Origin of the sequence: Tardiphaga alba (genome assembly GCF_018279705.1) — a bacterium.
Taxonomy (GTDB): Bacteria; Pseudomonadota; Alphaproteobacteria; order Rhizobiales; family Xanthobacteraceae; genus Tardiphaga; species Tardiphaga alba.
In genome coordinates this window covers 1113262-1228016 of the sequence record NZ_CP036498.1, presented here as the reverse complement: position 1 = coordinate 1228016, position 114755 = coordinate 1113262, and the positions used below count along the sequence as shown (strand labels likewise).

The window sequence follows — 114755 nt, the reverse complement described above, 5'->3', positions numbered from 1 at the left end:
CCAGCAAGGACGGCCAGTCGGCCAAGGAGATCGGCAGCGCGCTCAAGCTCGATGCGGGCTATCTCAGCCGCATTCTGCAAGCCTTCGACGCCAAGGGCCTCGTTGTTCGAAAGCCTTCGCCTGCCGACCGGCGGCAATACCGGCTCAGCCTGACCGCCAAGGGCCGCCTTGCCTTCGGGCGCCTCAATCGCGGCTCGCATGATCAGGTGACTAACATGCTCGATGCCCTCGGCACTCACGCGCCGCGCGTGGTGCAGGCCATGGCGACCATCGAGGCCCTGCTTGGCGAGAGCGAGGCGGCGCAGGCGACGTTGCGCAGTCCACGCCCCGGCGACATGGGCTGGGTAGTGCAAAGCCATGGCGCGCTCTATGCGTCGGAATACGGCTACGACGCCTCCTTCGAGGGCCTCGTGGCCGACATCGTCGCCAAATATATCGCCGCCTTCAATCCCTCGCGCGAGCGCTGCTGGATTGCGGAGATGAATGGCGCGCCGGTCGGCTCGATCTTTCTGGTCAAGGCATCCGACGATATCGCTAAGATCCGGCTCCTGATCATCGATCCCGTCGCACGCGGGCAAAATCTTGGCCATCGACTAACGGCGGAAGCGATCAGCTTCGCGCGGCAATGCGGCTATCGGAAAATCACGCTATGGACGCAGAGCAATCTCTTCGCCGCACGAAAGATTTATGAGCGCGCGGGATTTGCGCTCGTCGCCAGCGAACCGCATCGCAGCTTTGGACAGAATCTGGTGGGCGAGACGTGGGAGTTGGTGCTTTAGCCACCGACGCTACTTGTCGTCGCCCGGCCGTGCGCGCAATTGCGCGCTAGGACCGGGCGATCCAGTACACACTCACGTCGATGCTCGACAATGACTGCCAGTGTCTACTGGATCCCCCGCTTCCGCGGGGGATGACAAGTGACGTGGCGTCTTTACGCCGACGCACCCTTCGCCTTCGGCCGCCGCAGATGCTCGTCCAGCCGCGGCATGATCTCGACGAAATTGCACGGCCGCGTACGATAGTCGAGCTGCGCATTCAAAATGCCATCCCAGCCATCGCGGCACGCACCGGGCGAGCCCGGCAGGCAGAAGATGAACGTCGCACCCGCAGTGCCCGCTGTGGCGCGGCTCTGGATTGTCGAGGCGCCGATCTTGGCGTGGCTGAGCATGTGGAAGGCGATGGAGAAACCATCCATTCGCTTCTCGAACAGCGGCTCGATGGCTTCCGGCGTCACATCTCGGCCTGTGAAACCTGTACCGCCCGTCGTGATGATCGCATCGACACCGGGATCGGCGATCCATGCTTTCACCACCGCGCGAATGGCTTCCACATCGTCAGTGACAATCTCGCGCTTCGCCAGCGCATGGCCTGCGTCAAGCAGCCGATCCGCCAGTGTCGTGCCCGACTTGTCATCGGCGAGCGAACGCGTGTCGGAGATCGTCAACACGGCGATATTGAGCGGCACGAAGGCTTTGGTTTCGTCGATGGACATCTATTGCTCCGCGCAAAATGGTCGTCATTGCGAGGAGCCTTTGCGACGAAGCAATCCAGTCTTCGCTTCTGGCTTTCTGGATTGCTTCGCTGCGCTCGCAATGACGGAGAGAATGGCGACCTTACAGCCGATCAGTCCCAAAGGTGTTGCAGGCCTGGATGGTGCCCTGCTGATAGCCGACCATAAACCAGCGCTTGCGTTGCGCGGCAGAGCCGTGGGTGAACGAATCCGGCACCACGCGGCCCTGCGCCTGACGTTGCAACGTGTCGTCACCGATCGCCGCCGCTGTCTGCAGCGCCGCATCGATGTCGCCAGCTTCGAGGAAACCGGGACGCTTCTTCTCCTCGCGGTTGACCCAGACGCCGGACAGACAATCGGCCTGCAATTCGACGCGCACCTGCAGGTTATTCGCTTCGGCTTTGCTGTTGGCGCGCTCCTGCGCCTGCGTCACCTTGGGAATGATACCGAGCAGGTTCTGCACGTGATGGCCAGCCTCATGCGCGATGATATAGGCCGTGGTGAATTTGCACGCATTGCCCGAGCAGCCGCGGAACTTGGTCTCGACCTGACGGAAGAAGCTGGTGTCGAGATAGATCTTCCTGTCCGGCGGGCAATAGAATGGCCCCATCGCAGACTGCGCGCGGCCGCAGCGGCCGCCATTGGTCGCGTTGCGAAACAACACGATCTGCGCGCCAGTATATTTCTGGCCGCTCTCGCGGAAGATCTCGGTCCAGCGATCATCGATCTCGCCGAGAATGCCAGAGATCATGCTGCCCACCTCATCGCTCGGCGCGCCGGACTTCGGCGGTGATGAACGACGATCGGTCTGATAGGTCGGCGCCTGCCCGCCGCCGGTGAAGATTTCCGCGCCACTGATCAGCAAGCGCGGATCGATCCCAAGCGCCCAGCCGACGAGACCGAGCACGAGCACCGTGCCGATCCCGAGACCGCCGCCACCGCCTGGAATGCCGAAGCCACCGCCGCCGCCATAACCACCGCCATCATCGCCACGACGGTCGTCAATATTGTCGCTGCGACGGAAGTCATCGTAACGCATCGGGCAATTCCTTCATTTCCAATTCGCAGTGTTTGAACCAATTGCGGGATATCGGCCGAACATAACGCACAGACAACGCAATCTTTCCATTGCGTTAAACATAAGCATTAGCCTGCCCGGCAAAACTTGCCTAGCGCGATTCCATTACCAGTTAAGTCGATTTTTACTTTGCCCGTTCACTATAACCATCAGTCGGTTGTTTAGTCCCGCGTCGCCGACAGCGTCGCCTGAGTCAGAGTAAGTGAGTCATGGTTGGTTCGCGTAGCGGGGCGTCCTTGAGGGCGTCCCGCACACAACTAGAGTCTGCCCTCGAGCATCGCATCGTCGTTGGCGATTGCGTCGCCGAGATGTCAAAACTGCCGGCTGGTTCGGTCGATCTGGTGTTCGCAGATCCTCCCTACAACCTGCAACTGAAGGGCGACTTAAAGCGCCCCGACGATTCCCATGTGGATGCCGTCACCGATGACTGGGACAAGTTCTCGTCATTCGCGGCTTACGATGACTTCACGCGCGCCTGGCTGCTTGCCGCGCGACGCGCCATGAAGCCGTCGGCCACTCTGTGGGTGATCGGCTCCTATCACAACATCTTCCGCGTCGGCGCGATCATGCAGGACCTTGGCTTCTGGGTCCTCAACGACATCGTGTGGCGCAAGTCGAACCCGATGCCGAATTTCCGTGGCCGTCGCTTTACCAATGCGCACGAGACCATGATCTGGGCCGCGCGCGACGAAAAGGCGAAGGGTTACACCTTCAATTACGAAGCGCTGAAGGCCGCCAATGACGACGTGCAGGCACGTTCGGACTGGCTGATCCCGCTCTGCACCGGCGACGAACGCCTGAAGGGCGACGACGGCAAGAAAGTGCATCCGACGCAAAAGCCGGAAGGCCTGCTCGCCCGTGTTCTCCTGTCATCGTCGAAGCCCGGCGATCTCGTGATCGATCCGTTCAACGGCACCGGCACCACCGGCGCCGTCGCCAAGCGCCTCGGCCGCTCCTATATCGGCTTCGAGCGTGATCGCCAGTATGCCAAGGCTGCAGAAGCGCGGATCGCTGCAATCGAACCGCTGCCGGAGGCCACACTGGCGCCGTTCATGACGGCCCGCAGCGCACCGCGTGTCGCTTTCGCCGAATTGGTCGAACGCGGCCTGATCTCGCCGGGGACGAAACTGGTGGATGCCAAGAAGCGCCATGGCGCACTGGTGCGCGCCGACGGCGCCATCATGTTCGGCGACAAGGTCGGCTCGATCCACCGCATGGGCGCGATGGCCCAGGGCGCTGCCGCCTGCAACGGCTGGACGTTCTGGCATGTCGAGACCAATAAGGGCCTGCGCTTGATCGACGAGTTGCGCGCAGAGATCCGCAGCGAGATGGGTTCGGTTTAAAGAACTCGCTCCATCATCCATTGCAAACGCCGGGCATCATCGCCCGGCTTTTTGCTTTTGGCCGAGCCATCCGCGTTCCCAATGACTGACCGGCCGCGGACAAAATTGCCGGCAAAGCTTGCCGACCGGCAACCGAATACCGAATCTGCTTCAGCCAACGCCTTCAAATGTTTCGACATTTCTCTGGCGTGGATCTTGCGTTGTATCGCGCAGCCACAACGCGCAGAGAAACACACATGTCCAGCTCGACGATCACCAGCATGCAGTCGTTCGCATTGTTGGGAAAACTTCAGCCGAACAAGACACCGTCCGCGCTAGATTCAGCGATCGACACTCCACAGACGCCCGAAGAGAAATTCCTCGACTATGCGAAAAAATCGCCTGCCGAGAAGCTTCGCGACTCGCTCCTGCAGAGCATAGGCGTCACGGAAGAAGAGCTTGCTCAGATGTCGCCCGACCAGCGCAAGGCCATCGAGGAAAAGATCGCCGAAAAGATCAAGGAAACGCTGGAGCAGAAGGCCAGCAAAGGCGAAAGCGCCAGCGGGTTTTTCACCGATATCACGGCCTGACAATCCAGCCATCAAAAAGCCGGCATCTCTTGGGACGCCGGCTTGGGTAATCACAACATTGGGCTGACCCGCGTCAGCCTGCAGCCGCCTGACGAACCAGGTTTTCGCGCGCTTCGCCCAGATAGTTGCGGATCTTGCGTGTCAACAGACCCGATTGCGACGACAAGTCACCCGATGCTTCCATAGTCGAGGTGGCGAGTTGCTCGGTGTCCTTGGCGGTGCTGGCCAGCGACTGGATGCTCGTCGAGATCTCGCGCACCACCGCAAAGGCTTCGTCGATATTGCGGGCAATATCCGCCGTGGCGGCCGACTGCGCTTCCGATGCTCCCGCAACCTTGCCGGTGATCTCGTTCACTTCCGCAATCACGGTGCCGATCTCATTGATCGACGCGCTGACCTTGTCAGTCGCCGACTGAACCTGCCCGATTTCCTTCTCGATTTCGGCCGTAAAATTCGCCGTCTGAGTCGCCAGCGCTTTCACTTCATGTGCCACCACCGCGAAGCCACGACCGGCATCGCCCGCACGCGCGGCCTCAATGGTCGCATTGAGCGCCAGCAGATTGGTCTGGCTGGCGATGGCGTTGATCGAGGTCACGACCTCGCTGATGCGCGCAGCAACGTGACGAAGGACATCGACATTGCCTGCCGCATCGGCCACGCGCTCGACGGCACGACCCGCGATCGCGGCGGAACGATTGACGTCAGCGCCAACTTCGCTGGCGTTCGACGACAGTTGCGCAGTTGCCGACGCCACAGATTGCATGTTGGCTGCGGCCTCTTCCGACGCTGCTGCAACCGAGGTGACGCGTGACAGGGTCGAGGACGCGCCGGTGCGCAGATTGCCTGCGGTGCCGCTCATCTCGGCCGCGCCGCTGTCGAGCGCGGAAACAATGCCGCTGACGGCCGATTCCAGCTCCATCGTCTGCTTCTCGAAATCCACGATGCGGTCAGCGATCTTGTCGGTCGCCTCGTTCATCGCCTTGGCACCCAGCAGCAAGCCGCCATGCAGACCGCCCGGCAGGATGCGTCGATAATATTTGTTGTCGTTCAGCGCAGCCATCGCCGCCGTGGATTCGCGCACAAAAGCATCGCAACCGTCGATCATGTCGTTGATGCTGTACATCAGCTCGCCGGTGACGCCGCGCACCGGGATGCCGAGAATGCGGGCTTCGAAATCGCCCTGGGCGATCCGTTCGCACGCAATGCGTCCCTTCTCGATCAGACGAGCCGTCTTGCCCATCAGAACGAGTGCGAGAATGGCCATCGCGATCGCCACCCCCTGGAAAATCAAGGCAGCGATCGAAAACCCGATCAGTTGCAGACCTAGCGCGAGGACAGAGCCGGCAATGACAAAGAGCGTGCTAAGCTGCGCTCTTGAGAGAAAACATAAGTTCGTCATAGCTGACTTTCTGGGATGCAACGAAATCGGTGAGAGCCTTGTAGCCGGCTGCGAGCGCTTCCTTGCCGTTGGCGTGGCGCTTTTCGATGGCAAGCACTTCGGCATAGAGCGGCGCGATGGTCGTCTTGATCAATTCGGGTGACGGCACACGGCGATTCGAGTGATAGCCGGTGATCTTGCCCTGCAGATCGTAGGACGGCGTCACATGGGCAAACACCCAGTAATGGTCCCCGGTCGCTGCCATGTTCTTGACGAATGCAAAGATTTCCTGGCGCGCCTCGATGGTATCCCATAGCAGCTTGAAGACGCTGCGCGGCATGTCCGGGTGGCGGATCAGGCTATGCGGCTGGCCAATCAAGGCAGCCTCATCGTAGCATGCCATCTTGCAGAACAGACGGTTCACATAGGTCATGCGCCCCTTCAGATCCGTCTTGGAAACGATGAGTTCAGACGCAGGAAAGAACGTCTCGCGGCCTGTCGGTTTGATCTGGTGGGACATCATTGACCTGTCGGTGATCGATTTCACCTAAATTGCATTGCTATTTCTATTAGGAGAGGGGCGCTGAATTTTGCGTTAAGTTCCTGTCCACCATTCGGTGTGGCAAGCTGCCCCATATATTCCGGCGCGCGGATCACTTGCTGCATAAGCGGCGCTCGGCAATCCAGTTGCCGGCATCATCGCTCTCGTGCCATGAAATCATTTAAATTCGGGGAGGCGCTATCATGACCGTTCTCATTGCTGGCGGAGGCATCGGCGGCCTTACGCTTGCGCTCAGTCTGCATCAGATCGGCATTCCCTGTCGGGTTTTCGAAAGCGTACCTGCTCTCAAACCTCTCGGCGTCGGGATCAACGTCCTGCCCCACGCCGTGCGCGAGTTGATGGAGCTGGGTCTGCATGACCAGCTCGACGCCGCCGGGGTGCGGACCCGCGAACTCGCTTTCTTCTCCAAATTCGGCAAGCCGATCTGGAGCGAACCACGCGGTATAGAAGCCGGTTACAAATGGCCCCAGTTCTCCATTCACCGCGGCAAGTTGCAACAGATCCTGCTCGACACCGCGCTTGAGCGCCTTGGTGCCGACAACGTCCTGACCAGCCATCATCTCATCGGCTGGAATGAAACGGCAGACGGCATTCGCGCCGACTTCATCGACAAGGCGACCGGCAAGCCCGCGGGCAGCTATGACGGCACGCTCCTGATCGCCGCCGACGGCATCCATTCGGCGATCCGGCAAAAACTCTATCCGCAGGAAGGCGCGCCGATCTGGAACGGTCGAATCCTGTGGCGCGGCGTGACCAAGAGCAAACCGTTCCTGACAGGCCGCACCATGATCATGGCCGGCCACGAAATCCTGAAATTCGTCTGCTACCCCATCTCACAGCAGCCGGATGCCGACGGCAAATACGACATCAACTGGATTGCCGAGCGGCACATGCCACCGACCTATGAGTGGCGCCGGGAAGACTACAACCGCACGGCGCGGCTCGACGAATTCCTGCCCTGGTTCGAAGACTGGACATTCGATTGGCTCGACGTGCCCGCTTTGATCCGCGATTGCGCGCACGCCTATGAATATCCGCTGGTGGACCGCGACCCGGTCGATCGCTGGACCTTCGGCCGCGTCACACTGATGGGCGATGCCGCGCATCCGATGTATCCGATCGGCTCCAACGGCGCGTCGCAGGCCATTCTCGACGCCCGCGTGCTGACGCGGGAAATTCTCGCCCAGGGCGAAGTGCCTGCGGCTCTTCAAGCCTATGAGGCCGAACGGCGCCCGGCCACCACCGATCTGGTCATGCTCAACCGCCGCAACGGCCCTGAACAGGTCATGCAGATCGTCGAGGAACGTGCGCCCAACGGTTTCAACGTGGTGACTGACGTCCTGTCGCAGCAGGAACTCGAGGAGATTGCCGCCAACTACAAGCGCGTGGCCGGCTTCCAGGTCGAGGGCCTGAACGCCAAGCCGCCGATCGTGCCGCTGCCGCAGGCGTCGCAACTTTCAAGCGCAGGCTGACGGAACTCGCGCGTTAACGCGCATTCAACCGTCTCGATTCATGCGGGATTCAACATGATCCCAAGGCAGATGTGTACCGTTAGGGATTGGCAATTGGCGTGTGTCAGGAAGCGAACATTCGCTCTTCCAAGGCCTGCCGATGCGCACTCTGATCCACAAACTTGCTGACAGCTCTCGTGCCGTCGAGGACCGCCTGACGGTACGTGCGCATATCACCATCGCATTCGCGGCGATGATCGTCGTTCTTGTCGGGGCGCTGGCTGCAGGCGCCGCACTCGTCAGCTACCGCAACACATCCGAACTCGTGAACACGCGCCTCGCCGCGGTCGCGTCGATTACGGCCGAGCGCCTGGATCGTTACATGGCGATCCGCCAGCAGGAAGTGCATCTGTTCTCCAAACTCGAGCCTTTGCGCGGGTTGTGGCAGGGCGACCGCCCATCGCTGCGGAAGGCGCTCGAACAGTTGCAGAGCTCATACAGCGATTTTGCCTGGATCGGCTTCGCCAAGCCCGACGGCACCGTCGTGGCAGCCACGGGCGGCATGCTGGAAGGCGCATCGGTGGCTCAGCGTCCATGGTTCAGGACCGGGCTTCACGACGTGATCGTCGGCGACGTCCATGAAGCCGCATTGCTGTCGTCGCTTCTGGCGAAGCGGGCTGACGGCGAGCCACACCGTTTCGTCGATATCGCACTTCCCGTTCGCGATGCCGAAGGCACTCTGCTCGGCGTGCTCGGCGCCCATCTCGACTGGCAGTGGGCGCAGAACATCATTGCGCGCACGGAGGCCACCGACGAGGATGCCGACACCACGCTGATGGTGATGTCGAAATCAGGCAAGGTTCTGGTCGGTGCCGGCATGAACTCGACGCGCTATGCGGGCGAGCGCCTGGCCACCATGCTGGAAACCCGGTCCGGTGCGTTTACCGAAAAAGTCGGCGAGCAGAACAAGCTGATCGCCTATGTGGTCGGTCGCGGCCATCGCGAGTATCAAGGCTTGAACTGGATCGTCACCGCAAGCCAGCCAACCGCCGTTGCGCTATCCGCAGCAGCAGAATCGGCCAAGAACATTCTTCTGATCGGCGCCGGCATCGGCGTATTGGGCATTGCCCTCGCCTTCCTGATCGCACGGCGCATTTCTCATCCGATTCATGCGATCACCCTGGAAGCGGATCGCATCGGCCGCGCGTCGGGCCCGAGCATGCTGCCGCGCCAGCGCGGATCTTTGGAAGTGGTGCAATTGACCCAGGCGCTTCGTTCGCTTCTGCGTCGCATCGGCTTTGCCGAAGAGCGCACCAAGGAAGCCGAGTTGCGCGCCACCGAGAATGCCCTGCAATTCAAGGACGACCTCTCGAAGCTGCGGCGCCTCGCAGATACCGATTATCTGACCGAGTTGATGAACCGCCGCTCGTTCCTGGCCGCAGCGAATGACGCAGTGGAATTTGCGCTGCGATACAGGCGCAACATCGCGACCCTGATGATCGATATCGATCATTTCAAGAAGATCAATGACACCCACGGCCATCATATCGGCGACATCGCCATCAAGACGATTGCCGAAATCATCTCCAACAACATCAAGAGCACCGATCGCGCGGCGCGTTTCGGCGGCGAGGAGTTCGTCGTATTGCTGCGCGAAGCCGACGAGCAGACGGCGCAGGCGCTCGGTGAGCGTATTCGCCGCGCAGTCGAACTTGCCATCATCGGCGAGGGCGAAACGCGCCTGTCAGCGACCGTGTCGGTCGGTATCGCCTTGATCGCCGACGGCGACCGTGACGTACAGGACATGATCGAGCGCGCGGATCAGGGCCTCTACGTCGCGAAGAACACCGGCCGCAATCGCTGCTTCTTCATGCCCGCAAGCGAAGACCGCGGCATTCGGGCCGCCTGATCAGCCAAGTCCGTGCGCAATCACCTTGCGCATGACATTCGGCAACGCTTCGTCGTCGAGCGTTGCAATCGGGACCCAGCGCATGCCTTCGGGAGCGCGGATGCGGGCCGGGACGCTCGCCGTATAAACGACGAGCTCCAGCGGAAAATGCGTGAAGACATGGGTGACGACGCCCACTTTGCGATGCCACGGCGTTGATTTCTTCAGCGTCGGCGCCTGCTCCAGCGCGGCCGCTTCCTCATGCCCCGCCAACCATTCCGACTGCGGCACCTCGGTCATGCCGCCGAGCAATCCTTTCTCCGCCCGCGTGCGCACCAGGAGTTCATCGCCCCGCGTCACGACGAAGGCCGCGCCACGCCGGAGTGTTCCGGCCTTTTTCGGCATCTTGCGGGGGAATGTTTCCTGATCGCCGCGAACTTGCGCCGCACAGTCGTCATTGATCGGGCATAGCGAGCAAGCAGGCTTCTTTGGGGTGCAGATGCTTGAGCCCAGATCCATCAGCGCCTGGGCGCTATCGCCGGCGCGTGCGGGGCCGAGCAGCGTCGCGGCCAGGGCCACGATCTCCGGCTTCGATTTCGGCAGCGGCTCTTCCACCGCATAAAGCCGCGATGTCACGCGCTCGATATTGCCATCCACCGGCATGCATTGGCGCGCAAAAGCAATCGCCGCGATGGCCGCCGCCGTATAGGGTCCGATGCCCGGCAGTGACCGCAAACCTTCCTCGGTATCCGGGAAGATGCCGCCGTGATCGGTCAGCACCGCCACCGCGCAGGCATGCAGATTGCGGGCCCGCGAATAGTACCCCAGCCCGGCCCACATCCGCAGCACATCGTCCTGCGACGCCCGGCCGAGATCGCTGACCGTCGGCCAGCGCGCCAGGAATTTTGTGAAATACGGCCCGACCGCCTGCACCGTGGTCTGCTGCAGCATGATCTCCGACAGCCAGACCCGGTAGGGATCGACGCTCTCGCCGGGCAGCGCGCGCCATGGCAGGCGACGACGATGACGGTCGTACCAGGCCAGAATCTGCGCCGGACGATCGGCGGCGGGGGATTTCGGTCTGATTTTTACGGCTGGCGAGACGGGCACGCTGCATTTTAAGATTGGATTCGATCGAAGAAAAGCCTGCAATACGACCGGTATCCCGGCGACCTTGCCGCCGTAACGCGGTACGTTATAGTGATCCAGAGTTTTTCGAACGCCGAGACGGCGTTGATCTGGTCGGGCCGACGGAGCCGAAAGCTTCCGCCGGACATTCAAGCTGTGGCGCTGCGTAAACTTCGTCTGCTCAATCAGGCCAGGCACTTGAACGATTTACGGGTGCCGCCCGGCAACCGGCTTGAAGCGCTGAAAGCAGACCGACAGGGTCAGCATTCGATCCGGATCAATGATCAGTGGCGCATCTGTTTTGTTTGGGATGAGGGAGGAGCAAGCGATGTCGAAATCGTCGACTACCACGGCTAGATCAACGCTGCTGCCAAACCCGCACCCCGGTGAAATCCTTTTGGAAGAATTTCTGAAGCCAATGGGTCTTAGCCAAAATGCGCTGGCGCGCGCCGTCCATGTTCCACCCCGGCGTATCAACGAGGTGGTGCTCGGCAAACGGGATGTAACTGCTGACACAGATCTGCGGCTCGCCCGTTATTTTGGGATATCGGAGGGCTTTTTTCTTGGACTGCAGACGGATTACGACCTGATGCAGCGCCGTCGCGAGATAGACGACGATCTGAAAGCCATACGGCCGCGCGCTGCTTAAGCTCTGCTGCGCCGCCTCGTCTTGAGTGTTATGCTCGTCGTATGAACAAGCCCGGCCCCATCTCCGCCAAGCCACTCTCCGCCCTGCTGGGCGGGGTGTTTGCGGATGCCTATAAGAAGCAAGGCTTTGCCTCGCGCGAGCTCGTGACCCGCTGGGCCGAGATTGCCGGGCAGCGGGTGGCGCATTTCTCCGAACCGCTGAAGATCCAGTGGCCGCGGCCCGTGGATGGCCAGCCACAGGAACCGGCCACGTTGATCCTGCGCGTCGAGGGACCGATGGCGCTGGAAATCCAGCACATGTCCGACACGATCCTTGAGCAGGTGAACCGCTTCTTCGGCTGGAATGCAGTTGGCAAGATCGCGTTGCGGCAGGCGCCGCTGTCCCGCCCGAAGCAGCGCAGCATCAAGCCGGTCGATCCCGCAGCCATCGCCAAGGCCGCCGAAACGCTGCCGGACGTCGAGGACCAGGCTTTGCGTGAGGCACTGGCGCGTCTGAGCGTCGCGATCAAGCGAAGTTGAGACATTCCCGCCGGGCCGGTTCCGGCATCCGCTTGCCACATTTTGCGTTTCAAGTTAGCGAAGCGAACCACTTTCCCGGCGCCCTGCGCCGCTCTGGAGCACTCCCTTGATCATCTCGCGCCGTGATTTCACCGCTGCCCTCGCTCTGACCGGTGCCGCTGCTGCCATCGGCCTGTCGCCGCTGCGGCTGGTTTCCGAGGCGTTCGCCCAGAGCGCCGCCGATGTCGCCAAGCCGGTCTCGCTGCCGGACATGTCGCTCGGCCCGAAGGACGCCGCCGTCACCGTCACCGAATACGCCTCGATGACCTGTGGCCACTGCGCCAACTTCACCGAGAACGTGTTCCCGAAGATCAAGGCCGAGTTCATCGACACCGGCAAGATCCGCTTCGTGTTCCGCGAATTCCCGCTCGACATCAAGGCTGCTGCCGGCTCGATGCTGGCGCGCTGCATCGCCAAGGACGACAGCGGCAAGTATTTCGCCGTGGTCGACATGCTGTTCAAGCAGCAGCAGGAATGGGTGATGAAGAATACCGCCGAGACGCTGACCCGCATCGGCAAGCAGGCTGGCCTCAGCCAGCAGGCCGTCGAGGCCTGCCTCAAGGATCAGGCGTTGCTCGACAAGATCGCTGCCGACCAGAAATTCGCCAACGAGGTGCTCAAGGTCAATTCGACCCCGACCTTCTTCATCAATGGCGAAATGCTGCGCGGCGAGCAGACCTTCGAGGAATTCTCGAAGAAGATCACGCCGCTCCTGAAGAGCTGATCCGTTTTCCCCTCTCCTGACGCAGCGGAGCTGCGCTTCGGGGAGGGAGACTTCCTACCTGGCGGTACATGCCTGGCGCGGGTCACGATCCGCAACGCCGGCTAACGTCACGTCCGGCCGCGCGATAGCGGAATGCCCCTGCGCTACATCCGATCCGGCTTCACGACATCTCCAAACACGAACTCACGAACCTGCCTCCTGAGGATTTAGGCCCTCTGGAAAAATACCCATTAATTTGCTGCAAATTTTTGGGAGGCAGGATGAAACTGAAACCGGGCTGAAGCGTTTGCGTAACTCCACCCACAAGGACGCTCCGCTCCCCTCGTCCAGTCGATGAGTCCGCCATGCCGAGCCGCGCCAGTCATCTCCCCCATTATGTCGAACGCGCCGCCCTCCAGAAGCTGCGCGCCACGCCCGGCCTGCCCGCACCCAATCTGATGCCGGCCGGACCGAAGACGATTTCGAAGATGGCCGCCAAGGGCTGGATCGAATTGCAGGGCGGCATGCGCTACTGCATCACGCCAGCAGGCGAAGCCGCGCTGAAAGCCGAGATCCCGATGCCGCGGTCGCCGCATACGCGGACGCGCTGACGCGCCACGCAGCCCCTCACAGGTTCCCTCGCGGATTAACTGTGTTTCCAGATGTAAACGCGCATTAAGAAACGCTTAAGCGTGAACTCCGCATCCTCGCCCCATAGTGAACGGGGCGTATCATGTTTGAAAACTTTATCTTCGAGATCATCGGCCTGGTTTTTCTCGGCCTCTGCATCGCCGTGCTCGGCGCTCCGCAACAGCGTCGCCCGGATGAGCTGGCCCGCGATATCTGATCGCCGCGGCCACATCGATTTCATCTTTCTTCTGTCGGCGAACGCGGCCACATAAAGCGGTCGCAGCGATCCGGACAGGAGACAGGGGCAGATGGTCGATCCTTTGAAAATGCATGCCGGCCAATGCCATTGCGGCGCCGTCCGCTTCGAGGCCGCGCTCCATGATGGCTTCAGCTCCGTTCGCCGTTGCACCTGCTCCATGTGCCGCATGCGTGGCGCCGTCATGGTGATGACGGCCCCCGGCGGCGTCACGGTGCTGCAGGGCGCGGATATGCTGACGAGCTATCGCTTCAACACCAAGGTCGCCGAACACTTCTTCTGCGCACGCTGCGGCGTCTACACCCATCACCAGCGGCGTTCCGACCAGACATCCTATGCCGTGAACGTCGCATGCCTCGAAGGCGTGAGCCCGTTCGATTTCGCCGAAATGCCGGTAAATGACGGCGTCAATCATCCGAATGATACGGGCAAGCCGCAGCGGATGGCAGGGACGTTGCGGTTCATTGCGGAAGATTGACGAGGGCAGCGCTACCGCTTCTCATCCGGCCGCAGCGTCAACACCTTCACGCCCTTCGCCGTCACGGCCACCGTGTGCTCGAACTGCGCCGACAGCGAGCCATCATCGGTCACCACTGTCCAGCCGTCATCCTCCGTCCGCACCTTGGCGCGGCCGCGATTGAGCATCGGCTCGATGGTGAATACCATCCCCTCGCGCAGCACGAGCCCTGTATTCGGCTTGCCAAAATGCATCACCTGCGGCGCTTCATGCATCTCGCGACCGATGCCATGGCCGCAATAATCGCGCACCACCGAATAGCCTGATCGCTTGGCATGGCGCTCGATGGCAAAGCCGATATCGCCGAGCCGCGCGCCCGGCCGCACCGCGCGAATGCCCTGCCACATGGCCTCATAGGTGGCCGCGACCAGACGCTTCGCCGCCGTGTTCACCTCGCCGACCAGATAGGTCTTGCTGCTATCGGCGATATAGCCGTTCTTCTCCAGCGTGATGTCGAAATTGACGATGTCGCCATCCTTCAGCACATCGGCGCTGGAGGGGATGCCGTGGCAGACCACCTCGTTGATCGATGAGTTCAGCACGAATTCAAAGCCATACTGCCCCTTGCTCGCCGGCCGCGCGGCAAGGTCCTCGGTGATGAAGCGCTCGACCATGTCGTTGATCTCGAGCGTCGAGCGGCCGACCAGTTTTGTGCGATCCAGCAGCGCGAAGACCGAGGCCAGCAGCCGGCCGGACTCCGCCATCAGCGCCAGCTCCTGCGACGTCTTTGTCATGCCGCGCTCGCAGCGAGCGAAGGCGTCTCCACGCCGGCAGCGCTCATTTCGCGGGCAAGGATTTCGGTGAAGCTCAGCGCCGGATTGGCCTCGCAGAGCATCCCGATCTTGATCCAGTAAGCCGCCTGCGCATTGATCGACCGGCAGGAGACTTTGGTGGCTTTGCGAAGCTGCTCGTGCAGCTCGTCGTCGATGCTTACGATGCCCATGGGGAGGTCCCTATATGGTTTATATATGAATCGTATATTGCTTAGCTGTGGATGTGCCAAGAGCATGTTAGGGACGGCAGTACATGACGCAGCGCACGACACGATGACGCTCACCACCATCGACAATGTTCATATTTTGTTCTATATTTACACTTCGATGGAACTTAAGACACCATACGCGCCATGCGAGCGCGCGAACTCATATTACGACCTAAGGTCATGGTCAAAGCTGGAGATTGGAAGACCGGGAAGATGTCCCGGACTGCCTTCCCTTTATCTCGTACACGAAGTTTTCAGCTAGGCGTGCGATGGACTTGGCGAGTCGATATTCTGGAAATCGATGGAGTAGAATGTCGTCTTTTGACCGCCTTTGAGCCATCGAAGAATGGTTTCTTGGCGTGGTTGTCATATCGACGCGGCGATTCATATACGGTGGTTGCTCGTCTCGAATTTCACGGCCATGAACCCGGCCTACATTGTCATTCGACTTGCGACGATCTTCACAACGTTCAAGTTGGTGTCGTGAAACCCTATCCCACTGTTCGACTGCCAAAGGCACGTGCCAAACATCGTCGAGACCAGTGTGGGCTTACGGAGTCTTCAGCACTTAGTACATCTTTCGGATTTTTCCGAGTGAAGATGGTACCTGGCGGCGCAATGATATGAAACAGAAGCTTTGCAAAGCGTTTTGCGACGATCTGTCGGTTCACAAAGTACCGGCAGGCTATGCGGTGACTACTGCATTCGCAGCTGCCGATGGGGATCACATCGGCTTCTTCGTGATCAAAACGAATGAGACAAAGTACCGAATTGAAGATGACGGGGTGACCCTGCCTTACCTGGAAGGAAGCGGCTTGGACTTTAAGTCCGGCACAAGGGGAGAGGCCTTGGGCGAGTTGCTGTCAGAATACGGCGTCTCCGTCGACGACGAGACTCAGGAGTTTTTCATCAACAACCTGCTCGAAGACCAGATACCAGCCGCAGCTTTGAAGTTTGTCGCATTCTCGCTGCGTGTACGCGATTTTATGCTGATGACAGAATTTCGGGTTGCGACCACTTTTCGCGAAGATGCGGAGAGACTGCTTCGCGATGCTGTGAATGGTCGCGCATCAATCGAAGAGAACGCGTTAATTACACCGAAATTAACTGAGTTTCCGGCCGACTTCGTGCTGCGAGCACCGGGACGCCCACCCGTCGGTGTATTTCTAGGAACGTCTGACAACCGCATCTTAGAGGCCCTATTTCTACAGATGCGAAATCAACACGAGATACACGAGCCTTGCTCGATCGTCGCTCTAGTTGAGAAACCACGCACTTTGAGTTTAAGGGTCAGACAACAAGCAACCAATCGGCTTGAATTTCTTACAGAATTTCGCGGGGATGAGATTGCGGCTGTTGAAAGAATAGCTCGAGAGGCGATTGGTCGGCGGTCCTCTAGTTTGCAGTAGCGACCATAAAGAGCCCCATGTCCGCTCAATTGGCGGGCATAGCTCTGACGCAGTGTTGGGTGCTCGTCTACTCTAACCAACCGCAGCACCTCAGATTCCTAAATACGCCTCCTACAAAACAACCCTTTTCCCACCCTCCCAGCCCCTTATCCCCTGCAAAACCCTTGGGACAACGCGGGTTCCGGCGTTGTGCGGGTGCCTTCGTCTCGCCATTGTCGGGCCCAATTGAGAGCCGTGCCTGTGAGTCCCGGGGCCGCGCGACATCAGCGTTTATGCTATTGTTTGCGCTCAGGATTCGCGGTTTCGGGCTGAGACCTTATTCAGAGTACCGCTTACATGAAACTCACGCGCCTGCGCCTGAACGGATTCAAGTCGTTCGTCGAACCGACCGATTTCATGATCGAACCCGGCCTGACCGGTGTCGTCGGCCCGAACGGCTGCGGCAAGTCGAACCTGGTGGAAGCCCTGCGCTGGGCGATGGGCGAGACCTCGCACAAGTCGCTGCGCGCCACCGACATGGAAGCTGTGATCTTCGCCGGCTCCGGCAACCGCGCCTCGCGCAACCATGCCGAAGTCACCATGACCATCGATAATGCCGAGCGCACCGCGCCGGCCATGGTCAATGACGCCGAGATCCTGGAAATCACCCGCCGCATCGAGCGCGACCACGGCTCGAATTACCGCATCAATGGACGCGATGTCCGCGCCCGCGACGTGCAGATTCTGTTTGCCGACGCCGCCACCGGCGCGCGCTCGCCCGCCCTCGTCCACCAAGGGAAGATCGGCGAAATCATCCAGGCGAAGCCCGAACAGCGCCGCCGCGTGCTAGAAGACGCCGCCGGCGTCGCCGGCCTGCATGCGCGCCGCCATGAGGCCGAGCTGCGCCTGAAGGCCGCCGAAACCAATCTCACCCGCGTCGAAGACGTGATCGGCCAGCTCTCCGGCCAGATGGAAGGCCTGAAGAAGCAGGCCCGCCAGGCCACGCGTTTCCGCGAAGTCGCCGCCAAGGTCCGCAAGGCCGAGGCCATGCTGTTCCACCTGCGCTGGATCCAGGCGCATGCGGACAATGCCGATGCCGCCACCACCCATGACCGCAACGTGGTCGAACTCGCCGAAGCCACCCGCATCCAGGGCGAATCGGCGCGCATCCAGGCGATCCGCGCTTCCGAGCTGCCCGCGCTGCGCGAGGCGGAAGCGGCTGCCGCCGCCGGCCTGCAGCGCCTGACCAATGCCCGCGATCTCCTCGACCGCGAAGAGAAGCGCGCCGAGGAGCGCGCGAAAGAACTCGACAGCCGCCTCAACCAGTTCGAGGCCGACGTCGCCCGCGAAATGAAGCAGGCGGAAGACGCCGAAATCGCGCTGATGCGTCTCGAAGAAGAAGACGCCATGATCAAGGAAGAGATCATGCAGCGCGTCGAGCTGCGCGGCGGCGTCGATGAGCGCGTCTCCGAGGCCGAAGCCGTGCTGGCCGCGGCCGAGCGCACCTTTACCGAACTCACCACCGCCCATGCCGACATGACGGCGAAGCGCAACCAGCTGCAGTCGAATGTGCGCAGCCAGGCCGATCGCCTGACGCGCCTGTCGGAAGAAATCGCCCGCGTCGAAAGCGAGATCGATGCGCTGACCGCGCAGACCTCGGGCTTCGGCGATCTCGACGAACTCGCGATGCTGATGGAAACCGCGCAGGAAATCCTGCTGCAGGCGGAATATTCGGTCGGCGAGAACGAAGCCGCGCATATCGCCGCCCGGCAGACGCTGGACGCCTCGCGCGCGCCGCTGGTGGAAGCCGACAAGAAGGTGCAGCGCCTCGAGACCGAAGCGCGCACCATCTCGAAGATCCTCAACGGCGAGACCAAAAATCTGTGGCCGCCGATCATCGACGGCGTCACCGTCACCAAGGGCTATGAAAAGGCCTTTGGCGCCGTGCTCGGCGACGATCTTGATGCCCCCGTCGATCCGTCGGCGCCGATGCGCTGGACCAATGCCGGTGAGCACGCCGACGATCCCGCCCTGCCAGACGGCATTGAGACGCTCGCCGCGCATGTGAATGCGCCGGTGGAGCTGCAGCGCCGCCTCAAGCAGATCGGCATTGTCAGCAAGGATCAGGGCATGGCCCTGGTTGGCCAGCTCAAGACCGGCCAGCGCCTCGTCTCGCTGGAAGGCGACGTCTGGCGCTGGGACGGCTTTGTCGCTGGCTCGCATGCGCCGACCGGTGCAGCGCGTCGTCTGGCCGAGCGCGCCCGCCTCACCGATATCGAAGCCGATCTCGAAAACGCAAAGCTCGATGCCATCGCCAAGCGCGAAGCGCTGGAAGCGGCCGAGCAGGCGCTGAAGACCGCCGCCGCTGCTGAAGGCGCGTCGCGCGATGCGCTGCGCAATGCCCGCCGCGAAGTCGACCAGGCCCGCGAGCGCCATGCCAATGCCGAGCGCGAAATCAATCGCCACGCCGCCCGGCGCGCCACGCTGACGGAAGCGCAATCGCGCCTGTCGAACGACAGGATGGAAGCCGAAGCCGGTCTCGAAAGCGCCCATATGGCGCTGGAAGAGCTGCCGGAGACGGCGGATGCGGAAGCGAAACTCTCCGACGTCCGCAACGAGATCGACGGCCATCGCCGCGCTGCCGCGCAGGTTCGCGCCGAGGCGCAGGCACTGGCCCGCGAGGCCGAACTGGCCGACCGCCGCGTGCAGGCTATCATCGCCGAGCGCAATGACTGGGAGAGCCGCAAGAGCTCGGCGAGCCGGCAGATCGAGACCGTGGCGTCGCGCCAGGCCGAATTGCTGCGCGAGCGCGAAGAGCTGGAAGACGCGCCGGCGCTGTTCCTGCAGAAGCGCCGCGCGCTGATCTCGGAAGTCGAGACCGCCGAGCAGGGCCGCCAGATGGCTGCCAATGCGTTGCAGGCCGCCGAGAACATGATGCGCGACACCGATCGCGAGGCCCGCACCTCCGTCGAATTCCTGTCGCAGGCGCGCGAAGCCTGTGCGCGTTCGGAAGAACGCATGGAAAGCGGCAAGCGTCGCCTCGAAGACATCGAGCGCGAGATCCGCGACATGCTGGAAGTGGAGCCGGAAGGCGTCGCGGCGCTGGCCGAAGTACGCCAGGACGACAAGCTGCCCGACCTGCATGAGGTCGAGCAGGAGCTGGAAAAGATGCGCCGCGACCGCGAGCGTCTCGGCGCCGTCAACCTGCGCGCCGAGGAAGAGCTCAACGAGATCGAGGGCACCCATAACGGCCTGGCCACCGAGCGCGACGACCTGGTCGAAGCCATCAAGAAGCTGCGCACCGGCATCCAGAGCCTGAACAAGGAAGCGCGCGAGCGCCTGATGACCTCGTTCGACAGCGTCAACACCCACTTCAAGCGCATGTTCGTCGAACTGTTCGGCGGCGGCGAAGCGGAGCTGAAGCTGATCGAGAGCGACGATCCGCTCGAAGCCGGCCTCGACATCATTGCCAAGCCGCCGGGCAAGAAGCCGCAATCGCTGTCGCTGCTCTCGGGCGGCGAGCAGGCGCTGACCGCGCTGGCGCTGATCTTTGCGGTGTTCCTGACCAACCCGTCACCGATCTGCGTGCTGGACGAAGTCGACGCGCCGCTGGACGACCATAACGTCGAGCGGTTCTGCAGCCTGTTGCACGAAATGATCGCGACCACGGACACGCGCTTCATCACCATCACGCATAACCCGATCACCATGGCCCGCATGCATCGCCTCTACGGCGTGACCATGGCGGAACGCGGCGTATCGCAGCTGGTGTCGGTGGATCTCGAGAACGCGGTGAAGATCCTCGATCAGGAAGTGGCGTAATTAGAACGACGAAGCCGATGGCTCCCCTCCCCCTTGCGGGGAGGGTCCGCCGATAGGCGGGGGTGGGGTGCCCCACGTGACGTATGAGCGTGCTGAACTACCCCACCCGTCTCGAAGCTCGCTGAACGCTCGCTTCGATCCACCCTCCCCATTCGCTTCGCTCCGGGGAGGGACAAGAGGAGCGTCCCTTCTTAGATGACCTCGCCCGATCTCCCCGCTTATCTCACCGCAACGCTCGCCTCGCGCCTGCAAGGCGTCTCGCGCTCCGATGCAGCCCAGCGCTCAGACACCATCTCAAAGACCTATCGCTCCGGCGGCGGCTCGACGACGATCCGCAGCGAGAGTGATGCGCTCGCCTATGCGCTGGCGCGGATGCCGGCGACCTATGCGGCCGTCATTGCCAGCCTCAATGCGCTGCAGGAAGTCCGCCCCGACTTCGCGCCGACCTCGCTGCTCGATTGCGGTGCCGGGCCGGGAACGGCGACATGGGCTTGTGCCGAGGCGTTCGAGTCTCTGGCCTCCTTCGCGCTGCTCGACGCCAACCCGGCGCTACGCGCGCTCGCGATGGAGCTGGCGCGTGAGAATGAGCGCAGCATCGACTACACGCTCGGCGATGCGGTTGCGAAGATCGTCGATGCACCTTCGGCCGATCTCGTCATCGCCAGCTATGTGATCAACGAACTCTCCGACAACGCGCGTGAAAGACTCGTTGCGGCGATGTGGGCCAAGACATCAGACACGCTCCTCATCGTCGAGCCCGGCACGCCTGCCGGCTATCAGCGCATTCTCGATGCACGCACGCAGCTCATACAAGCCGGCGCGCATGTCATCGCGCCATGCCCGCATGACGACGCATGTCCGCTGGTGAAGCCTGACTGGTGCCATTTCAGCCAGCGGCTGCAGCGCTCCCGCATGCATAAACAACTCAAATCCGCAGAACTTCCCTATGAGGACGAGAAATTTATTTATCTCGCAATGTCCCGCGCACCGGTCGTATTGCGGCCATCGCGCGTATTGGCGCAACCAGTGACGACGAAGATCGCAATCACCGCCAAACTCTGCACAAATAGCGGCGTCATCGCCAGCGTTGCGCCGAAGCGCGACAAAGCGATCTATAGCAAGTTCCGCAAGCTCGATTGGGGCGATGCGATTTTCGAACATCCCACGTCGGAATAATCCGACGGTGCGAGCGTTCTCCTTCCTGACGCGACTGCGTCGTATCGTTCACAGGGAGTACTGCTCATGATCAAATCATTCGCCGCCGCAGCCGCGCTGGCCATTCTGCTCACCGCATCCGTCGCCTCCGCGCAGGCGCTGAAAACTGCAGACACCGACAAGGGCAAAGTATTCGTCGATGCCAAGGGCATGACGCTCTACACCTTCGACAAGGACGCCGGCGGCAAGTCCATGTGCAACGGCCCCTGCGCCGACAACTGGCCGCCGCTGTTCGCTGCCGACAGCGACAAGCCGACCGCCGACATGACCATCGTGGTGCGCGACGACGGCAAGAAGATGTGGGCCTATAAGGGCAAGCCGCTCTACACCTTCAAGAAGGACACCGCTGCCGGCCAGACCACCGGCGACGGTTTTCTGAACGGCGCGTGGCACGTCGCGAAGCCGTGATCTTTGTCCCCTCTCCCGCCGCGCGAAGCGAAACTTCGCCAGAGCGGGGGAGGGGAAACTTTGAACTTATTCCACCTCCCCGACGACCAAAGCTTGCCGCAGGTTGTGTGCGGCCCCTGCCACGTGGCCGCGTGATCGGCTAACATGCGGCATTGATGGTTTCTCTGGGGAGTTTTCACATGTCGACCAGCTGGATCGTTCTTGGCGTCATTGCCGTCATCGCGTTTTTCCTGTTCGCCACCTACAACCGGCTGGTGGCCCTGCGGCAGCGGGTGGACCAGTCCTTTGCCGATATCGACGTGCAGCTGAAGCTGCGTCACGACCTGATCCCGAACCTCGTCGAGACCGTGAAGGGCTATGCCTCGCATGAGCGCGGCACGCTCGAGGAAGTCATCAAGGCGCGCAATGCGGCCATGAGCGCGCAGGGCCGGGCCAGGTCTCGGCTGCCGAACAGCAGCTCTCCGGCGCGCTCGGCCGGCTGATCGCGCTGGCCGAGGCCTATCCGGACCTCAAGGCCAATGCGAATTTCCAGCAGCTGCAGGGCGAACTCTCGGATATCGAGAACAAGATCGCCGCGGCACGCCGCTTCTTCAACAATGCGGTCTCGGAATACAACACCGGCATCCAGCAGCTTCCCGCTGCCCTGTTCGCCGGCGCGCTCGGCTTCCATCCGAAGCAGTTCTTCGATCTCGGCGAAGCCCGCGCGCAGGTCGAGACGGCGCCGACGGTCAAGTTCTGAGTCTCGGCGTTGGCCCCTCCCCGTCATTGCGAGCATAGCGAAGCAATCCAGTCCTTCTTCCTTGTGGCCCTGGATTGCTTCGTCGCTACGCTCCTCGCAATGACGGAGTGATAGGACGCAAGCATGGCAGCTTACGGTCTCTACACCCATATCGCATCGAACAAGACGCGTTCGATGCTGCTGCTCGCCGGCCTGTTCTTGCTGATCTATGTGGTCGTGTTCGCCGGCGCGCTCGTCATGGAAGTGTGGAGTAACAGTCGCGGAACGCTGCCTTATTATCTTAATGCAGCCTTTCGCGATCTGCTGCGGGTGATGCCGCTGGCCACCATCGCCGCGATCGGCTGGATCATCATCTCCTATTTCGGTCATCAGAAGATGATCGACGTGATCACCGGCAGCACCAGCGTGACGCGGAAGGAACAGCCGCGGCTGTACAATCTGCTGGAAAACCTCTGCATCTCGCGCGGCATACCAATGCCGAAGCTGAAGATCATAGAGGACGACGCTCTCAATGCGTTCGCCACCGGGCTCAACCAGAAGCAGTATTCTGTCACTGTGACCACAGGCCTCTTACGCAGTCTCGACGATGACGAGATGGAGGCCGTGCTCGGCCATGAGCTGACGCATATCCGCAATGGCGACGTGCAGCTGATGGTGATCGCAGGGATCATTGCCGGCGTGGTCGGCCTGTTCGCCGAGCTGCTATTCCGCACGTTCGCCAATGGCCGCTATCGTTCGGCGAGCCGCTCGTCGTCGCAATCGTCGTCGAGCGACGGCAAGGGCAGCGGCGCCGTGCCCGCGATCATCATCGCGGTGGTGCTGCTGATCGTTGCCTGGGCGCTGTCGCAGATGATCCGGCTGGCACTGTCGCGCACCCGCGAATTCATGGCCGATGCAGGCGCAGTGGAACTGACCAAGAACCCGGACGCCATGATCTCGGCACTGCGCAAGATCGAGAATCGCGGCGAACTGCCGGGCGCGACCTCGGCCGTGATGGAGATGTGCGTAGACAATCCGCGCTCGGGTTTTGCCGATATTTTCGCCACTCATCCTTCCGTCGATGCCCGGGTGGCGGCGCTGATCAAATTTGCCGGCGGGCATGATCCGGGGCCCCTGGCACTGCCGGGCGAGGTGGAAGAAGAGGCGCCAGCACTGCCGGAGGGCGAAGCGGCGAAGACGGGGCCATTGAGCGATGCCGTGCCGCCCGGCGGCGCGCCCATCCCGGGCCCATGGGGGAAACACGCCTGAGCAGCCTCATCACGATGCAGATTCTCCAAGGATTTCCGTCATACGCGGCCATCCGGCGATTGAATTAACCCATCTTTCTGCCATGTTCGCGCCCAAAGCAGGCATGGGCTACAGTGCCGGAGGCGCGAGTCTCCCTCGTGCCGTTGGGGATCCAGAGCAGTTAAGGGAATTTCATGGCGAAGCCAGCAGTGATCGTCGTCGGCGCAGACAAAGGCGGGGTCGGCAAGACCACGGTGTCGCGCACCGTTCTGGATTATTTCAGCGCCAACAATGTCGCGACCCGGGCCTTCGACACCGAAGCGCCGCGCGGCACGCTGAAGCGCTTCCATCCTGACATTACCGAAATCGTCGACATGACGACGACCTCGGACCAGATGAAGATCTTCGATACGCTCAACACCGTGGCGCCGTCGGTCACCGTCATCGACGTCCGCGCAGGCCTGCTGTCCCCTGCCCTCGCCTCGCTGCGCGATATCGGCTTCCTCGACGCCGCAAAATCCGGCCAGATCACCTTCGCCGTGTTCCATATACTGGGCCCGTCGATCGCATCGCTGGACGAAATCGCGGAGACGGCCGGCTTCATGGACGGCGCAAAATACTTCCTGGTGAAGAACTTCATCAATAACACCAGCTTCTTCGAATGGGACCAGGCGACCTACAACTCCTACTTCCACAAGATCAAGGGTGCCACCGAGCTGACCATCCCGAAGCTCAACGAGATGGCCTATGAGCAGGTGGAAGTCTCCTCGGTGCCGTTCCTGAAATTCGTGGCCAACAAGGGTCCGAATGACGAAGCGGCGAACTATTCCTTCGTGCTGCGCGGCTATGTCCGCCACTGGCTCGCCAATGTGTGGAGCGAATTCGATCGCATCAAGCTGACCGATATCGTGCACGACAAGCCCAGCGCACGCACGCCGGGCGAACAGTAAGACATAAACTCCGCTCTCTCCACACCTCTCCCCCGGTGCGAAGCAAAGCTTCGCTAGAGGGGAGAGGTCGGCGCATAGCGCCGGGTGAGGGGGCAAACTCAGACGCCGGTGCAAGCCCCCTCACCCGCTCCGGCTTCGCCGGATCGGCCTCTCCCCGGAGGGGAGAGGTGAAGAACCGAGCCGGGCTCAAATTCCCCCGATATACTGCCGCCATGTCGCGCACGCCTGTCTACATCGTCTGCTCAACACGCCCGCAGGTCGGCAAGACCCTGATGGCGCGGCTGCTCACGGAATTCCTCAAGCTTCAACGCGGCGATGTCGTTGCGTTCGATGTCAGCCTGAAGGAACCGTCGCTGCTCGACTTCCTGCCGCGGCTGACCGAGACCGCCGACATCAACGACACCTTCGGCAAGATGGCGCTGATGGATCGCCTGATCGTCCATGACGAAACGGCAAAGGTGATCGATCTCGGCTATCACGCCTTCGATGAATTCTTCCGGATGACCGCCGAGATCGGATTTGCGAAGGAAGCCGCGCGCCGTGGCGTGGTGCCGATCGTGCTGTTCATGGGCGACAGCGATCGTGCGTCGCTGCGCGCCTATGAGACGTTGCAGCAACAATATCCGCAGCGCGCGCTTTATGTGGTCGACAATGAACAGGTGCTGCGCGGCGAAATCCCGCCGGCACTCGGACGCGGCAAGATGCTGCATATCGCAGCACTGCCGCCGTTCCTGAAGACCTATATCGACCGGCTGAATTTCTCTTTCACCGGCTATCTGCGCTCGGAGCACGATTCATCCACCGAGCTGCATCAGTGGATCCGGAAGAATTACTTTGCGTTCCGCGAGATCGAGCTGGGGCTGTTACTGATGTGAGGGGCTCAATGCCCCTCGAACGTCATCAGCGTCCGCACCGGCACATCCATGGCGCGCAATTTTGCAGCACCGCCGAGATCCGGCAGGTCGATGATGAAGCAGGCTGCCACCACATCGGCACCGATCTGGCGCATCAGCTTCACCGCGCCCTCAGCCGTGCCGCCGGTGGCAATGAGGTCATCGACCAGGATCACGCGCTCGCCGGGCTTGATGGCATCCGCATGCACTTCCATCTCGTCGATGCCGTATTCCAGAGAATACGCGATACGCACGGTGGTGTGCGGCAGCTTGCCCTTCTTGCGGATCGGAACGAAGCCGGCCGAGACCTGATGCGCCACGGCGCCGCCGATGATGAAGCCGCGGGCTTCCATGCCGGCGACCTTGTCGACCTTGGAGCCGGCCCAAGGATGCACCAGTTCGTCCACCGCACGGCGGAACGAGCGGGCATCGCCGAGCAGCGTGGTGATGTCGCGAAACAGGATCCCCGGCTTCGGATAATCCGGAATGGTGCGGACGGAAGCCTTCAGGTCGTGAGCGAGTTCAGGGGTCATCAGGATCTCTGTTTCGGTCGGGTTCGGACGCGTGGAACCTACTGAAGCAATCCGGATGCCACAAGCAGGCCGGATTGCCCATTGCGGTCGGGCGCCCGCCGGTTCAGGTCGCCTTTTGGCCCAACCGGAACGCATTTTCAACAATGCGCAGCCCGACCTCTCCACCCAGCGACATCAGCGATTCCGGGTGGAACTGGACGCCGCCCACCGGCAGCGTCTTGTGCTCGATGGCCATGGCGACGCCATCCTCGGTGGTGGCCGTGACAGTGAGCGCTTCGGGCATATCTCCCATCTCGACGAACAGCGAGTGATAGCGGCCGATGGTGACCTCGTTGGGCAGCCCCTGCATCAACTGCCCGCCCTTGACCTGCACCCGCGACGGACGGCCATGAGCCGGCTGCGTCAGCTGGCCGAGCTTGCCGCCAAAATACTCGCCGATGGCCTGCACGCCGAGACAGACGCCGAACACCGGGAGGTTTTTCGCCAGCGCGGTGTCGATGGTCTTCGAGATGCCGAAATCGGCGGGGCGGCCGGGACCGGGCGACAGCACCAGCAGATCGAAATCGTCGCGATTCAAAACCGTCTGCGCATGGACATGCCGGACCACGCTGACGTCGGCGCCGACCTGCCGGAAGTAATCTGCCAGCATATGGACAAAGCTGTCCTCGTGATCGACCAGAAGCACCTTCTTGCCGGAGCCGCGGGCATCCGGCGCGAAGACCGACAGTTTCTTCGGCGCATCGCCGCGCAGCGCCTGGAACAGCGCCGCGGCCTTGGTCTGGCACTCCTTCTCCTCCGCAACCGGATCGCTATCGAACAGCAGCGTGGCACCGACGCGGACTTCGGCGAGTCCGTCCTTCATCCGGATGGTGCGGATGGTGATGCCGGTATTGATGGTGCCGTCAAAACCGACCACGCCGATGGCGCCGGCATACCAGCGCCGCGACGAACGCTCATTGTCCTCGACGAACTGCATCGCCCACAGTTTTGGCGCGCCGGTGACGGTAACGGCCCAGGCGTGAGTGAGAAACGCATCGAGCGCATCGAAGCCCGGCCGCAGCATTCCTTCCACATGATCGACCGTGTGGAAGAGTTTTGAGTAGGTCTCGATCTGGCGGCGCGCGAGCACCTTGATGGTGCCGGGCACGCAGACGCGCGCCTTGTCGTTGCGATCGACGTCGGTGCACATATTGAGCTCGAACTCGTCCTTCTCCGAATTCAGCAGTTGCCGGATCTGCTCGGCATCGCCGATGGCATCGGAACCGCGCGCGATGGTGCCGGAGATCGGACAGGTCTCGACGCGGCGACCATCGGAGCGCACGAACATTTCCGGCGAGGCGGAGACGAGGAATTCGCCGTCGCCGAGATTCATCAGCGCGCCATAGGGCGACGGATTGATGATGCAGAGGCGCTGGAATACTTCGGCCGGCGAGCGATCGCAGGGCTCGGCGAAAAGCTGGCCGGGCACGGCTTCGAACAGATCGCCGCGCGCAAAGGCGGCGCGGGCCTTCTCGACAGTCTCCTGATATTCGCCGGGTGCGTGATCGGCAAAGCCTTCGCGCGACGCCTTGTTGTAACCGCTCTCTGGCGTTTCGCGCGGCAAGCCTTCGGTGGAGCGCTCCTTGAAAGTGAAATCGTAGGTGAGCGTGACGCCGCGGCCGGTGGCGCGGTCATAGGCCAGCAGGCGATCGGGAATATAGAGCACGATGTCGCGCTGGTCGGCCTCGCGGGCGCGCTTCTGCTTGAGGTCCTCGACCTGGAAGACGAGGTCATAGGCGAAGGCGCCGAACAGGCCGAGCATGGGATCGGCGGACGAGAACAGCTGCGCGACGAGATCGCGGATCAGCGACATCACGCTGGCGCGGCGGGTGCGCTGGTCTTCCTCCACCGGCGCCTCGCCGCGGACAATGTGGCCCTTCAGCTTCGCCATGGTGCGGCCGTCGAGCACCACGCAGGGATCGCGCAGGGTCTCGGCGATGAAGGCGATCAGCACCTGCCCGCGCTTGTTCAGCGCGGTGATGGCGAAATCCGTGCCGGTGGTTTCCAGCAGCAGCGGCGGATCGGAAAAGCCGAGATCGAAGCTCTCATAACGGCCCGGCACCGTAGTGCCGGAGGACAACACTACGCCGCGGTGGTGATCGAGGCGGGTGATGAGATCGTCCAGCGCGGTGCCGCCGGTGAACATCTCGGCGTGGCGCGTGACGGTCAGGCCGCCGGCCGTTCTGTAGGTACTCTCAGCGGGGAGAGAAAAGATCGTCCTGTTCATTGTGTCCTCTTACGGAAACGAAGCCGGAGGGCGCCACACAGGACAAACGTCGAAAAGCCGTCGCACTGCGATGGCGGCCTTCGACGATTGGGAAAAGAGCAAATCGCACCAGCCACCTCTTCAGGAGGTGCGCCACCAACGACGGGAGTTGCGGACAGGGGTGCTCATGGCCGGCACTGAGCCACGGGAAACGGACGGCGTCAAGAGGCCGGGATCAAGGATGGATCGCCCTGGAACGGATTTGCGATTGTCAGCCGGCCATCGACGACCATGCCGGCCTGCATGTCTTCGGACCAGAGGGTGTCGCAATCCGCCGCAAGGGCCGCAGCGACGATGAAGCTGTCATAGATGGCGAAGCCGTAGCGTTCGGCGAGGCGGAGGCCGTCTTTGTGAATGTCAACGGTGACCGGCCATATATCGAAAAGCCTCACTGTTCGGTTGATGAACTGCGACGTCTGCTGCCACGACATGCCAAACTTGCGTCGCGACACATTGGCCATTTCGTTCAGCACTTGGACGCTGACATTACCGCCATCATCGACAAGATTTTGGACTCTCTCCACGCGACCCAGCATCCCCGAGGCGAGGTACAGGAGAACGTTCGAATCGAAAAAGCTATCGCTCATTCGCCTCGTCGCGGTTGAACTTGAAGTCGGCCGGCATCATGCCTTGAAACTGCCGGAGCTCATCAAGCACTTCCCTCCGAGCGGCGGGGGTTGTGGCAGCCGCAGGCGCGACATCCAGCGGTCTAACAGTGACCTTGTCGCCCTCTTTCAAACCCAACGTTTCCACGACGTTGTCGGGTAGCCTGACGATCAGGCCATCACCCAGTTTCGAGACAATCATGATCAAGTCCTCTTCGTCTCAACATAGATCATGCGAAGCGAAATCTCAAATAGAAACACCTTATAGGTGCACTTCAAGCCATCAACCGTTCAGGTTGCCGGCCTTGCTTTCACAAATACAGTGAGCGTGAGCGGCCCTACTTCGTTTTCGATCGGCTCCCACCCGAGCGCCATATAATAGGATCGCCGGACCGGCACCGCGCAGAGATAGACCCTGCCATGCCCCCGCGCGAAGGCCTCAGCGCATGCATGCGCGATCAAAGCCGGCGCAAGGCCCTGCCCGCGCGCATCCGGCTCGATCCAGACGGCGGCGACCCAGGGCGTGTATTGCCGACGTTCATCGAGATCGGAAACAAGCAGCGAAGCGGTGCCGAGAAAGGTTGCTCCGCGATGGGCGACGAACGCAATCGGCAGGTCATTGCCCGCCATGTTCTCGCGCAGGCGCTCGACGATATAGGCCTCCGGCACGCCATGGCGCTTCCACCATGCCTGCCAGATGCGGTCCACTACGGTGTCGAAGAATTCCGGGATGTGACGGAGGTCGGAGATCGTGACGGTCATGGTGACGGGCTTGGCGATCCTGTGCCGCGCAGCGACTTCTGCATGGGATAGGAGCTGGACGTCCCGAATTTTCCCTCGGGGTCTTCGCAATCCGTGTAGCCACACGAGAGATAGAAGCGATGCGCCGTCTCGGTGCTGGTCAGGCAACACATCTCGTTGCCAAAATCGCTGGCAACCTCTTCCAGCCCTGCCAGAAGAGCGCGGCTGACGCCCCGGAAGCGTGCATCCGGCGACACATAGTTGAGCGTGATCTCGCCGTTGGTTCTGACAGCGCCAACCGCAAGAATGGCGTCGTCCTCGGCCGCGACCAGAACGACATTGCCGGTATCGGCGATCCAGCGCTCGAACACGGCTGGCGTCTTGTTTGCCAGCCAGGCGTCAAGGGTTGCGGGATCGCCGTGATGGTCGCTGCCGCAGAGCTCGCTGATCGACCTCCGCATGACCACGCAGGCCTTTGCGGCATCATCGCTGCGAGCCCTGCGGATCAGCATGCGGTCCCTCGATTACCCCAGATGCTTCTTGAAGAACGCAGCCGCGCGGCCCCAGGCGAGCTTGGCGGCTTCGAGATCGTGCACCTCGGCGCGCTGTTCGTTGACGAAGGCGTGGTCGGCGTCATAGCGGAAGAATTCCGCGCTCTTGCCGGCGGCCTTCAGGCCCTTCTCGAAATTATCGACCACTTCCGGCGTGCACCAGTCGTCGCGATTGGCGAAGTGCCCCTGCAGCGGCACCTGCACGTCGGCGGGCTTTGCGGCCTGCTCCGGCGGGATGCCGTAGAACGCAACCGCAGCGCTCAGCTCGGGGATCTTGGTCGCGCCGATCACGGTGACGGCGCCGCCGAGGCAGAAGCCGGTGAGGCCGACCTTGGCGCCATCCTTCGACAGATATTGCACGGCGCCGCGCACGGTCTGCGTGGTGGCATCCATGAAATCGAGCGAGTTCATCTCTTTGTTGGCAGCGTCCGTGTCGTGATAGGGCACGACCACGCCGTTATAGAGATCCGGCGCCAACACATCGAAACCTTCCTGGGCGAGGCGATCGGCGAGCCCCTTGATCTGGTCGGACAGGCCCCACCATTCCTGGATCATGACCACGCCCGGCGCATTGGCGCAGCCGGCCTTCGCCAGATAGCCCTTGGCTTCCTTGCCGTCGGGGCGCTTGAAGCTGATCGATGTTCCCATGGGATCCTCCACTGATTGATTGCGGGGCAAGTTATAGACCCCTGACGTGTCAACTCAACCGGGCCAAAGCGCGTTGCAGGTCGCGCTTATAGGTCAAAAAATCGACAAACAGGCCATGCTCGCCGCCATCCCCGCGCTGCGGCTGCGCGAACCATGTCGCGATCTCGCGTCGCCACGCCGCAGCGGCATCCGGACGCGCAGCGCGGGCTGCAAGATAGGCCGCGATCACGCGCGCCTGCAGCGCGCGGCCCTCCCAGCCGACGCCAGCGCCTTCGAGAAGGCCGGCGACATAGAGCCCGTTATCGTCTGACGGAAACATGTTCATGAACAGGCGCGGCGCACCGATGGCGTCCTGCCAGTCGAGCGCGGCCAGATCACCCAGAAACGGAAACGTGATCCGATAGCCAGTGGCGAGCAAAACGAGATCGACCTCGTCGGCCTGCCCATCGGCAAACACCACGCGCTTGCCGGCAAATTCGCGGATCGGTTTTCGCACGGTGACATCGCCTTGACCCAAATGCTGCAGCACCAGCGAGTTGACGATAGGCGTGCGATCATAGAGCCGATGCCCGGGCTTCGGCAGCCCGAAGCGTTCGGGCGGACCGACGATGAAGCGCAGGATCGGCTCATGCAGGCGCGCGCGAATTCCCTTCGGAATGATGAAGCGTTTCGGCTTGTGATTGCCTTCGTCGGCCGGCTTGCCGCCCAGAAATTTCGGCACGAAGTGATTGCCGCCGCGCACGCTCCACAGCACCTTGTCCGCACGGTGCACGGCATCGACGACGATATCGCAGCCGGTATTGCCCATGCCGACGACCAGCACGCGCTTTCCTTCAAAAATATCGGCGGTCTTATAGTCCTTGGCATGCATCACCGGACCGTCGAACGCGCCTGCCGTCTTGGGGATCAGGGGATCGCTGAGATGGCCGTTGGCGATGATGACGCCGGCATATCCGGCGGATGTGCCGTCGCTGAATGTCGCGCGCCAGCCATCCCCTTCCCGCTTCAGGGATTGCACGCCGGTGTTGAAGCGGATCGATGGATAGAGATCGAAATGTCGCGCATAGCTATGCAAATAGTCGAGTACCTGACGATGGCTCGGATAGGCCGGCCAGTTCTCGGGCATCGGGAAATCTGCAAAGGCCGTGGTGCGCTTCGACGAGATCAGATGCGTCGATGCATAAACGGCGCTCGGTGCTGAACCATAGAGCCATTGCCCGCCGACATCGGCGTTCTGCTCGACGGCCTCGACTGCATGGCCGGCGGTCTTCATGCTCTTGATGGCGGCAAGGCCTGCGGGCCGGCGCCAATGACGAGATGAGTCATGCGGGCAAATCCGGGCGCTGGTCGCGATAGCGCTCGAACACGACGCGGGCATCGAGCTCGGGCGTGTAACCGAATTCGGATTTCAGGCGGGTGTTGTCGAGCACGGGGCGATACTGGATGAACTTGACATTCTCCGCGGTGAGCTTGGTCAGTCCCAACGCATTGAGAAGCCGCAGCGCGCCGCGCATGATGGCGGGCGGGATCGGGATGAACGGCTTGCCGTTGAGCTGCGCGATCTCGCGCAGGCTGAGCGTGCCGTCACCGGCGAGATTGTAGATGCCGGGTTTGCCGGTGCGCACCGCCTGCGCCAGCGCGGCAACCACGTCGCTATCGGCGATCAGCGAGAACGGGGTCGCCGTGCCGCTGAGGCCGGTGACGACGGGGCGCTCGAACAGTGCGGTGATCTGATTGTTCGTAGTCGGCCCCAGCACCGTGCAGGGCCGGAAAATGGTTTGCTGCAATTGCGGATGCTCGCTGCGCCAGCGCGCCAGCATGTCTTCCACCTCGCGCTTGTTGCGCGCATAGGGGAAATCCTCGTTGCCGCGCAGCGGATCGGTCTCGCGCAGCGGCACGGGATTGTCGGCGTGATAGCCGTAGGCGGCGCCGCTCGATGTCACGATGAGATGCTGCACGCCGGCGGCAAGGCAGGATTCCAGCACATTGCGCGTGCCCAGCACGTCGATTTCGTAGTCGCGTCGTTCGTCACCGCCGACGGCAACCACCGAGGCGAGATGCACCACGGTGCGCGGCCTGACGCGCGCGAAAATCTCCTTGAGGGCGGGATCGCGGATGTCGCCCTGCTCATAGTCGATGCCAGCACGTTGCTGTGCAGGCGGCACGTCGCGCAGATCGAGTGCGGTGACCTGGCCCACGCCGTCATCCGCCAACACCCGCAGCAATGCGCTGCCGATGAAGCCGGCGGCGCCGGTGATCAAGACGCCGCTGTTGAAAGTCGCATCATTCATGCGGCGCCCTCCGTCCGCGCTGGATGCGGATCACGCCGTTTCCACCATGCTGCCAGCGCCCAACCGGAAACGAGATGCCAGACGCCCCATCCGGCCGCGACCAGCGCTGCGCCGCCGAGGCCGTCGAATTGCGTCAGGATCAGCGCAAGGCCGAGGCCGGAATTGTGCATGCTGACCTCGATGGTGAGCGCGCGCGTATCGTAGTCGCTGAGGCCCAACACCTTCGCCACGCCCCAGCCCAGCGCGACGGCGATGGCGTTATGCAGCACCACGAAAGGCAGCACGGCGGTAGTGAACACGCCGATATAGCGCCAGTTGGTCACCGTTGCGGCCAGGATGAAACCGATGAGGAACACGAAGGACAGGATCTGCAGTGGCCGCCGGAGGCGATCTGCAAGCTTCGGCAAATGGCGCACCGTGAGCAGGCCGGCCACCATCGGCACGCCGAGCAGCAGCAGGGTCGAGCCGATAAAAGATATCGGCTCCACGCTGACCTGACGCAGCAGCGCAGCAGTCGCAGGATTGAGCCCGGCCCAGAACAGGATGTTCAGCGGCGTGGTGATCGTGGCGAGCAGGCTGGAAATGCCGGTCATCGACACCGACAGCGCGGTGTTGCCGCGCGCCATATGGGTGATGAGATTGGAGATGTTGCCACCGGGACAGGCCGCTACCACCATCATGCCGAGCGCGATGGATGGCCGCGGCTGCAGCAGCATGGTGATCGCCCATGTCACGGCAGGCAGGAACAGCAGTTGGGCGACGAGCCCCGATAGCGGTGCCAGCGGGCGCTTGAAGACATCGACGAAATCACCGACGCGCAGATCGAGCGCGACGCCATACATGATGAGCGCCAGCACCAGACCAAGGGCAAGCTGCCCGCCCGGACTGATATTCAGGAGAATTTCGTCGATCCCGGCGCCCGGCATTCATCCCCTCATGAGCAGGGATGTCCATGAAGCGCGCGCCGCGCCTGCCTCCCCTTGCACAAAGCTTAGTCAAGGGAATCGGGAGAATCCATGGGCTACACGCGCAGCCGCACTGAAACGAAAAAGGGCCCCGTCAGGGGCCCTCTTGGAAGCACATTGCCGCTGCTTAATGCGCGTCGGCCCAAACCTTCTTCTTCGTGAAATACATCAGGAAGGCGAAGATGATCAGGAAGATCATGACCTGCAGGCCGAGCTTCTTGCGAGCCTCGAGATGCGGCTCCGCGGTCCACATCATGAAGGTCGCCACGTCCTTGGCGTAGTTCTCGACCTTCTGCGGGGTGCCGTCGTCATAGGTCACCTGATCATCGGAGATCGGCTTCGGCATCTTGATGGCGTGACCGGGGAAATACTTGTTGTAGTAAGCCCCCTGCGGCAGTTGGAAGTCCTTCGGTGCATCCTCATAGCCCTGCAGGAGGGCGTCGATGTAGTTCGGGCCCTTTTCCTGGAACTGGGTGAAGAAGTCGAAGATGAATTGCGGGAAGCCGCGGTCATAGTTGCGGGCCTTGGCCAGCAGCGACAGGTCCGGCGGATAAGCGCCGCCATTGGCTGCGCGCGCCGCGTTCTCGTTCGGGAACGGCGCCGGGAATTTGTCGGCGAGACGGCCCGGACGGTCGAACATGTCGCCGGCGTCGTTCGGGCCATCCTTGACCTGGATATCCGATGCCACCGCAAGCGCCTGTGCCGCCGAGAAGCCGGGGCCACCGGGATCCGCAAGATTGCGGAAGTGGACCAGGTTCATCGAGTGGCAGGTGGCGCAGACTTCCTTGTAGACCTTGTAGCCGCGCTGCAGGGCACCGCGGTCAAACTTGCCGAAAGGGCCGGCAAAGCTCCACGACAGCGACGGCGGCGTCGGGCCACCTTCTGCCGCCTTGGCATTCTGCGATCCGCCCATGACCAAACCACCGGCCAGAACCAGCGCCAGGATCACCGGCGCCATCGGACCGGCCTTCTTTCCATATTTCGCCAGCACGTCATCAGCAATCGAGTTGGGCACCGCGCGCGGTGTCTCGATGCGGCTGAGGATCGGCAGCACGATCAGGAAGTAGGCGAAGTAGCAGAAGGTCAGGATACGACCGGCAGTGATGTAGATGCCTTCGGCAGGCTTGCCACCGAGCCAGCCGAGCAGCACGCAGACCACCACGAAGATCCAGAAGAACTGCTTGGCGAGCGGACGATACTTCGACGAGCGGGTCTTGGCGCTATCCAGCCAGGGCAGGAAGGCCAGCACGATGATCGCCGAGAACATCGCGATGACGCCGCCGAGCTTGGACGGAATCGAGCGCAGGATCGCGTAGAACGGCAGGTAGTACCATTCCGGCACGATGTGCGCGGGGGTCACGCCCGGATTCGCCGGGATGTAGTTGTCGGGATCGCCGAGATAGTTCGGGATGTAGAACACGAACCATGCGTAGAAGATCATGAAGCAGACGATACCGAAACCATCCTTGATGGTCGCGTAAGGCGTGAACGGCACCACGTCCTTCTCGGTCTTCACTTCGACGCCGGCCGGGTTGTTCTGGCCGACCACATGCAGCGCCCAGACGTGCAGGACGACGACGCCTGCGATCACGAAGGGCAGCAGGTAATGCAGCGAGAAGAAGCGGTTCAGGGTCGGGTTGCCGACGGCGTAACCGCCCCACAGCAGGGTCACGATGCTCTCGCCGACATAGGGAATGGCCGAGAACAGGTTGGTGATGACGGTGGCGCCCCAGAAGCTCATCTGGCCCCACGGCAGCACGTAGCCCATGAAGCCCGTGGCCATCATCAGCAGGTAGATGATGACGCCGAGGATCCAGAGCACTTCGCGCGGCGCCTTGTAGGAACCGTAATAGAGGCCACGGAGCATGTGGATGTAGACGGCGATGAAGAACATGGATGCGCCGTTGGAATGCAGGTAGCGCAGCAGCCAGCCGTAATTCACGTCACGGACGATGCTCTCGACCGAATTAAAAGCAAGGTCCACATGCGGCGTGTAATGCATCGCCAGGATCACGCCGGTGACGATCTGCACGCCGAGCATGAAGGAGAGGATGCCGCCGAAGGTCCACCAGTAATTGAGGTTACGCGGCGTCGGGTAAGCGATGAAGGACGAGTGGATCAGACCGATCAGCGGCAGGCGCTTTTCGAACCACTGCAGGGCAGGATGGGAGGGCTGGTAGCTGGATGGTCCGCTCATGATGCGATCCTGAAGAAAGAAACGACACTATCGGCGCAAGGTCTCGAGGCGAGCCGGACGGCTCAGCCGATCTTGATCTTGCTGTCGGAAACGAAGGCGTAAGGCGGGATCGGCAGGTTGGACGGTGCCGGACCCTGACGAATACGGCCCGAGGTGTCGTAGACCGATCCATGGCAAGGGCAGAAGAAGCCGTCATAGGCGCCTTCATGGGCGATCGGAATACAGCCGAGATGGGTGCAGATGCCGATCACGACCAGCCACTGATCGTGGCCTTCCTTGACGCGGGCCTGGTCGGTCTGCGGATCGGGCAGACTGGAAACCGGAACGGCACGGGCGTCCTCGATCTGCTTCTTGGTGCGGTGGCTGATGAAAATCGGTTTGCCGCGCCAGAACACCTTGATGTCCTGCCCCTCGGCGATCGGAGTGAGATCGACCTCGATCGGTGCACCCGCCGCGATGGTCGAAGCATCTGGATTCATTTGAGAAATCAGCGGCCAAACGGCGGCTGCAGCACCAACGGCAGCCACCGCCCCGGTGGCCACATATAGGAAATCACGGCGCGTATGCTGCGCCGAAGACGTTGTCGTCACGATCCCAACCCTTTCTTATCTGCTCCCCGTCATTGCCCTCCCCGTAACGCTTGCGCGTTGACCTAGAGCAATGACCGGTGCCCGCGGTTCCTCCCCACGGCGGCGTGGCACATGTCCTTGCCTAACAGCAAAAACACGCAATCCAGAATCGTTCTATTGCATCCCTACCGCGGCATCGCAAGCCTACGAACGGGGTAGCAGGATGCGATGCACGCAAGATTCGGCGACGTTCCGCGCCGCGGATAATTTGACGGCCGTTACCGCGCGTTGTGCCGAGCGCTGTCGTCTCACCGGTGCATGGCGCGAGATCGATGATTCGCCGGCTTTGACCGAAGTCTGACGCACCGGCGAACCGATCCGAGCGCCCGCACGATGGCACAGCCCTGGCGGGTAAATTGTTCCAGTTGATGAAGAATTCTGCGCCGTTCGCGCAACAGCCCTGAATAGAATCCCTACCCTGCATCTATTCTAACGGCCGAAGCCTGTACTCTCAGGATACCTCCGATAGAGCCGGGAAACACCCACTCACCCTGGCGTTGTTCAGGCCGAATTTCGGGGCATCCCAAATGACAAAAGACAATCACGCGCAGTCAGCTACGCGCCTCCCCATCATCCACGCCATGTGTCTGGGCGCCGTCAGCGGTCTCGCTCTGTCGCTGCCCCCTCGACCGCACAGGCGCAATCGACGCTGCCGCCGGTGACCGTGGATGCCCCACAGCAGCGCGCCCGGCCGGCGACTGCCCGTCCTGCCCGGCGCGCCACCAGCCGCGCAACCCGCGCCAATCGTACCGCCCGGGCGCCGCAGGCGGCGCCGGCAGTCGCATCGGCCGGCTCCGGCGAGCGCGCGGGCGGGCCTGTCGCGGGCTTCGTCGCCACCCGCAGCGGCTCGGGCACCAAGACCGACACGCCGCTGATCGAAACCCCGCAATCGATCTCGGTCGTGACGCGCGACCAGGTCACCAACCAGGGCGCCGGCTCGGTCGGCGAGGCACTGCGCTACACCGCCGGCGTCAGCGGCGACGTGAACGGCGGCTCGGACACACGCTTCGGCGGCCTGCAGATCCGTGGCTTCGACATGACGATGCCGGGCCTCTATCTCGACGGGTTGCGGCTACCGAGCAGCCAGTATGTGCATTTCCTCGGCTTGGAACCCTACGGCGCCGAGCGCCTGGAAGTCGTGAAGGGCCCCTCTTCCGCTATGTATGGCGGCAGCGGCACCGGCGGCCTGCTCAATTATGTGAGTAAGCTGCCCACCGCGCGCCAGTTCGGCGAGGTCTCGATCTCCGGCGGTAGCTTCAACCGCTTCCAGGGCGAATTCGATTTCGGCGGCGCCGCCAACAAGGAAGGCACGGTGCTCTATCGCCTGACCGGCGTGGTGCGCGACAGCGACACGCAGGTGGACTTCTCCAAGAACAACCGCGTCTTCATCGCCCCGGCCGTGACCTTCAAGCCGAACGAAGACACCAGCATCACGTTCCTGTCCAACTATCAAAAGGACAAAGCGGGCTGGGGCCTGCAATTCTTCCCGCCGTCGGGCACCGTATGGGCGAACAATGGCCGTACCATTCCGGTCAGTCGCTTCGGTGGCGAGCCCGGCATGAACCAGTTCGACACCGAGCAGGCATCGGTCGGCTACCTGTTCTCGCACAACATCAATGATGCGCTGACCTTCAAGCAGAACCTGCGCTATTCCTACATGTACAACCAGCAGGCCAGCTTCTACGGCACCGGATACGCGGACGCCGCAGATGAAGCTGCGGGCCTGATGGGACGCGGCGGCAGCGCCGGCGATTCCACCATCAACTCCTTCGCCGTCGATAACCAACTGCAAGGAAAGTTCAAAACCGGCATTCTCGCCCACACGGTGCTGTTCGGCATCGACTACCGCAACACCACGTTCCGCGACCGCGCCGACGGCTACACCACCGGCAAGATCAATATCTTCAACCCGGTTTACACCAATGCCTGGGTCAACACTGGACCGGAAGACAACACCGGCGTGAAGCAGTCGCAGGTCGGCATCTATCTGCAGGACCAGATCAAGCTCGGCAATCTGTCGTTCCAGCTCGGCGGTCGGCAGGACTTCGTCACCACCGATGTCGATGCGACGCTGCAGGGCATCAGGGATTCCACCAATGCCTCGGCCTTCACCGGCCGCGCCGCGGTCATGTATAATTTTGATAGCGGCGTTGCGCCCTATGTCAGCTATTCGGAATCCTTCCTGCCGGTGCTCAACACGGATGGCCTCGGCAAATTGCTGAATCCGGAAACCGGCAAGCAATACGAAGTCGGCATCAAATATCAGCCGGTCGGCGTGAATGCGCTGATCACCCTGGCGGCATTCGACCTCACGCGCGCCAATGTCGTCACCTTCCCGCCGCCGACTTATGACGCGGTCCAGACCGGCGAGATCAATTCGCGCGGCATCGAGCTCGAAGGTACCGCAACCCTCACCGAAGGCTTCAACATCCGCGGCGCCTATTCCTACATCCACGCCAAGGTCACGAAGGATCCCGTGAATGTCGGCAATGCCCCGACCACGGTTCCCCTCAACCGCTTCGCGCTGTGGACCGACTACACGTTCCAGGGCGGCCCGCTGGCCGGCATCCAGGTCGGCGGCGGCGTGCGTTATGTCGGTTCGACCTTCGGCGACGACGCCAACACCTTCAAGGTTCCCGCATCGACGGCCATCGATGCTCTGGTCGCCTATTCGAAGGACAACTGGCGCATGGCCCTCAACCTGACCAATCTCGCCGATACCCGCTATGTGGCCGCCTGCTACGGCTATACGAGCTGCTTCTATGCGGAGGGCCGCAAGGCGATCGCCAAGCTCACTTACCGCTGGTGATAGTTTAGAACCCTCCTAAACAGCGACATTTCGACACCGCCGGTCTCTCGACCGGCGGTGTGCGTTTTTGGTACTGACATCTCATCACACGAGAGAGGCGGAACGCCATGAGATCGATTTTCGGGCGCCTGCATCGCTGGGCCGGACTGCTCACTGCAGCCTTCCTGTTCTTTTCCGGCGTCACCGGTGCAATCATCTCGTGGGATCACGAGCTGGATGACCTGCTGAACGCAAAGCTGAAGGACGTCAGCACCCAGGGCCCGGCGAAATCCTCCATCGAGCTCGCCAACCTGATCGAACAGCGCGACCCGCGTGCGCGCGTCATTCATATGAACATGACGCCGGAGAAGAACGAGTCACTGTCGTTCTTCGTGCTGCCGCGCATCGATCCGGCGACGCAGAAGCGCTACTCCATCGACTACAATCAGGTGTTCCTCGATCCCAACACCGGCGAGGAACTCGGCAAGCGCTATTGGGGCGCCGTGTGGCCGGTGACGCGCGAGAACTTCGTCTCGTTTCTCTACAAGCTGCATTACACCATGCACATCCCCGAATTCTGGGGCAGCGATCGCTGGGGCATGCGCATCCTCGGCATCATCGCCATCATCTGGACCATCGACTGCTTTGTCGGCTTTTACCTGACGCTGCCCTCGCGCAAGCGTGCCAAGGCAGGCCGCGCGCCGTCGGTGGAACGTGAACTCGGCAAAGGCTTCTGGGCGCGCTGGAAGCCGGCCTGGATGATCAAGACGTCGGGCAGCGCCTATCGCATCAATTTCGACATCCACCGCGCATTCAGCCTGTGGACCTGGGCTCTCCTTTTCATCATCGCCTTCACCGCATTCTCTCTGAACCTCTGGTTCGAGGTGTTTGCGCCGATGATGAAGAAGGTCTCCGACTACACGCCATCGCCCTACGAGACCCGCGAATATCGCCACCTCGACAAACCGATCGAACCGAAGATGACCTGGGCGCAGATCTATGAACGCGCGCAGGCCGACGGCAAGGCACGCGGATGGACTACGCCCGTTGGTTCGCTGTTCTATGGCCCCGCACATGGCGTCTATCAGGTCGGTTTCTTCGAACCCGGCGATGATCACGGCGCCGCTGGCGTTGGCCCCGCGCAGCTTTACTACGACAGCGAGGACGGCCGTCCGCTCGGACAGAAGCTGCCCTGGGTCGGCACCGCGGCGGACATCTTCGTGCAGATGCAGTTCCCGATGCATTCGGGCCGTATCCTGGGTCTTCCCGGCCGCATCCTGATCTCTCTCATGGGCCTCGTGGTCGCAGCACTGTCTGTCACCGGCGTAGTGATCTGGTGGAAGAAACGCCGTGCCCGCGTGCGCGTCCGCGAGGCGACGACATCGACCGCGAACACGCGCCTCGCTCCGGCAGAGTGAACGGTCTCCGCCGCACATCGCGGACAGGCTTCCGCCTGTCCGCTTGCCGTCTTCGCCACTGCGCGCTATCGGCATCCGATGCGCATCGCCCTTTACCAGCCCGATATCCCGCAAAACACAGGCACCATCCTGCGGCTTTGCGCCTGCCTCGATGTCGAGGCGCATATCATCGAGCCCGCCGGCTTCCCGATCTCCGACCGCCACTTCCGCCGCGCCGGGATGGACTATCTCGATCAGGTGAGCATCGTCCGTCACATCTCATGGCGGCATTTCGACGACTGGCGTCGCGAGGCCGGCCACCGACTCGCATTGTTCACCACCAAGGGCGCCGAGTCCTATCTCGCGCACAGCTATAGCGACAACGAGATCCTGCTGTTCGGTCGCGAGAGCGCCGGCGTGCCGGAAGATGTCGCGGCCACCGCGGACAGCCGTGTCGTGATCCCCATGCGCGAGAGCCTGCGCTCGATCAATCTGGCGATGACGGTGGCAATGGCGCTCGGCGAAGCTCTTCGCCAGACGCGCGGATAGCATCTTTCACTATTGCCGTGCCGTCGCTGGCTATCGGCCGCTTGCAACTCGTGTCGCGATGTAGTCCTTGCCCTTCGCCGTAAACGTCTCACGGATGATGAAACCATCGGCGGGTGACATCGGACCGATCGGCACCGGACCTGTCGGCATGATCAGCGTGGCATTGCTGCCGACGAAGATCAGCAGATGCCGCCGCTCTTCCAAAAGCTTGGCCGACCAGGCGATCAAGCCATTCAGAAGCGGCTGCTTCTGCCAGGCGGACGGCGCGCCAGGATCGACCTGACCATAGATGAAGCCGGTGGTCGGATAGACCGAGAACACGATCTTGGAATGCTCGGGCTTCCAGGCTTCCGCCATCTCATGATCCTGCACCCAGACGCAGTCGAAGGCACGGCATTGCTGCGGGCGGGTATCATAGGTCTTGCAGCCCGAACCGATTGCACAGTGCTGGCACCATTTGCCTGCGACTTTGGGCACCTCGTCGATCCTGTAGACCTTGCAGCACAAAGTGCAGGTTCCGCAGGGGCGGTTCTGGGGAATAAGGGTATCGGTGACGAGCGGCGGCTGCATGGCGGCGATATGGAGCCATCGGGCCAGACGGATCAAGATGAAGGCGCGCAGGATGAGCTGAACGCAGGTAAATCCACCTTATTGTACCTCCGCATTCATCGCGACATTGCCCTTCGCACGTGCTAAGAGCCGGCCCTCACCCCATATGCAACCGAGCGCGCGCACAGCCCGCCCTCGCGCGCGGGTGTTTCAGAGAGCGAAATCATTGAGTTACGCGGTCAAAGAGATTTTCCTGACACTGCAGGGCGAAGGCGCCCATGCAGGCCGCGCCTCCGTGTTCTGTCGCTTTGCAGGCTGCAACCTCTGGACCGGCCGCGAGCAAGACCGCGCCGCAGCCGTCTGCCAGTTCTGCGACACCGACTTCGTCGGCATGGACGGCACTTTGGGCGGTCGCTACACCACGGCAGACGCACTGGCAGACACCATCGCCGCGCAGTGGGTGGGACCTAACGACAACCGCTATGTCGTGCTGACCGGTGGCGAGCCTTTGCTGCAGGTCAACGACGAACTCGTCACGGCGCTGCATAGACGTGGCTTCGAGATCGGCGTCGAGACCAACGGCACCGTGGCGCCGCCAGCTGGCATCGACTGGATCTGCGTCAGCCCGAAGGCCGGTGCCGATCTCGTCATTCGCGCGGGCCATGAGTTGAAGCTGGTCTACCCGCAGGCCACGGCGATGCCGGAACGGTTCGAGGCCCTCGCCTTCGAGCGATTCTCGCTGCAGCCGATGGACGGACCGGACGCGATCAGCAATACCGCGCAGGCGGTGGATTACTGCCTGAAGCATCCGCAATGGCGTCTGAGTGTGCAGACGCACAAGACGCTCGGGATCCGCTAAGATCCGGCATTCGACAAGGACGACGACGAGATATGTGGGAACTGACGAAATCGTTTCGCTTCGAGGCGGCGCATGCGCTGTCCTATACGACGCTCGGCGAAGCGAGCCAGGAAATCCACGGCCATTCCTTCCGCGCCGAAGTGACGATCCGTGGCGAGCCCGATCCGGTCACCGGCATGGTGGTGGATTTCGGGCTGCTCGACCGCGGCCTCGAGGATCTCCGCAAGACGCTGGACCACAAGTTCCTGAACAAGATCGAAGCGATCGGCATTCCGACGCTCGAGAACCTGTCGCGCTTCATCTGGGACCGCGTTGCCGACAAGGGACCGGTGGTCCGCGTCGGCGTCTTCCGCGACAGCTGCAATGAGAGCTGCGTGTATTTCGGGCCGAAGAAGTAAGCGAGGCTCAGGCAGATCGGCAAGGCGCCGTCCGCCTGAGCGACATCATCGGCCAGCGCACAGCCTCGCCGCGTCCGTGCTGCGATCCGAGCCCTATTTCTTACTAATCTTGTTGCCGATACCCGAGGTCGAGATTGCCGGCGCCTTGACGCCATTTTCGGCGGTCCAGCTCAGCGCATTCTGTGTGCCCTGCACGTCGATCTTTGCCGCACTGCCGACCGTCAGCGAAACATTCTGATCCACGCCGGAAACCGAAGCCTCGGCCGGAGCGCTTTCGGACTTCAACTTGGCCTGCACGGTGTTCTTGTGGAGCTCGACTAGCAAAGCGCCGGTCTCACCGCCCGTCGCCTTGATGGACATGCCGCTGACAGCGAGTGTCTTGGCCTGATCGAAGCGCACCTTGTGATCCGCCCCCATCACTTTGACGTCGCCGCAATTCCCGGTGAGTTCGACCGTATTGCCCTGGCCGGCGATGATGACATTCTGCCCGTCACACGCGAAATCGCGCGACATCTGCGTGCCTTCGACCGTGATGTCGTCAGCGAATGCAGTGACGGGAGTGACGGAAACGGCACAGGCGATAGCAACGTGCTTCAGCTTCAAGACAATTCCTCCAAATGAAATGCGGCCGAACGAATACGACTGCGATCGACGCGATCCCCACTAGAAAGCGAATATGGCCGCGATGGGGCTTGCGACATCCTCGCGCGATGATTGGATGCGTTCTGAAAATGAAACCTGCATGACGATACGCATCTGCTGCCGCTGCGATCTCACCACAAAGTGACGGCACGACACATCTTTGTCGCATACGCGTTCTTCCATGCACTGCGTTGTCGTACCCATGGGGGCATCATGGAGTGGCAATGAGCCTGCTGATATCGTTGCGTACGCTCGGCACGATTGTCGTTGTGGCTTGTGCGGCTTCCCGTCGCAAGTGATGGCCGATCGCGCGGTGGATGAACAGATCAAGCGGATCGTCACCACCGAACTCGCATCCAAGGTCCACGATCGCGGCGGCCTCGCCGTGGCCGTGCATGCCGCGGGCCAGACTCAAATTTTCACCTATGGCTTTGCCGATCAGGCGGCGCGGCGGCGCATCACATCCGACACGCTGTTCAACCTCGCTTCCGTTCGAAAATTATTCGAAGCCACGCTGGTATCGCTGGGATCGATCCGCGGCGACTTCAGCCTTGACGATCCCGCCAGCAAATATCTCCCCGAACTGTCCGGCGACTATGTCAAACGCGTCACCATCGGCCAGCTCGCCACACATACGTCGGGTCTGTTGCTGCCCACCGATCATCCGCCATGGCCGACCGACTCCTACTCGCTGTCACGCTTCCTCGAATCGCTGAACAGCTGGACGCCGAAAGCCGGTGAAGAACCCGGCAAGCAACGCGTCTATACCCATGCCGGCTATGTGTTATTGCAGCTCGTGCTGGAGCGCCGTTACGGCCGGCCGATCGGCGAACTGATTTCCAGGTATGTGCTCAAGCCACTCGGCATGAAGGAAACATTCCTGCCGGAGCGCGGCCTGGGCGATCAGGCGCAACTCGCACCGAAATATCTTGCGCGCGTTGTGCAGGGCTATGACGACGATGGCTCGATCATCGGCCCGCCCGGTCACCAGCAGGGCTACTACACCTTCCCCGGCACCGGGCAGATGTTCTCATCGCCGAAGGATCTCGCAATTTTCCTCGCCGCCAGCCTCGACAATCACGTGGTCGATCCACAATTGCGGCAGGCGCTGAAGATGACACAGCAAGAGATGTTTCGTGTCGATACCGGATTCGGGCAAGCCATCGCCTGGGAGAATGTGCATCGGAACGGCATCGAGGTCGTCGACAAGCCCGGCGGACTGAACAATGCGACGGCCTATATCGGCCTGATGCCACGTCAGCGCATGGGCGTCGTGCTGCTCGCCAATCGCGGCGAATTCCCTTACGAGATCGCACGCTACCGCGTGCTGCCGGAGCTGGCGCGGCTACGCGGGCAATGAAGCGCAATCACCCACGCTTCCATTCGACCCTTTATCGGCTCTCCCGCAGCCACGTCGCCGCGAATGCGCCGAGCAGCAGCAGCAGCCCGACCAGCCCGGCAAACATCGGCAACACGCCGACGCCGCGGACCACGCTCGCATCGCGCATGTGAACGCCCATCCAGCCGTCACCCCGGAATGTCGTGCTCGCGCGCACCGGCACCACCCGCGGCATCTCGAGGCCTGCACCGTCGTTCAGCCGCCGTGCATCGCCACCGCTCGCCTGAGCCAATGGCTTGAGCATGTCGGTGGTGGAGGTCACTTCCGAAAATTCCTTCGGATTGATCGGCCCCACATTGATCAAGGCCTTCAACGTGCCGTCTGTCGCCTGCCAGAGGCCGAGTTCGTCGGCTGGCGTCGTGGCACGCCACTGGCCGGGCTCGCCGGCGCTGAGCGTGAGCTCGCGCGTCTTGCCCGATGGCGAGGTGACGGTGACCGGGCTGACATTGTCACCCATGGTTTGGCGAACGACCACGAGATCCTTGTTCGCGGTCTGCAGCTTCAGCGATTCCTCTTCGAGATCCGGCTGCTTCATCAGCCAGTGCGAGGTACGCCGAAGCAGATCGAGATGCGGCCCACCGCCTTCATAGCCGCGCGCCCACAGCCAGATGTGATCCGACAGCAGCAGCGCTACCCGGCCTTCACCAGAACGCGACAGCAGCAGCAGCGGCTTGCCATCGGCGCCGGTCATGACCGGCGGCGTGGTGGTGTTGCGGGTCTCCACCGTGCGGAAGAAGCGGCTCCATTTCGGCGGTTCGCTATTGGATCCTTCAAGGCCGCGCGTCACCGGATGACGTTTTCCGACGTCGCTCAGATGCGCATAGAACGGCTTCTCGCTGACGCCGACCGGCTCCGCAGGCAGCACCGAGTCAAGCGGCGTGCGCCAGATCGAGGTGTTCGACGCATAGTCAGGCCCCGCCGAGACAAGTACGGCGCCGCCATTGCGGACATAGCGCGCGATATTGTCGAAATAGGCGATCGGCAGCACGCCCTGGCGGGCATAGCGATCGAAAATGATCAGCTGGAATTCGTGGATCTTCTGCTGGAACAATTCGCGGGTCGGGAAAGCGATCAGCGACAGCTCGTTGATCGGCGTACCGTCCTGCTTCTCCGGCGGGCGCAGAATGGTGAAATGCACGAGATCGATGGAAGCATCGGACTTCAGCAAATTGCGCCAGGTGCGCTCGCCGGAATGCGGCTCACCGGACACCAGCAGCACGCGCAGCTTGTCGCGCACGCCATCGATGGCGACCACGGCACGATTGTTGACGAGGGTGAGTTCGTTGTCGATTGGCGAGGCTTCGATCTCGACGATGTTCGGACCGGCATGCTTGATATCGACATCGACGGATAGCGTCTGGCCCGACACCATCTGGCGTTCGCCAATGGTGTCACCGTCACGGCGAACGACCACGCGGGCGCGTTCGTTGCTGACACCCTGATCGTCGAGACGGAAGGTGACGCGCTGCGACTGGCCGACAATGCCGAAGCGGGGCGCGGCCGTGATGGCGATGCGGCGGTCGCGCTCGTCCTTGCGGCCGGTGATCAGCGCATGCAGCGGCGCCTTGAAGCCGAGGCCATCGAGATTGGCCGGGATGTCATGCACGCGGCCGTCGGTGATCAGGAACGCGCCGGCGACACGATCGGTCGGGACATCTGACAGCGCCGATGAGAGCGCGCCAAACAGTTTGGTGCCATCCGTCTCGCCATCGGCCTGACCGGCCTCGACGGTGCGAACCTCGAGACCTTTGACCTGCTTGAGACGATCGACGAGCTGCTTCTGCGCCTCTTCGGTTTCCTTGGTGCGATCACCAAAGGACTGGCTCGGACTCTTGTCGATCACCACGGCAGCCACCGACGAGAGCGGCTCGCGCTCCTCGCTGGTGAAGGAGGGATTGGCCAGCGCCAGCAGAATCAGCGCCAGCGCAGCGACGCGAACCGCCGCGCCGCGTGCGCGGCCGAGCAGCAGCAGCGCTGCGATGACGACGATGGCCGAGAGGCCGATCCACAGGACCAGCATCGGGACGAGGGGCGTGAATGCGATGCCGTATTGCATTATGCGGCGCCTCCACAAGTAACACCGTCATGCCCAGCGAATGCCGGGTATCCACGTCTGAGGCCGCGAGGAAAGACGTGGATGGCCGGGAGAGGCCCGGCCATGACGGCTGAGGATGTCTTGCGATTCATCATCACTGCCCCAGCCGTTCGATGAGGGCGGGCGCATGCACCTGGTCGGCCTTGTAGTTGCCGGTCAGCGTGTACATCACGATGTTGACGCCGGCGCGGAAGGCGAATTCGCGTTGGCGGGGTTCGCCGGGGACCATGGGCAGCATCGGCTGGCCATCCGGGCGCATGGCCCAGGCACCGGCAAAGTCGTTCGAGGTGATGATGATCGGCGATACGCCGTCACCTCCGCGGGCGGGACGCGAGGCGGCTTCATCGGTATCCTCGCGCGGCAAGGCTTCCACCCAGGTCGGGCCGGAATTGAAACGGCCGGGAAAATCGCTGAGCAGGAAGAACGTCTTGGTCAGCACATGCGCCGGCGGCACGGGCTCCAGTTCCGGCACATCGAGCGACGACAGGATGGTGCGCAGCGTCTGCATGCCCGGCGTCTGCGATTCACCATTCGGCCCGGCTGGCGCCTCCACGGCGTCGCGGGTGTCGAACAAGACCGTGCCGCCCTGCTTCATGTAAGCGTCGATGCGGTTGATGGCTTCCTGCGGCGGCTTCGGCGCGCCCGGGATGACAGGCCAGTAGATCAGCGGGAAGAACGACAGTTCATCCTTCGCCGGATCGATACCGATCGGCTCGCCAGCTTCCAGCGCGGTGCGCTGTGCCAGAAACAACGTCAGGCCCGTGAGGCCGGACTTCACGATGCCATCCACATCGGCATTGCCGGTGACGACATAAGCGAGCCGTGTCTGCGACACCGCCTTGACGGCAAAATCGTCGCTGGCCTGATCGGCACGCACATGTGTCGGCATGCCAGTGACGGTGCCGAGTGCGAGTGCCACAGCCAGCATCGCCGACACCGCGCGGCGGCGAAACAGCGCGGCGATGGCGCCGCCGAGCAAGGCGACGATGATCGCATCGATCAGGAACAGCGCGAGCGCCGTCGAGAGCAGAATGCCGCGGAGATCGCGCGGTTCGGCATTTGTGTAGCTGGCGCGATTGGCCTTGAGTGCGGAGAAGTCCAGCGGAGCGATCCGATCTGCAGCAGCGAGGGCATTGACGGCGAGCGGGCCATCGGCGGGGCCGTAGAGACCGGGCGGATGTTCCGATGTGGCGCGGTCGCGGTAATCGGCGGAGAGCGGCTTCGCGGTCGACGGCGGCGGGCCGAAAGCGCCAAAGCCATCGAGGGTGCGGAGCGGTGCAACCGTCTCGGTACCGGTTTCGCCGGCAACCCCCGCGCCGGGCGTGGAGGTGTAGCCGGAGATATCGACGACCCTGCGCAACATCTCGACGAAGGTGCCAGACAAAGGCAGGTCCGACCAGCGCATATCGGCGCTGACATGGAATAGTGACACGAGGCCCTTGCCGCGGCGCTCGCCGGTGACCAGCGGGGTGCCGTCTTCCAGCGATGCCCAGCTCTTCGAGGCCAGCGCAGCATTCGGCTCGGCCAGCACCTGGCGGGTGACGGTGATGTCCTTCGGTACGACAAGGCCCGCAAACGGGCCGTCGGCGGAGAATGATGCCATATGCTGTGGCTTCTCCCAGGTGAGGCTGCCGCCGAGGCTGCGGTCGCCGCGGCGCAGTTTCACCGGCACAAGATCGTCCTCCGCCTGCGCGAGGCGCGGGCCCGCGAAGCGCACCAGCACGCCGCCATTGTCGATCCAGGCATTGAGCCGCTCGCGGATTTCCGGCGACAACGTCCCGACATCGGCCAGCACGATCATCGGCAGTTTCTGGTCCAGGAACTGGGTGATCGCCTGCTGCGGCGCGCCGCGGTCGCCCTGGCGCACATCGGCGAAAGGCGCCAGCGCACGTGTGAGATAGAAGGTCGAGGCAAGCAACGGCTGTGCGGTATCGGCGGTGGCGCCCGACACGATACCGATGGCACGGCGGCGCCAGCGCTTGTCGAGCAGCTGCACGGCGCCGGCCGAACGCTCGCTGGCGATTTCGAGCCGCGCGATGTCGTTGCGCAGTTCGACGGGAAGATCGAACGCCGCTTCAGTCTCCCGCTCATTCGGCGTGAACAGGAACTTTGCCTCGCCCACCGGAGAGCCCTTGGCATCGAGGCCGCGCACGATGCCGGCTTCGGGGCCACCGGCGCCCGCGCGCAGCACCTTCACCGTCATCTTGGCTGCGGCGTTCTCTGCAGCAACAAGCGCATGCGCCGGCGCAGCGCCGCCGTCATAGATGGTCAGCGTGCGGTCGCCGATGGTCTTTGCGAGGGCCTGCGTAAAGTCGTTACCGCGGCCGGTATCGACGCCATCGGATAGCCAGACGATCTCGCTGTCACCGGTGACGCGCAGGAAACGCTCCAGCGACGGCAAGGCATCGACGCGATCGATCGAGTAGGGCTTCGGTGCCAGCTGGCGCAGCGTCACGCGCGCGGTACCGCCGGGCAGAATGGTGATGTCACGGGTCGGCTCCGACAGCGGCACCAGCGCGACACCCCGGCGGTTGTTGTCGGCATTGGCGATGAGTTCGTCAGCGGCGCGCACGCGTGCATCCCAGCTCGCCGCGGCGGACCAGCCGTCATCGATCAGGATCGTCAGCGGAGCCGTTGAAACGGTGCCTGCCGTCTGTGGATTCCAGATCGGCCCGGCAGCAGCGAAGATCACCAGCGCAGCAGCGAGCAAACGCAGCAGCGTCAGCCACCAGGGCGAGCGCGACGGCGTCTCTTCCTTCGGCGTGATGTCGAACAAGAGGCGCGTCGGCGGAAAGGCGATGCGCTGCGGCCGCGGCGGCATCACGCGCAGCAGCCACCACAGCACCGGCAGCGAGACCAGACCGAGCAGCATCAGAGGCTGTGCGAATGCGAGCGGGAAGCCACCGATCATGCCGAGCGCCCCACCTTCACCATGCTGCCGCCTGCCGCACGGTTCACCGCCATGCCTGCATGCAGGAACAGCAGCAATTCGGCAGCGGAGCGATCCGTCGTATGTGTCGAGAACAGCCAGCCGAGCTTGCCGGTCTCACTGCGGATTTCATCGCGATGCGCGGCGACGCGGGCGACGTAGTCCTCCGCCCATGTCTGCGCGCGGCCCGCGGTGATCACGCTGCCGCTTTCCGGCTCGACGAATTCGACGCGGCCCGAATAAGGAAAGGTCTCCTCGGCGGGATCATTGACCTGCACCAGCGCGCCATGGGCGCCGGCCGATGAAAGGCCCGCCAGCATCGTCTTGATCTCGGACATCGGCGACCAGAAATCGCCGAGCACAATAACCTCGGACAGAGCCGAGGGCACGAAGGCCGGCGGCAGGCTGTCGCGATTGGCGCCGTCATGCAGCATCGCCTGCGCCATCTTGTCGATGACGCTGCGGCTGGAGGTTGGGTTCATCAGGCCGGGTACGCCCACGCGTTCGCCGCCGGACACCAGCAGCTCCGCCAGCGCGAATGTGACGATCAGCGCGCGTTCGAGCTTCGAATCACGCACGCCCTTCGATGCGAAGGCCATGGACAGCGAGCGATCCGGCCACAGCCAGATCGTATGTGCCGCTTCCCATTCCTGTTCGCGCACATAGAGATGATCGTCACGCGCGGAGCGGCGCCAGTCCACATTCTGCGAGGGCTCGCCGGACACGAAGCGGCGATACTGCCAGAAGCTTTCGCCATGGCCGGCGCGACGGCGGCCATGCAGGCCGTGGATCACCGTCGCCGCGATGCGCCGCGCTTCCAGCACGAGACGCGGCAATGACGCCGCCAGCGAACGGCTCTCGCCATCGGCGCGGCGGACTGCGGTGATCTCTTGTGTGGCGTGATCCGGCGCTGCGGCCATCAACCGATCCGTGACTTGAGCTGCCCGATAACGTCGGCGACCGTGCGGCCTTCGGCACGCGCTGAGAAGGTCAGCGCCATACGATGCTTCAGGATCGGCTCGGCAAGATCGAGCACGTCATCGATGGACGGCGCGAGACGACCGTCCAGCAACGCACGCGCACGCACCGCCAGCATCAGCGACTGCGACGCACGCGGACCAGGGCCCCAGGCGATCAGCTTCGAGGCATCGCCGGCATCGGGGCCGGGACGCGCCGAACGCACCAGCGTGAGAATTGCTTCCACCACGCTGTCGCCAACGGGCAAGCGGCGCACCAGGCGCTGCGCCGTGAGCAGCGTTTCGATATTCACCGCAGCCTTGGCGGTGGTCTCTTCCGCGCCGGTGGTTTCGAACAGGATGCGGCGTTCGGCATCGCGGTCGGGATAATCGACGTCGATTTCCATGAGGAAGCGATCAAGCTGCGCTTCCGGCAGCGGATAGGTGCCTTCCTGCTCCAGCGGATTCTGCGTGGCGAGCACGTGGAATGGCTTCGGCAAGTCATGCCGCGCACCGGCCACGGTGATGTGCTGCTCCTGCATCGCCTGCAGCAAAGCGGACTGCGTGCGCGGCGAGGCGCGGTTGATTTCGTCCGCCATCAGCAACTGGGCGAACACCGGACCGGAGATGAAGCGGAACGAGCGCTTGCCGGCGACGCTCTCGTCCAGCACTTCGGCGCCGAGAATATCGGATGGCATCAGGTCGGGCGTGAACTGGATGCGCTTGGCGTCGAGGCCGAGCGTGGTGCCGAGCGTCTCCACGAGTTTGGTCTTGGCGAGGCCGGGGACGCCGATCAGCAGTGCATGACCGCCGGACAGGATCGTGACCAGCGTGTTTTCCACCACGCGGTCCTGGCCGAAAATGACAGTGGAGATCGCCTCCTTGGCGGCATGCATCTGGCCAGCCACCTGTTCCGCGGAGCGGACGATCACGTCTTCGAGTTTCTCGACACTGTCAGCGCCAGCCATCAACTGCTCCTTCGGGTGAACGACGTTCGAAAACCGCCGCCGGATATCGTCTCAATATTCTACCGGCCTGATGCTAGACTTAAGCGAAGGCCAAGCGAAGACTATGGTTTTGTTGAATTAAACTATCCCCACAATATCGGGATGCGGCTATGAACTGCATCACGTTGTGGCGAGTTGGAAACGATCACAGCACGTTTCAAGGCGTGCACCAATCGTGCCAGAACGGCAGTGGTAAAGTCAGGGCAAACAATGGCGAAGCAAGGGCAGGAAACAGCGCAAGGATCGGCAAAGGGATCGGCGCAGGGGCTGGACGGATTGGCCGCCGCTGCCAAGGATGGCGCCAAGGAAGGCAAGGGCCTGCCCCCGGTCCATCTGTGGAATCCGGACTTCTGCGGCGATCTCGACATGCGAATCGCCTCGGACGGTACGTGGTTCTATTTGGGCACCCCGATCGGCCGGCCGGCGCTGGTGCGGCTGTTTTCGACGATTCTGAAGCGGGAAGATGGCAAATACTTCCTTGTCACGCCGGTGGAGAAAGTCGGCATCACCGTCGATGACGCGCCTTTCCTCGCCGTCGAGATGCAGAAGGAGCAGGATGCGTCGGGTACCGTGCTCAGGTTTCGCACCAATGTGGACGACTGGGTCACCTGCGACGCCGGCCACAAACTCCGTTTCGAGGAAGCCGAGGATGGCGGCCTGACGCCCTATCTGCACGTACGCGCCGATCTGTGGGCCAAGGTGACGCGGGCGATCTATTACGATCTTGTTGACATGGGCGAGGAGCGGATGGTCGATGGCGCCGCGATGTTCGGCATCGCCTCGTCTGGCGCATTTTTTGCGATGGCGGATGCCGAGCAAGTCAGGCAAGCTACGTAAGATTGTAGTCGAGGGACGTGATTGACCAGGTCGATGCTGAAGACGAATGCACCCGCAGCGGAAGCCGGTTCGGGGGATTGAGTTCGGCCGAGTTTTTTGCCCGTGCCAAGGCTCGCCTGTCGTTCGACGTGCCGGAAAGTCTGACTGACGCTAGCATCATTCCGGTGACCGGCGACGCCGGCAATGATCACATGATCCAGGTCGTCGCGCAGGAGCGCCCGATCCGTCCGGCGGCGGTGTTGATTGGCATCGTCGAACATGAGCAGCCGACCGTGCTGCTGACCCAGCGCTCGGCACATCTGAACGACCATGCCGGGCAGATCTCGTTTCCCGGCGGCAAGATCGACGCCACTGACGCGTCGCCGCTCGAGGCAGCATTGCGCGAGGCGGAGGAAGAAGTCGGCCTCGATCGCTCTTTCGTTGATCCGATCGGTTATCTCGACCTCTACGCCACCGGCTTCGGCTTTCGCATCGTCCCGACGGTCGCGCGGGTAAAGCCCGGCTTTGCGCTCACCATCAATGAAAACGAGGTCGAGAGCGCCTTTGAAGTGCCGCTGTCATTCCTGATGAACCCGGACAATCACCAGGTTCACAGCAAGGACTTTCGCGGTGTCGAGCGGAGCTACTACGCGATGCCGTTCGCCGAGCGCTATATCTGGGGCGCCACCGCAGGCATCCTGCGCGTGCTGTATGAGCGGATCGTGCAGAAATGATCCGCGCGATACTCACCGAACTCGGCATCTTCCTGATTCCGTTCGTTCTCTATGTGCTGTTCCTGCTGGCGACACAGAAGGGCGTGAGAGAATCGACCTCATGGCCGGCGCGCGTGGTGCTCAAGCTGCTGATTTCGGCTTTTGCACTGGTGATCATCAGCCTGATCCTGCTGGCTCATTTCTCCGGCGCAACGCCGACCGCGACATACACACCGGCGCATATTGAAAACGGCAAGCTCGTGCCGGGGCAGAATAAATGACCTCGCAGCGGGTCATCGATGCGCCGTGGCTGACCTCAGGGCCAGCCGGGGGCGTGCTCGCACTCCTCAACGGCAATGGCGAGGAGGCGCGCGCCGTTGGTGGCGCGGTGCGCAACGCGCTGATGGGGCTCGAGGTCGGCGAGATCGATATCGCGACCACCGCCGTCCCCGAGGAAGTAATCCGTCGCGCCAGGACGGCGGGTTGCAAAAGCGTGCCGACCGGGATCGAGCATGGCACCGTGACATTGATCGTCGAGGGGACGCCGGTCGAAGTCACCACGCTCCGCGAGGATGTCGAGACCTTCGGCCGCAAGGCCAAGGTGGTGTTCGGCCGCGACTGGCAGCGCGATGCCGAACGGCGCGACTTCACCATGAATGGACTGTCGGCCTCTATCGATGGCGTCGTGCACGACTATGTGGGTGGCCTACCGGATGTGGATGCGAAGCGCGTGCGCTTCATCGGCGCCCCCGACCGGCGCATTGCCGAAGATTATTTGCGCATCCTGCGCTTCTTCCGCATTCACGCCGCCTATGGCGCGGGTGCACCGGATCGTGCGGGCTATCTCGCATCGATCCGCGGTCGCGATGGCATTGCCGGTCTCTCCGCCGAACGCATCCGGATGGAGCTGCTGAAACTGCTGGTCGCGCCGGGCGCCTTTGCGGCAGCCGAGGCGATGATCGATGCGGGGCTGATGCTGCGCATCTGCGGCGGCGTCACCTATCTCGGCCCACTCAAAAAGATGATCGGCATCGAGCAGGAGCTTGGTCTCGCACCGAATGCGATGTTGCGCCTCGGCGCCCTCGCCGTCGCCGTCACCGAAGACGCAAAACGGCTGACGCAGCGCCTGCGCCTCACCAACGAAGAGAACAAGACACTCGATTCCATGGGCCATCGCTGGTGGCGGCTGAAGGGCATGGACGATGCCCGCGCCCGGCAGCGGTTGTATCGTCTGGGCAGCCAGCGCTATCGCAACCGCATGCTACTGGCCTGGGCGCGCGACGGCCAGGACAGCGACGCGGCGGAATGGAAGCAACTCCTTGCCTTGCCCGAGCGGTGGACGCCGCCGGTCTTTCCGCTCAAAGCGGCAGACTTCATGGCCCGCGGCATCGCCAAGGGTCCTGCGCTGGGCCATGTGCTGGCGCTGGCGGAGGACGCCTGGATGGCAAATGATTTTCCGATGGAAGTCGATGTCATCACGGTTATCGCGGATCAGACGATTGCGCGCTTCAAGCACGATCATCGATTGTAGGAATCACCGCTCATGAAGTTCGTTCTTCATGCAGATGGCTCCGAGACTGCCGACGGCGCCGATGTCATCGTGCCATGGTGGAGCTACACCAAGACCCTGATTGCGGCGCTCGCGCTGACGCTGGTGCGTGACCGGCTGGCATCGCTCGACGAACCGCTGGCCGGCGAGCCGTTCAGCCTGCGCGAATTGCTGCAGCATCGCGCCGGCCTCGCCGATTACGGGGCGCTGCCGGCCTATCATGCGGCGGTCGCTGCGAATCGGGACGCCTGGCCGGCTGCGTATCTGCTATCGCAAACCGCACCCCTGCATGAAAGGGTGACACGCGGCGCGTTCTGTTACTCGAATGTCGGCTATCTGCTGATCCGTCGCCATCTCGAACGCATCATGGATCGCTCGCTCGGCGACATGTTGCGCGAACGGCTCTTTGCTCCGCTTGGTGTCCATGGTCCGCAGCTCGCTGAGCGACGCGATGATCTCGACGCCATGCGGATGGGATCGCTTTCATCCTACGACCCCCGATGGGTCTATCACGGGCTTGTGGTCGGCACCCTGCGCGATGCCGTGCTGCTGCTTCATCGCTTGCTGGCGACGGATCTGCTGCCGCAAAATCTAGTGACCGAGATGCGGACGGGCATGCCCGTTGACGATCCCGGCTCCGATCGTCCGTGGCTGACCGCCGCCTATGGGCTCGGGACCATGACCGGCACCGCACACAACGGCGCACATGTCATCGGGCACACCGGCGGCGGCCCCGGCAGCGGCATTGCCGTCTATCATTTCCCCGCCACATCAATCACCGCGGCTGTCTTCATCGGCGGCGAACACAGCGGAGAAACCGAGCGCGAAACTTTCGCGCTCGGTAAAGGCTAAACGATCGGCCGGAATCAGGCGGCCTTTTCGTCCTCGTCTTCTTCGTCCTCATCATCGTCGGTCGCGAGCAGCGCGACTTCGAGCACGGCGCGCGGCAGGGTCTCGCGGAACAGATCGCCTTCCTCGCCCAGCCACACGCATTCGATGTCGTTGCCATCCACATCGGCAACGGTGAGCGGCACGCCGCCCGACTTCAGCATGACGACGTCACCAGCTTTCAATTCCATGGTCGGCTCCTGTGCCTGAAGTGAATCACGCAGGAAGCCTAGGCCCGGGTCATGACAGTGCGAACACGGCGGGATGGCGGGATTTTATTTCTGCAGCAGAAGTGTCGCGAGTTCCGCTGACAGACCGACGCTCTCCAGTGCAGGAGGACGCGCAGCAGCATCATACTGTCGCCTGGCGGCGGCGATGACGGCGTGCGTACCTACGGCGACAGAGCATAGAGCGGGGACAGTCACGTTCGGCTGGATGCGCTCGGCAAGACCGGCCAGCGCCGCACCGCCAAGGATCACGACATCGGCACCGTCTTCGGTTGCGCAGGCCATGCATGCCCTCGCGAGCGCGGCCAGCGCGGCGTCGGGATTGGTCGCGATCTCTCCACCCGTAGGCGCAATGGTGCGGACGCCGGTGAGTTTATCGGCAAGCCCTAGACTGGCGACGAATTCGGTCAGCATCGGGCCCCAGAGTGCCCCACCGGTGACGATGGCAAAACGCCCACGTTTGGCGGCTTCGAGACAGGCGGCTTCGGCCATGCCGACGACAGGGACATCGGCGATCTCACGCAGCGCCAGCAGGCCGGGATCGCCGAAACAGGCGAGATAGACGGCATCGCATCCCGCGCCATGGGCGGCATAAGCATCGAGCGCCGCATGGGCTGCGATCGCACTCGATGCGCGGGTGGAGATATAGCGCGCACCGAAACGGCCGGTGACGGGAACGAAAGCGGCGGCATCGCCAGCCACGGCAGCGACATGTTGCGCGACCAGCGCGGTGACAGTCTCGGTCGTGTTGGGATTGATCAGCAGGATGCGCATGGTCTTATCCAACCATTGCGCGTCTGAAAGCGCCAGCTCGACCGATAGAGCGATCGTGCCGTCTCCAGCTATGAAATGCGGTCGCTCCTAAACAGCGCGAAGCTCTCGCGTCGCGAGGCTTCACAAGCGTTGCGGAAATCCCACAGCGCGCACGCTCAACCTTGGGAAACACCCCCTGCCCGTTGACACCGTGCCCTGGGCCGCGCGATGTTACATTATAACATCGGCATTGGCTGACCTCTCCGCCATCCGGTGCCGGGGCGCCCTTGGGGATCAAGTATCGGGCATGAAGTGGTTTCGCGATCATATCAGGAATGGAGCAAAGCTGGCGCTGTTCGCGCTGGCGGTGGAGCTCGTCCTGTCGCTTGGCCATCTCCATCTCGACGAGGTTCACGCCGCGCCCGGCGACGCCGCCGCCATCACGCATGTGGAGGCGCCCTCTGCGCCTGACACCGATCACCAGCAGCACCGCGCCGGCCTCCCCTGCGATATCTGCGCGGTCATGGCGATCGCCGGCCATGTCCTGTTCTCGCCGCCGCCGATCCTGCTGCTGCCCGATGCCGCGGAGATCACATATGCCGCGGTCAAGGCCGAGTTCGATCATCTCGACTCCATCAGCGGCGCTCCGCAACCGCGCGGACCGCCCAATATCTGACTCTCACTTGTGACCAACGCCGCCCGGATTCCGTCCGCGCGGCAACACCCACGTGAATTTCGCATCACCGCGATCACCGGAACGGCGCAACGACGCGCCACTGGTGAAGTCAGGACCACTCCATGCCCATCTCCTTCAAGCGCGCTCTCCTGCTCGGCTCCACCGCCGTCATCGGATGGAGCAGCCTTCCCTCATTCGCTCACGCGCAGACGCAGCTTCCGGCGGTGGAAGTCACCGCGCCGAGCCCGATCGTGCGTCGCAAACCCGTCGCCCATCCGCAGGGCCACACCCATGTGACCCGCACCTCGCCGAACCGCACGCAAGTGCCGGTGGAAGCGGAGCCGCCGGTTGCGTCAGCGCCGCCGCAAGGCGTGCTACCCATCGTCACCGACCAGTTCGCCACCGTCACCGTGGTGCCGAATGACGAAATCCGCCGCTCCGGCGCCACGTCGCTGGGCGACCTCCTCGCCAACAAGCCCGGCATTGCGACCTCCGGCTATGCGCCGGGCTCGGCGAGCCGCCCGATCATCCGTGGCCTCGACGTCAACCGCGTCGGCATCGTCGAAAACGGCATCAGCAGCAGCGGTGCATCCGATCTCGGCGAAGACCATTTCGTCCCCGTCGATCCCTTCGCCGCCAACCAGGTCGAGGTCATCCGAGGACCGGCGACGCTTCGTTATGGTTCGCAGTCGATCGGCGGCGTGGTCTCGGCCTCCAACAACCGCATTCCGGACGCGTTGCCGAACTGCGCGGTCGCAGCGCCTTTCATGAGCTACGGCCTGCCGGCCCGGGCGCCGGCTGCCGGCCTCGCCGCACCCGGCTGCATGAATGCGGAAGTACGCACCTCGATCAATTCGGCGTCGCGCGGCGTCGATGGTGGCATCCTTCTTGATGCCGGTGGCGGCAATTTTGCCATGCATGCGGACGTCTATGGCAACAAGGTCGGCGACTACAATGTCCCGTCCTATCCCTATGCAGAGCCGGGCATCGCCTTTAACGGGCGGCAAAACAACACGGCGGCACAGAGCGGCGGCGCCTCGCTCGGCGGCTCGTATTTCTTCGACGGCGGCTATGTCGGCGCCGCCATCACGCACAACCGCGTGAACTACGGCATTCCCGGCGTCGAGGGTGCCGAACTCGGCACCCGGATCGTCGGCGAGCAGACCAAGGTCACGACCAAGGGCGAATTCCGCCCCGATGCCGCAGCGATCGAGGCGATCCGCTTCTGGGCGGGCGCGACCGACTACAAGCACGACGAGATCGGCCTGGAGGAAGGCGGTGGCGGCGCGCCGCATGTGCACCAGACCTTCACCAACAAGGAGCAGGAAGGCCGCGTCGAAGTGCAGATGATGCCCTTCAATGCCGGCTTCGCTGCGGTAACTACCGCATTCGGCATCCAGGCCAGCCATCAGGAACTGACGGCACCGAGCCCCGAAGCCGCGGGTAGCCCGATCAATGGCCTGTTCGATCCCAACAAGAATACCAAGGTCGCTGGCTATGTGTTCAACGAGCTGAAATTCACCGACTGGACCCGCGCGCAGATCGCCGGCCGCATCGAACACGTGTCGCTGTCCGGCTCGGCGCCGAGCTTCGTGCCCGAAGTGTTCGACGTCGATGTCGATCCCAACTCGATTGGCCTGGCACTCGGTCTCAACAAGTCCTTCACCCCGAAGAGCGGCAGCATCGGCCTGATCCAGGACCTGCCCTGGGGCGGTCTCTCGGCCAGCATCACCGCGCAATATACGGAACGTGCGCCAAAGCCGGCCGAACTGTTCTCCCGCGGCGGCCATGAGGCCACCGGCACCTTCGATATCGGCAATCCCAATCTCGGCATCGAGACGGCGAAGTCGGTCGAACTCGGCCTGCGCCGCGCCGCCGGCCCCGTGCGGTTCGAACTCACCGGCTACTACACGCAATATCAGGGCTTCATCTATCGCCACCTCACCGGCAACACCTGCGAAGGCGGCGCCTGCATGATCGGCGCGGGCATGGAGCTGAACCAGGCGATCTACACCCAGCGTGACGCCACGTTCCGCGGCGGTGAATTCCAGACGCAGATCGACGTCACCAAGCTCGGCAGCGGCATGTTCGGCGTCGAAGGTCAGGCCGATGTGGTGCGTGCGACCTTTGCCGATGGCAGCAACGTGCCGCGCATCCCGCCGGTGCGCGCGGGTGGTGGCCTGTTCTGGCGCGATGCCAACTGGTTTGCCCGCATTAACATGCTGCATGCCTTCGCGCAGAACGACATCTCCGATGTCGCTGAAACGCCGACCAATGGCTACAACCTGCTGAAGGCCGAAGTCAGCTACAAGACGCTGCTCGATCCGCGCATCTATGGTGCGAAGGAAATGACGGTGGGCCTCGTAGGCAACAACCTGCTGAACGAGAACATCCGCTACTCCACTTCCTACAACAAGGACAACGTGCTGCAGCCCGGCATGAATGTGCGGGCCTTTGCGACGGTGAAGTTCTGAGATCGCGCTCTAACTGTCGTTACCCGCGAAAGCGGGTAACCCAGTAGACGCGGGCATTGGTGATAAGCGTCATCGACGTCGAATACTGGATCGCCCGGTCCTAGCGCGCAATTGCGCGCTTGGCCGGGCGACGACAACTGGATAGTGGTTTTACTTCGCCGCGTTCCAGTCCGGCCGCACCGCGCCCGCGAGACCTTCCGCAGCGCCATCGACCAGCTCAAGCACCAGCAGGCGCTTCTGGTCCACCGGGCCAGGCATGGTCACATGCCCCTTTGGAATCGCCTTGAAACCGACCCGGCTGTAATAGGGCTCGTCGCCCACCAGCACGATCAGTTGATGTCCCTTGACGCGCGCATCATTGATCGCGCGGTCGAGCAGCTTGCGGCCGACGCCGCGGCTACGGAACGGCGGCTCTACCGTCAGCGGGCCGAGCAGCAACGCCGGCGTATCACCGACACAGATCGGCAATTGCCGGATCGACCCCACCAGCAGCGTGCCGATGCGGGCGGTGAAGGACAGGTCGAGCAGATGGCTTACATGTTCGCGCAGCCGGTAAGCGGACAGCACGAAGCGGCCGGGGCCGAAGGTGCGGGCCACCAGCCGTTCGATGGGCTGCGCGTCATTGGCGGTTTCCGCCGCGATGATCAGGTCGAGGTCACTCATGTCGGCCCGCGGGATAGCATCTGGCGGCGGCGCGGTCCATCGCAGGCGTCACCGTGCCCGCCAGGTCGGGATCACCGGCTTGCCCTCGAATATCTCGGCCAGACGCTGGCGCGTTCCCTCGGTGGTGTCCGGGGGCAGCGCATCCAGTGGGAAGAAGCCGGTTTCGGCGATCTCCTTGTTGGGCTCCGGCATCCGGTCCTGCTGGAAATCACGCACCAGATAGACCGCCACATGGTCGCGGATCGACACATGGTCGTTGAGGAACATGCCGTGCAGCACCGGCTCGCCGGTGAGCGCGATCCGCCCCTCCTCGCGCAGCTCCATCTCCAGCGCCTGGCGAAATGTCTGGCCGACCTCGACGCCGCCACCGGGCAGATACCAGCCGGTGACATAGGTATGCCGGACCAGGAACACGCGATTGTCGGCATCGACAACCACCGCGCGCACGCCGAGCGTCATGCCGCGGGCGAAGCGGAAATACAGATGGATGAATTTGCGCAAAGTCGGCTCGAGCCGCTGGCGTAGCGTGGGCGCGGTCATCGCGGCAGTCCGGAACGGGGCAAACGGCTTGGTCCTTGCGTCATCGGCCCCACCTTGCCAAAACAAATCGGGCTTTCACAGTTCAACGAATTGCTAGCGCACAATAATCCATGACCGCATTCACCCTCGCGCATCTGTCCGATCCGCATGTGCCGCCGATGCCAGAGCCGGCATGGCGCGAACTGCTCGGCCAGCGCGTGCTCGGCTATATCAACTGGAAGCGCAACCGGCATCTCTATCATCGCCGCGACATGCTCGACGTGCTGGTCTCCGACATGCAGGCGCAGGCGCCGGACCATATCGCGGTGACCGGCGATCTCGTCAATCTGGCGCTGGCTGCCGAATTCCCGCGCGCGCGACGCTGGATCGAAGTGGTCGGCAAGCCCGACAATGTCTCGCTGGTGCCGGGCAATCACGACGCCTATGTGCAAGGCGCACCGGAAAAGTTTATCGAGACCTTTGGCGACTACATGTGCAGCGACGACGCTGCCGTGCCGACTTTTCCCTATCTCCGTATTCGCGAACCGGTGGCGCTGATCGGCGTCTCATCCAGCGTGCCGACGGCGCCTTTCATGGCGACAGGCTGGCTCGGCGATGCGCAGCTCGAAGCGCTGGATCGCCTGCTGGCCAGCCTCGCCGATACGCATCTGTTTCGGGTGCTGCTGATCCATCATCCACTGAGGTCAGAGAAATGGATGAAGCGCCTGACGGACACCGATTCGCTGCAAGTCCTGCTCAAGCGCCACGGCGTCGAGCTGATCCTTCAGGGCCACGACCACATCCATTCCACCATGTGGTTCGAAGGCCCGCAGCGCCGCATTCCGGCGATCGGCGTAGCTTCGGCGTCATCGCTGGCGCATGGGCATAAGCCTGCCGCGGCCTATAATCTGTTCGCCATCGCACGCGACGGCGAGCGCTGGCGCTGCGAACAGACCGTGCGCGGCTTCGGCGATGGCAATATGGTGCATGAATTGAAGCGGACGCTATTGGCCTAGCGCAGCGTCAATGTCCGCGCGTTGACACGAACAGCGCCAGCGCAAACAAACCTATCACGCCAACCACGATCCCGAGCACGAACGGCCAGAACCGGCTGCTCTGCTGCACCACCGGCGCCGGCTTCGCCTCCGGCGGCGGCACGGCCGTTGCCAGCATGTGCTCACGCTCGATCATGCGGCGCGCGATATAATCGGTGACGGCTTTCACCATCGCCTGCACGTCATGGGATTCAGCCAACACCTTGCGCCCAAAACGGCTGTCCTGCACGAGGCGATAGCTGCGCTTGTCGCGCCCCATCACCACATGCGCGATCATGTCGATCCACAGCCGGGGCGTATCGCCCTGGCTGATGCCGCGATCGAACAATTCGATATCGTTGGGAATTTCAGCAAAAAGCGGATCGAGCGCCTCGTTGAGGATATCGAGCCGGGCCACTTCGGCATCACGCAGGTCGACCACGACACCGGTGCGGTCGGCGGCCTCTATGCGGGCCTGCCGGAGGGCATCGCGCAACCGCTTCGGCTGGGCGTCGTTTGCTGCTCCATTTGCCACAATCATCTCAACTCCACCTGAAGACTGCCGCAACCCGGTAAATTAACCTATCAGTAACCATAAGCGGCGGAAAGGGCGTTTGTTTCCAGAGACTTGGTGGCAAACGTATTGCGGCCCCAGCCGGTTTTCCCGGATGAGGCCGCAACGTCGTTTGAGCGCTTCCGTGACAGCGAACGCGCGGCGGCTCTCTGGCCGCCTGTCGGCGCGTGATCAGGCGACCTGACGGCTCGGCTCTTCCACGATGGAGAAGCGGACGCCTGCGCGATGGCGGTTTTCTTCCGAAACGGTCTTCCAAGCTTCCTCAGCCTGCTTGCGGGTCTTGAACGGGCCCTGCACCTGGGCAGAACCCTCGACCAGCTTGTGGAAGTTCATCGAACCGAACTCGCCGCCGATGACCCAGAAATTGCTACCCTGTGACATGTCGTCCTCCTCGTATCTCTTACATTCGTGACACGCGCTTTGCAGTCACCGTGTGAAGACATAACGACAAACGCAGGGAAATCGCCAGATAGCTTGTGTTTGAATGGTGATGTGATGTAACATCATCACTTGTCACAAATGTCATAATGTAAAAATTGTCAAATATGGTAGCCGAGACCAACAAGAAGCTGTTCGTAGGGCCCCGTTTCCGACGGATTCGGCAGCAACTCGGCCTGTCGCAGACCCAGATGGCCGAAGGGTTGGGCATTTCCCCGAGCTATATCAACCTGATCGAGCGCAACCAGCGACCTGTCACGGCTCAGCTTCTGCTGCGCCTTGCCGAGACTTACGACCTCGATCTGCGCGATCTCGCCACCGCCGATGAGGATCGCTTCTTTGCGGAGCTGAACGAGATCTTCTCAGACCCGCTGTTTCGCCAGATCGATTTGCCGAAACAAGAGCTGCGCGACCTTGCCGAGCTGTGCCCGGGCGTCACGCATTCGCTGCAGCGGCTTTATGCAGCTTACACCGAGGCACGACGCGGCGAGACGATGGTGGCGGCGCAGATGGCGGATCGCCATGACGGCGCGTCCTATGAAGGCAATCCGATCGAACGCGTGCGCGATCTGATCGAAGCCAACCGCAATTACTTTCCGGAACTGGAAACGGCGGCTGAAAATCTCCGCGATGAAATCAATGTGCCGTCGCAGGATCTGTTTGCCGCGCTCGGCACACGCCTGCGGGACAAATATTCCATCGTGACGCGCATCATGCCGGTAGACGTGATGCGCGAGACATTGCGGCGTTTCGACCGGCATCGCCGGCAATTGCTGATCTCCGAAATGGTGGACGCGCCCGGCCGCGCGTTTCAGGTCGCGTTCCAGATCGGACTTGTCGAGTGCTCATCGCATTTCGAGAGCATTGTCGGCCGCGCCGGGCCGCTCGCCGACACACAGCGACGGCTCTATCGCATCACACTGGCGAATTACTTTGCCGCGGCGGTGCTGATGCCTTACGCGGCGTTTCATGCGGCAGCCGAAGCGCTGAGCTATGACATGCAGGTGCTCGGCCAGCGCTTCAATGTCGGCTTCGAGCCGATCTGCCATCGCCTCACCACACTGCAACGACCGAATGCGCGCGGCGTGCCGTTTTTCATGCTGCGCGTGGACAATGCCGGTAATGTCTCGAAGCGGTTTTCGTCGGGCACTTTCCCGTTTTCGAAATTCGGCGGCACCTGCCCGCTATGGAATGTCCATTCCACCTTCGACACGCCGGATCGCCTGCTGCAACAGGTGATCGAACTTCCCGACGGCAACCGCTACTTCTCCATTGCGCAGACGCTCCGCCGCTCACCCGCGCCACACCCGCATCCCCAGCCGCGCTTCGCCATCGGACTCGGTTGTGAAATCCGCCATGTCAGCAAGCTGGTTTATTCGGCGGGACTGGATCTGGAGAAGGTCGAAGGCACACCGATCGGCGTGAACTGCCGCTTGTGCGAACGCGAAAACTGCAGCCAGCGCGCGGAGCCACCGATCACGCGCACACTGATCCTGGACGAGAATACGCGGCGGGTGTCCAGCTTTGCGTTCAGCAATGCGCGGGAATTGTAGAGATTGCTTTTTGCTCAGCGAGGACTGTGACCGATCGCTTGCACCGCCTCGCGGCCCACATCCACCACGCACTTGTAGCCGCACAGCGCCAGGGTGACGTCCAGCTCTCGTGCAAGAATATCGATCGCTCTGGCGGCGCCGGTTTTGCCGGCAGCCCCTACGCCCCATGCATAGGGCCGGCCGATGAGGCAGCTCTTCGCTCCCAATGCGAGAGCGCGCATGATGTCCGTACCGGTGCGGATGCCGCCGTCGAACATGACCTCGATCTCGGATCCCACCGCATCGACGATCCCGGGCAGGATGGAGATCGATGATGCCGCTCCATCGAGCTGACGCCCGCCATGGTTCGACACGACGATCGCGTCGGCTCCGGATTGTGAGGCGCGCTTCGCATCTTCAATGTCGAGAATGCCTTTCAATATCAATTTGCCGGGCCAAAGGCTTTTGACCCATGCGATGTCGTCCCAACTTAGCGCCTGATCGAACTGGGTGGCCGTCCATTGCGCCAGCGATGTAACATCCTCCAAGCCCTTCACATGACCGGCCAGATTGCCAAACGTACGGCTCTTGCCCCGCAGCACGCTGGCGATCCATGCCGGCTTGGTCGCCATGTCGAGAATGTTGCCAAGACGGATTTCCGGTGGAATCGACAGACCATTGCGCACATCGCAATGACGCTGCCCGAGGACCTGAAGATCGACCGTCAAAACGAGCGCGCTACAATTGGCCGCCCGCGCACGGCCGATCAGGTCCGCCACGAAGCCGCGATCGCGCATCACATAGAGCTGAAACCAGAATGGCTTCCCGGTCGCCTCCGCAACTTGTTCGATCGAGCAGATTGACATGGTGCTGAGCGTGTAAGGGATGCCGGCGTCGGCAGCCGCCTGCGCGGCGAGGATCTCACCATTGCCATGCTGCAATCCCGTCAACGCGACGGGCGCCAGGGCGATCGGCAATGGCACCTGCGCGCCAAGGATCATGGTGCTGAGATCCCGCCCATCCATATCGACGAGAACGCGCTGACGGAGCTTGATGGACCGGAAGTCATCAAGATTGGCGCGGAGCGCCTCCTCTTCGTACGAACCGGCACAAACATATTGGAAGAATGCGCGCGGCACCCGGCGCGAGGCAAGGCGATGCAAATCCGCAATATTTGCGACATTCTTCATCTATCGGTTTCCTGATGCGCGGCGCCACAAGCGATCGCTTCCCGCAAAATAACTTTCCATCCACGCCTGTTTTTGTAAATGTACTGATAAGTATACTTAAAAGGCAGCTCACCATGCGCATGAGAACCGCCGAGACGGAGGCTCGCATTGTCGAGGCGGCCTATGAATGTTTCTGGCGTTCAGGCTTCGCCCGCACCAGCGTCGACGGCATCGCCGAACGCGCCAAGGTCACCAAGCGGACGATCTACGGATACTTTCGCAGCAAGGACGATCTGCTCGCGGCCGTCCTGACGCATTATCGTGAACTTGCCGCCGAAAGGTTGAAACGCATCGGCGACCGGATGCCGGCCGACCGGGACGGCCTGATCGACTCGTACTTCGGCCAACTGATGGGCTGGGCGAGCACGACGCCACGCTGGTCAGGCTCGGGCTTTACGCGCCTGGTCGTCGAGCTGGCAGATCTTCCCGGCCATCCCGCACGTGCCATTGCCAAACGGGCGAAAGCGGAAACTGAAGCCTGGCTCGCCAGGAAACTCGCGAATGCAGGAGTACCGAAGCCACAACTGCGCGCAAGGGAGATCGCACTTCTGACGGAAGGCGCTATGTCCTTGACGCTGATCCATGGTGGACGCGCCTATATCGAAGCTGCCGCACAGGCGGCCAAACATCTGGTCAAACAGAAATAGCCGGAATGCCGTCATGGCCGGGCTTGACCCGGCCATCCACGTCTTGCTTTTTAGTGCGACGACACAAGACGTGAATACCCGGCATCCGCCGGGCATGACGAAAGAGAGATCAGGCTCATGCTGCGACCGTTCATTCGAATTGCGATCCTCGTTGCAGCATCAGCCTTGCTCATTTCACCCGCCTCCGCCCAACGCGGCGCCTCATGCCACGGGGGCCAGAGCTTTGATCAATTCCTTGCCGGGCTGAAGCAGCAGGCGGTCGCGGCAGGCGTCTCGCAGCGCGCGATGGCACAGGCGACGCCTTACCTCGTTTACGATCAGGGCATCGTCAATCGCGACCGCGGACAGAAGGTGTTCGGGCAGCTGTTCACGCAATTTGCCGGCCGCATGGCGGCGGATTACCGGATGCAGAACGGGCAACTCAAGATCAAGCAGCACGCAGCTGCCTTTGCGCGCGCCGACAAAGAGTATGGCGTGCCGCCCGCGGTCATCGCGGCGTTCTGGGCGCTGGAAAGCGATTTCGGCGTGCAGATGGGCAATCTGCAAACCCTGCGTTCGCTGGTGTCGCTGGCCTATGACTGCCGGCGCTCAAAAATGTTTCAGGACGAAACCATTGCGGCCCTGAAGATCATCGATCGCGGCGATCTATCTCCGGAAGAGATGATCGGTTCATGGGCCGGCGAACTCGGCCAGACGCAGTTCCTGCCGACGCATTACTTCAACTATGCCGTGGACTATGACGGCGACGGCCACCGCAACCTCTTGCGCAGCCCGGCGGACGTGATCGGCTCCACCGCGCACTACATCTCCACCGGATTGAAATGGCGGCGCGGCGAGCCATGGCTGCAGGAGGTGCGCGTCGCCAGAGACATTCCATGGGATCAGGCCGACCTCACCGTCAAACTATCGCGCAGCAAATGGGCGGCGCTCGGCATCAGCTATCCCGATGGCAAGGCGCTGCCGAATGACGACATGCCGGCTTCGCTGCTGCTGCCGATGGGACGACATGGCCCGGCCTTCCTCGCTTACGCGAATTTCGCGGCCTATACGGAATGGAATAATTCGCTGATCTATTCGACCACGGCGGCCTATCTCGCGACGCGGATCGCCGGGGCTTCGAAGATGCGCCAGCCTTCGGCACCAGTCGCGCAGCTCTCGCATGGTGAATTGCGTGAATTGCAGGGGCTGCTGGTCAAGCGTGGCTTCAATGTCGGCAAGGTGGACGGCATTCTCGGCCAGCAGAGCCGCACGGCGGTGAAGGCAATGCAGGTGAAATTCGGAATGCCTGCGGATTCCTGGCCGACGGCGGAGCTGCTCGCGGCGCTGAAGGCGGGGCGGTGAAACACAATTGTCGTCGCCCGGCCGTGCGCGCAATTGCGCGCCAGGACCGGGCGATCCAGTAGACACCAGCGGCAAGAATCGACCACCAACGCTTGTGTCTACTGGATCACCCGCTTTCGCGGGTGATGACAAGGGGAGAGAGCGCCCCCGACAAATTTGTTCTCTTTTGTGATCCCCCGGCGGTTGAAATCCTCCGGCCTGCCCCAAGTCCATGCAGCAGCATCTTTCTCGGACCCCGCCGCTGCGCCTTGAAACGCATCACACAAGAGCATGCCCATGCCGTTCTATGATTCCGTCGTCCCCGCTTATCTGCAGATGCTGGGCACCATGTCCGCGGGCCTGAAAAAGGCCGAAGCCTATGCGGCGGCGAAGAAAATCGAGCCTGCGGTGCTGCTCGGCACCCGCCTTTTCCCGGACATGCTGCCGCTGAGCCGGCAGGTGCAACTGGCTTGCGATTTCGCCACCAAGGGCAGCGCGCGGCTCTCGGCCAGCGAGGTGCCCTCGGTGCCGGATACCGAAACCACCTTCGACGAATTGCAGGCGCGCATCGCTAGGACCGTCGATTATCTGAAGACCTTCAAGCCCGAACAGTTCGAGGGTGCCGAGACCCGCGAGATCACTTTCCCCACCGGCCCCGGCAAGACAACCACCCTCACCGGTCAGCAATTCCTCACCAGCTTTTCGCTGCCGAGCTTCTATTTCCATGTGGTAACCGCCCACGACATCCTGCGCACCTGCGGCATCGATGTGGGCAAGCGCGACTATCTCGGCGCTAACTGAGCGATGGCGTGGGGAGAACAATCCGATGCTTCTTGCCGCAACGGCAAGGTCATCATTGTTCAATCCGCGCCTTTTACGGCCCAATATTCTTTCATCATCGCCATGCCTGCGCCCGCCTTGCCAAGCCTTGATCGAATGCGCAGTTCTACCTTCACACTTTCCCTCCCGGAGCTTTCCTGATGAGCACGTCCAAACTTTTCGAGCCCTACAAGCTCGGCAACATCACGCTGAGCAACCGCACCGCGATGGCGCCGCTGACGCGCAACCGCGCGCTGCCCGGCTTCGTGCCCGGTCCGCTCGCCGCCGAATACTACAGCCAGCGCGCATCGGCCGGCCTTCTGATCACCGAAGCGAGCCAGATCTCGCAGCAGGGCCAGGGCTATCAGGACACGCCCGGCATCTACACGCCCGAGCAGGTCGCCGGCTGGAAGAACGTCACCGACGCCGTTCACGCCAAGGGCGGCCGCATCTTCATCCAGCTCTGGCATGTCGGCCGCATCTCGCATACCAGCCTGCAGCCGAACGGCGGCAAGCCGGTCTCGGCTTCGGCAATCACCGCGAAGACAAAGACATTTGTGAACAACAGTTTTACGGATGTCTCCGAACCCCGTGCGCTTGAGCTGTCGGAAATTCCCGGCCTGATCGACGACTACAAGCGTGCCGCGAAGAATGCGGTGGAAGCCGGCTTCGATGGCGTCGAAATCCATGCGGCCAATGGCTATCTGCTGGAGCAATTCGCACGCGCCTCGACCAACAAGCGCACCGATGCCTATGGCGGGTCCATCGAGAACCGCGCGAAGCTGGTGCTCGAAGTGGCCGCGGCCGTTGCCAAGGAGATCGGCAGCGACAAGACCGGCATCCGCATCTCGCCGGTGACTCCCGCCAATGACGCCGCCATCGACGACGACGCACAAAAGCTGTTCGACTACATCACCGACGGGCTGAGCGCCGAGAAGCTGGTCTATCTGCATGTGGTGGAAGGAGCCACCGGCGGCCCGCGCGACAATGCGCCGTTCGACTATGCCAGCCTGCGCAAGCGGTTTGCCGGCACCTACATCGCCAATAACGGCTTCGATTTCGCGCTCGCCGAGAAGCAGCTCGCGGCGGATGCGGCCGACCTCATCGCCTTCGGCAAGCCATTCATCTCGAATCCGGATCTGGTGGAGCGCCTGAAGGCCGGCGCGCCGCTGAACGAGCCGGACAAGGCGACGTTCTATGGTGGCGGCGCGAAGGGATATACGGATTACCCGACGCTGGCGGCAACGAAGTGAACTCCGACTGTCATCCCCGCCTAGCGCACCGAAGGTGCGCGCGGAGCGGGGATCCAGTAGACACTGACTGCAGTCATTAAAGCACTAACGCCTGCGTGTACTGGATCACCCGCTCCAAGCGCGCAATTGCGCGCCAGGGCGGGTGATGACAGGAGAGCGAAAATGAAAAGGCCGGGATCGCTCCCGGCCTTTTTGTTTGCTCGCTAGCCCGGCGTTAATTCGCCGACGCGCGCTTCTGCGGAGGTGTTGCGGGCCACGACTTGATCAGCGTGTCGTAGTCCACTGTCTCGCCCTTCGGCTTTTCGTTCGCCAGCTTGCGCTGGGGCGCGATGTTGCCGTCCTTGGCGGACTTGTTGTACCAGAACTCCGCGGTCTCCTTCTTATTCAGCTTCGGACCGCACTCGCCCTGCACCTTCGAGCGCTCGAGACGCTCCAGCACCGAATCCTGTGCAGCGGCCAGCGAGTCCATCGCCGCCTGCGGCGTCTTCGCACCCGACGACGCATCGCCGATATTCTGCCACCACAGCTGCGCCAGCTTCGGATAGTCCGGGATATTGTTGCCGGTGGGCGACCACTGCACGCGGGCCGGCGAGCGATAGAACTCGATCAAGCCGCCCAGCTTCGGCGCACGCTCGGAGAACGACTTGTCCCAGATATCGCTCTCACGGATGAAGGTGAGACCGACATGGCTCTTCTTCAGCGACACCGACTTCGAGGTGATGAACTGCAGATAGAGCCAGGCGGCCTTGCGGCGATCCGGCGGTGTCGACTTGAGCAGCGTGCCCGAGCCCACGTCCTGATAGCCGAGTTTCATGCCTTCTTTCCAATAGGAGCCCTTCGGCGACGGAGCCATGCGCCACTTCGGCGTGCCATCGGCATTCATCACCGGCAGGCCCGGCTTCACCATGTCGGCAGTGAAGGCGGTGTACCAGAACATCTGCTGCGCGATGTTGCCCTGCGCCGGCACCGGACCGGACTCCGAGAAGGTCATGCCCTGCGCCTGCGGCGGAGCATATTTCTTCATCCAGTCGAGATACTTCACGATCGAATAGACCGCAGCCGGGCCATTGGTGTCGCCACCGCGCTCGATGGAGGAACCGACCGGACGGCAGCCTTCCATGCGGATGCCCCATTCATCGACAGGCAAACCATTCGGCAAGCCCTTGTCGCCATTGCCGGCCATGGAGAGCCACGCATCGGTGAAGCGCCAGCCGAGCGACGGGTCCTTCTTGCCATAATCCATATGGCCATAGACCTTGGTGCCGTTGATTTCCTTGATGTCGTTGGTGAAGAAATCGGCGATGTCTTCATAGGCCGACCAGTTCACGGGCACGCCGAGGTCATAGCCATACTTCGCCTTGAACTTGGCCTTGTAGTCGGGATTGGTGAACCAGTCGTAGCGGAACCAGTAGACGTTCGCGAATTGCTGATCCGGCAGCTGATACATCTTCTTGTCCGGACCAGTCGTGAACGACGTGCCGATAAAGTCCTTGATGTCGAGGGTCGGGCTGGTGACCTCCTTGCCTTCGCCGGTCATGAAGTCCGACAGCGAGATGGTCTGGCCGTAGCGGAAATGCGTGCCGATCAGATCCGAGTCGTTGATCCAGCCGTCATAGACATTCTTGCCGGACTGCATCTGCGTCTGCAGCTTCTCGACCACGTCGCCTTCCTGGATCAGGTCGTGCTTCAGCTTGATGCCGGTGATCTCGGAGAACGCTTTCGCGAGCGTGCGCGATTCATATTCATGTGTGGTGATGGTCTCGGAGACGACATTGATCTCCATGCCCTTGAAGGGTGCTGCGGCCTTTGCGTACCACTGCAGCTCCTTCATCTGCTCTTCCTTCGAGAGCGTCGAAGGCTGGAATTCGCTATCGATCCAGCGCTGGATCGCAGCGTCATCGGCCTTGGCCGGGGCGAGCAGCGCGCTCGCGGCCATCAGCGCGATGGCGCTGGTCATCATGATGTGGCGCGCCGGGCGGCGGGCCTGCTTGGTCAGGTGCCTCATGTCTTCCTCCCATGTGTTCAGGCCGGGTTATCCCGTGCCTGCAGTCCAGACCGGTCAGACGGTGCGAAAAATTCCCACCGCCGCGACCAGCGAAATCAGTGTCGCGAACCAGAGATTCGAGATTTCAAAACCCTCCTCGCCGATCGGCAGCGTCGCGATCGGATCGGAGCCGATGAAGCCGATCCACAAGAGATGGATGACGGCAGCCGTGATCAGCGACAGGAACAGGCGATCGCCACGCGTGGTCGGGATGCGCAGGATGCCGATGCGCTCGGCTTCGGGATAGCGGATGGCGAGCACGGTCATGGTGCCGAGCATGAGCGCGATGGCCGCAAAGAAGATCGCAGTCGGCGGCGTCCAGGCCATCCATGCGATGTGATCCATGGCTAGAACTCCGCTCTGTCGTCATTGCGAGGAGCGCAGCGACGAAGCAATCCAGAAGCTACAAGCAAAGACCGGATTGCTTCGCTTCGCTCGCAATGACGGGTGAAAGGTTTGCGCTTGACCATCACACCCGCCCCAGCGCGAAGCCGCGCGCGATGTAATTGCGGACGAACCAGATGACGAGCGCGCCGGGAATGATCGTCAGCACGCCGGCAGCCGCCAGCAGGCCCCAATCCATGCCCGAGGCCGACACCGTGCGCGTCATGATCGCCGAGATCGGCTTGGCATTCACCGAGGTCAGCGTGCGCGCGAGCAACAGCTCGACCCAGGAGAACATGAAACAGAAGAAGGCGGCGACGCCGATGCCCGAAGCAATCAGCGGCATCAGGATTTTCACGAAGAATTTTGGAAACGAATAGCCATCGAGGAACGCGGTTTCGTCGATCTCGCGCGGCACGCCCGAGACAAAGCCTTCGAGGATCCAGACGGCGAGCGGAACATTGAACAGGCAATGCGCCAGCGCCACGGCCCATGGCGTGTCGAACAGGCCGACGGCGGAATAGAGATTGAAGAACGGCAACGCAAACACCGCGGGCGGCGCCATGCGGTTCGACAGCAGCCAGAAGAACAGATGCTTGTCGCCGAGGAAGCGATAGCGCGAGAACGCATAGGCCGCCGGCAGCGCGAACGAGATCGACAGCACGGTGTTGATGACCACGTATTTCAGCGAATTGATGTAGCCGGAATACCAGCTCTCATCGGTGAAGATCCGAATGTAATTGTCCAGCGTCGGCTTATGCGGCCATAGGGTCATGGTCGAGACAATCTCGCCATTCTCCTTGAAGCTCATATTGACGAGCCAGTAGATCGGCAGCAGCAGGAAGATCAAGAACAGCGTCAGGATGATGCGGCGGCCGGGGATGGAATTGTTCATGCCGCGCCCTCCGTCTTGCTGCGATCGGCGCCGGCATTGGTCATCACGGTGTAGAACACCCAGCAGACGATCAGCACGATGATGTTATAGACCAGCGACAGCGCCGCGGCCTTGCCGAGATCGAACTGACCGAGCGCGATCTTGACGAGTTCGATGGAGACGAATGTGGTCGAGTTGCCGGGCCCGCCGCCGGTGACGACGAAGGGCTCGGTATAGATCATGAAGCTGTCCATGAAGCGCAGCAGCACGCCTATCAGCAGCACGCGGTTGAGCTTCGGCAGCTGGATGGCGCGGAACACGGCCCAGCGCGAGGCGCCGTCGATGTGCGCTGCCTGGTAATAGGCATCGGGAATCGATTTCAGGCCGGCGTAACACAGCAGCGCGACGAGGCTGGTCCAGTGCCAGACATCCATCACGATGACCGTGGCCCAAGCATCGAATTCGTTGGAGACGTAATTATAGTCGAAGCCGAGCGAGTTTAGCGTGTATCCGAGCAGGCCGATATCGGGGCGGCCAAAAATCTGCCAGATCGTGCCGACCACGTTCCATGGAATCAAGAGCGGCAGTGCGAGGATGACGAGGCAGGCGGCAACGCGCCAGCCATCGCGTGGCATCGACAGCGCGACCACGATACCGAGCGGGACTTCGATCGCAAGGATGATCGCGGAGAAAAGCAAGTTACGGCCGAGCGATGCGAGGAAACGCCCGCCGAGATCGCTGGAGGGATCGAGCAGTTCCTTGAACCAGCCGACGCCGTTCCAGAAGAACTGGTTGTTGCCGAACGTGTCCTGCACTGAATAATTCACCACCGTCATCAGCGGCAGCACCGCCGAGAAGGCGACGATGAGGAACACCGGCAGGACGAGGAACCAGGCCTTGTTGTTGAGCGTCTTGTCCATCACTGCGCCCCTTCCACAAGGCCGCTGTCCGCATAGACGTGGACCCGCGCCGGATCGAATACCAGTCCGACCTCGTCGCTCGGCACAGAGAAGCCATCCGGCACGCGCGCGGCGAATTTCACGCCGCCGATGCGGACGCGGGCGAAGCGGATGCGGCCAAGATCGTCGATGCGCTCGACCTGCGCGGTGAGCAGATCGTTCGCCGGCGTCGCGACATGGACGAATTCAGGACGGATGCCGATTTCGATCTTCGCGCCTGATGGCAGCGCGTCATAGCTACTGACGAGGCCAATGACATGACCGCCGATGCGCGCCTGTCGGCCGCTCACCTCAGCCGGCACGATATTCATGCCGGGCGAGCCGATGAAATAGCCGACAAACGTATGCGCGGGCTTGTCGAACAGCTCCTGCGGCGTGCCGGACTGGACGACGCGGCCATCATGCATCACCACCACCGTGTCGGCGAAGGTCAGCGCTTCGGTCTGGTCATGGGTCACATAGATCATGGTGAGATCGAGCGCGCGATGCAGCGCCTTCAGTTTTGAGCGAAGCTCCCATTTCAGCGCGGGATCGATCACCGTCAGCGGTTCGTCGAACAGCACGGCGGCGACGTCGGAGCGGACGAGGCCGCGGCCGAGCGAGATCTTTTGCTTGGCATCGGGCGTCAGCCGCGTCGCCTTGCGGTTCAGATAGGGCGTGAGATCAAGCAGTTCGCCGATCTCGGCGACACGGGCATCGATCTGCGGCTTCGGCATGCCGCGATTCTTGAGCGGGAAAGCGAGATTCTCGCCCACGGTCATGGTGTCGTAGATCACCGGAAACTGGAACACCTGCGCTATGTTGCGCTTCTGGGTCGGCAGCGGAGTGACATCTTTGCCGTCGAACAGGATCTGGCCGCGGGTCGGCGTGACGATGCCGGAGATCATGTTGAGCAGCGTGGTCTTGCCGCACCCCGATGGCCCCAGCAGCGCATAGGCGCCACCCTGCCGCCAGGTCATGGAGATCGGCTTCAGCGCGAACGATTCCGGATCGGCATCGTTGCCGCTGTAGGATTGTGCGAGATCGACGAGATCGATGCGGGCCATGCTTTGCTCCTACATCGCCGGTGCCGCGACCAACCGGTCGCTGCTGTCGAACACAAAAATGTTGGCGGGATCGATGATGGCATCGAGCCGGTCGCCGGGCACGAACTCGCGGATACCCTGCAGCACCGAGACCCAATCGGAGGAGCCGTGCTTCACATGGACAAAACTTTCCGAGCCGGTGATTTCGGTCACCGTCACCTCGGCAGGAAAGACGTGGTGCCCGGCAGTGGCATTACCGACGCCAAGTTGATGGGCGCGGAAACCGATGCGATAGCTGCCATCCGGCAGCGACGCATAGAGGCCATCAGCCGGCGCGCTCACGCCGCCGGCATATTGCACGCTGTCGCCGCGCTTTTCGATGCCCACCGAATTCAGCGGCGGATCGGAAAACACCTCGGCGACTTTCAGCGTATCCGGCTTGCGATAGACCTTTGGCGTCTCGCCGAATTGCAGCACCTCGCCTTCCCACAGGCAGGCGGTGCGGCCGCCGAGCAGCAATGCTTCGGACGGCTCCGTGGTCGCATAGACGAAGATCGCGCCGGAGGCCTCGAAGATCTTTGGCAGCTCTGTGCGCAGCTCCTCGCGGAGCTTGTAATCGAGATTCGCCAGCGGCTCGTCGAGCAGCACGAGATCGGCGCCCTTCACCAGCGCGCGGGCGATGGCGGTGCGCTGCTGCTGGCCGCCGGAGAGCTGCAACGGCGTGCGGTTGAGATAGGGCTCGAGCTTGAGCAGCGCCGCGGCCTCGCGCACGCGGGTCTCGATCTCCGCCTTGGGCTTGCCCTGCACGCGCAGCGGCGAGGCGATGTTCTCATAGACCGTGAAAGAGGGGTAGTTGATGAATTGCTGATAGACCATCGCCACCGAGCGCTTGCGGATGTCGATGCCGGTGACGTCCTTGCCATCCACCAACACGCGGCCTTGCGCGGGCTTGTCGAGACCGGCGAGCAAACGCATGATCGAGGTCTTGCCGGCCAGCGTCGGACCGAGCAGCACGCTGAGGCTGCCGCGCTCAAGTGTCAGCGACACATCGCGGATGGTCGTGATGCCATCCACCATCTGCGAGACGTGATCGAGGGTGACGCTCATGCGCGCGCCTCCGCCTGAGCGGACGCATCATCACGATGAGCAGAGAGCCACGCATCGAGCGCCACGATCTCCTCCCCTGACAATCGCAGGCCGAGTTTCGAGCGCCGCCAGACAATGTCCTCGGCACTCACGGCCCATTCATGGGCCATCAGATAGCGCACCTCGCGCTCGGTCAATGTGGCACCGAAGTCGCGACCGAGGTCGGCGGCGGATTTCGCGTTTGCGAGAAGCTTGCTTGTGCGGGTGCCATAAGCGTGCACGAGACGGCTGGCATGCGCCGGCGTCAGGAACGGATAGTCGCGTTGGACCTCGGCGGTCAGTGCTTCCACCGACGAGACATCGAAGTCCCCGCCCGGCAGCGGCGCATGCGCGGTCCAGCCCTCTTTCGCCTTGGTGCCTTTCAGATACGGCCCGAGCTTTTCCAGCGCTTCTTCGGCGAGGCGGCGATAGGTTGTGATCTTGCCGCCATAGATCGACAGCAGCGGCACCCCATTGGGCAGATCGAGCTCGAACACATAGTCCCGCGTTGCCGCCTTGGCGTCGCTGGCGCCGTCGTCATAGAGCGGCCGTACGCCCGAATAGGTCCACACCACATCATCGGCCAGCACGGGCTTGGCGAAATATTCGCTGACCGAGCTGCAGAGATAGGCGATTTCGTCCGGCGTGATTTTCACGTTGCCGGGATCGCCGTGATAGTCGACATCGGTGGTGCCGATCAGCGTGAAGTCGTTCTGATACGGGATCGCGAAAACGATGCGGCCATCCGCATTCTGGAAGATATAGGCACGGTCATGCGCATACAGCTTCGGCACGACGATGTGCGAGCCCTGCACGAGCCGCACTTTCGCTTTCGCATTCACGCCAGCGCCGGCGGCCAGCACGTTCTCGACCCACGGTCCGCCGGCATTGACCAGCGTGCGTGCGCCGATCGTCTCGCGCGCATGGGTCAGCACATTCTCGACGGTGACCTGCCAGATGCCGTCGGCCTGGCGGATCTCCACGGCGCGGCTGCGGGTGCGGATGTCGGCGCCGCGATCGGCGGCATCACGCGCGGTGAGCACCACCAAGCGCGCGTCATCAACCGAGCAATCGGAATACTCGAAGCCGCGCGTGAACCGCCCGGGCGTCAGCGGCTTGCCCGTCTCGTCGCGCGTGAGATCGAGCGTGCGGGTTACCGGCAACAGCTTGCGGCCGCCGATATGGTCGTAAAGGAACAGGCCAAGACGCAGCAGCCAGGCCGGCCGCAACCCGGCGTGATGCGGCAGCACGAAGCGCAGCGGGCGGATGATGTGCGGGGCGATCGCCCACAACACCTCGCGCTCCAGCAGCGCGTGCCGAACCAGCTTGAAGTCGTAATATTCGAGATAGCGCAGGCCGCCATGGATCAGCTTGGTGGACCAGGACGAGGTGCCCGACGCCAGATCATTCATCTCGCAGAGAAACACCGAATTGCCGCGGCCGACCGCGTCGCGGGCAATTCCGCAACCGTTCACACCACCACCAATGATTGCGAGGTCGTAGATCTGACCCACCCGGCTTCCCCTTTTGCGCCAAACGTTTGGCGCCTCAATTGGACGCGCCACCTTCGCTTTCAGCGATTTGGCTTTCGAATTGGAGTAAAGCACAAGTCAAAGCGAAAGCAATGGGAGTTTTGAGGGGTTCAAGCGCCTAAATATCGGCCATTGGCCCAGCTCCACGTACGGATTGTCATCCCCGCGAAAGCGGGGGATCCAGTAGACACTGGCTTCTGGGATCGTACTGAGACGGCGGCGTTTACTGAGTTGCCCGGTCAAGCCGGGCAACGACAGTGGAAGCTACACCTCTTCCGCCTCATCCTCGGCCCCCGGCAACGCCTCGATCACCTTCACCCCCGGCTGTTGCAAATCTCCTGCAAAGCCGGCGGCAGCGCGGTGTCGGTGACGAACGTGTGGATCTGGCTGAGATGGGCGATGCGCACCGCTGCGCTTCGGCGCAGCTTGGTTGAGTCGCAGACCAGCATGATGCTGCGGGCATTGGCGATGATCGCCTGGGCCGCCTGCACCTCGCGATAGTCGAAATCGAGCAAGGCGCCCTCCTCGTCGATCGCGGAAGCGCCGATGATGGCGTAATCGACTTTGAACTGGCCGATCAGCTTGATGGCCGTGGACCCCGTCACCGCGCCATCGGCACGGCGCACGCTGCCGCCGGCGACCACCACTTCGATATGCGGGTGCCGGTACAGCATCATCGCCACGTTGAGATTGTTGGTGATGACCAGGAGGTTTTCGTGACCGGTCAGCGCGGCCGCGACCTCTTCGGTCGTCGTGCCGATATTGATGAACAGGGACGAGCCGTTGGGAATTTCGGCCGCTGCAGCTGCGCCGATCGCCTTCTTTTCTTCGGCGGCAACAAAGCGACGGGCTTCATAAGCGAGGTTTTCCGTGCCGGACGCCACGATGGCGCCGCCATGGATGCGCGTCAGCAGGCGCTGGTCGCAGAGATCGTTGAGGTCCTTGCGGATGGTCTGGGCCGAGACTTCGAACCGGCGCACGAGATCATCCACCATGACGCGGCCAAAGGCCCGCGCATGATTGAGAATCTCGGATTGGCGATGGGAAAGACCGGACGTCACATCAACACCTCTTGGAGCGATTCCATGGTGCTGATGTTGGGCCGGCGCGTCAACGCATCCTCCGCCTGCAGCGCAGACGGCAATGTTGTTGAGACGTCATGCCTTATGCGGCGGTGGCAGCTTCCTGCGTGCCTTGCGCGAACTGAAACGCTGCCCGCTCGGCCTCGCGGGCGTTGCGGAAGAGCTGGCCGTCCATCGCGTTGAAGCGATGGGAGGCGGCGAAAAAGCGGAAACCGCCGGGATCGCGAACCACGATGCCGGCTGCCTGCGACGAGACTTCGATAATATAAGTGTCTGACATGGCGGCCCCTTTCGCGATACGCATTGCATATTCCGGGCCACTAACGAGGACGGGGGTATTTCGTTCCCGCTGCGATTTAGAATTCTTATGCCGTGATTGTCGCATCCGGCTTCTTGATCACCTGCGGACGGCCATTGTCGTCGATGGACACGAAGGTGAAATTGCCGTCGGTGACCAGGATCGGCGCGCTTTCATTGCGGCGAAGCACCCAGGCCTCGATATGCAGCGTCAGTGACGTACGGCCCATCCGCACCAGATTTGCGTGCACGGAAACGACATCGCCCACATGTACGGCCTTGCGAAATGTCATCGCCTCGATGGCCACGGTGACGGTGCGCGTCTTGGCGATCTTGGCAGCCGCCATGCCGCCGCCGAGATCCATCTGGCTGAGCAGCCAGCCGCCGAAAATATCGCCATTGGCATTGGTGTCCGCCGGCATCGCCACCGTACGGATGGTGAGATCGCCTGTCGGCTCGGTCCCGAGACCCGTAGCTGGCTGGTTCGTTGATTCAGTCATAGGCAGTCCCTGCCGGAATTTGAGTCAGAAAAGCAAAGGTTTTCATCGCTTGAAATTATCTTGCTCGCGGTAGCTTTACGAAACTCAGGGCGACGCACAGCCACGCCAGAAACCAGAGGAACAGGGCACTGCGGACATCAAGCGTCGTGATCATGAACACCAGCGCCAATAGCGTGAGCGGCAGGGCACCGAAACGGATATTGCCCTGGCCCTTCCAGTAGGCAACCACCACCGGAAGGAACAGAAGCACCAGCGATGAAATAGCAGCCCAGCCGCTGTCGCTGTGAACCACAAAGTGTCGCAGCTGCGCGATCCATCTATCGACCACTGCGATCATGACCTGATCGTCATGGCGCGGTCACGTAAAGGTTTCCCAGCCTTCGTCCGGCGCAAACCGGTCGCCATACTTCGCGGCCAGCGTTCGCAGCGTGGCCGCGACATTGTCGGGGCCCCGGGAGCGGGCATAGTGGAGCGGACCACCGCGGAACGGCGCATAGCCGGTGCCGAAGATCATGGCGCCATCCACCACATCGGCATCGTCCACGATGCCCTCGCGGAGGCAGGCGACACAGACATTGGAGATCGGCAGCACCAGACGATCGATCATCTCCTGCGACGGCCGCGCAGTGGCGGCAGCCGCGGAGCTCTTCTCGGCCTTGCCATCCTTCCAGACATAAAAGCCCTTGCCGGTCTTCTTGCCGAGTTCGCCGCGATTGACCTTCTCACGCAGCCAAGCCGGCGTCGGCGGCAGCAGGTCGCCGAATTTTGAGCGCAGCATGTCACCAACCGCCATGCAGATATCGAGACCAACCTGATCGGCAAGCTCAATCGGCCCCATCGGCATACCGAACTGTTCAGCCGCCGCGTCAATGGTCTCCTTCTCGACCTTCTCGTCGAGCAGCATCATCGCTTCGAGCATGTAGGGCGTGAGCGCGCGATTGACGAGAAAACCCGGCGACGATTTCACCGGCAGCGGCAGCCGGTCGATGGCGCCGACAAAGGCGGTGGCGCGCTTCAGCATCTCCTGATCGACACCATCATGGCTGACGACTTCGACCAATTGCAGGCGAGACACCGGGTTGAAGAAGTGCAAGCCAAGCAGCCGCTCCGGCCGCGTCAGCGACGTGCGCAGATCCTGCAGCGGAATGCTCGACGTGTTGGTGGCGAGGATCGCATCAGGCTTCATGCGCGGTTCGAGCCCGGCGTAGACTTTCTGCTTGAGATCCAGCTTCTCCGGCACCGCCTCGATGATGAGATCGGCATTGCGCACGCCCTCACCGTCGAGATCAGGGATCAGGCGATCCAGCGTGTCGCGCTGGTCGGTGCGCTTGCGGACGATCTTTGCGTAGAGATCGGCAGCGCGCTTGATGGCGCCGGCCAGAGGCTCCGCCTTCATGTCGGCCAGCGTGACGCGCAGGCCCTGATGCGCGCACCAGGCGGCGATGTCGCCGCCCATGGCACCGGCGCCGATGACATGGACATGCTTGATGCCACCGTCGCCTGCGCCGGCGAGTTTCTTCATCGCCTCCCGCAGGAAAAAGACGCGGATCAGATTCTGCGCCGTGGTCGTCACCATCAGGCGGGCGAAGGAACGCTGTTCGGCCTTGAGCATCGCAGGGCGATCGCCGCCATGCTTCTCCCAGAGATCGATCAGCGCATAAGGCGCAGGATAATGTTCGCGCGGCGCCTGCTTCGAGGCTTCCGCCACCATACGCGAGGCGAGGATGCCGCGCACCGGCGAGAAGTTCAGCAGCGGAATCAGCGGCGAGGGCTTTGCGCGCTTGAGGCGGCCGAACACGGCGTCCTTCACGGCATTGCGGACATGGCGTTCCTCGGTGACGGCATCGACGAGGCCTATAGCCTTCGCCTTGCGCGCATCGATGGTCTTGCCGGTGAGCATCATCGGCATCGCCTGCAGCGGCGAGACCAGATGCGTGAAGCGCGCGGTACCGCCGAGGCCGGGATGCAGGCCGAGCATCACTTCCGGGAAGCCGAAGCGCGCGCCGTCGATGGCGATGCGCATCTGGCAGGCCAGCGCGATTTCGAGGCCGCCGCCAAGACAGAAGCCGTGAATGACGGCGACGGTCGGGATCTTGAGCGCCTCGAAGCGATCGACCACCGCGTGCGCCCGGGCGATCTGCGCCTCGATGGCAACGGGATCGCTGCCGCGGAATTCATTGATGTCGGCGCCGGCGATAAAGCCGGAGGGTTTTGCTGAGCGGATCACGATGCCGGTAGGACGCTGGGCCTCCAGCGCCGTCAGCACCATGTCGAATTCCGTCAGCACCTCTTCCGACAGCGTATTGGCGCTGGCATTGGCACGATCGAACAGCAGCCACGCCACGCCATCGGCATCGCGCGTGAGTTTGAAATTACGATAGGTGTCGCTCGTATCCGGCGTCGGCCCGAGTTCAAGCGTGCGGTCCTTGAGAGCGTCCAAAATTCTGCTTTCCATGACGCGCCTCACACCGTCTCGATCAACATCGCACCGCCGAGCCCGCCACCGATACATTCGGTGGCGATGCCGCGCCGGGTACCGAGCCGCTTCATGGCATTGACGAGATGCAACACGATGCGGTTGCCGGACGTGCCGACGGGATGGCCCAAACTAATCGCGCCGCCATCGACATTCAGTTTCGCATGATCGATCTCGCCGGCCGCGCCGTCGAGGCCGAGGACTTCGCGGCAGAACTGTTCGTCCTTCCACGCGGCAAGGCAGCCTAGCACCTGCGTGGCAAAAGCCTCGTTCAGCTCCCAGGTCTCGATATCATGGATGGTCATGTTATTGCGCTTGAGCAGGTCATGCGACGACAGCACCGGCCCGAGGCCCATGATGGAGGGATCGAGCGCTGACCACTGGCTATCGAGGATGACAGCCTTCGGCGTGAGCTTATGCTTGGCCACGGCTTCTTCGGACGCAAGGATGACCCAGGAAGCGCCATCGGTGATCTGGCTGGAATTGCCAGCTGTGACCTGCCCCCATGGGCGCTCGAACACCGGCTTCAGCATCGCCAATTTATCGGCGGACGAATCCGGCCGCACACCATCATCGTGATCGTAGAACTTGCCCTTGCGGTCGAAGGCCGTTTCCACCTCGCCCTTCAGCCAACCGTTCTCCTGCGCACGCGCGAGGCGTTTGTGGCTCTCGCTGGCATAGGCATCGGCCTGCAGGCGCGTTATGCCGAACAGGTATCCGACCTTCTCGGCGGTCTGGCCCATATTGAGATCTGTGATGGGATCGGTCAGGCCGCGCTCGAGGCCGATCACCGGCTTGAAGAATGCGGGCCGCGCCTTGGCAAAAGCAGCAAGCTTGGCGAGCGGCCCCTTGGCCATAGCGAGGCCTGCAAACCAGCGTACGCCGTTCTGCGGCCAGACCAGTGGCGCGTGGCTGAGCGCTTCAGCGCCGCCGGCCAGAATGAGGTCGGCATTGCCCTCGCGGATATAACGATAGCCGGTGTCGATCGACTGCATGCCGGAGCCGCAATTGATCTGCACGGTGAAAGCCACCATGCGCTCGCCCATGCCGAGCCGAAGCGCGGCAACGCGGGCGGGATTCATCTCATCGGCGATGACATTAACGCAGCCGAGGATGACCTGATCGAAGGCATCAGGCGCAAAAGGCTGCCGCGCTAGCAGCGGGCGACCGCATTGCACGGCGAGATCGACAGGGGTGAACGGGCCGGGGCCGCTGCGCGCCTTCAGAAACGGCGTGCGGCTGCCGTCGACGATATAAACTGGTCTGGCCATCAGGATGCTGCTCGTTGCTCACCTAGGTCCTGGAAGAATTGATGCACGTTATCGGACTTGCGCGCGAGCGGCGATAGATCCTCAGGCGAGAAATCATCGACTTCGATCACCAGCTTCACGGCATCGCGGGCAGCTTCCAGCCGCTCCCCCTCCGCCTGGGTGATCACGCCCTGCGCCACGGCCTGCTTCCAGTCCTTCAGTTTCGCGGTTCGGATGCGCTTGGCAATATCGTCGGTGGATGACACCAGCTTGAACGCCTTTTCCAGCCTGTTCAAACCGCGATCGTCCTCCACATGCGACAGGTCCGGCGTCAACCGATCCCGCGTCGCCGAAGGCTCAAGAATCATCTGGGCGCAGAGATGCACCACCCGATCCGACGGGCCGAGCACGGACGCGCCAAACGGCTGCACCACGAATTTGAGGATCGCGGCGACGAAGCGGTTAGGCAAATTGGCGAGGATTTCGGCGAAGCGGCTCTCGATGGTCTTGAAGCCCGTCGCCATGCACCATTCGAGCGCTGGCAGGTCGTCCTGCTGGCGCCCTTCGTCCTCCCACCGTTTCAATGCAGCCGAGAGCAGATAAAGCTCGGAGAGGATGTCACCGAAGCGCGCCGACAACATCTCCTTGCGCTTCAATGCGCCGCCAAGGGTGAGCAGCGCCATATCGGCGCAAAGCGCGAAGGCCGAGGAGTAGCGCGACAGCTGGCGATAGAACCGCGTGGCATCGCCAGCATCCGGCGCGGGCGCGAAGGCGCCGCCGGTCCAGCTGCGGCCCCATGCGCGGAACAGCGTGGTGACGCTGTGGCCGACATGTTTCCAGAACGCAGTGTCGAAGGCATCGAGGCCCTTCTTCTTGTCGGGATCGCTGAGGGCATTCATCTCCTGCAGCAGATAGGGATGCGCACGGATGGCCCCCTGCCCGAACACGATGAGATTGCGCGTCAGGATGTTGGCGCCCTCCACCGTGATGCCCACAGGCACCGCGCGGTAGAGATTGCCCATATAATTCTGCGGGCCGTCGATGACAGCCTTGCCGGCATGGATGTCCATGGCGTCGTCGATGACGAGGCGCATGCGCTCTGTCGCATGCAGCTTCATGATGCCGGAAATGACTGCGGGGTGATGGCCCTGATTGAGTGCAGCCGATGTCAGGCGTCGTGCGGCATCGAGCAGATAGGCGGTGCCGGCGATGCGCGCGAGCGGCTCCTCGATGCCCTCGAATTTCGAGATCGAGATATTGAATTGCTCGCGGATGCGCGCATAGGCGCCGGTGGTGCGCGCGGCATAGGCGGCGCCGGCAGCGGAGAGCGAGGGCAGCGAGATCCCGCGGCCAGCGGCGAGCGCCGACATCAGCATCTTCCATCCCTGCCCGAGGCGCTCCTGCCCGCCGATGATGTAATCGAGCGGAATGAAAACATCGCGGCCCCAGTTCGGGCCGTTCTGAAACACCTGCATCGACGGCAGATGGCGCTTGCCGATCTCCACACCGGGGAGATCGTGCGGAATCAGTGCGACGGTGATGCCGAGCTCTTCCTGATCGCCAACGAGGTGGTCGGGATCATAGGCCTTGAAAGCAAGGCCGATCAGCGTCGCGACGGGGCCGAGCGTGATGTAGCGCTTGTGCCAGTTGAGGCGCAGGCCGAGCACTTCCTTGCCCTCAAACGTGCCCTTGCAGATCACGCCGCTGTCGATCATCGATGCCGCGTCGGAGCCCGCTTCCGGGCTGGTGAGGCCGAAGCATGGAATGTCACGGCCATCGGCGAGGCGCGGCAGCCAGCGCTGGCGCTGTTCGTCCGTGCCGAATTTCATCAGGAGTTCGCCGGGGCCGAGTGAGTTGGGCACCATCACGGTGACGGCGGCGACCACCGAGCGCGATGAAATCTTGCGCACCACTTCCGAATGGGCAAAGGGCGAGAAGCCGAGGCCGCCATATTCCTTCGGAATGATCATGCCGAAGAATTTTTCGCGCTTGATGAAGTCCCAGACTTCCGGCGGCAGGTCCCGCAACTCCCAATTGATCTTCCAGTCGTCGATCATCTCAACGAGCCGATCCACCGGCCCGGTCATGAAGGCCTGTTCTTCTGCGGTCAGCGTCGCCGGCGCGACCTTGAGCAGCTTGTCCCAATCGGGATTGCCGGTGAACAGGTCGGCATCCCACCAGACATCGCCAGCCTCCAGGGCCTCACGCTCGGTGTCCGACATTTTCGGCAGCACGCCCTTGGCCCAGCCGAAAATCGGCTTGGTGAGATAATCCTTGCGCAGGCTGGGTGAGCTCATGGGAATTCCTCTTCGTCGGCGCGGCCGGCTTCCGGGCGGAAGCGGATCGCTCAAGGGCATTCGCTCTAGCGGGACGATGTTCGTTTCAGCTTAGCTTTCGCATTGAAATTTAAGCGAAATTGGTCAGCATTGAGCCATCGATAACGGTGAGGATACCGCATCGGTTCCATCATGGCGATGAAGGGGCGCGTGGCAGGTGGTCGCGCGCCATGTCGTCCCCGCGAAGGCGGGGCCCCATAGACACCGTCAGTGTGGCTGACAGCTCGGGTGACGACGGCAGCGTTCGATCAGATCGTCGGAGGGTATGGGTCCCCGCTTTCGCGGGGACGACACTGCCTCAATCCGGCCGGGTCATCTCGAACATGTCTTCGTGTTTGACCGTGAAATAATCGCCCTTGCGGCCGGCACGGACGATGGGGCTGGCCAGTGCCGTCCGATACACGCCGTCCACGATCAGGCTCTTGTCGATATGTACGGCCACCACCTCGCCCATGGTGAGGAAGGCATTGGCCGACTGGCCGTCGGCACGCTTCAGCTCGATGATTTCGGTCACCTTGCACTCGAAGGCAACACGAGCCTCGCCGACGCGGGGGACATTGACCAGCGTGCTGGGCACCTTGGTCAGCCCGGCGACCTCGAATTCATCGACCTCGCGACCGACATGGGCGGCCGTCGCGTTCATATGCTGGGCGAGATCGACGGTGGCGAGATTCCAGACGAATTCGCCGGTCTCCTGCGCATTGCGGGTGGAGTGCTTGATGCCGATGCTGGAGAAGCCGATCAAAGGCGGTGTGTAATTGAAGCCGTTGAAGAAGCTGTAAGGCGCGAGATTGACGCTGCCGTCCTTGCCACGGGTCGAGACCCAGCCGATCGGGCGCGGCGCGATGATCGCATTGAAGGGATCATGCTTCAGACCATGTCCGTTACGGGGTTCATAGCTGTGGAGTTCGAAAGCGCTCACGGGGGTATCCCTTCATTGATCAGCGCTTTGAGGTCTACCGGCGTGGTGCCAACCCGGCAAGGACGAAGTCGGTCATCTGGTCGATGGTCGGCCCAGGCTTCTGGGCGGCCTCGACGATCATCTGCGGATGGAAATAGCGGATCATCGCAGTGCAGACGCACAAGGCGGCAAGCGGTACATCCGGCGCATCGAATTCCCCAGATGCAACACCGTCGGCAATCACCTGGCCGATCTGGCCGGTGACGCATTCGATATGCACGAGGCAGACGTCCCAGCTTTCCTCCATGGCGATCGCAACCATCTCGTGCAGCTTGGCGTCGCCGACATAACGCTCGCTGTTCATCTGATGGACCGTCACGAGCAATTCGCGCATCCGCTTGGAGGCCGGCTGCGGCGTCGCTGCGATGGCTATTGCCGCCACCTCGACCTCCCCCATCAGCCGCTTGGCGACGGCGGAGATGATCGACTTTTTGGAATCGAAGAAGCGATAGACATTGGCCGGCGACATCTTCAGCAGTTTTGCGATGTCGGCGACGGTGGTCTTCTGATAGCCGAGCTCGCGAAACAGCTTTTCAGCCGTCACCAGAATGCGGGTGCGGGTATCGTCGGCTTCGATGTGATCGGAAACGAGCGTCATCTTGGTCCAGCTATCTTCTTATTCGGCAGCAGCGGCAAGCGGAAAGCTGAGCTGCTTGTCCGGATGCTGCGGCGCATGATGCTCGGTATCCTCGCCGGGGCCGCGTTCATCGAGGCTCTTTCTGAACCACAGCGCGTAGAGGCCGGGTAGATAGAGCAGCGTCAGGAAGGTCGCCACGAACAACCCGCCCATGATGGTGACCGCCATCGGGCCCCAGAAGGCTGAACGCGACAGCGGGATCATGGCCAGGATCGCCGCCAGCGCGGTGAGCACCACCGGACGGGCACGGCGCACCGTGGCTTCAACGATCGCCTCGGCGCGGGTCAGCCCGTGCTGCACGTCGGTCTCGATTTGATCGACCAGGATCACCGCATTGCGCATGATCATGCCGGCCAGCGCGATCAGGCCCAGCAGCGCCACGAAGCCGAACGGCATGCGCGAGACATTGAGCGCCAGCGACGCACCGATGATGCCGAGTGGGGCCGTCAGGAACACCAGGATGAGCCGCGAAAAGCTTTGCAGCTGGATCATCAGCAGCGTCAGCATCACGATCATCATCAGCGGGAAGAGTAGCGCGATAGAGGCATTGCCCTTGTTGCTCTCCTCCACGGCGCCGCCGATCTCGATGCGATAGGCAGGCTCGAGACTGTCGCGGATCGATTGCAGCTGCGGCCAGATCTGGTTGGTCACATCCGGGGCTGCACGCCATCGGCGACATCGCTGCGCACGGTGATGGCCATGTCGCGGTTACGGCGCCAGAGAATCGGCTCCTCATGCGAATATTCGATATTCGCCACCTGCGAGAGCGGCACGGCCACGCCATTGCGCGAGATGATGGTGAGATCGCCCACCTTGCCGAGATCGAGACGCTCGGAAGGCACCGCGCGGGCGACCACGCCGACCTTCTCGATGCCATCACGGATGGTGGTGACCGTGGTGCCGGAGATCAGCAGTGCCAGCGACTGTGAGACGTCCTGTGGCGTCAGGCCGAGCGCGCGGGCACGATCCTGATCAACGACAAGCTTGAGGAAAGGCGACTGCTCGTTCCAGTCGAGCTGCGCTTCCGTGATGTTCGGGTTAGCGCGCATGACGTCGCGGACCTTGTAGGCGATGTCGCGCACCTTCGCGGTATCAGGTCCGACGACGCGGAACTGGACGGGGAAGCCGACCGGCGGGCCGAAATTGAAACGATCGACGCGCACACGCGCTTCGCTGAGCTGGCCATCGGCGACGGCCTTTTCAATCTTGGTCTTGATCCGCTCGCGCGCCTCGACATTCTTCGAGACGATCACGATTTCCGCGAAAGCTTCATTCGGGAGCTGCGGATTGAGGCCGAGCCAGAAGCGCGGCGAGCCGCGGCCGACATAGGACGTATAGGTGGCGATGTCCTTGTCATCCTTCAGCAGCGTCTCAGCTTTCTCAACCGACTTCTTCGTCACCTCGAAGGCCGTGCCTTCCGGCAGGCGCAGCTGGAAGAACAACTCAGGACGCTCCGACAGCGGGAAGAACTGCTGCTGCACCTGGCCGAAGCCGACGACCGAGGCAAAGAAGATTCCGACGGTGGCGACGACCACCTTGATGCGGTGATTGACGCACCACTGCACCAAGCTGCGCAGGATGCGATAGATGCGCGTCTCGTAAATCGCGTGCGGATCGTGGTTCGCATCGCCATGCGCCTTGAGGTTCGGCAACAGTTTGACGCCGATATAGGGCGTGAAGATCACCGCCACGAACCACGACGCCACCAGCGCGATGGCGACAACCCAGAAAATGCTGCCGGCATATTCGCCGACCGCCGAATTGGCAAAACCGATGGGCAGGAAGCCGGCGGCCGTCACCAGCGTGCCGGTGAGCATCGGAAATGCGGTGGATTCCCAGGCAAAGGACGCCGCGCGAACACGGTCCCAGCCTTGCTCCATCTTCACCACCATCATCTCCACCGCGATGATGGCGTCATCGACGAGCAGGCCGAGCGAGATGATCAGCGCGCCGAGCGAAATGCGGTGCAGGTCGAGCGAGATGGCATTCATCACTATGAAGACGATGCCGAGCACCAGCGGCACCGACAGCGCCACGACGATGCCGGTGCGCCAGCCGAGTGCCAAGAAGCTCACGAACAACACGATGGCCAGCGCCTCGACGAAGGAGCGCGTGAATTCACCGACCGCTTCCTCGACCACATGCGGCTGATCGGCGATCTGCTCGATCTCGATGCCCTGAGGCACGGCGGCCATAAAGCTATTGGCGGCCTTCTTCACGTTCTCACCGAGTTCGAGAATATTGGCGCCCTTGGCGGTGACGACGCCGATGCCTATCGCGGGCTTGCCCTTCTGCTGGATCTTGAAGTCCGGCGGATCGACGAAACCATGGCTGACATCGGCGATATCGCCGAGACGGAAGGTGCGGCCATTGCTTTCCACCGGTGTCGAGGCCACTGCCTGCACGCCATCCAGCGCGCCGGTGACGCGCAGCGGCACGCGCTGGGAATTGGTCTCGACGGTGCCGGCGGGCGTGATGGCATTCTGCTTGGCGAGGGAATCGAACAGTGCCTGTGGCGTGATGCCGAGGGTCGCGAGCTTCGCATGCGAGAACTCGACGAAGATGCGCTCGTCCTGGGTGCCGTAAAGATTGACCTTGGTGACGCCATCGACCTTCAGGAGGCGCTGGCGCAAACCTTCGGCGACCTTCTTCATCTGCGCGTAGTCAGCGCCCTCGCCAGTCATCATATAGAGGATGGAATCGACATCGCTGAATTCGTCATTGACGGTCGGGCCGATCAGGCCCGTGGGCAGGCTGCCCTGCACGTCGGCGAGCTTCTTGCGCAGGAGATAGAAGAGATACGGCACATCCTTCGGCGGCGCGTTGTCCTTGAAGGAGACCTGCAGCGCGGTGAAGTTCGGCTTCGAGTAGGTCTGCACCTTGTCGAAATAGGGCAGTTCCTGCATCTTCTTCTCGATGGGATCGGCGACCTGTTCCTGCATTTCCTTGGCAGTCGCGCCCGGCCAGATCGCCGTGACGTTCACGACCTTCACCGTGAAGAACGGATCCTCGGCGCGGCCGAGCTTTTCGTAAGAGAAGAAGCCGGCAAAACCGAGCGCGATGATCATGAACAGGATCAGCGTCGGATGCGCGACGGCCCAGGCCGAGAGGTTGAAGCGATGCATCGGCTTCGTCCTTGATGTTTGGCTTAGAACGACAAAGCGGAGACGACGCGCACTTTTTGCGCGGGATCGAGCTTCTGCACGCCGAGCGTGACCACCTTGGCGCCGTCATCGACGCCTCCGGTGATGATCACATCGGTGCTTTCATAGGTCTTCACCTTCACCGGCCGCAGCGTGATCTCGCCGGCATCGTTGACGGTGTAGAGCGATGACTGGTTGCCCTGGCTGAACAGCGCCGACAGCGGGATGCGCGCGATACGCTCGGTCTTCGGATCGGACAGGGTCAGCGTCGCCGTCATGCCGAGCACGACCTTATCGTCGGCATCGGGCAGCGAAAACTTTGCGAGATAGGTGCGAGTCGCCGCATCGGCATTCGGCGCGATCTCGCGCAGCTTCGCCTGATAGGTCTTGCCGGGTCCAGACCACAGGCTGACGCTGGCTGTACCATCCTTGGCGCGGCCCACCAGCGTTTCGGGGATCGCGACCACAGCTTCCTTCTCGGCGAAGCGCGCGACGCGGATCGCGGCTTGGCCGGCGGCAACCACCTGGCCGGGATCGATCAGCGTGGCGGTCACGACACCGGCGGTGTCGGCATGCAGGGTCGCGTAAGAGAGACTGTTCTTCGTCAGTTCGACCTGACGCTCGGCGCGGTTGAGGCGGGCGCGGGCTTCATCGCCGGAGGCCTTGGCCTGATCGAGCTGCGCCTGGGTCGCCCAGCCCTTGCTCTTCAGCTCATTCGCACGTCCCTCGGCCGCGCTGGCCTGGGCGAGTACGCCGGTGGCGGCGCTGAGTTCGGCGGCCGCCTGCTCGGCCTGCAGCTTCAGATCGACTTCATCGAGGGTGCCGAGCGGCTGGCCGACCTGCACGGTCTGCCCGACTTCGACAAGCCGCTTGGCGACCTTGCCGGCGACGCGGAAACCGATATCGGTCTCGATACGCGGGCGGATGGTGCCGACAAAACTGCGTGACGGCGATTCCGGAGCATATTGCACGGTAGTGACGAGAACCGGCCGCGTCGGCTTCGCTTCCGCCTCGGTCTTCTTTCCACAGCCGGCGAGGCCGATGGCCGGAATCAGCAACAGCACAACGACGGCGGGTTTGCGGAAGAGGTTGAACAAGGGACCGCGGGACATGGTCGGATTTCCTTCGTGAGGTTGGCCGCAAACTAAGGCTGACCACTGACGATTGTCAACATTCGTCATTAATCACGAATCTGCCATCATTTCTGAAGGATCGCGCAATGAAAAAGCGCCGGAGCGTGCAGCTCCGGCGCTTTCGATGGTCAGGGTTGTCCGGCGGGCTATTTGCCCGGCTGCGGCGCCTTGTTGGCGGATGAGAACTCCGTCGCCGTACCGTGATTGCCTGCCAGCACGAGAATGCCGGCGATCAGCGGCATTGCGGCCAGGACCAGGAGACCCGTGGACGTGCTGCCGGTGGCTTCCTTCACCCAGCCGATCAGATAGGGCCCGCCGAAGCCGGCGAGATTGCCGATGGAGTTGATCATGGCGATGGCGCCGGCGGCCGCGGCGCCGCTGAGCCATGCGGTCGGCAGCGTCCAGAACAGCGCGAAGGTGCAAAACACGCCAATGGCAGCGACGGTCAGCGCGACCATGGTGATGGTCGGATTGGTCGCCACGCCCGAAACGGCCAGCGCAACGGCGATCAGCAGCAGCGGCAAGCCGACATGCCAGACGCGCTCGCGCGTGCGATCCGAATGCCGTGCCCAGAAGATCATGGCGACGGAGCCGAACACATACGGGATCGCGGTGACGAAGCCTGTCTGCAGATTGGTGAAGCCGAAGGCCTTCACGATCTGCGGCAGCCAGAACTGCATGCCGTAAAGCGCTGCGACAAAGCCGAAATAGATCACGCTGAGCGTCAGCACCTTCGGCGACGTCAGCGCCTGACCGAGCGACATGCCGTGGGCGCTTTCCTTGACCACGCGCTCGCTTTCGAGCTTGTCCGCCAGCCACATCTTCTGGTCCGGCGTCAGCCAGTCGGCCTTGGCCGGCTTGTCGGTGAGATAGAACCAGGTGACGATGCCCAGCAGCACCGAGGGAACGCCCTCGATGATGAACAGCCACTGCCAGCCCTTCAGCCCCATCATGCCGTCGAGGCCGAGCAGCATGCCGGAGATCGGCGCACCGATGACGGTGGATACCGGCACCGCGATCGCAAAAGCCGCGAGGAAGCGGGCGCGATACTCAGCCGGATACCAATAGGTCAGGTACAGGATGATGCCGGGAAAGAAGCCGGCTTCGGCCACGCCGAGCAGGAAACGCAGGATGTAGAAGCTGGTGGGGCCGCTGACGATCGCCATCAGCGCCGAGATGATGCCCCAGCTCACCATGATGCGCGCGATCCAGCGGCTGGCGCCAAATTTTTCCAGCGCGATATTGCTGGGAACCTCGAAGATGAAATAGCCGATGAAGAAGATGCCGGCGCCCCACGCGAAAATCGTGGGCGAGAAATTCAGATCCGCATTCATCGTCAGCGCGGCGAAGCCGAGATTGACGCGGTCGAGATAGGCCAGGAAGTAAGCCAGGATCAGAAACGGGATCAGCCGCCAGGAGATGGCTCGGATGGTCGATGTTTCGAGATCGGACCTCGCGCTCGCTTCTGCGCGCGTGCCGATGGTGCTCTGGCTCATTGTTTGCTCCCGTCAGTTTATTCTCGCGCAACCGGCAGGCCGCGACTGGCGGCGGGTTTAGCGAAACTGCAGGGGTGCGGCAATATGTCAGCGGGACGTGTCCCGTAGAACATTCTGAAGGCGATCAGGCGTGGCCGTAGCGTCTGTTGGCCTCAATGGTCAGCCCCTTGCCGACGGCGCCAAAGGTATCGCCGTCGATGGCGCGGGCCGCCGGCAGCGCATTGAGGATCGCCTTGCGGACATGGGCAAGCTGCACCGACCCACCGGTGAGAAACACGGCGTCGATATTCTCCGGTTTCAGCTCGGCCTGTGCGAGACAGATGCCGATGCGCGCATGGATGCGATCGGCCAGCGTCTGCGTGTGGCTCACAAGTTCCTTGCGCGCAATACCGGCCTTGAGCCCCGGTTCCAGCCAATTGAGGGCGATGCTCGATTTCGGATTGTCGGACAGGCCGATCTTGGCGCCCTCTACTTCCATCGCCAGTGTGTGGCCGCGCTGCTCTTCCAGCACGCGCACGAGGCGATCGAGCAGTTCCGGCTGCTGCGCCTCGAAGCGCACTTGCCTGATCTCGTTCATTACCTTGGAATCATACATCCGGTTGATGCTCGACCAGGTGGCGAGGTCGTGGAAATAGCCCGACGGTACATCGAGCCCGGCCCGCTTCATCGCCGAGCGATAGCCCAGCAGCGGCATCACGACACCAAGGCTGAGATGGCGATCGAAATCGGTGCCGCCGATGCGCACACCGTCATTGGCCAAAATATCTTCCTTGCGATCGGCCTGGCGATGCCGCTCCGGCGACAGGCGCACGATCGAGAAGTCCGACGTACCGCCGCCGATATCGGCGATCAGCGCGATCTCTTCCGAATTGATGTGGCGCTCGTAGTCCAACGCCGCCGCGATCGGCTCGAACTGGAACGAGACATCGGTGAAGCCGATATCCTTGGCGATACCGAGCAGCACGCCCTCGGCCTTGCGGTCGCCGGCCGGATTGTCATCGACGAAGAAGACCGGTCGTCCGTGCACGACCTTGCGCAGCTCATGGCCCGTCGCCGCTTCGGCGCGGCGCTTCACGGCGCCGATATAATTGCCGATAACGCTGCGAAAGCCGATACGCTCGCGGCCGACCCGCGTGGTCTCGTCGATCAACGAGGTGCCGAGCACCGATTTCAGGCTGCGCATCAGGCGACCGGAGACGCCCTCTACATAGGCTTCCATCGCCTTGCGCCCGATAAAGGCGCCGGTATCGGCCTTGTAGAAAATGGCGCTCGGAATCGTGACATGCGCATCTTCCAGCGCAGCCAGAACCGGGACGTCATCGATGATGGTGCCGAGCGTCGTGTTCGACGTTCCAAAATCCAGACCGCAAATCGACATGACCGCTCCAAGGGGAGCGTCCGTCTACACAGATCGCGCGGTTCGATCCAGCACTAATCTTCGAATTCAGAAAGACGTGACGTGAAACGTGCCGTCTTTCTCCAGCAATGCATATTGGCCCGGCAATATGGCATCAATGGCGGCCGCGATTCGCGGCACGAGTTTCAGGACATCATTTCGGCGGTTCGTCGGCAGCACCAGATTGGCGATGGATCGCCCTCTTAGATTCTGCTGTGCATAGATGTTGCGGTCCGACGTGATCAGGAGATCGAAGCGCCCTTCCATCTCAGCCAGTAATCGGCCGTTGCTGATGTTTTTCCAGCCGATAACCCTGTCATTGACGGACGAGACATCCCGCGGCTCGAGCGTGTCCCGCAATTGATTGGGAACATTCTCGTCGAGCAGGATCTTCACATTGGAGCCTTGTCAAAAACGCTTTCGGACTCTTCAAGACACGCAATGAGATCGTCACGCGTAAGGCTGGGATAAGCCTCCACGATTTCGTCGAGTGACAGCCCGTCCTTGAGATTTTCGAAAAGGACCTCGACAGGCACCCGGGTGCCGCGGAACACCGGACGTCCCCCATAATATCAGGATCGCGGGTGATGACGCTCGCCATGACGCACTCCCTTCGACATGCAGCCGATCTGACCGGATGTACTGGTAAATATAGCGGAAATTAGCGCTGGCGCTATATGCGATCCGCGCTTGATGTCGCCAAACGATGCACCCTACCGCACAGCATTTTTGATCCATCCACAGAACAATCTGCTGCCGCGATCAGGGTTGATGAATCGCTGAAGGCCGGTCCATAACCCGTTTACGACGGCGGGATGACCGCCACAGAATTTCGAAGGAATGGCGACGCGTGGCAAACATCAATCAGAAGATCGCAGGCGAACTTGGCGTGCGCGAACAGCAGGTCGCGGCGACGGTGGAACTGCTCGACGGGGGCGCAACCGTGCCGTTCGTCGCGCGCTACCGCAAGGAAATCACCGGCGGTCTCGACGACGCGCAGCTGCGCACGCTGGAAGAACGCCTGACCTATCTGCGCGAGCTGGAAGACCGACGTAAGGTCATTCTCGAATCGGTGCGCGAACAGGGCAAGCTCGACGCCACCGTGGAAGCGGCCATCATGACGGCCGACACCAAGGGCCGTCTCGAAGACATCTATCTGCCGTTCAAGCCGAAGCGCCGCACCAAGGCGGAGATCGCCAAGGAAGCCGGCCTGCTCCCGCTCGCGGACATCCTGCTCGCCGAACCGCAGAACGATCCGAAGGTCATGGCCGAAGCCTACGTCAATGCCGATAAGCAGGTGGCTGATGTCACCGCAGCCCTCGATGGCGCGCGCGCCATTCTCGTGGAACGCTTTGCCGAAGACGCCGATCTGATCGGCGCGCTGCGCGAGCAGATGTGGTCGAACGGCGTGATGGCCTCGAAGGTGCGCGACGGCAAGAAGACCGAAGGCGAGAAGTTCAAGGACTACTTCGATTTCTCCGAACCGCTGCACAAGCTGCCGTCGCATCGCGTGCTCGCGCTGTTCCGCGGCGAGAAGGAAGAAGTGCTCGATCTGGCGATGCAGCCCGAGCCGGTGCCCGCAACTCCGGTGCCGACCACGACGCCAAGCTCCTATGAAATGAAGATCATGGCGCGCGTCGGCGTGTCGGACAAAGGCCGCCCCGGCGACAAGTGGCTGACCGACACCGTGCGCTGGGCCTGGCGCACAAAGATCCAAGTGCATCTCAATATCGACTTGCGCATGCGCCTGTGGACTGCGGCGGAAGAAGAAGGCGTGCGCGTGTTCGCCTCCAACCTGCGCGACCTGCTGCTGGCAGCCCCCGCCGGCGCCCGCGTCACCATGGGCCTCGATCCCGGCTATCGCTCGGGCGTGAAGACCGCAATCATCGACGCCACCGGCAAGGTGGTGGCGACCACCACGATCTATCCGCATGAGCCGCAGCGCGCGTGGGACGCGTCGCTCGCTATCCTCGGCAAGCTTGCCGTTCAGCACAAGGTGGAGCTGATCGCCATCGGCAACGGCACCGCCTCGCGCGAAACCGACAAGCTGGCGAGCGACCTGCTCAAGCTGCTGCCGGATCTCAAGATGACCAAGATCGTGGTCTCGGAAGCCGGCGCGTCGGTCTACTCGGCCTCGGCCTTCGCGTCGGAAGAACTGCCCGAACTCGACGTGACGCTACGCGGCGCCGTCTCCATCGCCCGCCGCCTGCAGGATCCGCTAGCGGAGCTGGTGAAGATCGATCCGAAGGCGATCGGCGTCGGCCAGTATCAGCACGATCTCGGCGAGAGCAAACTCGCGCGTTCGCTCGATGCGGTGGTGGAAGACTGCGTGAACGGCGTCGGCGTCGATCTCAACACGGCTTCCGCGCCGCTGCTGGCGCGCGTGTCGGGCATCGGTACCGGCCTCGCACAAAGCATTGTGCAGCATCGCGATGCCAATGGCCCGTTCAAGTCGCGCAAGGGGCTGAAGGACGTGCCGCGCCTCGGTCCGAAAGCGTTCGAACAATGCGCCGGTTTCCTGCGCATCAATGACAGCGAAGATCCGCTCGACAAATCCGGCGTGCATCCGGAAGCCTATCCGCTGGTGCGCAAGATCATCGAGGCCACCAAGAGCGACATTCATGCACTGATCGGCAATGCCGAGGTGCTGCGAAAAGTGCAGCCGAAGAGCTTTGTCGACGACACGTTTGGTCTGCCGACGGTCACCGACATTCTCAAGGAGCTCGAGAAGCCCGGCCGCGATCCCCGTCCCGCCTTCAAGGCTGCGGTGTTCATGGAAGGCGTCGAGAAGGTCTCCGACCTCAAGCCCGGCATGATCCTCGAAGGCACCGTCACCAATGTCGCCGCCTTCGGCGCCTTCGTCGATGTCGGCGTCCATCAGGACGGCCTGATCCACATCTCGGCCATGTCGAAGACGTTCATCAAGGACCCGCGCGAAGTGGTGAAGCCTGGCGATATCGTCAAGGTGAAGGTCTTGGAGGTCGAAGTCGATCGCAAGCGCATCGCGCTGTCACTGCGCATGGATGACCCGATCGGCGCCAAGGAAGATCGTCCGAAGGCCGGCCCGCGCTTCAGCGAAAAGAACATGACCTCGCGCGCGCCCGGCAAGCCGGACGCCGGCGGCGGTGCATTTGCGGAAGCGATGCGTCGCGCCGCAGAAAAAGGCAACGGCAAGGGGCGATAGCTTTAGGCCAGTAGGGTGGGCAAAGGCGCTTAGCGCCGTGCCCACCTTCAATTGTCGTGAAAGTGACGGTGGGCAGGCTTCCGCCGTCGCGCTGCGCGCTATGGCGGACAAGTCGCTTTGCCCACCCTACAAATCAATTGTTCAATTCCACCGCCAGTCCCAGCAGATCCTCGTCGCAATCACGCGCGGCCATGATCGACAGGCCGATCGGGCAACCGTCCAGTTTTGCCACCGGCAGCGACATCTGCGGCGTCCCGGCATGACCGGACACGCAAAGCAGTTCGATCGCACGCGCGCGGAAGACGTCGAGCACGGCATCAGGCGTCTTGCACAGCGGTGCGATCCCCGGCGCCGTCGGCAGCACGAGAATGGCATCGTCGGCCAGCAACGCAGCAACCTTCTCGACAATGGTGTTGCGCAGCACCTTCGCGGCAGCAATCTCGGCAGGATCCATCACCGCCGCCGCAGCGAAGCGTTCCTTCACGCCGGGGCCAAGCTTCGGCTTCACCGCTGAAATCCATTCGCCATGCGCGGCCCAGGCTTCTCCCGACTGCAGCACGCGGAATGCATTGCGCCAAGCATCGCGCTCACCGCCGGCGACATCCACGTCTTCGCTGGCGCCGACGATGGCCTTGAGGCGGTCCACCGATGGCTGCAGCAGGTTGCGCACGGTTTCATCCACCGCATCGAACAGATCACGCGCGATCAGCAGGCGCTTCGGCTTGCGCGGCGCGCGAACGCGGTCGAGCAGCACATCGCCAATTGTCTGCATCAGTTCGGGCGAGCGCGCGAACCAGCCGACCGTGTCATAGCTCGGTGCCAGCGGCACGGCGCCATCGAGCGGGATACGCCCATGCGTGGTGCGAATGCCATAGATGCCGCAATAGCTCGCGGGCAACCGCACCGAACCGCCGGTATCGGAGCCGATGGCAAAATCCACCAGCGCGCCGGACGTGGCTGCAGCCGAACCGCTGGACGAGCCGCCGGGGATACGGCCAGGCGCTGCCGGATTGGTCGGCGTGCCGTAATGCGCGTTCTCGCCATTCAGGCTCCAGGCGAGTTCATCCGTATAGGTCTTGCCGACAAGCTTCGCGCCGACGCCCAGCAGACGATCGACCACAGGGGTGGACTTCGTCGGTACAGGATGGGTAGCCAGCCATTCCGGGCTGCCTGCGCCGGTCGGCACGCCGGCGAGATCGAAGAAATCCTTCAGCGCCCAGGTCAAGCCGGACAGCGTGCCCTCCTTCGTCGGCGGCACCTCGATGCGACCATGATCGATAAAGGCGTTGAGCGTGTCATTGATGGGCATCGACGTCTCCAGGCAAGCGCTACAAGGGCTTCAGCAGGCTTGCAGCCGGTTTGACGAAGGTGCGGACGCCCCTCTTGAAACCAAAAAACGGCTGCGCGATCTCGCATACCGCCTCCGCCTTCGTCTCGCAATCCAGCATCACGAGATCGGCGGGATGACCGACCGCGATGCCGTAGTCCGTTTTGTTCAGCAGCCTGGCTGACGCCGAGGTCACCATGTCCAGACAACCGGCGAGATCATCGACACGACCGACCTGCGCGATGTTGGCGTAGAGATTGACCATGCGGATCAGCGACACATCCCCGAACGGCGTGAAGGGATTGAGCACATTGTTGGTGGAAATATTGGCGTTCACGCCCAATGCGCGCAGCTTGTGCGCGGACGTCACGCCGCGCGGGACGTTGTATTCGCTGTCGCGACCGGTGAGGAACAGGTCGGTCGCGGGCAGTACCGTAACTGCAACGCCGGCATTGGCCAGGCGTTTCGCGGCCGCTTCAAAATCCCCGCGCGGCATCGCGGAGAGTTTCGTGACATGGCCGATGGCAACGCGGCCACCCCAGCCGAATTTTTCCGTCAGGCGACAAACCTCGTCGAGATCGAGATGCGAGGGATCAGGCGCGAAGTCGAGATGGAAATCGATATCGATGCCGAATTCCTGCGCCATGGAAAAGATCCGGGCGATCTGCCCGTGGGAGTCCTTGTCCATGTAAGGCGCGCCGCCCACCACATCCGCTCCCTCGCGGAGAGCCTGCAGCATCACGTCGTCGCAGCCGGGGTCGTCGAGCAAGCCTTCCTGCGGAAACACGCAGAGTTGCAGGTCGATGGCCCAGGCGTAGTCCTGCTTCAGCTTTTTCAGCGCGCGGAAACTGGTCAGGCCAACGCGCGGATCGACCTCCACATGGGTGCGCATCTGGTTCGTGCCATTCTTGATGGCCTTTTCCAGCGTCTGCGCGGCGCGTTGATAGACGTCCTCTTCGGTGAAGCCGCGTTTCGCCGCAGCCACTTCGGCGACGGCTTCTTCCAGCGTGCCCTTCTCGCAATTGCACCGACCGAGCAGGCAGGACTTGTCGAGATGGATATGCGTTTCGACGAATCCGGGGACGAGCAGCTTGCCGCCCAGATTCTGATCCGGCGCCTCGCCCCTCGGCAAGCCGATCTCGATCGCGACAAAGCGCCCATCCTTGATGCCGATATCGAGCAGCCCTTCCGGGCGATCTACGATGCGCGCGTTGCGCAGGATGAGATCGAAGGTCATTTACGTGGTCCCTGAAACAAATTACTGCGCGGCATCGGCGACATGCCCGAGATAGGCCGCCTCAACTTCCGGATCGCTGGCGAGAGCGGCAGCCGTATCTTCCCGTACGATCTGGCCACTGTCGATCACATATCCGCGGTCGGCAACGGCAAGCGCCAATGTCGCCATCTGATCGACGAGCAGGATCGTGATGCCCTCATCGCGGAGATCGGCGAGGACGTCGAACAGTTCCTGGATCATGGCCGGCGCAAGGCCGAGCGACGGCTCGTCCAGCAACAGGATGCGCGGCTTCGCCATCATGCCGCGCGCAATCGCCAGCATCTGCTGCTCGCCGCCGGAGAGCAGACCGGCCTTGCTGTTGATACGGTCGCGCAATCGGGGAAAGCGTTTCAGCAGCGCCTCGATCTCGCTGGCATAGTCGACGTTCCTGCGGGTATTGGCGCCGAGTTCGAGATTGTCGTAGACGCTCATTTCCGGGAAAACCTGTCGGCCTTCGGGCACCAGCGCGAGCCCCCGCACGGCGATCATGTGTGCCGGCTCGTGTTCAATACGCTGGTTGTCGAGCACCACCTCGCCGCCCACAGGCCGCAGCAGGCCGGACAGCGCGCGCATCATGGTCGATTTGCCGGCACCATTCGCGCCAATCAGTGCGACCATTTCGCCGGGTCGCACATCGAGCTTGATCTTCTGCAGCACCGGCGCGGCGCCGTAACCGGCGGTGAGGTCGATGGCCGTGAGCACGGCGTCCTTGTCGCCATCCCACGCGTCGCCGCGCGCGCGTGCCTGCATCTCGGCCGCGCCGAGATAGGCCGCGAGGACTTTTGGATCGTGGCGGATGTCGTTCGGCGTGCCGGCGGCGATCGGCTTGCCGGCATCCAGCACGACGATGTGATCGGAGATGCCCATCACCAGACGCATGTCGTGCTCGACCAGGATCACGGCGATGCCGAGATCGGCAATACGCCGCAACAAGCCGCTGAGCGCATCCTTATCCGACGACATCAGGCCCGCCGCAGGCTCGTCCAGCAGCAAGACACGTGGCCGCATCGCGAGTGCGCGCGCAATCTCGACGAGACGGCGATCCACATGCGGCAGATCACCGGCAATAGCGGCCAGCGCACCTTTGTAGCCGACAAAGGCGATCAATGCTTCGGCGATGGCCTCGTCATTGGCTGTCGCAGCCGACGCCACCATCGAACCAAGCCGGCCGCCGCGCATGGCGATCAGCACATTGTCCAGCACGCTCATGCTCTCGAAGAGTTTTGTCGTCTGATAGGTGCGGCCGATGCCTGCCCGCGCCACCTTCCACGCGGGTGCGCCGGCAAGCTCCGCACCACTGAGGCTGATGCTGCCGGTGTCCGGTTTGTAGAAGCCTCCGACCATGTTGAGTACAGTGGTCTTGCCTGCGCCGTTCGGGCCGATCACGCTGGTGACCTTGCCGGGGACCGCGGAAAACGACACACCGCATGCCGCCTTGATGCCGCCAAAGGTGATGCCGATGTCGCGCACCTCGAGCGACGCGCTGTCTGTCGCCGCGAGGAACGCCGCCACATCCGCCCCGCTTTCCCGCGCGCTGCGCGGGTCGATGCGACGGAACAGCCGCGCAACACTGCCGATGATCCCCTGTGGCGCGAGCCACAGGACGACGAGCAGCAGCGCCCCGAAGAACAGCAAACGATACTCGGCAAGGCCCGACAGCATTTCCGGCAGCACCACCGTGATGGCCGCCCCGACGATCGGACCGAGCACCCAGCCGGCGCCACCGACGACGCATGCGAACAGGAACAGGATCGACTGCGTGAAGGGGAACGAATCCGGCGACACGAAAGCGAGCAAGACCGCGAAGATGCCGCCGGCGATGCCGGCGAATGCCGCTGACAACATGAAGGCCACGGCCTTCACACTGACCGGATTGAGGCCGATTGATCGCGCGGCGACCTCGGCATCGCGCACCGCGACCATCGCCTTGCCCCAGGCTGAATTCGCGAGACGATGGAACAGAAACGTCCCGAGGCCGGCCAGCAGAACCGCGAGCAGGGCGATCTCGCGTTCGGTGAACATGGTGCCACCCAATGTCGGCGGCGGCAGCCCCATCAAACCGTTCGAGCCGCCGGTGAGCCCGCGCCATTCGATGGTGAGATGGTTCACGATGAAGGCGAAGGCGATGGTGATCATCGCCAGATACGGGCCGGTGACGCGCAGGGCCGGCAGCGACAACAGCAGGCCTATGGCGCCCGCCAGCACGCCTGCGAGCGGCAAGGCGAGCCAGAACGACATCCCCTTCAGCGTCAGGATCGCCACCGTATAGGCGCCGATGGCATAGAAGCCGACATGCCCGAGCGAGACCTGCCCGGTCAGGCCGACCAGCACATTGAGGCCGATGCCGACGATGGCGGTGAGCGCGACCATTGCGAGAATGAAGGGTGCGTAACCGTCGGCCTTGGCGGCGTAGAGCGCCGCGGCGGCGGTGAGGACGACGATGGCGGCTGGCATGAGCCGCGCGCGGAACGACGAACGTGCGAGCATGATCTCAGACCTTGTTGATGGCAGCGCGGCCGAACAGGCCGTTGGGCATCACAGCGAGCGCGATGATGACGATCGAGAACACCACGATCTGCGTATAGACGGAGCCGAGATAGGAGGTGACCAGTGCCTCGATCAGGCCATAGGCCAGGCCGGCGATGACCACGCCCCAGGCCGAGCCCATGCCGCCGAGAATGGCGACGGCAAACGCCTTGATGCCAAACAAGGTGCCCATCTCCGATGACACGCTGAACAGTGGCGCAATCAAAAGACCGGCTGCGCCGGCCAGTGCCGTCGAGAGCGCAAATGAGATGGCAATGGTGCGATGGACATTGATGCCCATCAGGCGCGCAGCATCCGGATTCTGAACGACGGCCAGCAACGTCTTGCCCCGGCGCGTCTTACGCAGCACGAGATGCAGCACGAGCGCCGCACCGACACCGACCAGCGGAATGACGAGCTGCAGCGGATACACGCCTGCACCGAAGATCTGCACGGGTGACGAAGGGAGCAGCGAGGGGAAGCCACGCGGCTCCTTGCCGAAAGTGAACAGAACGGCATTGTCGAGCACGATGCCGGCAGCGACGGTGGCCATGAGCCAGGCATCGGACTTGCGCGCCACGAAGGGCCGGACGAGGAAACGCTCGATCACCAGGCCGAACAACGCGCAGAACAACAGCGCAACAACGATCGCCAACGGCATCGGCCAGCCGTATTTGATGCCGAACGTATAGCCCAGCACGGCGCCCAGCATCATGGCCGAGCCCTGGGCAAAGTTCACGGTGTTGGAGACGACGTAGGTGATATGAAATCCGAGCGCGATGAGCCCGTACATGCTGCCGAGGCCGATACCGGAAATGATGGCGGATGCGAGCATGGCAATTCCTGAAGTATTTCGCGAACAGCGCAATCGGAGCGACGAACCTCTCCCCGCTCGGTGCGGGAGAGGGAAAAACTCAATTCGTCAGCGGCAGGATTTCGTCACCCTTGAAATAGGTGAAGAGATAGTCCGACGGCGACAATGCGTCCTGGTTCTCCTTCGAGAACGGTTTTGCGTACTTCTTGATGAGGCCGTCATAGCCGTCGATCTGATAGAAGCCTTCGCGCACCTTCGGGCCTTCGGTCGAGCCGGCCTTGGCGATCGCGAGTGCGGTCAGATGCATCGCGTCATAGGCATTGGCGATGCCCACTGCGGGCGTCACATCAGCGGCCGACTTGATCTCCGGATACTTCTTCTTCAACGCGTCGAACACCGCCGTCGATTTCGGGCTGCTATTGCCCGAGAAGCTGAAGGTCTGGATGAAGGCGACCTTCTCCGCGGAGGGACCGGCGAGCTCGGTGAAGCGGCCGCCAGCCGGGCCCCAATGCGACACGACCGGCACTTTCCAGCCCATCCGGTCCAGCGACTTCACCACCTGCGCGGACGGCGCGACATTGGCGACCATGAACAGCGTGTCCGCGCCGGCATCCTTCAAGCGCGTGAGCTGCGGCACCAGATCGACATCGCCGCCCTCGAATTTCTCGACACCCGCGGCCTGCATGCCCTTGGCGTCCAGCGCGGCCTTCAGGCCCTTCTCGTTGGACTCGCCCCACGGATTGTTGATCAGGATCATGCCCGGCTTCTTGCTGCCGTGCTTCTTCACGGCGTAATCCACCAGCGCGATGTCGACGAGTTCGTCCACGGCGGAGACGCGGAACACATAGTTCTCCGGCGCGCCGTTGCGGGTGATCGGGGTGCCGGCGGCCCAGACGCCGATGAACGGCACCTTGGCCTGATTGGCGAACGGCACGATGGCCATCGATACCGGCGTATCGAGACCGCCGAACGTGACTGCAACCTTCTCGCGCTGCACCAGTTCGCGCGCAGCGATCACGCCCTTGGCGGGATTGCTTTCGTCGTCGCGCACGACAAGCTCGACCTTCTTCCCTAGCACGCCGCCCTTGGCGTTGATCTCGTCGATGGCCAGCGACAGGCCACGCACGATAGCCTCGCCGGACTTGGCCGACTGGCCGGACATGGCGGCCACCAGACCCATCTTGATGGTTTCCTGCGCCATCGCCGGCAGCGACAGTGCGAGCGAAAGCGATGCGGCACCGGCCGCGAGCAGAAGTCGGCGGGAGAAAACTGGCAAAACGGATGTCATGACGATACCCCTCGGATGAATGAACCTCATTCCATCAAGCAAGCGGTGTGCCAAAGCGTATGCGATTGAGAACGTAGAAATATCCGCGAATTCGGCGCGTTTTACCGCCAGCGATGCCCAATATGCACTCAGTCACCGTCTAAATCGTATACAATATAGGCATTCAAACGGATACAAATATTGCGCCTGCTTTGCTAGGATGATGCCGGATTTCCAGGGAGACCCGTTTCATGTCGCAAACCGCAGCACGCCCCGTCACCGATGATACCGCCGAAGCCGCCGATCTGGTCGAGCGCTTTCTGGTCGCATCCATGATCCCGGATCCGGAAACCGCCGGCACATTCATGTCGGACGATGTGCAGATCACCTTCACCGGCGGCCGCAAGTTCAAGCACCCGCGCGACGCCACGGCATTCAACGCCATGCGCTACAAATGGGTGAAAAAGAAGATGGAGCGCACCGACGTCGCGCCCGGCAATGGCGAGACGGTCGTCACCAACACCGGCACGCTGTACGGCGAATGGCACGACGGGACGCCATTCGAAGGCAATCGCTATCTCGACCGCTTCGTGGTGCGCGACAGCAAGATCGTGAAGATGGATGTCTGGAACGACAGCGCCGAGCGCATTCTCGTGCGGATGGATATCACGGCATAGAGCGCGGCGCTTAGCGCTTGCGCGCTTCCACTTAAACTGTCGTCGCCCCGCTTGACCGGGCGATCCAGTAAACACCGCAGTGACAGAGTATACTGGGTCACCCGGTCCGAGCGCGCAACTGCGCGCACGGCCGGGTGACGACAAGCGAGGCTACTTCCGCCTCGCCTTCTTCACCACCGCGTCGGCAGCATAGGGCGCCAGAATATCCTGGATGTCGCGCTCCTTGGCGGGATGCGCCGTGATCAATGCGCGGTCAGCGACGGCGTCGAGATGATGATCCATCAGTTTGATCGCCTGGGCCGCATCACCTGCCGCCAGCGCCGCAATGATCTCGCGATGCTCGCTCACGGCACAGTCCGATGAATGCGGCCGCGCATAGAGCGCCAGGATCAGGCCGCAGCGCGATGCGACTTCGCTGACATAGCGGGCGAGCACCGGATTTCCGGTCATTTCCGCGAGCTTGATGTGAAAGGCGGTCGCGAGGCGGATCGAGAGCGGCGTGTTACTATCGCGTGCGTCTTCCTCGGCATCCACATGCGCCTTCAACGCCTTGACCTGCTCCCGCGTCAGGTGACCAGCGAGCCGCGTCATCACGAGACGTTCCAGCCCGATACGCACGTCGAAAATATCGCGCGCATCATTCCAACTCGGTGTAGCGACTGCGGCACCGCGGTTGCGGCGCAACTCCACCAGGCCTTCAGCCGCGAGGCGCCCAAGCGCTGCGCGCACAATGGTGCGGCTCGCGCCGAATTTTTCGCCAATGGCATCTTCGGGAAGCTTGGCGCCGGGCTGCAGCGCCTGTTCGATGATCGCATGCCACAAGGCCGTATAGATCACCGTGGCACGATCGGTCGCAGGAGTTTGTGTATTCTTTGCCATTGCGTGGGGAGTGCATCCGAGCCTGGGTCGTGATTGCCACGTTCCAGGCTCGTTTGCAATTTGGAGACGGGGAAAGATCGAGACGCGTTACTTCACATTCTTGAGCAGTGCGATATTCGCGGCCACTTCCTTGACCACCAGCTCATCCATCGCCTTCGGCGTGATCGGCATCGGCACGACGCCCATCTTCTTCAAGGCGGCCTGCATGTCCGGCTTGGCGAGCAGTTTGGTGCTGACATCATGCAGCTTATCGACGATCTCGCGCGGTGTCTTCGACGGCACGAGGAGGCCGACCCAGGTGTTGCTCACGCCCTCCTTCAGGCCGATATCCGCCATCGACGGCACGTCGGGAAGATCGACGCTGCGTTGCTCGGTGGACACCACCAGCGCTCGCACCTGCCCTTCGCGGATCAGCGGCAGCGCAGTCGCTGCCGGACAGAAATAGAAATCGATCCGGCCGCCCAGAATGTCAGCGATCACTTCGGGGCCGCCGCGATAGGGGACATGCGTGGCGTCGAAGCCGCCGGCCAGGCGAAATTTCTCCGAGCTGATATGCACGGCGCTGCCGACGCCCACCGAGCCGAAATTGATCGTTGATCCCTTGGTTTTGGCGTCCTTCAGGAAATCGTCGACGGTCTTCCACGGACGATCCTTCGGAATGATCATGATATTCGGGATCGAGCCGATCATGACCACCGAGGACAAATCCTTCGTGGTGTCATAAGGCAGGTTCGGATTGATTGCCGGCGTGATCGTGAATGCCGAGGAATGCGCCAGCACGGTGTAGCCATCGGGATCGGACTTCGCGACCGCCGCAGTGCCAATGGCGCCGCCACCGCCAACCCGGTTCTCGACCACGATGGTCTGGCCCAGTTCAGGACCGAGCCGCTCGAAGAACAGCCGCGGCACGACATCCGTCGCGCTACCCGGCCCGAACGGGATGGTGGCGCGGATCAGCCGCGTTGGCCAATTGGTTTCGGCTTGCGCCGCCGTACACAAAAGTAGTCCCGTAACAACGCACGACAATCGCAGAATCTTGTTCATCACCGGCTCCTGCTGCGCCATTCGACGGAATGGTCGCCCCTCCAGCGAACGAAAGCAAGAACCGGACCGGGAGATTTAGGGGATCGGATGCGTGCCTAAAACCTAGTTTGTCATCACCCGCGAAGGCGGGTGATCCAGTAAACTCGGACAGTGCGGCGTGTACTGGGTCACCCGCCTTCGCGGGTGACACACACGGTTATAGGATATCCCTAAAATGAAGCTCCCGCCCGCCGCTTTTTGCCCGGAGCTTCCTCGGCCTCGGCCGGTACGGGGCCGATCCGCAAGGCTGTGATCCGATTACGCTCGCGGCGCAGCACCCGGAAGCGGAAGTTGTAGAAGGTGAAGCTCTGGCCACGTTCAGGGATCGAGCGCGCCTCATGAATGACGAGACCGGCCACGGTGACGGCCTCCTCATCGGGCAGGTGCCAGTCCATGGCACGGTTGAGGTCGCGTATCGGCACGGAGCCATCGACCACCACCGAGCCATCAGCCTGCGCACGCACGCCCGCAACGACCACGTCATGCTCGTCGGAAATATCGCCGACGATCTCTTCGAGCAGGTCCTCCAGCGTGACCATACCTTCCACTTCGCCATACTCATCGACCACGAGAGCAAAGTGAGTCTTGCGGCGACGGAAGGCCTTCAGCTGATCGGACAGCGGCCGCATCTCCGGCACGAACCACGGCGGCAATGCGATGCTGGCGACATCGATCTTCGATGTGTCGCCGTCGGATGCACGAATGGCCCGCAGCAGATCCTTCGCATGCAGCACGCCGACAATATTCTCGGGCTTGTCGCGCCACAGCGGGATGCGCGTGTATTCGGTAGCCAATACTTCGCGGACCAGTTCTTCCGATGGCAGATCGGCATTCAGCATGGTCATCGCCGTGCGATGGACCATGACATCGGAGACCGCGAGATCGCCGAAGCGGAACACGTTCTGGATATATTCGGCCTCGCCGCTTTCGATACCGCCATGTTCGGCAGACTGACCGACCAGGCCTTCGATCTCCACACCGGTCAGGATCTCGTGCGGCGACGCTTCCTGAACGCCCATCATCGCAAGCACACCGCGCGAGGCCGCATTGAGCAGCCAGTTGAGCGGATAGAACAGGATGTAGGACACATGAAGCGGATAGGCGATCCACTGTGACACCGGCTCAGGCTGGCGGATCGCCAGCGTCTTCGGCACCTGCTCGCCGATCACGATATGCAACGACGAGAAGACGAGAAATCCGGTGATGAACGACGTGAAGTGCAACGCCGATTCCGACATGCCGAGCGGATCGAGCAGAGGCTTCAACAACGCTGCCACCGTGGGCTCGCCGACCCAGCCGAGGCCCAGCGACGCCATGGTGATGCCAAGCTGGCAGCAGGCCAGATAGGGTTCGATATCACCCATGATCTGCTGCAGCAGCCGTGCGCCGAAGCGGTTGTTCTCGGCCATCGCCTTGACGCGGAAGCCGCGGCTCTTCACCAGCGCGAATTCCGCCGCGACATAGAACGCGTTGGCCGCGAGCAGGAAGACGGCGACCAGGATATTGAAGGTGATGGAGCTCATGAAAATCCCGTGACGGAGGCGGCTACGGCAATCCCGTAGCTCACCTCCACGTCATTGTGTCAGCTTCTGCTGCAGAAACGCATGCACCGTAGCAGGATCAACGTCATTTGCGATGACAGCCTGACCGATCGCCTGCAGCAAGATGAAGGTCAGCTTGCCACGCTTCACCTTCTTGTCCTGCGCCATCAACGCCATCAGACGATCCGCATCGGCGAGCCCTTCCTGCTGGAAACCTGCGATATCCTGCAGGCGGGTCGGCAGTCCGGCATCCGCGAGATGGCGCTCGACACGCACCGCGTCATCGGCCGAGATCATGCCGAGTTGCGCGGAGAACTCCGCGGCCAGCACCATGCCGATCGAGACGCCTTCGCCATGATAGAGGCGGTCGGAGAAGCCGGTCGCGGCCTCCAATGCGTGGCCGAATGTATGGCCGAGATTGAGCAGAGCCCGCTCGCCATTCTCGCGCTCGTCGCGGGAGACGACGCCAGCCTTGGCGCGGCAGGACGTGGCGATCGCATGCTCGCGCGCCGAACCGCCGCGCATGATGTCGGCATGATTGGTTTCGAGCCAGGTAAAGAAAGCCGCATCGCCGAGCACGCCATATTTCGCGACTTCGGCATAACCGGCGCGAAACTGGCGCGGCGACAGGGTATCGAGCACGGCGGTATCAGCCACCACCAGCACCGGCTGATGAAACGAACCGATCAGGTTCTTGCCTTGCGGCGAGTTGATTCCGGTCTTGCCACCGACAGACGAGTCGACCTGCGCCAGCAGCGATGTCGGCACCTGCACGAAATCGACGCCGCGCCGCAGGATGGCAGCCGCGAAGCCGGCGAGATCACCGACCACGCCGCCGCCCAGCGCGATGACGAGATCGTTGCGCTCGATCCTCGCCGCGATCAGCGCTTCGGAGACCTTTTCGAGACCGGCATAGCTCTTGGAGCCCTCGCCCTCATCGACGGCGATATGCGACGTGGCGATACCGGCTTCGGCCAGCGACGCTTCGGTCGCCTGCAGCCAGTGCTTGGCAACGGTTTTGTCGGTGACGATGGCTGTCCGCACGCCGGGGCGCAAAGCCGCGATGCGCGCACCGAGCGAGGGCAGCACGCTCCGGCCAATGACGATGTCATAGGCACGATCGGTCAGGGCAACGTGAACAGTGATGGGATCGGAAGGCTTCAGCGGTGCGGTCATACAATCGGGCTCAGGGGATCAGCGGTCGGCGTCACAATCGCGGAGGCAGCTTGCGGGCGGAACAGGTGCTCGTGCAGGGCCACGATCGCCTCGTCCACGATCTTCTCATGCGGCACGTCGCGGGAATCGAGGGTGATGTCGGTTTGCTCGTAGAAGGGATGCCGCGCCTCGATCAGCCGCGCGATGGTGCCGGCAGGATCAGGCGTCTTCAACAACGGGCGATTGTCGCGTTTCTTGACCCGGCGCAGGATCACGTCGGCATCGGCTTTCAGCCATAGCGAGATCGCCTTGTCGCGGATGCGCTGGCGGGTCTCGTCCCGCACATACGCACCACCACCGGTGGCGAGCAGGATCGGACCGCTCTCGAGCAGGCGCGCAATCACCCGCGCCTCGCCGTCGCGGAAATGCGGCTCGCCATGGACCTCGAAAATATCGGGGATCGACATGCCGGCGGCAGTCTCGATCTCGTGGTCGGCATCAAGGAAGGGCAATCGCAGCCGCGCCGCCATGCGCCGGCCGATGGTCGATTTTCCCGCCCCCATCATCCCCACCAGCACGACGGCGCGCTTGCCCAGCGCCGCGACAATCGCAGCCTCCTGGGTGGCGCCGGCCAAGCCTGGCAAGACGGTCTCGGACATTAGAAAAACACCTGCAAAATCAGTGGGCGACAAAGCATCGCAGATGGTTTGCCGCATTCCCGTCACCTATACTACCCCCGGTGCCGGCGTTGCCAGCACCTCGTGCAGTCTGTATCCGAACGTGGTGACCGCCAAAGGCGGCCCAAATCATCCCATCCGCCGAGTTCCCGACCCATGCCCAGCCTGTTCCGGTTCCTGACGGTCGTCGCTGTCATCGGCGGGGTGATCTATGGCGCCATTTTCGCACTGGCGAATTTCGTCAATCCAAAACCCCGGGACATGACCGTCACGGTCCAGCCGGACAAATTTCTCAAGAAATAACGGATAGACTCCGAACCGGAGTGTCCCCTCCCCAAGCGAAGCGCAGTGGGGAGGGTCAGGGTGGGGCAGCCCCACCTTCTGACGTCACGTGGGGCACCCCACCCGGCGCTGCGCGCCACCCTCCCCACTGCGCGGCTTCGCCGCTTGGGGGAGGGAGAAGAAACGCGTCACTTCGAAGGCAGTATATGAGCATTCCGTCCGACGCCCGTCTGTCCGCCCTGTTCCTCGACATGCTCGCCGCCGAGCAGGGCGCCGGCGTGAACACGCTCGATGCCTATCGTCGCGACCTCGAGGACTTTTCCGAATTCGCAGCCCGCGCCAAAGGCAGCTTCGGATCGGCCGATACCCAGATGCTGCGCGATTATCTTGAGGATCTCGACGACCGCGGCTTCAAATCGACCACCGTGGCCCGCCGCCTGTCAGCCATTCGCCACCTGTTTCGCTTCCTGCTCAGCGAGAACATTCGCACCGACGATCCCGCGGCGATCCTGTCGGGCCCCAAGCGCGGCCGCAGCCTGCCGAAGGTGCTGTCGATCGCCGATGTGGACCGCATGCTGGTACAGGCGCGCAGCATGGCGCAGAACACCGAAGCCTCGCCACCGCAACGCCTGCGCCACGCCCGGCTCTATTGCCTGCTGGAAGTGCTCTATGCCACCGGCCTGCGCGTCTCCGAACTGGTGTCGCTCCCCTCACCGCTGCCCGGCGCGATGCACGCATGATCGTGGTGCGCGGCAAGGGCAACAAGGAGCGGCTGGTGCCGCTCAACGAGACCGCCAAGGCGGCGATGGCCGACTATCTCGCGGCCATGACCGAGACACAGAAGGACCAGCCGAAGAAAACCACGGCGTCGAAATGGCTATTCCCGTCCTTCGGCGAGAGCGGCCACCTCACCCGCCAGCATTTCGCGCGCGACCTCAAGGACCTCGCCGGCGCCTCCGGCATCGCGCCGCGCCTGGTATCGCCACACGTGCTGCGCCACGCCTTCGCCAGCCATCTGCTGCATAACGGCGCCGACCTGCGCATCGTCCAGACGCTGCTCGGCCATACCGACATCTCGACCACGCAAATCTATACCCATGTGGTCGAGGAACGGCTGAAGAGCCTCGTGCGCGACCTGCATCCGCTGGCAGAAACATGACCCAACCGTAGATGGGTGAGGTTTGAAGACCTCTAAGCCGCCTTGGCGAACGACACGGCAATAGCCACATGGCGCACATCATCTTTTCAGATCATGGATTGCATCTTCTTGACCAAGCACGAGATTACCCGCGTCCGCCACGAACTCCGCCGACGCCTCCTCACCGTTTCCGCCACCGAACGCCTATCCCCGCAGATGCAGCGCATCACGCTGACATCGCCCGAATTGCACGACTTCGTCAGCGCGTCGTTCGACGATCACGTCAAGCTGATCTTCCCCGGCAATGCCGAGACGCCCGAGATGCGCGAATACACCCCGCGCAGCTTCGACACATCGGGCAACACGCTCGTCATCGACTTCGCGCTTCACGAAGCCGGGCCCGCGACTGCATGGGCGATGGATGCGAAAGTCGGCGATACCCTGCAGATCGGCGGCCCGCGCGGCTCCGCGGTGATCCCCGACGATTTCGACTGGTATGTCCTGATCGGCGACGAAACCGCCCTGCCCGCCATCGGACGCCGCCTCGAAGAATTGCGTCCGGGCGTGCCGGTGGCGAGCTTCGTCATCGGCGAGGCGCAGCAGATCGCGACGCGAACATCGTGGTCGGCACAGTGGATCGCGCGCGACGGCAAGGCCGACGACACCGCCTTGCTGCAGGCCGCGCTGGACAGCTACACGTTGCCGCCCGGCGAAGGCTTTGTCTGGATCGCTGCAGAAGCCCAAGTGGCCCGCAGCCTGCGCGGCTACATTACCGGCGCGCGTGGCCACAATAAATCCTGGACTAAGGCTGCCGGTTACTGGACGCGCGGCAAAGCGGATACCAGCGAAAAATCCATCGAGGACTGAGGGTCAGTGCGATTGCGGTTCGGCGGCGCCATGAGTGGTGATGCCATGCGTGGTGACGCCGTCGCGGCGCATGCCCGAGCTCGGCACCAGCACCGGCTGCAAGGCCGGCATCAGTTTGGTGCGTTCGCGCTTGGCCGGGATCGCGCGATAGACCTGCTTCGACGCCTCGACGATATGCACGCCGGCAAATGGCATCGACAATGCCGCGCCGACGCGCTCCCACGCCATGGCCGAGCGCAAGAACCACCCCATGCCGACCGGCGGCATGAACAGTGCCTCGCTCCAGGCCGTCGGCGTGAACCAGGTCTGGCGTAGCAATTGCGTGATCTGCGAACGCGAATAGGGCCGACCGTGGCCGAACGGCGTGCTGTCGGAACGCGTCCACACCCCGCGCCGATTCGGAATGACCGCA

General features: G+C 62.5%; 106 protein-coding genes and 3 pseudogenes (2 of these 109 only partly in view). 43 read left to right on the top strand and 66 right to left on the bottom strand.

The window, feature by feature from the left end; genetic code table 11:
- Nucleotides 1-779: the 3' portion of a bifunctional helix-turn-helix transcriptional regulator/GNAT family N-acetyltransferase gene (locus RPMA_RS05795; RefSeq protein ID WP_211911943.1), read on the top strand. Its footprint begins 136 nt before the window's first position; only the last 779 of its 915 coding nucleotides appear in the window; its start codon lies beyond the left edge, outside the window; the stop codon is at nucleotides 777-779.
- A 152-nt stretch (nucleotides 780-931) separates the two neighbouring features.
- Here RPMA_RS05795 and moaB read toward each other — a convergent pair whose 3' ends face one another.
- Both moaB and ypfJ read right to left on the bottom strand, forming a co-directional pair.
- Nucleotides 932-1492 (bottom strand): molybdenum cofactor biosynthesis protein B, encoded by a 561-nt coding sequence (gene moaB / locus RPMA_RS05790; RefSeq protein ID WP_211911942.1) that lies wholly within the window; start codon nucleotides 1490-1492, stop codon nucleotides 932-934.
- A gap of 121 nt (nucleotides 1493-1613) precedes the next feature.
- A complete protein-coding gene (ypfJ, locus tag RPMA_RS05785; RefSeq protein ID WP_211911941.1) occupies nucleotides 1614-2549 on the bottom strand; it encodes a KPN_02809 family neutral zinc metallopeptidase in 936 nt (311 codons plus the stop codon).
- 248 nt (nucleotides 2550-2797) lie between these two features.
- Here ypfJ and RPMA_RS05780 point away from each other — a divergent pair, with 248 nt between their 5' ends.
- The gene (locus tag RPMA_RS05780; RefSeq protein ID WP_211911940.1) at nucleotides 2798-3931 is read left to right on the top strand and encodes a site-specific DNA-methyltransferase; all 1134 of its coding nucleotides are present in this window, start codon (nucleotides 2798-2800) and stop codon (nucleotides 3929-3931) included.
- On the opposite strand, the gene RPMA_RS05775 is transcribed toward RPMA_RS05780, so the two are convergent.
- Entirely contained in the window at nucleotides 3928-4110 is a 183-nt protein-coding gene (locus RPMA_RS05775) for a hypothetical protein (protein ID WP_211911939.1), read from the bottom strand. The two genes, RPMA_RS05780 and RPMA_RS05775, sit on opposite strands and share 4 nt — an antisense overlap.
- 21 nt (nucleotides 4111-4131) lie before the next feature.
- Between RPMA_RS05775 and RPMA_RS05770 the strand changes: the two genes are divergently transcribed.
- Entirely contained in the window at nucleotides 4132-4500 is a 369-nt protein-coding gene (locus RPMA_RS05770) for a hypothetical protein (protein ID WP_211911938.1), read from the top strand.
- A 73-nt stretch (nucleotides 4501-4573) separates the two neighbouring features.
- On the opposite strand, the gene RPMA_RS05765 is transcribed toward RPMA_RS05770, so the two are convergent.
- Nucleotides 4574-5920: a methyl-accepting chemotaxis protein gene (locus RPMA_RS05765; RefSeq protein ID WP_249225561.1), complete on the bottom strand. Its 1347-nt coding sequence runs from the start codon at nucleotides 5918-5920 to the stop codon at nucleotides 4574-4576.
- Entirely contained in the window at nucleotides 5862-6398 is a 537-nt protein-coding gene (locus tag RPMA_RS05760) for a PAS domain-containing protein (RefSeq protein WP_211913445.1), read from the bottom strand. Before RPMA_RS05760 ends, RPMA_RS05765 begins: the two co-directional genes overlap by 59 nt.
- Nucleotides 6399-6622: 224 nt before the next feature.
- On the opposite strand from RPMA_RS05760, the gene RPMA_RS05755 reads away from it, so the two are divergent.
- Nucleotides 6623-7912, top strand: coding sequence for a flavin-dependent oxidoreductase (locus RPMA_RS05755; RefSeq protein WP_211911937.1), 1290 nt, complete (start codon nucleotides 6623-6625; stop codon nucleotides 7910-7912).
- A 139-nt stretch (nucleotides 7913-8051) separates the two neighbouring features.
- On the top strand, nucleotides 8052-9800 hold the full coding sequence (locus RPMA_RS05750; protein WP_211911936.1) for a sensor domain-containing diguanylate cyclase: 1749 nt from the start codon (nucleotides 8052-8054) through the stop codon (nucleotides 9798-9800).
- On the opposite strand, the gene mutY is transcribed toward RPMA_RS05750, so the two are convergent.
- Entirely contained in the window at nucleotides 9801-10889 is a 1089-nt protein-coding gene (gene mutY, locus RPMA_RS05745; RefSeq protein WP_211911935.1) for an A/G-specific adenine glycosylase, read from the bottom strand. It lies immediately after the preceding gene.
- 90 nt (nucleotides 10890-10979) lie between these two features.
- Between mutY and RPMA_RS05740 the strand changes: the two genes are divergently transcribed.
- From RPMA_RS05740 to RPMA_RS05715, 6 genes are all read left to right on the top strand, one after another.
- Complete coding sequence (locus RPMA_RS05740; protein WP_211911934.1) at nucleotides 10980-11264, top strand: type II toxin-antitoxin system RelE/ParE family toxin; 285 nt, start codon at nucleotides 10980-10982, stop codon at nucleotides 11262-11264.
- The gene (locus tag RPMA_RS05735) at nucleotides 11236-11556 is read left to right on the top strand and encodes a HigA family addiction module antitoxin (RefSeq protein WP_211911933.1); all 321 of its coding nucleotides are present in this window, start codon (nucleotides 11236-11238) and stop codon (nucleotides 11554-11556) included. Before RPMA_RS05740 ends, RPMA_RS05735 begins: the two co-directional genes overlap by 29 nt.
- 41 nt (nucleotides 11557-11597) lie before the next feature.
- Nucleotides 11598-12074: a DUF721 domain-containing protein gene (locus tag RPMA_RS05730; RefSeq protein WP_211911932.1), complete on the top strand. Its 477-nt coding sequence runs from the start codon at nucleotides 11598-11600 to the stop codon at nucleotides 12072-12074.
- A 106-nt stretch (nucleotides 12075-12180) separates the two neighbouring features.
- On the top strand, nucleotides 12181-12837 hold the full coding sequence (locus RPMA_RS05725) for a DsbA family protein (protein ID WP_211911931.1): 657 nt from the start codon (nucleotides 12181-12183) through the stop codon (nucleotides 12835-12837).
- Between the two features lie 344 nt (nucleotides 12838-13181).
- Nucleotides 13182-13427: a hypothetical protein gene (locus RPMA_RS05720; protein ID WP_211911930.1), complete on the top strand. Its 246-nt coding sequence runs from the start codon at nucleotides 13182-13184 to the stop codon at nucleotides 13425-13427.
- 327 nt (nucleotides 13428-13754) lie between these two features.
- Nucleotides 13755-14180 carry a GFA family protein gene (locus RPMA_RS05715; RefSeq protein ID WP_211911929.1) on the top strand — a complete coding sequence of 142 codons (426 nt, stop codon included), beginning with the start codon at nucleotides 13755-13757 and terminating at the stop codon, nucleotides 14178-14180.
- A gap of 11 nt (nucleotides 14181-14191) precedes the next feature.
- On the opposite strand, the gene map is transcribed toward RPMA_RS05715, so the two are convergent.
- Entirely contained in the window at nucleotides 14192-14953 is a 762-nt protein-coding gene (gene map / locus RPMA_RS05710) for a type I methionyl aminopeptidase (RefSeq protein WP_211911928.1), read from the bottom strand.
- On the bottom strand, nucleotides 14950-15162 hold the full coding sequence (locus tag RPMA_RS05705) for a ParD-like family protein (protein ID WP_211911927.1): 213 nt from the start codon (nucleotides 15160-15162) through the stop codon (nucleotides 14950-14952). Before RPMA_RS05705 ends, map begins: the two co-directional genes overlap by 4 nt.
- A gap of 662 nt (nucleotides 15163-15824) precedes the next feature.
- Here RPMA_RS05705 and RPMA_RS05700 point away from each other — a divergent pair.
- The 8 genes and pseudogenes from RPMA_RS05700 to RPMA_RS05665 all read left to right on the top strand — a co-directional run bounded on the left by RPMA_RS05700 (nucleotide 15825) and on the right by RPMA_RS05665 (nucleotide 25825).
- Complete coding sequence (locus RPMA_RS05700; protein WP_211911926.1) at nucleotides 15825-16610, top strand: DUF1828 domain-containing protein; 786 nt, start codon at nucleotides 15825-15827, stop codon at nucleotides 16608-16610.
- Between the two features lie 336 nt (nucleotides 16611-16946).
- A complete protein-coding gene (smc, locus tag RPMA_RS05695) occupies nucleotides 16947-20411 on the top strand; it encodes a chromosome segregation protein SMC (protein WP_211911925.1) in 3465 nt (1154 codons plus the stop codon).
- A 195-nt stretch (nucleotides 20412-20606) separates the two neighbouring features.
- A complete protein-coding gene (locus RPMA_RS05690; RefSeq protein ID WP_211911924.1) occupies nucleotides 20607-21587 on the top strand; it encodes a small ribosomal subunit Rsm22 family protein in 981 nt (326 codons plus the stop codon).
- Between the two features lie 66 nt (nucleotides 21588-21653).
- The gene (locus tag RPMA_RS05685) at nucleotides 21654-22034 is read left to right on the top strand and encodes a COG4315 family predicted lipoprotein (RefSeq protein WP_211911923.1); all 381 of its coding nucleotides are present in this window, start codon (nucleotides 21654-21656) and stop codon (nucleotides 22032-22034) included.
- A 179-nt stretch (nucleotides 22035-22213) separates the two neighbouring features.
- Nucleotides 22214-22773 (top strand): annotated as a pseudogene (locus RPMA_RS05680) (LemA family protein).
- 123 nt (nucleotides 22774-22896) lie between these two features.
- Nucleotides 22897-24021: a M48 family metallopeptidase gene (locus RPMA_RS05675; RefSeq protein WP_211911922.1), complete on the top strand. Its 1125-nt coding sequence runs from the start codon at nucleotides 22897-22899 to the stop codon at nucleotides 24019-24021.
- A 173-nt stretch (nucleotides 24022-24194) separates the two neighbouring features.
- Nucleotides 24195-24950, top strand: coding sequence for a P-loop NTPase family protein (locus tag RPMA_RS05670; protein ID WP_211911921.1), 756 nt, complete (start codon nucleotides 24195-24197; stop codon nucleotides 24948-24950).
- 212 nt (nucleotides 24951-25162) lie between these two features.
- Nucleotides 25163-25825, top strand: coding sequence for a hypothetical protein (locus RPMA_RS05665; protein WP_211911920.1), 663 nt, complete (start codon nucleotides 25163-25165; stop codon nucleotides 25823-25825).
- A 5-nt stretch (nucleotides 25826-25830) separates the two neighbouring features.
- On the opposite strand, the gene RPMA_RS05660 is transcribed toward RPMA_RS05665, so the two are convergent.
- The 12 genes from RPMA_RS05660 to petA all read right to left on the bottom strand — a co-directional run bounded on the left by RPMA_RS05660 (nucleotide 25831) and on the right by petA (nucleotide 37269).
- The gene (locus RPMA_RS05660; protein ID WP_211911919.1) at nucleotides 25831-26376 is read right to left on the bottom strand and encodes an adenine phosphoribosyltransferase; all 546 of its coding nucleotides are present in this window, start codon (nucleotides 26374-26376) and stop codon (nucleotides 25831-25833) included.
- A 103-nt stretch (nucleotides 26377-26479) separates the two neighbouring features.
- Nucleotides 26480-28642, bottom strand: coding sequence for an anthranilate synthase component I (locus tag RPMA_RS05655; RefSeq protein ID WP_211911918.1), 2163 nt, complete (start codon nucleotides 28640-28642; stop codon nucleotides 26480-26482).
- 200 nt (nucleotides 28643-28842) lie between these two features.
- Entirely contained in the window at nucleotides 28843-29205 is a 363-nt protein-coding gene (locus RPMA_RS05650) for a PIN domain-containing protein (protein WP_249225560.1), read from the bottom strand.
- Nucleotides 29206-29257: 52 nt separating this feature from the next.
- On the bottom strand, nucleotides 29258-29488 hold the full coding sequence (locus RPMA_RS05645) for an AbrB/MazE/SpoVT family DNA-binding domain-containing protein (RefSeq protein ID WP_211911916.1): 231 nt from the start codon (nucleotides 29486-29488) through the stop codon (nucleotides 29258-29260).
- A gap of 89 nt (nucleotides 29489-29577) precedes the next feature.
- Nucleotides 29578-30048 (bottom strand): GNAT family N-acetyltransferase, encoded by a 471-nt coding sequence (locus RPMA_RS05640; RefSeq protein WP_211911915.1) that lies wholly within the window; start codon nucleotides 30046-30048, stop codon nucleotides 29578-29580.
- The gene (locus RPMA_RS05635; protein WP_211911914.1) at nucleotides 30045-30539 is read right to left on the bottom strand and encodes a GNAT family N-acetyltransferase; all 495 of its coding nucleotides are present in this window, start codon (nucleotides 30537-30539) and stop codon (nucleotides 30045-30047) included. Before RPMA_RS05635 ends, RPMA_RS05640 begins: the two co-directional genes overlap by 4 nt.
- A 12-nt stretch (nucleotides 30540-30551) precedes the next feature.
- Nucleotides 30552-31226 carry a dienelactone hydrolase family protein gene (locus RPMA_RS05630; protein WP_211911913.1) on the bottom strand — a complete coding sequence of 225 codons (675 nt, stop codon included), beginning with the start codon at nucleotides 31224-31226 and terminating at the stop codon, nucleotides 30552-30554.
- Between the two features lie 49 nt (nucleotides 31227-31275).
- The gene (locus RPMA_RS05625) at nucleotides 31276-32499 is read right to left on the bottom strand and encodes a flavin-containing monooxygenase (protein WP_249225559.1); all 1224 of its coding nucleotides are present in this window, start codon (nucleotides 32497-32499) and stop codon (nucleotides 31276-31278) included.
- Between the two features lie 49 nt (nucleotides 32500-32548).
- Nucleotides 32549-33517: an SDR family oxidoreductase gene (locus RPMA_RS05620; protein ID WP_211911912.1), complete on the bottom strand. Its 969-nt coding sequence runs from the start codon at nucleotides 33515-33517 to the stop codon at nucleotides 32549-32551.
- Nucleotides 33514-34443, bottom strand: a complete 930-nt coding sequence (locus RPMA_RS05615) for a bile acid:sodium symporter family protein (RefSeq protein ID WP_211911911.1) — start codon at nucleotides 34441-34443, stop codon at nucleotides 33514-33516. Before RPMA_RS05615 ends, RPMA_RS05620 begins: the two co-directional genes overlap by 4 nt.
- A 166-nt stretch (nucleotides 34444-34609) precedes the next feature.
- Nucleotides 34610-36679, bottom strand: coding sequence for a cytochrome c1 (locus tag RPMA_RS05610; RefSeq protein ID WP_211911910.1), 2070 nt, complete (start codon nucleotides 36677-36679; stop codon nucleotides 34610-34612).
- A gap of 62 nt (nucleotides 36680-36741) precedes the next feature.
- On the bottom strand, nucleotides 36742-37269 hold the full coding sequence (petA, locus tag RPMA_RS05605) for a ubiquinol-cytochrome c reductase iron-sulfur subunit (protein WP_211911909.1): 528 nt from the start codon (nucleotides 37267-37269) through the stop codon (nucleotides 36742-36744).
- Between the two features lie 697 nt (nucleotides 37270-37966).
- Here petA and RPMA_RS05600 point away from each other — a divergent pair.
- The 3 genes from RPMA_RS05600 (at nucleotide 37967) to RPMA_RS05590 (ending at nucleotide 42042) form a co-directional block, all read left to right on the top strand.
- Nucleotides 37967-40117 (top strand): TonB-dependent siderophore receptor, encoded by a 2151-nt coding sequence (locus tag RPMA_RS05600; protein WP_249225558.1) that lies wholly within the window; start codon nucleotides 37967-37969, stop codon nucleotides 40115-40117.
- A gap of 107 nt (nucleotides 40118-40224) precedes the next feature.
- Entirely contained in the window at nucleotides 40225-41514 is a 1290-nt protein-coding gene (locus tag RPMA_RS05595; protein ID WP_211911908.1) for a PepSY-associated TM helix domain-containing protein, read from the top strand.
- Nucleotides 41515-41592: 78 nt separating this feature from the next.
- On the top strand, nucleotides 41593-42042 hold the full coding sequence (locus tag RPMA_RS05590; protein WP_211911907.1) for a tRNA (cytidine(34)-2'-O)-methyltransferase: 450 nt from the start codon (nucleotides 41593-41595) through the stop codon (nucleotides 42040-42042).
- 30 nt (nucleotides 42043-42072) lie between these two features.
- Here RPMA_RS05590 and RPMA_RS05585 read toward each other — a convergent pair whose 3' ends face one another.
- Entirely contained in the window at nucleotides 42073-42519 is a 447-nt protein-coding gene (locus RPMA_RS05585) for a hypothetical protein (protein ID WP_211911906.1), read from the bottom strand.
- Nucleotides 42520-42817: 298 nt separating this feature from the next.
- Here RPMA_RS05585 and queE point away from each other — a divergent pair, with 298 nt between their 5' ends.
- Together queE and RPMA_RS05575 are read left to right on the top strand one after the other, a co-directional pair.
- On the top strand, nucleotides 42818-43450 hold the full coding sequence (gene queE / locus RPMA_RS05580) for a 7-carboxy-7-deazaguanine synthase (protein ID WP_211911905.1): 633 nt from the start codon (nucleotides 42818-42820) through the stop codon (nucleotides 43448-43450).
- 32 nt (nucleotides 43451-43482) lie between these two features.
- Nucleotides 43483-43848, top strand: a complete 366-nt coding sequence (locus tag RPMA_RS05575) for a 6-pyruvoyl trahydropterin synthase family protein (RefSeq protein WP_211911904.1) — start codon at nucleotides 43483-43485, stop codon at nucleotides 43846-43848.
- Between the two features lie 93 nt (nucleotides 43849-43941).
- Here the strand turns inward: RPMA_RS05575 and RPMA_RS05570 are convergent, their stop codons facing one another.
- A complete protein-coding gene (locus RPMA_RS05570; protein WP_211911903.1) occupies nucleotides 43942-44451 on the bottom strand; it encodes a DUF3060 domain-containing protein in 510 nt (169 codons plus the stop codon).
- Between the two features lie 337 nt (nucleotides 44452-44788).
- Between RPMA_RS05570 and RPMA_RS05565 the strand changes: the two genes are divergently transcribed.
- Complete coding sequence (locus RPMA_RS05565) at nucleotides 44789-45850, top strand: serine hydrolase (RefSeq protein WP_211911902.1); 1062 nt, start codon at nucleotides 44789-44791, stop codon at nucleotides 45848-45850.
- Between the two features lie 31 nt (nucleotides 45851-45881).
- Here RPMA_RS05565 and RPMA_RS05560 read toward each other — a convergent pair whose 3' ends face one another.
- From RPMA_RS05560 to RPMA_RS05545, 4 genes are all read right to left on the bottom strand, one after another.
- The gene (locus tag RPMA_RS05560; RefSeq protein WP_211911901.1) at nucleotides 45882-47945 is read right to left on the bottom strand and encodes a hypothetical protein; all 2064 of its coding nucleotides are present in this window, start codon (nucleotides 47943-47945) and stop codon (nucleotides 45882-45884) included.
- Nucleotides 47946-48078: 133 nt separating this feature from the next.
- The gene (locus RPMA_RS05555; RefSeq protein ID WP_211913441.1) at nucleotides 48079-50892 is read right to left on the bottom strand and encodes a DUF4159 domain-containing protein; all 2814 of its coding nucleotides are present in this window, start codon (nucleotides 50890-50892) and stop codon (nucleotides 48079-48081) included.
- Complete coding sequence (locus RPMA_RS05550) at nucleotides 50892-51833, bottom strand: DUF58 domain-containing protein (RefSeq protein ID WP_211911900.1); 942 nt, start codon at nucleotides 51831-51833, stop codon at nucleotides 50892-50894. The genes RPMA_RS05555 and RPMA_RS05550 overlap by 1 nt, the downstream gene beginning before the upstream one ends.
- Complete coding sequence (locus tag RPMA_RS05545) at nucleotides 51833-52837, bottom strand: AAA family ATPase (protein WP_211911899.1); 1005 nt, start codon at nucleotides 52835-52837, stop codon at nucleotides 51833-51835. Before RPMA_RS05545 ends, RPMA_RS05550 begins: the two co-directional genes overlap by 1 nt.
- A 249-nt stretch (nucleotides 52838-53086) precedes the next feature.
- Here RPMA_RS05545 and RPMA_RS05540 point away from each other — a divergent pair, with 249 nt between their 5' ends.
- The 5 genes from RPMA_RS05540 to RPMA_RS05520 are packed head-to-tail and all read left to right on the top strand — an operon-like array spanning nucleotide 53087 to nucleotide 56806.
- On the top strand, nucleotides 53087-53713 hold the full coding sequence (locus RPMA_RS05540) for a DUF1285 domain-containing protein (protein WP_211911898.1): 627 nt from the start codon (nucleotides 53087-53089) through the stop codon (nucleotides 53711-53713).
- Between the two features lie 17 nt (nucleotides 53714-53730).
- Nucleotides 53731-54426: a CoA pyrophosphatase gene (locus tag RPMA_RS05535; RefSeq protein ID WP_249225557.1), complete on the top strand. Its 696-nt coding sequence runs from the start codon at nucleotides 53731-53733 to the stop codon at nucleotides 54424-54426.
- The gene (locus tag RPMA_RS05530) at nucleotides 54423-54686 is read left to right on the top strand and encodes a DUF6111 family protein (RefSeq protein ID WP_211911897.1); all 264 of its coding nucleotides are present in this window, start codon (nucleotides 54423-54425) and stop codon (nucleotides 54684-54686) included. Before RPMA_RS05535 ends, RPMA_RS05530 begins: the two co-directional genes overlap by 4 nt.
- Nucleotides 54683-55936 (top strand): CCA tRNA nucleotidyltransferase, encoded by a 1254-nt coding sequence (locus tag RPMA_RS05525; RefSeq protein ID WP_211911896.1) that lies wholly within the window; start codon nucleotides 54683-54685, stop codon nucleotides 55934-55936. Before RPMA_RS05530 ends, RPMA_RS05525 begins: the two co-directional genes overlap by 4 nt.
- Before the next feature lie 12 nt (nucleotides 55937-55948).
- Nucleotides 55949-56806, top strand: a complete 858-nt coding sequence (locus RPMA_RS05520) for a serine hydrolase domain-containing protein (protein ID WP_211911895.1) — start codon at nucleotides 55949-55951, stop codon at nucleotides 56804-56806.
- 14 nt (nucleotides 56807-56820) lie between these two features.
- On the opposite strand, the gene RPMA_RS05515 is transcribed toward RPMA_RS05520, so the two are convergent.
- Together RPMA_RS05515 and RPMA_RS05510 are read right to left on the bottom strand one after the other, a co-directional pair.
- Nucleotides 56821-57033: a YodC family protein gene (locus tag RPMA_RS05515; RefSeq protein WP_211911894.1), complete on the bottom strand. Its 213-nt coding sequence runs from the start codon at nucleotides 57031-57033 to the stop codon at nucleotides 56821-56823.
- A gap of 84 nt (nucleotides 57034-57117) precedes the next feature.
- The gene (locus RPMA_RS05510) at nucleotides 57118-57843 is read right to left on the bottom strand and encodes an aspartate/glutamate racemase family protein (RefSeq protein WP_211911893.1); all 726 of its coding nucleotides are present in this window, start codon (nucleotides 57841-57843) and stop codon (nucleotides 57118-57120) included.
- 286 nt (nucleotides 57844-58129) lie between these two features.
- On the opposite strand from RPMA_RS05510, the gene RPMA_RS05505 reads away from it, so the two are divergent.
- Nucleotides 58130-58498, top strand: a complete 369-nt coding sequence (locus RPMA_RS05505; protein ID WP_211911892.1) for a DUF2946 domain-containing protein — start codon at nucleotides 58130-58132, stop codon at nucleotides 58496-58498.
- Nucleotides 58499-58620: 122 nt separating this feature from the next.
- Nucleotides 58621-60972, top strand: a complete 2352-nt coding sequence (locus RPMA_RS05500; protein WP_211911891.1) for a TonB-dependent receptor — start codon at nucleotides 58621-58623, stop codon at nucleotides 60970-60972.
- A gap of 150 nt (nucleotides 60973-61122) precedes the next feature.
- Here RPMA_RS05500 and RPMA_RS05495 read toward each other — a convergent pair whose 3' ends face one another.
- A complete protein-coding gene (locus tag RPMA_RS05495; RefSeq protein WP_211911890.1) occupies nucleotides 61123-61635 on the bottom strand; it encodes a GNAT family N-acetyltransferase in 513 nt (170 codons plus the stop codon).
- Between the two features lie 48 nt (nucleotides 61636-61683).
- Nucleotides 61684-62175, bottom strand: coding sequence for an NUDIX domain-containing protein (locus RPMA_RS05490; protein WP_211911889.1), 492 nt, complete (start codon nucleotides 62173-62175; stop codon nucleotides 61684-61686).
- Nucleotides 62176-62285: 110 nt separating this feature from the next.
- On the opposite strand from RPMA_RS05490, the gene RPMA_RS05485 reads away from it, so the two are divergent.
- Nucleotides 62286-63170, top strand: coding sequence for a metallophosphoesterase family protein (locus tag RPMA_RS05485; protein ID WP_211911888.1), 885 nt, complete (start codon nucleotides 62286-62288; stop codon nucleotides 63168-63170).
- A 7-nt stretch (nucleotides 63171-63177) separates the two neighbouring features.
- Here the strand turns inward: RPMA_RS05485 and RPMA_RS05480 are convergent, their stop codons facing one another.
- Both RPMA_RS05480 and RPMA_RS05475 read right to left on the bottom strand, forming a co-directional pair.
- Nucleotides 63178-63729: a hypothetical protein gene (locus tag RPMA_RS05480; RefSeq protein WP_211911887.1), complete on the bottom strand. Its 552-nt coding sequence runs from the start codon at nucleotides 63727-63729 to the stop codon at nucleotides 63178-63180.
- Between the two features lie 204 nt (nucleotides 63730-63933).
- The gene (locus tag RPMA_RS05475) at nucleotides 63934-64143 is read right to left on the bottom strand and encodes a DUF4170 domain-containing protein (RefSeq protein WP_211911886.1); all 210 of its coding nucleotides are present in this window, start codon (nucleotides 64141-64143) and stop codon (nucleotides 63934-63936) included.
- A gap of 164 nt (nucleotides 64144-64307) precedes the next feature.
- Between RPMA_RS05475 and RPMA_RS05470 the strand changes: the two genes are divergently transcribed.
- On the top strand, nucleotides 64308-65753 hold the full coding sequence (locus RPMA_RS05470) for a helix-turn-helix domain-containing protein (RefSeq protein ID WP_211913439.1): 1446 nt from the start codon (nucleotides 64308-64310) through the stop codon (nucleotides 65751-65753).
- 14 nt (nucleotides 65754-65767) lie between these two features.
- Here the strand turns inward: RPMA_RS05470 and RPMA_RS05465 are convergent, their stop codons facing one another.
- On the bottom strand, nucleotides 65768-66922 hold the full coding sequence (locus tag RPMA_RS05465; RefSeq protein WP_211911885.1) for an alpha-hydroxy acid oxidase: 1155 nt from the start codon (nucleotides 66920-66922) through the stop codon (nucleotides 65768-65770).
- Nucleotides 66923-66936: 14 nt separating this feature from the next.
- Between RPMA_RS05465 and RPMA_RS05460 the strand changes: the two genes are divergently transcribed.
- The 4 genes from RPMA_RS05460 to RPMA_RS05445 all read left to right on the top strand — a co-directional run bounded on the left by RPMA_RS05460 (nucleotide 66937) and on the right by RPMA_RS05445 (nucleotide 71000).
- The gene (locus RPMA_RS05460) at nucleotides 66937-67608 is read left to right on the top strand and encodes a TetR/AcrR family transcriptional regulator (RefSeq protein ID WP_211911884.1); all 672 of its coding nucleotides are present in this window, start codon (nucleotides 66937-66939) and stop codon (nucleotides 67606-67608) included.
- A gap of 117 nt (nucleotides 67609-67725) precedes the next feature.
- Nucleotides 67726-68949: a lytic murein transglycosylase gene (locus tag RPMA_RS05455; RefSeq protein ID WP_211911883.1), complete on the top strand. Its 1224-nt coding sequence runs from the start codon at nucleotides 67726-67728 to the stop codon at nucleotides 68947-68949.
- Nucleotides 68950-69225: 276 nt separating this feature from the next.
- Nucleotides 69226-69729: a DUF1993 domain-containing protein gene (locus RPMA_RS05450; protein WP_211911882.1), complete on the top strand. Its 504-nt coding sequence runs from the start codon at nucleotides 69226-69228 to the stop codon at nucleotides 69727-69729.
- 179 nt (nucleotides 69730-69908) lie between these two features.
- On the top strand, nucleotides 69909-71000 hold the full coding sequence (locus tag RPMA_RS05445) for an alkene reductase (protein WP_211911881.1): 1092 nt from the start codon (nucleotides 69909-69911) through the stop codon (nucleotides 70998-71000).
- Between the two features lie 214 nt (nucleotides 71001-71214).
- On the opposite strand, the gene RPMA_RS05440 is transcribed toward RPMA_RS05445, so the two are convergent.
- From RPMA_RS05440 to RPMA_RS05335, 22 genes and pseudogenes are all read right to left on the bottom strand, one after another.
- Complete coding sequence (locus RPMA_RS05440) at nucleotides 71215-73005, bottom strand: ABC transporter substrate-binding protein (RefSeq protein WP_211911880.1); 1791 nt, start codon at nucleotides 73003-73005, stop codon at nucleotides 71215-71217.
- Between the two features lie 54 nt (nucleotides 73006-73059).
- Nucleotides 73060-73389, bottom strand: a complete 330-nt coding sequence (locus tag RPMA_RS05435; protein WP_211911879.1) for a DUF2160 domain-containing protein — start codon at nucleotides 73387-73389, stop codon at nucleotides 73060-73062.
- 124 nt (nucleotides 73390-73513) lie between these two features.
- Nucleotides 73514-74323: a carbohydrate ABC transporter permease gene (locus RPMA_RS05430; RefSeq protein WP_211911878.1), complete on the bottom strand. Its 810-nt coding sequence runs from the start codon at nucleotides 74321-74323 to the stop codon at nucleotides 73514-73516.
- Complete coding sequence (locus tag RPMA_RS05425; RefSeq protein ID WP_211911877.1) at nucleotides 74320-75222, bottom strand: carbohydrate ABC transporter permease; 903 nt, start codon at nucleotides 75220-75222, stop codon at nucleotides 74320-74322. Before RPMA_RS05425 ends, RPMA_RS05430 begins: the two co-directional genes overlap by 4 nt.
- Complete coding sequence (locus RPMA_RS05420) at nucleotides 75222-76307, bottom strand: ABC transporter ATP-binding protein (protein WP_211911876.1); 1086 nt, start codon at nucleotides 76305-76307, stop codon at nucleotides 75222-75224. The genes RPMA_RS05425 and RPMA_RS05420 overlap by 1 nt, the downstream gene beginning before the upstream one ends.
- A gap of 9 nt (nucleotides 76308-76316) precedes the next feature.
- Nucleotides 76317-77393, bottom strand: coding sequence for an ABC transporter ATP-binding protein (locus RPMA_RS05415; protein WP_211911875.1), 1077 nt, complete (start codon nucleotides 77391-77393; stop codon nucleotides 76317-76319).
- The gene (gene glpD, locus RPMA_RS05410) at nucleotides 77390-78925 is read right to left on the bottom strand and encodes a glycerol-3-phosphate dehydrogenase (RefSeq protein WP_211911874.1); all 1536 of its coding nucleotides are present in this window, start codon (nucleotides 78923-78925) and stop codon (nucleotides 77390-77392) included. Before glpD ends, RPMA_RS05415 begins: the two co-directional genes overlap by 4 nt.
- Nucleotides 78926-79257: 332 nt before the next feature.
- Entirely contained in the window at nucleotides 79258-80004 is a 747-nt protein-coding gene (locus tag RPMA_RS05405) for a DeoR/GlpR family DNA-binding transcription regulator (protein ID WP_408056507.1), read from the bottom strand.
- A 103-nt stretch (nucleotides 80005-80107) separates the two neighbouring features.
- A complete protein-coding gene (locus RPMA_RS05400; protein ID WP_211911873.1) occupies nucleotides 80108-80305 on the bottom strand; it encodes a hypothetical protein in 198 nt (65 codons plus the stop codon).
- An 85-nt stretch (nucleotides 80306-80390) separates the two neighbouring features.
- Entirely contained in the window at nucleotides 80391-80822 is a 432-nt protein-coding gene (locus tag RPMA_RS05395; protein ID WP_211911872.1) for an acyl-CoA thioesterase, read from the bottom strand.
- 55 nt (nucleotides 80823-80877) lie between these two features.
- Nucleotides 80878-81159, bottom strand: a complete 282-nt coding sequence (locus tag RPMA_RS05390; RefSeq protein ID WP_211911871.1) for a hypothetical protein — start codon at nucleotides 81157-81159, stop codon at nucleotides 80878-80880.
- Nucleotides 81160-81180: 21 nt separating this feature from the next.
- The gene (locus RPMA_RS05385) at nucleotides 81181-83277 is read right to left on the bottom strand and encodes a 3-hydroxyacyl-CoA dehydrogenase NAD-binding domain-containing protein (RefSeq protein WP_211911870.1); all 2097 of its coding nucleotides are present in this window, start codon (nucleotides 83275-83277) and stop codon (nucleotides 81181-81183) included.
- Between the two features lie 8 nt (nucleotides 83278-83285).
- Nucleotides 83286-84569 (bottom strand): acetyl-CoA C-acetyltransferase, encoded by a 1284-nt coding sequence (locus RPMA_RS05380; RefSeq protein WP_211911869.1) that lies wholly within the window; start codon nucleotides 84567-84569, stop codon nucleotides 83286-83288.
- The gene (locus tag RPMA_RS05375; RefSeq protein WP_211911868.1) at nucleotides 84569-86845 is read right to left on the bottom strand and encodes an acyl-CoA dehydrogenase; all 2277 of its coding nucleotides are present in this window, start codon (nucleotides 86843-86845) and stop codon (nucleotides 84569-84571) included. Before RPMA_RS05375 ends, RPMA_RS05380 begins: the two co-directional genes overlap by 1 nt.
- 337 nt (nucleotides 86846-87182) lie before the next feature.
- Nucleotides 87183-87806 carry a flavin reductase family protein gene (locus RPMA_RS05370; RefSeq protein WP_211911867.1) on the bottom strand — a complete coding sequence of 208 codons (624 nt, stop codon included), beginning with the start codon at nucleotides 87804-87806 and terminating at the stop codon, nucleotides 87183-87185.
- Between the two features lie 34 nt (nucleotides 87807-87840).
- Nucleotides 87841-88443: a TetR/AcrR family transcriptional regulator gene (locus RPMA_RS05365; RefSeq protein ID WP_211911866.1), complete on the bottom strand. Its 603-nt coding sequence runs from the start codon at nucleotides 88441-88443 to the stop codon at nucleotides 87841-87843.
- A gap of 18 nt (nucleotides 88444-88461) precedes the next feature.
- Nucleotides 88462-91607 (bottom strand): annotated as a pseudogene (locus RPMA_RS05360) (efflux RND transporter permease subunit).
- Nucleotides 91608-91630: 23 nt separating this feature from the next.
- Complete coding sequence (locus RPMA_RS05355) at nucleotides 91631-92737, bottom strand: efflux RND transporter periplasmic adaptor subunit (protein WP_211911865.1); 1107 nt, start codon at nucleotides 92735-92737, stop codon at nucleotides 91631-91633.
- A 167-nt stretch (nucleotides 92738-92904) separates the two neighbouring features.
- Complete coding sequence (locus RPMA_RS05350) at nucleotides 92905-94254, bottom strand: MFS transporter (protein ID WP_211911864.1); 1350 nt, start codon at nucleotides 94252-94254, stop codon at nucleotides 92905-92907.
- Nucleotides 94255-94378: 124 nt separating this feature from the next.
- The gene (locus RPMA_RS05345) at nucleotides 94379-95632 is read right to left on the bottom strand and encodes an Hsp70 family protein (RefSeq protein WP_211911863.1); all 1254 of its coding nucleotides are present in this window, start codon (nucleotides 95630-95632) and stop codon (nucleotides 94379-94381) included.
- 66 nt (nucleotides 95633-95698) lie between these two features.
- Nucleotides 95699-96046 carry a hypothetical protein gene (locus tag RPMA_RS05340; RefSeq protein WP_211911862.1) on the bottom strand — a complete coding sequence of 116 codons (348 nt, stop codon included), beginning with the start codon at nucleotides 96044-96046 and terminating at the stop codon, nucleotides 95699-95701.
- On the bottom strand, nucleotides 96043-96186 hold the full coding sequence (locus RPMA_RS05335; RefSeq protein WP_249225696.1) for a DUF433 domain-containing protein: 144 nt from the start codon (nucleotides 96184-96186) through the stop codon (nucleotides 96043-96045). The genes RPMA_RS05340 and RPMA_RS05335 overlap by 4 nt, the downstream gene beginning before the upstream one ends.
- A 314-nt stretch (nucleotides 96187-96500) precedes the next feature.
- Here RPMA_RS05335 and RPMA_RS05330 point away from each other — a divergent pair, with 314 nt between their 5' ends.
- The gene (locus tag RPMA_RS05330; protein WP_211911860.1) at nucleotides 96501-98834 is read left to right on the top strand and encodes a Tex family protein; all 2334 of its coding nucleotides are present in this window, start codon (nucleotides 96501-96503) and stop codon (nucleotides 98832-98834) included.
- A gap of 133 nt (nucleotides 98835-98967) precedes the next feature.
- Here the strand turns inward: RPMA_RS05330 and RPMA_RS05325 are convergent, their stop codons facing one another.
- The 5 genes from RPMA_RS05325 to RPMA_RS05305 form a co-directional block, all read right to left on the bottom strand.
- Nucleotides 98968-100143 carry an amidase gene (locus tag RPMA_RS05325; protein ID WP_211911859.1) on the bottom strand — a complete coding sequence of 392 codons (1176 nt, stop codon included), beginning with the start codon at nucleotides 100141-100143 and terminating at the stop codon, nucleotides 98968-98970.
- A 19-nt stretch (nucleotides 100144-100162) separates the two neighbouring features.
- Nucleotides 100163-101398, bottom strand: a complete 1236-nt coding sequence (locus RPMA_RS05320) for an amidohydrolase family protein (RefSeq protein ID WP_211911858.1) — start codon at nucleotides 101396-101398, stop codon at nucleotides 100163-100165.
- Nucleotides 101399-101419: 21 nt separating this feature from the next.
- Nucleotides 101420-103924 (bottom strand): branched-chain amino acid ABC transporter ATP-binding protein/permease, encoded by a 2505-nt coding sequence (locus RPMA_RS05315; protein WP_211911857.1) that lies wholly within the window; start codon nucleotides 103922-103924, stop codon nucleotides 101420-101422.
- A 4-nt stretch (nucleotides 103925-103928) separates the two neighbouring features.
- Nucleotides 103929-104798, bottom strand: a complete 870-nt coding sequence (locus RPMA_RS05310; protein ID WP_211911856.1) for a branched-chain amino acid ABC transporter permease — start codon at nucleotides 104796-104798, stop codon at nucleotides 103929-103931.
- 79 nt (nucleotides 104799-104877) lie between these two features.
- Nucleotides 104878-106065 (bottom strand): ABC transporter substrate-binding protein, encoded by a 1188-nt coding sequence (locus tag RPMA_RS05305; protein WP_211911855.1) that lies wholly within the window; start codon nucleotides 106063-106065, stop codon nucleotides 104878-104880.
- 230 nt (nucleotides 106066-106295) lie between these two features.
- Between RPMA_RS05305 and RPMA_RS05300 the strand changes: the two genes are divergently transcribed.
- Nucleotides 106296-106721 (top strand): nuclear transport factor 2-like protein, encoded by a 426-nt coding sequence (locus RPMA_RS05300; RefSeq protein WP_211911854.1) that lies wholly within the window; start codon nucleotides 106296-106298, stop codon nucleotides 106719-106721.
- Nucleotides 106722-106871: 150 nt separating this feature from the next.
- On the opposite strand, the gene RPMA_RS05295 is transcribed toward RPMA_RS05300, so the two are convergent.
- The 5 genes from RPMA_RS05295 to RPMA_RS05275 all read right to left on the bottom strand — a co-directional run bounded on the left by RPMA_RS05295 (nucleotide 106872) and on the right by RPMA_RS05275 (nucleotide 112038).
- Nucleotides 106872-107600: a GntR family transcriptional regulator gene (locus RPMA_RS05295; protein WP_211911853.1), complete on the bottom strand. Its 729-nt coding sequence runs from the start codon at nucleotides 107598-107600 to the stop codon at nucleotides 106872-106874.
- Between the two features lie 87 nt (nucleotides 107601-107687).
- On the bottom strand, nucleotides 107688-108644 hold the full coding sequence (locus RPMA_RS05290; RefSeq protein WP_211911852.1) for a Bug family tripartite tricarboxylate transporter substrate binding protein: 957 nt from the start codon (nucleotides 108642-108644) through the stop codon (nucleotides 107688-107690).
- Nucleotides 108645-108853: 209 nt separating this feature from the next.
- Nucleotides 108854-110206: a hemolysin family protein gene (locus RPMA_RS05285; RefSeq protein WP_211911851.1), complete on the bottom strand. Its 1353-nt coding sequence runs from the start codon at nucleotides 110204-110206 to the stop codon at nucleotides 108854-108856.
- Between the two features lie 51 nt (nucleotides 110207-110257).
- Nucleotides 110258-111400 carry a 3-dehydroquinate synthase gene (gene aroB / locus RPMA_RS05280; protein WP_211911850.1) on the bottom strand — a complete coding sequence of 381 codons (1143 nt, stop codon included), beginning with the start codon at nucleotides 111398-111400 and terminating at the stop codon, nucleotides 110258-110260.
- Nucleotides 111397-112038, bottom strand: a complete 642-nt coding sequence (locus RPMA_RS05275) for a shikimate kinase (protein ID WP_211911849.1) — start codon at nucleotides 112036-112038, stop codon at nucleotides 111397-111399. Before RPMA_RS05275 ends, aroB begins: the two co-directional genes overlap by 4 nt.
- Before the next feature lie 174 nt (nucleotides 112039-112212).
- On the opposite strand from RPMA_RS05275, the gene RPMA_RS05270 reads away from it, so the two are divergent.
- From RPMA_RS05270 to RPMA_RS05260, 3 genes and pseudogenes are all read left to right on the top strand, one after another.
- Nucleotides 112213-112359 carry a histidine kinase gene (locus RPMA_RS05270; RefSeq protein WP_211911848.1) on the top strand — a complete coding sequence of 49 codons (147 nt, stop codon included), beginning with the start codon at nucleotides 112213-112215 and terminating at the stop codon, nucleotides 112357-112359.
- A gap of 185 nt (nucleotides 112360-112544) precedes the next feature.
- A pseudogene (gene xerD / locus RPMA_RS05265) lies at nucleotides 112545-113497 on the top strand (site-specific tyrosine recombinase XerD).
- Between the two features lie 108 nt (nucleotides 113498-113605).
- A complete protein-coding gene (locus RPMA_RS05260; RefSeq protein WP_249225556.1) occupies nucleotides 113606-114343 on the top strand; it encodes a siderophore-interacting protein in 738 nt (245 codons plus the stop codon).
- A gap of 3 nt (nucleotides 114344-114346) precedes the next feature.
- Here the strand turns inward: RPMA_RS05260 and RPMA_RS05255 are convergent, their stop codons facing one another.
- Nucleotides 114347-114755: the 3' portion of a class I SAM-dependent methyltransferase gene (locus tag RPMA_RS05255; protein WP_211911846.1), read on the bottom strand. Its footprint extends 386 nt past the window's final position; 409 of the gene's 795 nt are visible here — the last part of the coding sequence; the start codon falls outside the window, past its right edge — the gene reads right to left on this strand; its stop codon occupies nucleotides 114347-114349.

What these genes read in the sequence shown, in the direction of transcription:
- RPMA_RS05655 (WP_211911918.1), bottom strand. Translation starts at nt 28,642, where the DNA reads ATGAACAGGACGATCTTTTCTCTCCCCGCTGAGAGTACCTACAGAACG.
- RPMA_RS05525 (WP_211911896.1), top strand. Translation starts at nt 54,683, where the DNA reads ATGACCTCGCAGCGGGTCATCGATGCGCCGTGGCTGACCTCAGGGCCA.
- RPMA_RS05435 (WP_211911879.1), bottom strand. Translation starts at nt 73,389, where the DNA reads ATGGATCACATCGCATGGATGGCCTGGACGCCGCCGACTGCGATCTTC.
- RPMA_RS05295 (WP_211911853.1), bottom strand. Translation starts at nt 107,600, where the DNA reads ATGGCAAAGAATACACAAACTCCTGCGACCGATCGTGCCACGGTGATC.
- RPMA_RS05630 (WP_211911913.1), bottom strand. Translation starts at nt 31,226, where the DNA reads ATGGGAACATCGATCAGCTTCAAGCGCCCCGACGGCAAGGAAGCCAAG.
- RPMA_RS05545 (WP_211911899.1), bottom strand. Translation starts at nt 52,837, where the DNA reads ATGGCTGGCGCTGACAGTGTCGAGAAACTCGAAGACGTGATCGTCCGC.
- RPMA_RS05645 (WP_211911916.1), bottom strand. Translation starts at nt 29,488, where the DNA reads ATGATTGTCTCGAAACTGGGTGATGGCCTGATCGTCAGGCTACCCGAC.
- RPMA_RS05415 (WP_211911875.1), bottom strand. Translation starts at nt 77,393, where the DNA reads ATGAGCGTCACCCTCGATCACGTCTCGCAGATGGTGGATGGCATCACG.
- RPMA_RS05705 (WP_211911927.1), bottom strand. Translation starts at nt 15,162, where the DNA reads ATGGGCATCGTAAGCATCGACGACGAGCTGCACGAGCAGCTTCGCAAA.
- RPMA_RS05430 (WP_211911878.1), bottom strand. Translation starts at nt 74,323, where the DNA reads ATGAACAATTCCATCCCCGGCCGCCGCATCATCCTGACGCTGTTCTTG.
- RPMA_RS05685 (WP_211911923.1), top strand. Translation starts at nt 21,654, where the DNA reads ATGATCAAATCATTCGCCGCCGCAGCCGCGCTGGCCATTCTGCTCACC.
- RPMA_RS05270 (WP_211911848.1), top strand. Translation starts at nt 112,213, where the DNA reads ATGCCCAGCCTGTTCCGGTTCCTGACGGTCGTCGCTGTCATCGGCGGG.
- ypfJ (WP_211911941.1), bottom strand. Translation starts at nt 2,549, where the DNA reads ATGCGTTACGATGACTTCCGTCGCAGCGACAATATTGACGACCGTCGT.
- RPMA_RS05675 (WP_211911922.1), top strand. Translation starts at nt 22,897, where the DNA reads ATGGCAGCTTACGGTCTCTACACCCATATCGCATCGAACAAGACGCGT.
- RPMA_RS05625 (WP_249225559.1), bottom strand. Translation starts at nt 32,499, where the DNA reads ATGAAGACCGCCGGCCATGCAGTCGAGGCCGTCGAGCAGAACGCCGAT.
- RPMA_RS05595 (WP_211911908.1), top strand. Translation starts at nt 40,225, where the DNA reads ATGAGATCGATTTTCGGGCGCCTGCATCGCTGGGCCGGACTGCTCACT.
- RPMA_RS05380 (WP_211911869.1), bottom strand. Translation starts at nt 84,569, where the DNA reads ATGGCCAGACCAGTTTATATCGTCGACGGCAGCCGCACGCCGTTTCTG.
- RPMA_RS05505 (WP_211911892.1), top strand. Translation starts at nt 58,130, where the DNA reads ATGAAGTGGTTTCGCGATCATATCAGGAATGGAGCAAAGCTGGCGCTG.
- RPMA_RS05540 (WP_211911898.1), top strand. Translation starts at nt 53,087, where the DNA reads ATGGCGAAGCAAGGGCAGGAAACAGCGCAAGGATCGGCAAAGGGATCG.
- RPMA_RS05760 (WP_211913445.1), bottom strand. Translation starts at nt 6,398, where the DNA reads ATGTCCCACCAGATCAAACCGACAGGCCGCGAGACGTTCTTTCCTGCG.
- RPMA_RS05445 (WP_211911881.1), top strand. Translation starts at nt 69,909, where the DNA reads ATGAGCACGTCCAAACTTTTCGAGCCCTACAAGCTCGGCAACATCACG.
- RPMA_RS05735 (WP_211911933.1), top strand. Translation starts at nt 11,236, where the DNA reads ATGTCGAAATCGTCGACTACCACGGCTAGATCAACGCTGCTGCCAAAC.
- RPMA_RS05715 (WP_211911929.1), top strand. Translation starts at nt 13,755, where the DNA reads ATGGTCGATCCTTTGAAAATGCATGCCGGCCAATGCCATTGCGGCGCC.
- RPMA_RS05775 (WP_211911939.1), bottom strand. Translation starts at nt 4,110, where the DNA reads ATGTCGAAACATTTGAAGGCGTTGGCTGAAGCAGATTCGGTATTCGGT.
- RPMA_RS05515 (WP_211911894.1), bottom strand. Translation starts at nt 57,033, where the DNA reads ATGGAATTGAAAGCTGGTGACGTCGTCATGCTGAAGTCGGGCGGCGTG.
- RPMA_RS05310 (WP_211911856.1), bottom strand. Translation starts at nt 104,798, where the DNA reads ATGCTCGCATCCGCCATCATTTCCGGTATCGGCCTCGGCAGCATGTAC.
- smc (WP_211911925.1), top strand. Translation starts at nt 16,947, where the DNA reads ATGAAACTCACGCGCCTGCGCCTGAACGGATTCAAGTCGTTCGTCGAA.
- RPMA_RS05490 (WP_211911889.1), bottom strand. Translation starts at nt 62,175, where the DNA reads ATGACCGCGCCCACGCTACGCCAGCGGCTCGAGCCGACTTTGCGCAAA.
- RPMA_RS05665 (WP_211911920.1), top strand. Translation starts at nt 25,163, where the DNA reads ATGTCGCGCACGCCTGTCTACATCGTCTGCTCAACACGCCCGCAGGTC.
- RPMA_RS05500 (WP_211911891.1), top strand. Translation starts at nt 58,621, where the DNA reads ATGCCCATCTCCTTCAAGCGCGCTCTCCTGCTCGGCTCCACCGCCGTC.
- map (WP_211911928.1), bottom strand. Translation starts at nt 14,953, where the DNA reads ATGACAAAGACGTCGCAGGAGCTGGCGCTGATGGCGGAGTCCGGCCGG.
- aroB (WP_211911850.1), bottom strand. Translation starts at nt 111,400, where the DNA reads ATGACCGCACCGCTGAAGCCTTCCGATCCCATCACTGTTCACGTTGCC.
- RPMA_RS05440 (WP_211911880.1), bottom strand. Translation starts at nt 73,005, where the DNA reads ATGAGGCACCTGACCAAGCAGGCCCGCCGCCCGGCGCGCCACATCATG.
- RPMA_RS05480 (WP_211911887.1), bottom strand. Translation starts at nt 63,729, where the DNA reads ATGATTGTGGCAAATGGAGCAGCAAACGACGCCCAGCCGAAGCGGTTG.
- RPMA_RS05300 (WP_211911854.1), top strand. Translation starts at nt 106,296, where the DNA reads ATGTCGCAAACCGCAGCACGCCCCGTCACCGATGATACCGCCGAAGCC.
- RPMA_RS05670 (WP_211911921.1), top strand. Translation starts at nt 24,195, where the DNA reads ATGGCGAAGCCAGCAGTGATCGTCGTCGGCGCAGACAAAGGCGGGGTC.
- RPMA_RS05475 (WP_211911886.1), bottom strand. Translation starts at nt 64,143, where the DNA reads ATGTCACAGGGTAGCAATTTCTGGGTCATCGGCGGCGAGTTCGGTTCG.
- RPMA_RS05550 (WP_211911900.1), bottom strand. Translation starts at nt 51,833, where the DNA reads ATGGCCGCAGCGCCGGATCACGCCACACAAGAGATCACCGCAGTCCGC.
- RPMA_RS05620 (WP_211911912.1), bottom strand. Translation starts at nt 33,517, where the DNA reads ATGAATGATGCGACTTTCAACAGCGGCGTCTTGATCACCGGCGCCGCC.
- RPMA_RS05720 (WP_211911930.1), top strand. Translation starts at nt 13,182, where the DNA reads ATGCCGAGCCGCGCCAGTCATCTCCCCCATTATGTCGAACGCGCCGCC.
- RPMA_RS05420 (WP_211911876.1), bottom strand. Translation starts at nt 76,307, where the DNA reads ATGGCCCGCATCGATCTCGTCGATCTCGCACAATCCTACAGCGGCAAC.
- RPMA_RS05560 (WP_211911901.1), bottom strand. Translation starts at nt 47,945, where the DNA reads ATGCAATACGGCATCGCATTCACGCCCCTCGTCCCGATGCTGGTCCTG.
- RPMA_RS05320 (WP_211911858.1), bottom strand. Translation starts at nt 101,398, where the DNA reads ATGACCTTCGATCTCATCCTGCGCAACGCGCGCATCGTAGATCGCCCG.
- RPMA_RS05385 (WP_211911870.1), bottom strand. Translation starts at nt 83,277, where the DNA reads ATGGAAAGCAGAATTTTGGACGCTCTCAAGGACCGCACGCTTGAACTC.
- RPMA_RS05590 (WP_211911907.1), top strand. Translation starts at nt 41,593, where the DNA reads ATGCGCATCGCCCTTTACCAGCCCGATATCCCGCAAAACACAGGCACC.
- RPMA_RS05425 (WP_211911877.1), bottom strand. Translation starts at nt 75,222, where the DNA reads ATGGACAAGACGCTCAACAACAAGGCCTGGTTCCTCGTCCTGCCGGTG.
- RPMA_RS05305 (WP_211911855.1), bottom strand. Translation starts at nt 106,065, where the DNA reads ATGACATCCGTTTTGCCAGTTTTCTCCCGCCGACTTCTGCTCGCGGCC.
- RPMA_RS05275 (WP_211911849.1), bottom strand. Translation starts at nt 112,038, where the DNA reads ATGTCCGAGACCGTCTTGCCAGGCTTGGCCGGCGCCACCCAGGAGGCT.
- RPMA_RS05350 (WP_211911864.1), bottom strand. Translation starts at nt 94,254, where the DNA reads ATGAGCCAGAGCACCATCGGCACGCGCGCAGAAGCGAGCGCGAGGTCC.
- RPMA_RS05390 (WP_211911871.1), bottom strand. Translation starts at nt 81,159, where the DNA reads ATGATCGCAGTGGTCGATAGATGGATCGCGCAGCTGCGACACTTTGTG.
- RPMA_RS05640 (WP_211911915.1), bottom strand. Translation starts at nt 30,048, where the DNA reads ATGACCGTCACGATCTCCGACCTCCGTCACATCCCGGAATTCTTCGAC.
- RPMA_RS05565 (WP_211911902.1), top strand. Translation starts at nt 44,789, where the DNA reads ATGGCCGATCGCGCGGTGGATGAACAGATCAAGCGGATCGTCACCACC.
- RPMA_RS05690 (WP_211911924.1), top strand. Translation starts at nt 20,607, where the DNA reads ATGACCTCGCCCGATCTCCCCGCTTATCTCACCGCAACGCTCGCCTCG.
- RPMA_RS05450 (WP_211911882.1), top strand. Translation starts at nt 69,226, where the DNA reads ATGCCGTTCTATGATTCCGTCGTCCCCGCTTATCTGCAGATGCTGGGC.
- RPMA_RS05635 (WP_211911914.1), bottom strand. Translation starts at nt 30,539, where the DNA reads ATGCTGATCCGCAGGGCTCGCAGCGATGATGCCGCAAAGGCCTGCGTG.
- RPMA_RS05750 (WP_211911936.1), top strand. Translation starts at nt 8,052, where the DNA reads ATGCGCACTCTGATCCACAAACTTGCTGACAGCTCTCGTGCCGTCGAG.
- RPMA_RS05495 (WP_211911890.1), bottom strand. Translation starts at nt 61,635, where the DNA reads ATGAGTGACCTCGACCTGATCATCGCGGCGGAAACCGCCAATGACGCG.
- RPMA_RS05520 (WP_211911895.1), top strand. Translation starts at nt 55,949, where the DNA reads ATGAAGTTCGTTCTTCATGCAGATGGCTCCGAGACTGCCGACGGCGCC.
- RPMA_RS05365 (WP_211911866.1), bottom strand. Translation starts at nt 88,443, where the DNA reads ATGACGCTCGTTTCCGATCACATCGAAGCCGACGATACCCGCACCCGC.
- RPMA_RS05325 (WP_211911859.1), bottom strand. Translation starts at nt 100,143, where the DNA reads ATGCCCATCAATGACACGCTCAACGCCTTTATCGATCATGGTCGCATC.
- RPMA_RS05780 (WP_211911940.1), top strand. Translation starts at nt 2,798, where the DNA reads ATGGTTGGTTCGCGTAGCGGGGCGTCCTTGAGGGCGTCCCGCACACAA.
- RPMA_RS05395 (WP_211911872.1), bottom strand. Translation starts at nt 80,822, where the DNA reads ATGACTGAATCAACGAACCAGCCAGCTACGGGTCTCGGGACCGAGCCG.
- RPMA_RS05615 (WP_211911911.1), bottom strand. Translation starts at nt 34,443, where the DNA reads ATGCCGGGCGCCGGGATCGACGAAATTCTCCTGAATATCAGTCCGGGC.
- RPMA_RS05460 (WP_211911884.1), top strand. Translation starts at nt 66,937, where the DNA reads ATGCGCGGCGCCACAAGCGATCGCTTCCCGCAAAATAACTTTCCATCC.
- RPMA_RS05660 (WP_211911919.1), bottom strand. Translation starts at nt 26,376, where the DNA reads ATGACCCCTGAACTCGCTCACGACCTGAAGGCTTCCGTCCGCACCATT.
- RPMA_RS05400 (WP_211911873.1), bottom strand. Translation starts at nt 80,305, where the DNA reads ATGTCAGACACTTATATTATCGAAGTCTCGTCGCAGGCAGCCGGCATC.
- RPMA_RS05510 (WP_211911893.1), bottom strand. Translation starts at nt 57,843, where the DNA reads ATGCGCATCCTGCTGATCAATCCCAACACGACCGAGACTGTCACCGCG.
- RPMA_RS05485 (WP_211911888.1), top strand. Translation starts at nt 62,286, where the DNA reads ATGACCGCATTCACCCTCGCGCATCTGTCCGATCCGCATGTGCCGCCG.
- RPMA_RS05465 (WP_211911885.1), bottom strand. Translation starts at nt 66,922, where the DNA reads ATGAAGAATGTCGCAAATATTGCGGATTTGCATCGCCTTGCCTCGCGC.
- RPMA_RS05290 (WP_211911852.1), bottom strand. Translation starts at nt 108,644, where the DNA reads ATGAACAAGATTCTGCGATTGTCGTGCGTTGTTACGGGACTACTTTTG.
- RPMA_RS05345 (WP_211911863.1), bottom strand. Translation starts at nt 95,632, where the DNA reads ATGTCGATTTGCGGTCTGGATTTTGGAACGTCGAACACGACGCTCGGC.
- RPMA_RS05610 (WP_211911910.1), bottom strand. Translation starts at nt 36,679, where the DNA reads ATGAGCGGACCATCCAGCTACCAGCCCTCCCATCCTGCCCTGCAGTGG.
- RPMA_RS05530 (WP_211911897.1), top strand. Translation starts at nt 54,423, where the DNA reads ATGATCCGCGCGATACTCACCGAACTCGGCATCTTCCTGATTCCGTTC.
- RPMA_RS05575 (WP_211911904.1), top strand. Translation starts at nt 43,483, where the DNA reads ATGTGGGAACTGACGAAATCGTTTCGCTTCGAGGCGGCGCATGCGCTG.
- RPMA_RS05375 (WP_211911868.1), bottom strand. Translation starts at nt 86,845, where the DNA reads ATGAGCTCACCCAGCCTGCGCAAGGATTATCTCACCAAGCCGATTTTC.
- moaB (WP_211911942.1), bottom strand. Translation starts at nt 1,492, where the DNA reads ATGTCCATCGACGAAACCAAAGCCTTCGTGCCGCTCAATATCGCCGTG.
- RPMA_RS05355 (WP_211911865.1), bottom strand. Translation starts at nt 92,737, where the DNA reads ATGTCCCGCGGTCCCTTGTTCAACCTCTTCCGCAAACCCGCCGTCGTT.
- RPMA_RS05700 (WP_211911926.1), top strand. Translation starts at nt 15,825, where the DNA reads ATGAAACAGAAGCTTTGCAAAGCGTTTTGCGACGATCTGTCGGTTCAC.
- RPMA_RS05285 (WP_211911851.1), bottom strand. Translation starts at nt 110,206, where the DNA reads ATGAGCTCCATCACCTTCAATATCCTGGTCGCCGTCTTCCTGCTCGCG.
- RPMA_RS05755 (WP_211911937.1), top strand. Translation starts at nt 6,623, where the DNA reads ATGACCGTTCTCATTGCTGGCGGAGGCATCGGCGGCCTTACGCTTGCG.
- RPMA_RS05315 (WP_211911857.1), bottom strand. Translation starts at nt 103,924, where the DNA reads ATGCTCGCACGTTCGTCGTTCCGCGCGCGGCTCATGCCAGCCGCCATC.
- RPMA_RS05730 (WP_211911932.1), top strand. Translation starts at nt 11,598, where the DNA reads ATGAACAAGCCCGGCCCCATCTCCGCCAAGCCACTCTCCGCCCTGCTG.
- RPMA_RS05455 (WP_211911883.1), top strand. Translation starts at nt 67,726, where the DNA reads ATGCTGCGACCGTTCATTCGAATTGCGATCCTCGTTGCAGCATCAGCC.
- RPMA_RS05470 (WP_211913439.1), top strand. Translation starts at nt 64,308, where the DNA reads ATGGTAGCCGAGACCAACAAGAAGCTGTTCGTAGGGCCCCGTTTCCGA.